Here is a 112,261-nt window from a genome sequence, read left to right as displayed (position 1 = left end):
CGCACCCGCGCCCGAGCCGGCCCCTGAGCCCGCTCCCGCGCCGCCGCCCGCACCGGCTCCCGCGCCGCCCGCACCGGCCCCGGCGCCCGCCGCGGACCCGGTGGCCGCGCCGACCGAGCAGCCCGGTCCGGTCGTGGTGGTCGTGCAGTCCGGCGACCCCACCGGGACCGCGCCCGGCGCCGACCCGGCCCAGCAGGGCACGGCCGCACCGGCCGAGCCGGTGGCCGCGAGCGAGAGCTCGGACGGCATCGGCGGCGAGGAGCTGCTCATCGGTGGAGCCGGCCTGGCCGCGGGTGCGATCGCGGGCGGCGTCGCCGGCGCGGTGGCGGGCAAGGTCTTCAAGTCCGACGAGGACGGGACCGAGGCCACCGCGACGGTCTGACCGTCCGCACCAGACATGCCGGGCAGCAGGGGTGTGCACCCCCGTCGCACCTCTGCTGCCCGGCAGCCGCGCCGACATCTCACACATCGACTAACCGCCTGAACGGATCACCGTCGTAAAGCAGTCAGCCGAGAGCGTGCAGCCGTTCGGCCGCCTATGATTCGGCTCGCCGCACGGCTCCATACCCCTTGAAAGGCCGAACGATGTTGTGCCACGCCTGCCATGTGCACCTGCGGCGGGACTACCCGTACTGCCTGCACTGCGGCACGCTGCGCAAGGGCGCCGTCGTGGACTCCTACGCGGCGCCGGAGCTGCGGTGGTCCGACGCCGCGGGCGAGCGGGTCCACCCGCTCGTCAAGCCCACCACCACGATCGGCCGCAGCCCCGACAACGACATCGTGCTCGACGACGCCAGCGTCTCGCGCCATCATGCCCGGGTCGTGCGCAACGCCGAGGGCTTCCACCTGGAGGACCTCAACTCGTTCAACGGCACCACGATCGGCCGGCGCACCTTCCACGGCGACTGGGCCCCACTGCCGGACGAGTCCAAACTGCACATCGGCGATATACCGCTGCGATTCGCGCAGCCGCGATCGGCGGCGATCGGCTCCAAGACGATGGTGCGTGGCGTCGAGCACAGCATCCTGCTGCCCGCCGACCAGCCCGAGACCGCGCCGACGGCCACCGGCCCGCTGACGGCGCGGCCGCGGCGGCGCAGCGGCTGGGCGCTCAAGCAGGTGCCGGACATGCGCGGCGACCAGCAATGGGTGCTGCGCAACACCCGCACCGGCCAGTACCTGCAGCTCGACGACCGCGACGTGTTCCTGTGGCACCAGCTCGACGGCGAGAACACCGTGCGTGACCTGCTCTTCGCGTACGCCCAGCGCTACGGCGAACTGGCGCTGCCCCGCATCGAGCGCACGCTGCGCACGTTCGTGGCGCTGGAGCTGGTGCGCGGCGTGCACGGCCAGCGCGAGGCCGAGAAGCCGCCGCTGCTCAAGCGATTCGGGCGGGCGGTGCTGAAGACGCTGCTGCGCACGGAGGTGTCGGTCAGCGGCCTGGACGGGCTGTTCACCCGGATGTACCGGTCGTTCGGCTGGCGCTTCTTCACCCGTACCGGCGTGTTCGGGCTCTGGTTCTGCATCATCGGCGGCATCTACGCGATGACCGTGGCCAGCGTGAGCCAGAACCTGTTCGACATCAACGGCGCGGGCATCTGGGGCACCGTCGTCATCGCCGCCGGCTACCTGTTCGCGCTGATCGTGCACGAGTCGGCGCACGCGCTCGCCGTCAAGTCCTACGGCCGCACCGTCACCCGCGGCGGCTTCATGCTGATGATGGGCATGCCGTTCGCCTTCGTGGACACCTCCGACATGTGGTTCGGCAGCCGCTGGTCGCGCATCGTCGTGACGCTGTCCGGACCGCTGTCGACCGCGGCCATCGCCGGGATGCTCGCCGCGGCCGCCGCCTGGGTGCCCGCGCCGCAGGTGTCCGGCATGGCCTACCAGCTGGCCTTCGGCCTCTACCTGAACACCCTGTACAACCTCAATCCGCTGATGCCGCTGGACGGTTACCAGGCGCTCGCGGACGGGCTGCGGCTGCCGCGCCTGCGCGAGGAGGCGTCGGCCTACTTCACCAAGGGCATCTGGTCCGACATCAAAGCGGGCCGCAAGCCCGGCATCAAGCAGATAGGCATGGCGGCGTACGGCTTCACCGCCGTCGTCGGCACCGGCCTGTTCGTGCTGCTGGGCTTCCTGGCCTGGCGCGACCGGCTCGGCGGGCTCGTCGAGGAGTACCTGCCGCCCGGTATCGACGTGCTGGTCGTCGTGCTGGGCATCGGCCTGATCATGTTCCCGATCTGGTACCGGCTGTTCCGCAAACTGACCGGCTTCATCAAGTCCCGTAAGGCCGCGACCGCGGAGGTGACGGCATGACTCAGCCCATCATGTGGACCGTGCCCGGCTACGTCGAGATCCGCGAGCTGGGGCGCGGCGCGTCCGGCCTGGTGGTGCTCGCCGAGCACGAGGCGACCCAGGTCAAGGTCGCCATCAAGTACCTGGCCGAGCACCTGCGCGACGACGAGAACTTCATCCGCTCGTTCCGGGCCGAAGCCCGGGTCATGTCCGAGGTGGAGTCGCCGCAGATCGCGCGGCTGTACGAGTACATCGAAGCGCCCGGCGGCGCGGCGATCGTGATGGAGCTGGTCGACGGCGTCGCGCTGCGCGCGATCCTGCGCGAACAGGGCCCGACCGAGCCCGAAGCGGCGCTGGTCGTGCTGAAGGGCTCGCTGCTCGGCCTGGCCGCCGCCCACGACCGCGGCGTCGTACACCGCGACTACAAGCCCGAGAACGTGCTGGTGAACGGCGAGGGCCAGAGCAAGTTGGCCGACTTCGGCATCGCCGCGCGCAGCGGCCGGCAGGGTCCGCTCGCCGGCACGCCCTCGTACATGGCTCCCGAGCAGTGGGCCGGCGCACCCGCCAGCCCGTCGACCGACATCTACGCGGCGACCGCCACGTTCTTCGAGTGCCTGGCCGGGCAACCGCCGTTCCGCGCCCCCGGCGACATCCAGGGCCTGCGCCGCCAGCACGAACAGGCACCCGTCCCGGTGGAGATGGTTCCGGAGGCCGTACGCGGACTGGTGCGGCGCGGGCTGGCCAAGGACGCCAAGCAGCGCCCCAAGGACGCCACGACGTTCCTGCGCGAGCTGGAGGCAGTCGCCGGGGCCGGATACGGGCCGGAATGGGAGGAGGAGGGCCGCAGCAAGCTGGCCCGCCGCGCGCTGCTGCTGGCGTTGCTGTTCCCGCTGGCCGCGGTGCAGGCCAACGCCACCGCCATCGGCACCACCATCCTCGGTATGTCCCGCAAAGCGTTCACCGTGGCAGCCAGTGTTACCGCACTGGTGCTGATCCTGGGCGGGGCCGGAGCCGCGGCACTGTGGCCGACGAGCACCAGTCCGACGCCGCTGCCCAGCGCGACCGCGGACGCATCGCCGTCGCCGAGCGAGTCGCCGTCGCCCTCCCCGTCACCGAGCCCGTCACCGTCGGAGAGCCCGTCCCCGTCGCCCTCTCCGTCGGACGAGCCGCAGCCGAGCCCGAGCAAGAAGCCGTCCCCGTCGCCCTCGCCGTCCCCGTCCCCGCCCCCGACGCCCACCATCGGGGCCTTCGTGCTGAACCTCGACCGTGGCAACGTGTGCATCCTCAAGGCATGCACGGAGAGCATCTTCGCCAACACGACGTTCCGGCCGACCGGTTCCGGCCAAGCCCGGGTCTACATCGAGTTCATTCAGTCCAGTGACGGCAAGAATCCTGCCGCGTCAGCCGCTGCTCCGACGTCCAAGGACTTCACCGTCCCAAGCAGTGAGCCATACACCTACAGTAAATCGATGGCCATCGGTCAGGCTTGCGGCAACTACTACTACTCGATCGTCAAGGCATGGATCGTTGTCGGAGGGAAGACCGTCATGAGTGACACAAAGTCGATCTACTGCGGGCCGATCATCAGATGAGTGCCTTGATCGGGGGCAAGTACACCCTGCTGGATGCGGGGCGGGCCGGACGGCTCGGCACGTGGCACACGGTGTCCACAGCAGAGGGCAAGCAGCGCGGCGCGCTGCGCCTAGAGGACCGGGGTCTGACCGACCCGGTCGCGGCGCGGCGGCTCGCCGACGCGATCGGCGCCCAGGCCGCGCTGCGCGTGCCGGGCCTGCTCAACGTCATCGACCAGGTGACGGAGCGGCACAGCTGGCTGATCACCAATGCGGCGCCGTCGCCGACGGTGGCGCAGGCGCTGACGGCCGGGGTGACGCTGCCGCCCGCGGTGGCCGCGCTGATCGCCACCGACACCGCGCAGACGCTGCTCCGGCTGCACCAGGCCCAGCTGGCGCACGGCGAACTGAACGCGCACGGCGTGGTGATCAGCGCCGGGGGCGCGGCCCTGCTGGCCGAGGCCGGTTACGGGCACGCCGTGCTCGGCACCACGCCCGGTCCGGGGCATGACGCGGCCGGGTGGTCCCGGCTGCTCGCCCAGCTCGCGGACGCCTGCCGCGACACCGATACCCAGCAACTGCTGCGCCAGGCCGGGCAGCAGGCCGAGGCGATCGGCGGCAGCGCCGGCCTGACCGCCGCGCTGACCACGCTCAGCGGAGCGGCACAGCGGATCACCGGTTTCGGCGACCGCGCCGCGCTGAAGGCGCTCGCCGCGCAGATGCACCCGCTCTCCGCCGCCCCGGTCTCCGCACCTCCGGTGTCCGCTCCTCCGGTATCCGCGCCACCGGCCTCCGCTCCGCCGGTCTCGGCTGCGCCAGTGTCCGCGCCGCCCGCATACCCGCCGAGCGGTGTGCCCGCGGCCGAGGAGACGGTGCGGCTTGCCGAGGGCTCGCACTCCGCGCCGCCGCCGGTGCCACCGCAGACGCCGCGGGCCGCGCCGCCGACCGCCGTCATGCCGGTGGTGCCGCCGGACGGGGCGACCCGCCTGGGCAACCGCGCTGCCGAGGAGCAGCGCAAGTCCGGCGCGTATCAGCCAGGCCGGGCCGCACCACCGCCCGCGCAGCAGGACGTCAACCTGCGGTTCGGGCAAGGTGTGCCGCCCGCGCCGCCCGCCTGGCAGATGGCCGCCGCGCAGGCCGCCCCGCCGCCCCGGCGCAAGAAGTCGGTCGGCAAGCGCATCGCCGCGTTCTTCAGCGCGCTGACCACGGTCGCGCTGCTGGTCATCGCAGGCTATGTCGCCTGGACCTGGTGGCAGGAGAACAACAACGCCGTTCAGGTCACCAAAGTCACCGTCACGCCGGTCATCCCGCCGACCACCGCCGAATGCGACGTGAACGTCGACGTGGTGGGCCTCATCGAGACCGACGGCCAGGCCGGGAAGATCACGTACCAGTGGCTGCGCAACGACGGCGAGACCTCCGTCGCGCTGGAGCAGGCGGTCAAGAAGGGCCAGCGCAGCGTGCAGGTGCACCTGTTCTGGCGCTTCCAGGGCAAGGGCACCCGCGACGCCGAGGCCACCCTGCGCATCTTGAAGCCCACCGTCATCCAGGGCACGTCGAAGTTCACGTACTCCTGCAAGTGACGCACGGACGCTGAGCCCACCCGCCGTCCAGCGGGTGGGCTCAGTCGTGCGGCGAGGTGGCCGCGCCGGCGATCAGGTATCGCTGTCCAACAGGTCGGCCAGGATCAGCTGCTCCACGGCGTATGCCCATTCGGGGCAGCGGTGCCGCCGGCAGTGCACGCACATGTCGGTGGCCGGGTCGTCGCCGTGGACGGCGATGGCCTGCCAGTACCGTCGCGCCAGCTCATCCGGAATCGGGGCGTGCCCCTGCGGAGGAGTGCTCACGCGGACACCGCCTCGGCGTCCGCCCGGTGCCGGACGAGCCGGGGCGACCGGGCACGCATGACCTGCTCACGCGACACGCGATGGGTGCACGCACCGCAGACCGCACCGACCGCGCCGCCGCAGGACGAACACCAGCTCGCCGCATGTCCGCGCAGGAACCATCCGGCGAGCATGGCCAGCAGTACGACCATGCCGAGTCCGGCGATGGCCAGATAGACTGCCATGAACCACCTCCAGTGGAGTTGTGGTGGAGGCGGGGCGCCGGGGCCAACCAGTCAGCCCCGCCTCCGGCTTATGACAAGCACTCGTCAGCGGCTGGACCGATGGCCCGAGGCAGTGACAAGCTGTGTCCGTTGTGGATTACACTACTGATCGATTCCTATTTTAGGAACCTAAGTTTGGCCGCCACACTCTCTTCGGCGGCGGCGGATCAGCAAGGAGTCCGGCACGTGGACAACCCCACGATTCAACGTCGACGACTCGGCCAAGCCCTTCGCCGTGGGCGCGAAGCCGCCGGGCGCACTCAGGAAGAGGCCGGTCGCGTTATCGACGCGGCGGCCACGAAGATCAGCCGAATGGAACTCGGCCAGTCCGGCATCAAGATCCATGACCTCAACGCGTTGCTGGAGTTCTACGGTCTAGTCGACGAGCCTGCCGAGGCCCTGCGCGATTTGGCACGCGCGGGACGCCAACGCGGTCGTTGGAGTGGGCGAAACATCCCGGACTGGTTTCGGCAATACGTCGACCTGGAGGCCGCCGCGTCAGAAGTCCGCTGGTACCAGTCCGAGATCATGCCCGGCATCCTGCAGACCGAGGAGTACATCCGCGCCATGGGACCGGGTGATTCCGGTGGAGCCGATGACCATGTGGCACTGCGCAAAGAGCGCCAATCCCTGCTGACTCGCGACGACGCGCCCGACTTCGCGGTCATCATCAGCGAATCGGCACTGCGCAGACAGGTCGGTGGTTCGGAGGTCATGCGCACCCAACTGCGGCACGTGGCACGGACGGCGGCGCAGGCGATCATCTCGTTGCAGGTGTTGCCATTCGACGCCGCGACATATACGACGTCGAGCTTCGCCTTCACCCTGCTGCGGTTCAACCAGGATGCCGGTTCGGACGTCGTCTACCTGGAGGACTACACGAATGCGTATTACCTTGATGATCAGGAGACGGCGCGTGGCTACTCTAGGCTGTGGAATCGGCTGAGTGCCGCCGCGCTCGGCCCGCAGGAGTCCGTGCGGCTGATCGAGAAGATCGCCGAGGAGCTTCGCCTGTAACACCGATGGAGATGATCACAGCATGGCGAGTTCGGATTTCGACCAGGCGGAGTGGCGCAAGAGCTCCCGTAGCGACAACAACGGCGGGCAGTGCGTCGAGGTTGCCCTGACCACGACGACCATCGGGGTCCGGGACAGCAAGGACCGTGACGGCACGGTGCTCACCTTCGCCGCCGAGGGCTGGGCCGCGTTCCTCACCGGGGTCAAATCCGGCGAGTTCGACCGCTGACTGCTGGAGCCGACCATGCAGGTGAACCTCGTACAAGGCGACATCACCCGCCAGGAAGTAGACGCGATCGTCAACGCGGCCAACTCGTCGCTGCTCGGCGGCGGTGGCGTGGACGGGGCGATCCACCGCAAGGGCGGCCCGGAGATCCTCGCCGAGTGCCGGGCGCTGCGCGCGTCCCACTACGGCCGGGGCCTGCCCACCGGCCAGGCCGTCGCCACGACCGCGGGCAAGTTGCCTGCACGCTGGGTGGTGCACACCGTGGGACCCGTGTACAGCGCCACCGAGGACCGAGCCGAGCTGCTGCGTGACTGCTACCGCAACGCGCTGCGGGTGGCGGGCGAGCTGGGCGCGCGTACCGTCGCCTTCCCGCTGATCTCCTCGGGCGTCTACCGCTGGCCGATCGACGACGCCGTACGCCAGGCCCTGGATGTGCTGGAGAACGCCGATACCACGGTCGAGGAAGCCACGCTGGTGCTTTTCGACGAGCCCGCCTACCGGACCGCATCGGGCATCCAGGCCGGTCGGAGCTAGGTCTCGCCGCGCGAGTCGTGGTGCAACCTCGCAGGTTGTCGCAGCGAACAGAACCAGCACTGGCTGGCGTCACAGTGGGACCGCCGTGTTGGGGCCCTCTACGGTCAGGAAATCACCGCAGTCAGTGCCGAGACGAAGCCGTCGGTGGTGCGTTCGTCCCGCACGGCCACGCGCAGCCAGTCCGGGCCCAGCCCTGGGAAGGTGTCGCCGCGGCGCACCGCGTAGCCCGCGTCGCGCAGGCGACTGCGTACGCCCAGGCCGTCGGCGACCTTGAGCAGCACGAACGAGCTGGCCGGCGTGCCCGCGACGACCACCTGGGGCAGTTGCCGCAGCGCCGCGAGCAGGTGCTCGCGGCGGGCGGTCAGCTCGTGGGCGATCAGCTCCTCGGCCGCGACGGCCGCGGGTGTGGCGCAGGCGGCCGCCGCGGCGAGCGCGGGCGTCGACACCGGCCACAGCGGCTGTACGGCGGCCAGGCGGCGCACCAGGTCCGGCGCGGCCAGCAGGTAGCCGACGCGCAGCCCGGCCAGCGCCCAGGTCTTGGTGAGGCTGCGCACCACCACCAGGCCGGGCAGGTCGCGCCGGGCGGCCAGCGAGTGCGGCTCGCCGGGGATCGTGTCGGCGAACGCCTCGTCCACCACCAGCACCCGGCCCGGCCGGGCCAGGCTCGCGACCGTGTCGGCGGGGTGCGCGACCGAGGTCGGGTTGGTCGGGTTGCCGAGCAGCACCAGGTCGGCGTCGTCGGGCACGGCCGCCGGGTCCAGCGTGAACGGCTCCGGCAGCAGAGCGCGGTCCACCCGGTGCCCGCCGGCCAGCAGCGCCGCCTCCGGCTCGGTGAACTGCGGGTGCACCACCACCGGCTGCCGGGCCTCACGCAGCCCGTGCGCGAGCAGCGTGAACGCCTGTGCGGCACCGGCGGTGAGCAGCACCTCGTCCGGGTCCCGGCCGTGCCGGGCGGCGATCGCGGCCCGTGCCACGGTGCCGTCGGGGTAGGCGTCCAGACGGCTCAGCGACGCCCGAATCGGTTCGGCCAGCCATGTCGGCAGCGGAGCCTGCCGGACGTTCACCGCGAGGTCGATCAGACCGTCGCCGACCTCGACGTCACCGTGATGCCCGAGGTCGTAACCGTCCGGGCCGCTCACCGGCGCTGCCCGTTAAGAAGGGCACCTTCCTCTACGGAAAGCGTTAAGAAGGTGCCCTTCCTTCGCCTGAAGCGCCCGAAGGGCCCGAGGTGGGTGAGGCGGCCGAGGTGGGTGAGGCGGCCGAGGTGGGTGAGGCGGCCGAGGTGGGTGAGGCGGCCGAGGCGGGTGGCGGCGGCGAGGGTGGCGGCGGAGAGGCCGACGGCGGCGGAGAGGGTGGCGGCGCGGCGGATGTCGCGGGTGCGGGGGCCGGGGCCGTCGCCGAGGGTGGGGCGGGTCTCGGAGCGGCCGAAGTAGACGTTCGTGCCGCCGAGGCGTACGCCGAGAGCGCCGGCGAAGGCCGACTCGCACTGGCCGGAGTTGGGGCTGGGGTGGGCGCCTCCGTCGCGGCGCCAGACGGCGGCCGTACGCCCGGGCGAGCCGGACACCAGCGGCGCCGAGACCGTGGCCAGGGCGGCGGTGAGGCGGGACGGGAGCAGGTTGGCGGCGTCGTCGAGGCGGGCCGATGCCGTGCCGAACCGGGCATAGCGCGGCGAGCGGTGCCCGACCATGGCGTCCAGGGTGTTCACGGCCCGGTAGCCGACGAGGCCGGGCAGCCCGGCCAGCGCGCCCCAGACCAGTGGTGCCACCTCGGCGTCGGAGGAGTTCTCCGCGATCGACTCGACCGTCGCGCGGGCCAGGCCCGGCTCGTCCAGTGCGGACGGGTCGCGGCCGCACAGGTGTGACAGCCGGGCGCGGGCCGCGGCCAGGTCGCCCCGCTCCAGCGCCCCGGCCATCAGGCCGCCCTCGCGGCGCAGGCTGCGCCCGCCGAGCACGGCCCAGGTCCCGGCCGCCACCAGCACGGTACGCAGCACCGGCCGCTGCCGCGTGGCCCGCTGCGCGAGCACCGCCGCCGCCACCGGCAGCCCGACGGCCAGCGCGGTGAACGCGGCCCCGGCCCGGCGCGAGTCGGCATACGTGTACCGCTCGACGATCTTCGCGAAGTTCCCGAACCCGGCGACCGGGTGCAGCCGCCGCGGGTCGCCGAACGCCGCGTCGAGCGCCACTCCCGCCAGCAGGCCCAGCGCGTCGGCCCGCCGGGCCGCCCGCCCGGAGGTCACCGGCCGGGCTCCGGGAGCACGTCGGTGCCGGTGTCCAGGACGGCGCCGGCATCGTCGTGCGTGTCGTGCGCCGCCGGGGCAGCCACCTGGTCGGAGGTGGCCGGGTCGTCCATGAGGTGGCGGAAGGCGCGCAGGTTGTCGGTGGACTCGCCCCGGCTGATGCGCCAGCGCCACTCCCGCTTGATCGCGCTGCTGAAGCCCAGCTCCAGCAGGGTGTCGAAGGACTCGTCGGCGGCGGCCAGCACCGCGCCGAGCAGCCGGTCCAGCTCCTGCGGGGTGACCGCGGCCAGCGGCAGGCGGCCGGTCAGGTACACGTCGCCGACGGCGTCGACGGTGAACGCGACCCCGTACAGCTTCGCGTTGCGGCGCAGCAGCCAGGCCCAGACGGCCTCGCGGTTCTCGTCGGGCTGGCGCACCACGAACGCCTCGATGCGCAGCGCGTGCTCGCCGACGATGAGGTTCACGTTCGTCTTGAGCTTGTGGGTGCCGGGCAGGGTCACCACGTACGAGTGGGGCCCGGTGCGGTCCAGGGGCAGCTCGGCACAGGCCTGCTCGATCAGGGCGCAGGCCTCGGCGACCGTGGTCATGAGGCTCCTAGCGGGTCACCACCGGGCGCAGCCGGCGAGTTCGAGCTGCCGGCGGGACCGGTGCTCGGTCATCGCCTCACGATAGACGTCGAGCAGGCGGGCGGTCGTGTGGTCCCAGGAGAAGTCGTACGCGTGCTGCACCGCCCCGGCGGACAGCTCGTCGCGCCGGCCGGGCTCGGCGAGCAGCCGGTCCAGCACCCGGGCCCAGTCGGCCGCGCCGTGGCCGTCGACCAGCACGCCGCTGACCTCGTCGCGTACCGCGGTGACCAGCCCGCCGACGGCCGCGGCCACCACGGGCGTGCCGCAGGCCTGCGCCTCCAGCGCGACCAGGCCGAACGACTCGTTGTGCGACGGCACGGCGACGAGGTCGGCGGCCCGGTACACGTCGGCCAGCCGGTCCCCGGCCTGCGGCGGCAGGAAGCGCACCCGGTCGCGTACGCCCAGCGTGTCGGCCAGCTCGATCAGCGAGGTCGGGCGGTCCAGCCCGGTGCCGCTGGGGCCGCCCACGATCAGCGCGATCGCGTCGGGGTCGCGCAGCTCGGCCAGCGCCCGGATGAGCACGTCAGGTGCCTTCAGGGGCTGGATCCGGCCCACGAATGCGATGATCTTCGCCTGCGCCGGCAGGCCGAGGCGGGCTCGGGCGGCGAGACGGGAGTCCGGACGGAAGCGCTCCAGGTCGACGCCCGGAGCGACCACGGCGACCCGATCCAGCGGCGCGTGGTAGAGGTCGATCAGCTCACGGGCCTCGGTCGGGGTGTTCGCGACGAGCCGGTCGGACTGCTCGACGACCTGCTCCTCGCCCACCACGCGGCCCATCGGCTCGGCCCGGTCGCCCTCGGCCAGCTGCAGGTTCTTGACCTTGGCGAGGGTGTGCGCGGTGTGCACCAGCGGCACGCCCCAGCGGTCCTTGGCCAGCCAGCCGACCTGACCGGACAGCCAGTAGTGCGAGGCCAGCAGGTCGTAGTGGCCGGGCGGGCGGGCCGCCTCGATGCCGAGCACGCCGTGCGTGAACGCGCACAGCTGCGCGGGCAGGTCCTCCTTGGCCAGGCCCTCGTACGGGCCGGCGCTGATGTGGCGGACGGTCACCCCGGGCGCGAGTTCCGCGCGCGGGGGCAGGTCACCGCCCGTGGTCCGGGTGAAGATCTCGATCTCGATGCCCGCCTTGGCCAGGCGTTTGGACACCTCGACGATGTACACGTTCATGCCGCCCGCGTCCCCGGTGCCCGGTTGGTGCAGCGGGGAGGTGTGCACGGAGAGCGTGGCGATCCGCCTGGGCAGCCCCTGGGGGAGGGAACGAGAGTTCACGTGTCGATCAACATCCGAGGGGCCCGGTGTCTTCCCGATCCGGGGCGTGATGAGCGTCGCAGCCCGGATGATGGGACGCCGCGCCGCCTAGGATTCTGCTCATGTCGTACCAGAAGATCGCCGTCGTCTCCGGGGCGTCCAGCGGCATCGGCGCCGCCACCGCCCGACACCTCGCCGCCGCGGGCTACCACGTGCACGCGCTCGCCCGCCGCACCGACCGGGTCGAGGCACTCGCCAAGGAGATCAACGGCACCGCCGTGACCTGCGACGTCACCGACGACTACGCGGTCTCCTCCTACGCGGCGACGGTGGACCGGGTCGATCTGCTGGTGAACAACGCAGGTGGCGCGGTCGGCGCGGACACCGTGGCCAACTCCAGCATCGCCGACTGGCAGGCGATGTACGACGTGAACGTCCTGGGCACCCTGCGCCTGACCAAGGCCTTGCTCCCCGCGCTGATCGCCTCCGGCGCGGGCACCGTCGTCACCGTCAGCTCCACCGCCGGGCTCATCGTGTACGAGGGCGGCGGCGGATACGCCGCGGCCAAGCACGCCCAGACCGCCCTGGTCGAAACCCTGCGCCTGGAGTTGTGCGGCGACCCGGTCCGCGTCGTCGAGATCGACCCCGGCATGGTCAAGACCGACGAGTTCGCCCTCAACCGCTTCGCCGGCGACGCCGCCCGCGCCGCCTCCGTCTACGCCGGTGTCGAAAAACCCCTCACCGCCGACGACATAGCCGCCTGCGTCACCTGGTGCGCCACCCTCCCCCACCACATCAACATCGACCGCCTCGTCGTCCGCCCCCTAGCCCAAGCCGCCCAGCACAAGGTCCACCGCACCTGACCCCCTATTTCGCGTTGATCATGAACCTATGGCACGGTTCGACGGCGCGTCGCCGCCATAACTTCATGATCAACGCGGAGGGGGGCTGGTGAAGCCGCAGGGGGAGATCACCCGGGGGACCACGAATCCGAACCGGCTGCGCCGGGTGGATCGCTGGATCGCCTGGTGGTGCGCTCGCGCGCTGGCCGGCACCGCCGATCCGCTGGTCGTGGACCTGGGTTATGGGGCTACGCCGATCACGGCGGTGGAGCTGCGGGCGCGGCTGGCGCGGGTGCGCCCGGATGTCAGGGTCACCGGGTTGGAGATCGATCCGGTGCGGGTGGCGGCGGCGCAGGTCGCCGCGGACCCGCCGGGGCTGACGTTCGCGCGGGGCGGGTTCGAGCTGGCCGGCCTGCGGCCCGTCGTGGTCCGGGCCTTCAACGTGCTGCGGCAGTACGACGAGAGCGCCGTCCCCGCCGCCTGGACCACGATGACCGCGGGCCTGGCCCCGGACGGTTGGCTGATCGAGGGCACCTGCGACGAGCTGGGTCGACTCGCCACCTGGGCGGCGCTGCCCGCGGGCGCGTCCAGCCCGGCCACGCTGACCCTGGCCGCCAAGCTGTCCACCCTGGAGTCCCCGGCGACCTTCGCCGAACGGCTGCCCAAGGCCCTGATCCACCGCAACGTGCCGGGCGAGCCGGTGTACGACCTGCTGCGCACGCTCGACGAGGCCTGGCGGCACGCCGCCCCGCTGGCCGTCTTCGGCCCTCGCCAGCGCTGGCTGGACGCAGTCTCCCGGCTCAAGGCGGCGGGCTGGCCGGTCCTGGACCGGCCGTCCCGCTGGCGCCTCGGCGAGGTCACCCTCTCCTGGCCGACGCGCTGACCAGCGCGGAACCGATCTGCGGTGCCCCCGCGACAACGGACGCCCACGGTCTGAGCGCGGTCTCGCCGGGCACGATCCGGGAAGGATGATCCCTTCCGGCCGGGCCGGTCGTTACGTCCGTTATGAACCTTATCGGGGAGTTTTTTGCCCTATCGGCACATAGCCGCCAGCAGCTCACCGTGCAGTCCAGCCCGCCGTTCCTGCTCGGCGTCGGCCTGCTCCTGCTCGGCGTCGTCCTGCTGGTTGTTGCGTTCGTGCTGGCCCGACGGTCCGCCGAATGAACCGCGGGGACCTGATCCGCCTCGTCGTGCTGTTCATCGTCTGCAGCGGTCTCGGCTGGCTGGTGGGCGGCCTGCGCCGACCGCACCGGTGACCCTGACCGCACTGGTGCCCCGGCCGCGACCGCTGACCTCAGTTGCGCACCGGTGACTCAGCGGCGCGGCGCGGGCCTCAGAGTTCGCAGCCGACCAGGACCGGTTCCGGGCGCAGGGTGACCCCGAGCCGCTCGTGCACCGCGTCCCGGATCTCCACGGCGAGTTCCAGCAGCTCCCCAGTGGTGCCGCCGCCACGGTGCGTCAGCGCGAGGATGTGCTTGGACGAGATGCCGACCGGCCCGCGCGTATAGCCGCGCACGAAGCCCGCCCGCTCGATCAGCCACGCCGCGCTCACCTTCATCACCCCGTCGGCGCCCGGCCAGGCCGGGGGGTCCGCGCCGTCGGTCCGCCGGCACAGTTCCGCGTACGCCGCCGCGCTCAGCACCGGGTTGACGAAGAACGAGCCGACCGAGTCGGTGTCCGGGTCGCCCGGGTCGAGCACCATGCCCTTGTTGCGGCGCAGCTCCAGCACGGACGCGCGGGCGTCGGCCGACGGCACCCGGTCGCCCTCCCTGACCCCGAGCAGCCGGGCCAGCTCGGCGTGCCCCACCGGGCCGGACAGCGGGTCCCGGCGCAGCCGGAACGTCACGTCGAGCACGACCCATCGGTCGGTGTACTTGAACACGCTGTTGCGGTACTCGAAGCGGCAGTCCGCCGGGTTGAACACGTCGATCTCGCCCTCGGTACGGTCGTACACCGTCACCGACTCGATCGTCTGCGACACGTCCTGTCCGTACGCGCCGACGTTCTGGATCGGCGTGGAGCCGGACGCCCCCGGGATGCCGGACAGGCACTCCACGCCGGAGAGCCCGTCGGCGACCGTCTGGGCGACGCAGTCATCCCACGGGTGGCCTGCGGCGACGCGGACCGACACCTCGTCGCCGTGCTCGCCGACCACCTCGATCCCGCTGGACCGGATCAGCAGCACGGTGCCGGGGAAGCCGACGTCGCCGATGACCACGTTGCTGCCCCCGCCGAGGACCAGCAGCGGCTCGTCGGCACGGGCGGCCTCCTGCACGGCCGACACGATGTCGTCCGCGGACTCGGCCGTGACCAGCCTTCCGGCCGGGCCTCCCAGCCCTAGGGTGGTCAGGTCGGCGAGCGCGTGGCGGGCGGGACTATTGTCAGACACGTCACCACACTAGTGCCGCCACTGATCCCGAATGACCAGGTGGGGAAGACGCGATGAGGACGAGGCCATGAGAGCTCACGGCAGCAAGGAACTGTGGCTGGACTCGCTGCGTGCCGACGCGGCCGCGTTCCGCACCGTCGCCGGCGAGGCCGAACTGACCGCGATCGTGCCCACGTGTCCGGACTGGACCGTGTTGAACCTGGTGCACCACCTGGGCGGGGTGTACCGCTGGGTGCGCAGCTTCGCCAGCCGCGGGGTGACCAGCGCCCCCGACCCGGCCTCCCGGCGGCACGACTACCCGGGCGCGGACGAGTCGCTGACCTGGTTCGACGAGGAGTGCAAGAGCCTGCTCGAACTGCTCGACGCGCTCGACCCGCACATGCCCGCCTGGAACTGGGCCCCGCAGGCGAAGACGGCCGACTTCTGGCACCGGCGCATGGCGCACGAGACCGCCGTACACCGCTGGGACATGCAGATGGCGCAGGGCATGGCCGAGCCGCTCGACGACCGCCTGGCCGTCGACGGCATCACCGAGGTGCTGGACAGCTGGCTGCCCGCGGGCAGGCGCAAGGGCCCCACCGACCGGTACGGCGTCGTGCAGCTCACCGCGCCCGAGGAGGGCCAGGAGTGGTTCGTCCGGCTGCGCGGCGAGGGCATCGCGCTGCTCGACACCGACACCCTGCTCGACGCGGACGGCCCCGACACCCGTGTACACGCGGCCGGCCCGGCCAGTGACCTGATGCTCGCCCTGTGGGGCCGGATCGGTTTCGACACGCTCGAGGTGAGCGGCGACGAGTCGCTGCTGGCCTGCCTGCGTACCGGCTGAGCGGCGGCACAGATGCCCCGGCCGACCCTCGAACAGGTCGCGCAGCGGGCCGGGGTGTCCCGGGCCACCGTGTCGCGCGTCGTCAACGACTCCCCCACCGTCGCCGAGTCCATCCGCACCGCCGTGCGCCGGGCCATCGACGAGCTGGGCTACGTGCCCAACCAGGCCGCGCGCAGCCTGGTCACCCAGCGCACCGACTCGTACGCGCTGATCCTGCCGGAGAGCCCGTCCCGGGTCTTCTCCGACGACCAGTTCTTCCCCGGCATCATCCGCGGCGTCAGCCAGGAGCTCGACTCCGCGGACAAGCAGCTGGTGCTGATGGTGGCGGGCTCGCAGGCCAGCCACGACCGCATCGAGCGGTACGCGCTGGCCCGGCACATCGACGGCGTGCTCATCGCCTCGATGCACGGCGCCGACCCGCTGCCCGGCACGCTGGCCCGGATGGGCATCCCGGTGCTGTGCGGTGGCCGCCCGCTCGGCCAGACCCGGGTGCCCTACGTCGAGGTCGACAACGTCAACGGCGGCCGGATGGCGGTGCGGCACCTGCTGGAGACCGGGCGCACCCGGATCGCCACGATCGCCGGCCCGCAGGACATGGTGGCCGGCATCGACCGGCTCACCGGATACCGCGAGGAGCTGCGCGGCAGCGACCGCCGTTCGATCGTGGCCGTCGGCGACTTCACCCGCGACTCCGGTGCGGTCGCCATGCGCCAGCTGCTCGAGGACGACCCCGACCTGGACGCCGTGTTCGTCGCCTCCGACCTGATGGCCCACGGCGCGCTGCAGGCCTTGCAGGCCGCGGGCCGCCGCGTCCCCGACGACGTCGCCGTGATCGGCTTCGACGACATCGCCCTGGCCCGCTACACCGAGCCCCCGCTGAGCACGGTCCGCCAGCCCATCGTCGGCCAGGGCCGCGAAATGGCCCGCCAACTCCTCCGCCTGGCCGCGGGCGAATCCATCGCCGACAGCGTCATCCTCCCCACCGAACTCGTCATCCGCGGCACCACCTGAGCCAAGCGCCCAAAGGAAGGGCACCTTCTTAACGCTATGCGTTATAGAAGGTGCCCTTCTTAACGTTCGACATGCCGTGAGCAGGGCTTTCAGGGCGGCGCGCCGATGACGCGCGACGCTTGCCCGACGCGGGAGCGGGGCCGCGTCGCGAACCGTGCCATGGGCACTGCAGTTTCGGGGAAACTGCAGCATCGCGCGGCGGAATTCGAGCACTTTCCCCGAAACTGCAGCCACGCGCGGAGCGGCTGACGGGGCCGCGCGGAGTGGCCGGCGGGGTCAGCGCAGGGTGACGGTGGCCAGGACCGGGAAGTGGTCGCTGGCGGTGACCTGATCGAGGACGGCGAAGTCGGTGAAGGCGAGCTGCGGGGAGCCGAAGACCCAGTCGACCCGGTTGGTCGGCCGGTCGGTCGGCGAGGTCCAGGCCGCGCCGTGACCGGTGGCGTCCTGCGCCGACACCCAGCCCGCGCCCGTGAACTCACGCTGCTCGGGCCAGCTCGGCCAGAAGTTGAAGTCGCCCGCGACCAGCGTCGGCGCGGCCGGGTTCACCTGCGCCACCAGCTCGTCGATCTGCGCGAGCCGGGTCGGCGTGTTCGGCTTGCGGTGCGTCAGGTGCGCGGTGACCACGTCGAGGCTGCGGCCGCCGTGCAGGGTCAGCGTCGCCTTCAGGTACGACCGCCACATCGGCCCCTGCCCGTACGGCAGCAGCCCGGTGCGCACCCCGCTGACCGGCAGCCGGGTCAGCAGCAGGTTGCCGAACTGCCCGTCCGCGGCGGGTGACCACACGAACGGCATGCCCAGCTCGCGGGACAGGTACTCGGCCACGTCCACGCCGCCGCCGATGGCCCAGCCGCGGCTGACCTCCTGCAGCACCACGACGTCCGGGTTCGCGGCCCGGATCGCCTCGGCGAGCTGGTGCGGGTCGGCCCGGCCGGTGGCGTCGTCCCGGCCGTACTTGACGTTCCAGCTCAGCACCTGCACGTCGGTGGGACTCGCCACGACAGGCTCGGCGGCGGGCCGGGTCACGTGCATCAGCGTCGGCGCCAACAGCGCGAGCGCGAGCACCCCGGTGACCGGAGCGGGCCGTGCCACGACTCCGCGCAGGTCCACGCGCCAGCCGCCCGGGTGGTGCGGCCGGCGGCCCATCCCCGCCAGCCCGACGGCGACCGCGGGCGCGATCAGCAGCCACCGGTTGTCGAACGGCAGCGGCATGTCGTAGTGCACCTGGAACAGCAGCACGGGCAGGACCCAGACCAGCCCGTACGCCCAATCGCCGCGGTTGCCGGGGGCCGCGGTCGCCCGCGCGACGGCGACCGCCGCGGACAGTTGCGTGAGGGCGAGGCCGAGCAGCACCCATGGCCCGGTTCCCCACCAGGCCAGGGCGAGACCGCCGGCCATCCCGGCGAGCGCCGCCGCACCCGCGATCCAGTGATCGGGCTCGGGGATCGCGTTCGTGCCGCCGTGCAGGGTCAGCCGGCGTACCAGCTCGATCGCGACCAGCAGCACCGCGATCAGGACGGCCAGGCACAGCTGCAGCGCGACTCCCGACTGCGACGCGGCGAAGGCCGGGTTGCCCAGGGTCGTGGTCCACAGTGCGAGGTAACCGCCCAGCGCCCAGGTGCGCCCGGTGCCTGCCGCCCTCGGCCCGGCCTCGTCAGCGGCCGCGTGACGGATCGCCAGGAAGACCACCGCGAGAACCAGCGCCGTCAGGCCCGTGCGGTACGGCGGCTGCCCCCACGCCGGGTCCCAGGTGACCGTCAGCGAGCGGATGCCCAGGTCGACGACGCCACCGGCGAGCAGGCCGACGGTGGCGGTGACCGCATCGGCGGCCCGCCGCACGACCACCGCCAGCGCCGTCATACCGAACACCGCCCCGGCCGCCACCGTGGCCAGGGACGGCCCGAACGCCACGGCGCCACACCAGGCCAGGAGCAAAGCGATCGTCATGGTGATCAGCAGCGGAACCCGGCCGAGCAGACGCGGCAGCACCCGCAGGAGCACGCCGGGCACGGCGAAGATCGCGAGCGCGATCAGAGCGGCGTTGACGATGCCGACGGGTCCGGCCACCTGGTCCAGCAGCGGGCCGCAGGCGCGCAGCAGCTGGACGGTGACGGCGAACAGCAGCGCGACGAGGGCGAGGGTCTTGCGCGACACGGGCGGGGTCCTACTTCTCGATGGGCAGGCCGAGGGAGCGGCGGGCGAGCAGCGTACCGCCGGCGACCGCGGCGGGCATGATCAGCACCGCGCCGAACGGGATCAGGAAGCAGCAGAACACCGCGACGCCGAAGCCCAGCGCGCTCGCCCGGTGCCTGCGCAGCGCCACCCGGCGGTCCGGCAGCCGCAGGCCGCGGCGGTTGAACGCGACCGCGACGAGTTCCAGCGCCAGGAACCAGCCGCCGACGAACGCGCCGAGCACGGGGATCACCGTCTGCCCGACGACCGGGATGAACCCGCCCGCGAGCAGCGGGATCGCGATCATCAGCGACACCGCCAGCAGCCGCAGCGCGTCGAAGATGCTGCGCCGCAGCTCCTGGTGCCACGGCAGGTCCACCGCGTCGGGCACGCCGCCGAAGTCGTCCTCCACGGCCTTGCTGATCGCCTCGTAGAACGGGTCGCCGATGAGCAGCGTCACGGCGGTGAACGACACCACCGCGAACAGGCCGCTCACGCCGACGATGGCGATGCCGGCGATCAGGTGCACCGACGAGCGCAGGTCTGCCGACCAGTCGTCGGCGAACCAGGTGACCGTGCCCGACAGCTCTTCGAGGTAGTAGAACAGCAGCGTGAACAGCCCGGCGAACAGCAGCAGGCTGAGCACCGCGGGGATCAGCCCCAGCAGGATCAGCTTGGGGCTGCGCACGTATCGCCCGACGCCCCGCAGGAGCAGCCGTACGCCGGTGAAGAACTCTGAGACCGCTCGACCTGCCACGAACGGGGAGCCTAGTGGACGCCGGTGGGAGTCGTAAGGGTCCGCCGTCCAGCCGGCTCCGGGGCGAGCCACGCGCGGAAGGTCAGCCGTTCAAGAAGCCGGAAACCCGTTCCCGCAGGTCGGCGCGCTCATGCCAGAGCACCGAGGGCCGGTTGTAGATGTGCAGGGTGGCCTCCGGCAGCACCCCGGCCAGCTCCTCGGCGACCGCCGCCGGGTGCAGGTCGTCCCCGATGCAGCCGATGACCAGCACCTGGGCGCTGACGTCGCGGAGCAGGTTGACGTCCGGCACGGGCACCTGGTCGGGCAGGGTGAGCAGGCCGCTGCTCAGGCCGGTGTTCATCAGGGTGTTCAGGCGCTGGCGCACGTACGCCCAGCCCGACGCCCCGTTGCGGGCCGACGGCGGGATCTCCTCGACCACGGCGTTGGCCACGGTCGGCAGGTCTCCGCTGTTGATCGCCTCGAGCAGGTTGACCAGCCGGCGGCGGGCCGCCTCCGGCCGCGGGCGGTCGAGCACGGCGGGCAGGAACAGCACCACCTTCTCGAACCGGTCGGGCGTCTCGGCCAGCAGGCGGCACAGCGCGCCCGCGCCGAGGCTCACCCCGAGGGCGCGGGTGGCGCCCGTCATGTCGGCGATGGCGCGCAGGTCGCGGGCCAGGTCGCCGTAGTCCCACGCACCGCGCGGCGAGCTGGACTCGCCGTGCCCGCGGAACTGGAAGAAGACCCGCTTGCCGGTCACGGCGCTGCCCAGCGGCCGGGTCTCGGCGATGCCGTGGCCGAGCCCGTGCGCGAAGACGGTGACCGGCTCGCCGACACCGGTGCTGAGGCGTTCCAGTTGCACGCCGTGCGGGGTGTCGACGATCTCGGTGGGCAGCGCGGGCGGGGCGGGGCGGCCGGTGTTCGGGGCGGAGTTGCGCGGCTTGCCGAGGCGTCGGGGGAATCCGTCCGGCGGGGGCGGCCAGCGCAGATCGTTGATCACTGGTTCACCAGGGTCCTTCGGCGGCCTCACGCAGGCCGCGGCGCACGTCCAGCAGGTAGTACGCGGCGAGGCCGGCGCCGATGAAGGCGAACAGGCCGATGAAGGTGAAGATGGTCAGCAGGATCAGGAGCCCGATCACGGCCATCCAGCCGACCTTGGGCATGGTGCCGATCGCGGGGAACGCGTCCTTGCGCCGGATCACGCAGTCTGCGAAGGCCCAGAGCAGAACCCCGAGGATGAAGATCCACAGGATGTAATCGATCCAGCTCTTGATTACGAACGCAGCCATGGGTCACAGCTTAGAACCATCGAGCCCGGCATCCCAGCGGTGACGACGCCGGATACGTCTCGTCGCGGCGTGCCGACCGGTGGATCGGCGCGCCGCGACGAGAACACGGGGTCACTTCGCCGCGCGCGGCGGCTTCTTCGCGGTCGGCTTCGCGGCCGGGGGCACGTCCTCGGCCGGCTTGGCCTCAGCCTTCGCCTCCGCCGTGTGGGCGGACGGAGTCTCGGTCTTCGACTCGAAGTCCGGCGTCGCGGGCTGCTCCGTGAACGCCTGCTCGCCGCGGGCGACCAGGGCGTCGTAGAGCTTCGTGGCCTTCTCCGCCGCGGTCTGCGTGCCGGCGACGATGCTGTCGCGGATCTGCGCCGCGTCGACCTTCGAGGTGAACTCGGCGGCCTTGCCGGTGGCGAAGGCGCCGTACTCGTTGGCCTTGGCCTTCCACTGCGGCACATCGGTCTTGGCGGCCTGGTCGGCGAACTCCGCGGCCTTGTCGCGCAGCTTGTCGGCCAGCTCGGGCAGCTTGCGCAGCTGCTCGTACGCCATGTCGCCGACACCCGCCGCCGCGTAGAACGCGCTCGGGTAGGTGCGGTCCTCGGTCTTGCTCGACTTGCTCGACGTCTGGGTCATGGTCACTGTTCCTCCTGTGCCTGCTTGCGCACGGCCTTCTTGACCGCCTTCTTGACCGTCGGCTTCTTCGCCGTGGCAACGGTCTGCTCCGCCGGGGCCGCCGCGGGGGCGGACTCCGGGGTGGCGGCCTCTTCGGCGCGCGCGTTCTCGCGTACGAACGTCTCGTAGATCTGCGTGAGTGACTGCTTCTGCGCGACCGTCAGCAGCGGGTCGGCCGCGATCGCGGTCGGCACGCCCTGGTGGTCGTCAGAGCCGAGCAGCCCGGCTTTGAGGTACATGGCCGGGGTGGAGACCCGCAGCGCCGCAGCCAGCTGGGCCAGCACTTCGGCGGACGGCTTGCGCAGCCCGCGTTCGATCTGGCTGAGGTACGGATTGCTGATGTTGGCCTGCTCGGCCAGCTGCCGCAGGGAGATGCGGGCGTTCTCCCGCAAGTCCTTGATGAAGGCGCCGATGTCGGGACTCTGCACGACCACCAAGCTACCCACGACTGCTAGCAACAGCAAGCATATTGCTAACTACTAGCTAGCGACCTACGCCACGCCACAAACCACCACATCCCCGACCCACCCCAGCCCACGGCCACCCGGCAACAACGAGTCGATCATGAACTTATGGCACGGGTCACCGGCGTGTCCCCGCCACAACTTCATGATCACCGCGACTCGCGGTGCGAGGGGGTGGGCGGGTCACCAGAGGGGGTGGAGGGCGCCTACCTTGCGGCCGCCGCCGAGCAGGGGCGGGGTGGTGAGGGTGGGGACGTCGACGGCGATGCCGAGGCGGCGCAGGGCGGTGATCATGATGGGACCGCGGGCGCGGGCGGCGCCGTCGTCGATCTTGACGGCTACGGCGCCCTTGCCGGGTACGGCCGCCGCCCATACGCCTTCCGCGCCGACCTTGCAGACCAGGCCGGGCACGGCTCGCATGAGCCGGGCGTCCTCGCGATCGGTGCCGCTGACCAGTTCCGGGTACGCCCGCATGGCGTCGGCGACAGAGTGCTCCAGCGAGCCGGGCACGCCCTCGGCGAGCCGGCGGAACGCGGTGGCCAGGCCGGTCAGCGACAGCGCGAGCACGGGCGCGCCGCAGCCGTCGACACCCATCGCGGCCGCGGACTCGCCCGCGAACTCCTCGATGGTCTCGTTGAGGCGCTGCTGCAGCGGGTGGTCGGGCTGGAAGTAGTCCTCCGTGCCCCAGCCGGCGGCGCGGCAGGTGAGCAGCATGCCGGAGTGCTTGCCGGAGCAGTTCATGTAGACGCGCTGCGGGGTGCCTCCGCTGGCGATCTTCGCGGCGTCGTCCAGGGGCAGGTCGGGCGGGCAGCGCAGGGCGGCCTCGGTGAGCCCGCCGCTGCGCAGCAACGCGCGCACCCGGGCGATGTGGAAGTCCTCGCCGTAGTGGCTCGCGGCGACCAGGGCCAGGTCCGCCGGATCGGCCAGGCGCAGCCCGGCGCGCAGCATGCCGATGGCCTGCATGGGCTTGTTGGAGGAGCGCGCGAAGATCGGCCCGGTGACGTCACCGGCGGACGCGACCGGATTTCCGGCGGCGTCCAGGACGATCACCGACCCGCGGTGGCCGCCCTCGACGAAACCGCTGCGTTCCACTTCCACGAGCGGTACGCCGCCCTCGTAAACCTTGCCCATGGTAAGGAACGCTACCGGGGTTTCACATTTCAGCGCGGCGGGATCCCCAGGAGGTTGCGTGCCTCACCCGGGGTCAGCGCGGGGCGCTGCGCCAACCGGGCGAATGCGGACGCCCGCGCCACCAGCTGGGTGTTGGACTCGACCGGCTGCCCCTTGGCGTAGGTGACCGTGTCCTCCATGCCGACCCGCAGGTGGCCGCCCGAGCCGAGCGCGGTGAGCAGCACCGGCAGGGTGAACCGCCCGATGCCGGTGGCCGAGAACGTGGTGCCCTCGGGCAGCTCGCGCAGGGCCTGCTGGCAGGCGACCAGTGCGGCCGGGGTGCCGGGCATGCCGCCGGGCACGCCCATCACGAAGTCGACGTGCACGTGGCCGCCCGCGGGCAGGCCGTACTTGTCGAGCAGGCGCTGCAGGGCCCACAGCTGGCCCAGGTCGAAGATCTCGTACTCCGGCACGACGCCGCGCTCCTGCATACGGGTGTGCAGGTCGACGATGAACTCCCAGCGGTTCATGAAGACGTCGTCGCCGAAGTTGACGGTGCCCATGGTGCAGCTGGCCATGTCCGGGCCGGCGTCGAGCACGGCCAGGCGGGCGGACTCCGGGTCGTGCACCGAGCCGCCGCTGGACAGCTGCACGATCAGGTCGGTGCTGGAACGCAGCGCGGCGACGGTCTCACGCAGTCGGACCGGGTCGAGGCTCGGCTTGGCCTCGTCGTCGCGGATGTGCACGTGGATCACGCTCGCGCCGACGGACTCGCACTCCTTCGCGGTGGCGACCAGCTCGTCCAGCGTCACCGGCAGGGCGGGCACGTCAGCCTTGGCGGATTCCGCGCCGGTGGGCGCGACGGTGATCAGAGTCCCGTTCGTCATGGGCGCATCCTGTCATATTTCTAGTCAGGGTCGATAGAGGCCGTAGATTCTCCCGCGGTGAGGGGGGTGTCGCCGGAAATATTGCGCTTGAGGACCGCGAGCGCGATCGGTCCGAGTTCCGCGTGCCGGGCCGCCGTGCCGATGAATCCGACGGTACGGCCATTCGCCGTGATCTCGGTGCCACGCGCCGGAAGCTCGTCGGTGAGGATGCCGTCCAGGTGCAGCAGGCGCAGCGCGCGGGGCGGCTTGCCGAGGTGGTGCACCCGGGCCACCGTCTCCTGGCCCCGGTAGCAGCCCTTCTCCAGGTGCACCGCGGCGGCGGTCAGGTCCACCTCCGACGGCAGCGTCCGGTGATCGGTGTCCACCCCCACCCGGGCCTGCTTCGCGGCCGCCCGCACCGCCTCGTACGCCCACAGCCCCGCGGGCGGCAGCTCCAGCGCGGCCACCGTGGCCGAAGCGGTGTCGGCGGGCAGGAGCAGGTCCAGCACCGGCAGTTCGCCGAGGGAGCGCCGGCGGACGAAACCGCCGCCGGGCAGCGGGCTCAGCGCGTACACCGTGGTCGGCCGCGGCGGCAGCGCGCCGGTGGCGAACTTGGGCCCCGGCACCTCCAGCACGTCCGGCTCGGCGGGCACGGCGACGCCCAGTTTCGCGGCGGCGGCTAGTGCCCCGGGCCCGACCAGGCTGTGTACGACCAGATCGGCGGGCTTGATCTCGACCTGGGTGAAGAAGCGCATCTTGGTCAGGAAGGCGACCAGGCCGTCGACGGTGCCCGGCTCGACGTCCACCCAGAGCGTGCCGTCGAGCTCGGACACCCACAGCTCGTGCTCGATGTGCCCGTTCGGGGAGAGCACCAGCGTCCGGGTGCCCTGGCCGTCGGCCAGCGCGGTCAGGTGCTGCGTGGTCAGGTTGTGCAGGAAGCTCAGCCGCTCCGGGCCGGTCAGCGCCAGCACCCCGCGGTGCGAGCGGTCCACTGCCCCGGCCGCGGTCAGCAGGGTCCGCTGCTCGCGGTTCGGGTCGCCGTGGTGCGCCGCGACGGCGGCGTCGGCGGAATCCGGGTCGAAATGGCCCATCAGCACGGTCGTACCCATCACGCACAGCTCCCGCATAGTCCGAACAAGGCCACGTGCCCGATGTCCATCCGGAAGCCGCGCTGCGACAGCAGCCGCTCCGCGAGCGGGGCCAGCTCGCTCTGCTCCAGCTCGGTCACCGTGTCGCAGTTGCGGCAGACCAGGTGCACGTGCTGTACGACCGCCGCGTCGTGATACGTCGGCGCGCCGTGCGACAGGTGCACGTGGGTCACCAGCCCGAGCTCCTCCAGCAGCTCCAGGGTCCGGTACACGGTGGTGATGTTCACCCCGGAGGCCACCTCGCACACGGCGGCGTGCACCTGTTCCGGGGTGGCATGGACGAGCTGGCGCACGGCGTCGAGCACCAGTTGCCGCTGGGGGGTGAGCCGCAGGCCGCGGTCCCGGAGGAGTTCGGCCAGCTCGGCGGAGCCTTGTTCGGGCATCGTCCGATCATAGTTCGACACGCTGAAGCACCTCCGCCCGCGCGGCGTGACGTCGGCCGCCCGCCCTCGATCATCGAACTTGCCAGGCAGTCGTGCGTATCTTGAGCCGCCATTCGCACATGTGCCAGGCAAGTCGAACGATCGAGGCGGGCGCACGACGGGGCGGGCGGGTGCGGGCGACGGGCGGGCGAAGATCGCGGCGCGACGGCCGCGGTCACGGACCGGTGGGACGGCGGCGGGGGTGATCGTGGGGACGCGTAGCATTCCGGCCGTGGTGCAGCCTGTTCTCGTGGTCCATGGCCTTGGTGTGGTGCCGGCCGACACTCCCGTGCTCCGTGCCGACGATCTCGGCGTGCTGCGCGGCGACGGGGTCTTCGAGACCATGCACGTGCGGCCCGACGGCCGCGGCGGCGTGGAGCCGTGGCTGATCGGCGAGCACCTGGCCCGGATGGCCCGCTCGGCCGTCCGGATGGAGCTGGCCCTGCCCGCCGAGCCGGTGCTGCGCGAGCTGGCCGCGCTGGCCTGCGCGCAGTGGCCGGCCGAGGTCGAGGGCGCGCTGCGCCTGGTCTGCACCCGCGGCACGGAGGCGACGGCAGCCACCGGCGGCCCGGTCACCTGCTTCGCCACCCTGAACCCGATCGGCGCGGTCACCCTGGCCGCCCGCCACGAGGGCATCACCGTCACCACGATCTCGCTGGGCTACCCGGCCGACGCGCGCACGTCGGCCCCGTGGCTGCTGGGCGGCGTGAAGTCGCTGTCGTACGCGATCAACATGGCCTCGCAGCGCTGGGCGCTGGCGCAGGGCGTGGACGACGCGCTGTGGGTCTCCGAGGACGGCTACGCCCTCGAGGGCCCGACCTCGACGCTGGTCTGGCTGAGCGGGGACACGCTGTGCACGGTGCCCGTGGAGACCACCGGCATCCTGCCCGGCACGACCGCCCGGCACCTGCTCGACAACGCCGGCGACCTCGGCTGGACCGCCGCGGAGCGGATGGTCACCCCGGCCGAGCTGGCCGCGACCGACGGCGTGTGGCTGCTGTCGAGCGTGCGCGGCATCGCCGAGCTGCGGGCGATCGACGGCACGGCGACGACCCCGTCCGTGCACACCGAGAAGCTGCGCGCCTACCTGGGCTTCACGAACCTGGGTTGCTGAACGATCCCTCAGGTGACGTAGCCTGCGGAGCATGACCTCGCAGGCGTTTCTCATCGACGCGGTCCGCACCCCGTTCGGCCGCCACAAGGGCGGGCTGTCCGGCGTACGGACCGACGACCTCGCGGCCGCGCCCCTGGTCGCGCTGCTCAAGCGGCACCCCGAGCTGGACCCGGCGCTGATCGAGGACATCATCCTCGGCGACGCGAACGGCGCCGGCGAGGACAACCGCAACGTGGCCCGGATGGCGGCGCTGCTGGCGGGCCTGCCCGCGACGGTGCCCGGCGTGACCGTCAACCGGCTGTGCGCGGCGGGCGCCGAGGCGATCGTGCAGGCCTCCCGGGCGGTGCGCGCGGGCGACAACGACCTGGTCATCGCGGGCGGCGTGGAGAGCATGAGCCGCGCCCCGTTCGTGCTGGCCAAGCCCGACGCGGCCTTCCCCGGCGAGGCGAAGCTGTGGAACACCCAGCTCGGCTGGCGCATGGTCAACCCGCTGATGCCCGACGTGTGGACGGTGCCGCTGGGCGTGGCCGCCCAGCAGGTGGCGCAGGAGTTCGGCATCGGCCGCGAGGCGCAGGACGCCTGGGCGCTGCGCTCGCAGCAGCGTGCCGCCGCCGCCTGGGCGCAGGGCCGCTTCGACGACCGGGTCATCGAGGTCGCCGGGGTGACCCGCGACGAGTCGGTGCGCCCCGACACGAGCGCCGCGGCGCTGACGAAGCTGCGCCCCGCGTTCACCCCGGACGGCACCGTCACCGCGGGCAACTCCTCCCCCGTCAACGACGGCGCCGCGGCGACCCTGGTCGGCTCGGCCGCCGCCGTCGAGCGCCTGGGGGTGCGGCCGCTGGGCCGCATCGTGGCGAGCACGGTCGCGGGCGTCTCCCCGGAGCGCTTCTCCACCGGCCCGGTCCCCGCGATCCGCGCCCTGCTGGCCAAGGCGAAGCTCGGCTTCGGCGACATCGCCGCCTGGGAGCTGAACGAGGCGTTCGCCGCGATGGTGCTCAGCTGCCTGCACGAGCTGCCGGAGATCGACCCGGAGCTGGTCAACGTCGACGGCGGCGCGATCGCGTACGGCCACCCGCTGGGCGCGTCCGCACCCCGGGTCGTCACGGACCTGTGCCACACGCTGCGCCGCAAGGGCGGCGGCTACGGCATCGCGGCGGCCTGCATCGGCGTCGGCCAGGGACAGGCGGTGCTGGTCCATGTCGAGTAACCCGTTCGACCTGCTGCCGCCCGAGCAAAGGGCCCGCTTCGAGACGCTGGCCCGCGAGTTCGCGGAGTCCGGCCGTGAGCCCGCGACGCCCCGCGAGGCGTCGACCGTGGTGCTGATCCGCCCGGACCGCACGATCTTCCTGATCCGGCGGATGCGCGCGATGGCGTTCGGCGGCATGTGGGCGTTCCCCGGCGGCTCGCTGGAGGCCGGCGAGACCCCGGCCGACGCCGCGGTCCGCGAGATCCAGGAGGAGACCGGGGTGACCCTGCTCCCGGCCGCGCTGACCCCGTGGCACCGCTGGCTGACCCCGGTGTTCGAGCCGCGCCGCTTCGACACCTGGTTCTTCCTGGCCGCCATGCCCGACGGGCAGGACGCCGCGCTGCCCGAGTTCGAGGCCGACCGGGCCCGCTGGCTGACCCCGGAGGAGGCGATCGCCGAGCACGAGTCCGGCGAGCTGCCGATGCTCCCACCAACCCTGGTCACCCTGCGCGAGCTGGCCGCATACCCCTCGGTAGCGGACATGCTCACCACCCACCGCGACGTCACCACCCCCTACATGCCCACCCTCTGACCCACCCCCCGCGCGCCGCCCTGCCCACCTGGCGCAACTCTTGAAGACTTGCGGCCTCAGGGATGTCCTGAGGCCGCAAGTCTTCAAGAGTTGCCGCAGGCCCGGGGCCACGGCAGGCGCGGATGGGGCGAGCGGCGGTCAGCCGAAGCGGCCGGTGATGTAGTCCTCGGTGCGCTTGTCGGCCGGGTTGGTGAAGATTCGGCCGGTGTCGTTGAACTCGACCAGGCGGCCGTGGCGCACGCCGGCCTCGTCGAGCTCCGCGGTGAAGAACGCGGTGTGGTGGCTGACGCGGGCAGCCTGCTGCATGTTGTGGGTCACGATCACGATGGTGTACGTGCCCGCCAGGTCGTGCATCAGGTCCTCGATCTTGCCGGTGGCGATCGGGTCGAGCGCGGAGCACGGCTCGTCCATGAGGATCACCTCGGGCTTGACCGCGATCGCGCGCGCGATGCACAGGCGCTGCTGCTGGCCGCCGGACAGGGCCAGACCGCTGGTCTTGAGCTTGCCCTTGACCTCGTCCCACAGGGCCGCGCCGCGCAGCGCCTGCTCGACGCGGTCGTCCATGTTGTCCTTGATCCCGTTGATCTTCAGGCCGTAGGCCACGTTCTCGTAGATGGACTTCGGGAACGGGTTCGGCTTCTGGAAGACCATGCCGATGCGGCGGCGCACCTGGATCGGGTCGACGTCCGGCGCGTAGAGGTCCTGGCCGTGGAACGTGATCTTGCCGGCCACCCGGGCGCCCGCCACGAGGTCGTTCATCCGGTTGAGCGAGCGCAGCACGGTGCTCTTGCCGCAGCCCGACGGGCCGATGAGCGCGGTGATCTGGTGCTCGCGGACCGCCATGGTGGTGCCCCGCACGGCCTCGTAGTTGCCGTAGAAGACGCTGACGTTCTCCAGCTGCATCACCGGCGTTGCGGATGCGACGGGCATGGCGGGCACGGCTCCCGGAAGAAGGGTGGACAGGGTGAAGTCGCTGCTCATGGTGGTCATCCTCAACGTTCCTTGATGGCGAAGCGGCTGGAGATCAGGCGGGACGCGACGGTGAACAGGAGCACGATCACCATCAGCGTGAGCGCCGCGCCCCAGGCACGTTCCTGTGCCGCCGGGAACGGCTCTCCGGCGTTCTTGAAGATCTGCGCGGCCAAGGTGGTGTTGGCGCCCTCCAGGCTCCAGTTCGACGCGAAGACCGTGCCGGCCACCAGCACGACCGGTGCGGTCTCGCCCGCGGCACGCGCGATGGCCAGCATCACGCCGCTCACGATGCCGGAGATCGCCGCGGGCAGCACCACGGAGACGGTCGTCTTCCAGCGCCGGGCGCCGAGCGCGGCGCTGGCCTGGCGCAGCTCGTCCGGCACCAGGCGGAGCATCTCCTCCGAGCTGCGGATGATCACCGGGAGCATGAGGCAGCCCAGGGCGAGCGCGGCCGCGAAGCCGGACTGCTCCTTCACCACGAGCACGTACGAGACGTAGATGAACAGACCCATGACGACCGAGGGCACGCCCGTCATGACGTCGGACATGGTCCGGATGAGCCGGGCCAGCGCGTTCTGCTTGCCGTACTCGTTGAGGTAGATCGAGCCGAGCACACCGAGCGGAATCGCCATGGCAGCCGCGGCTCCGGTGATGACCAGGGTGCCGGCCACGGCGGGGCCCATGCCGCCGCCGATCCGGCGAGCCGAGTTGGGGATGTCCTCGATGAGGAAGTCCCAGCTGATGACCGCGATGCCCCGACTGGTCACGTGGTAGATCACCAGGCCCAGCGGGATGAGCGCGATCAGCAGCGCCAGGCCCATGAGCGACTTGCTGAAGCCGTCGGTCAGCCGGCGGCGCAGCGGCAGCGCGGAGCGGCGCAGGTCCGCCGGCACCGGAGCGGCCGCCGCGGGACGGGTGGCGGTCGTCGTCATGGCTTCTCCTCGCTTCGCTCGTCGGCGCCATCGCCGAACACCATGATTCGCTCGCGAAGCTCGCTCACGGCTTCTCCTCGCTTCGCTCGTCGGCGCCATCGCCGAACACCATGATTCGCTCGCGAAGCTCGCTCACGGCTTCTCCTCGCTTACCTCGTCAGGGCCCTCGACCGGCGCCGTGATGCGCACGCTCATGCCGCGGCTCCCCTCATCCGGATCTCCGCTCGGCGTACGACGAATCGGGCGACCAGGTTGACCAGCACCGTGATGACGAACAGCACCACGCCCATGCCGATCAGGGCCGCCGTGAACACGCCCGTGGACTCGCCCCACTGGTCGACGATGATCGCCGGCAGCGCGTAGCCGCTCTCGAAGAGGTTCGCGGTGATCTGCACCGAGCTGCCGATGACCAGGGCGACCGCGATGGTCTCGCCCATCGCGCGGCCCAGGCCGAGGATCACCGCGCCGACCACGCCGCCGAAGCTGTGCGGCAGCACCGCACCCTTGATCATTTCCCAGCGGGTGGCGCCGAGCGCCCAGGCCGCCTGCTTGTCGGAGTCGGGCACGGTCGCGAAGACCTCGCGGGCGATCGACGTGATGATCGGGACGATCATGATGGCGAGGATCAGGCCCGCGGTCATGAAACTGCGACCGCTGCTACGCGGCTCGCCGAACAGCGACCCGAGCAGCGGCACGCCGCCCAGCACGTCGTGGATCCACTGGTAGACCGGCACCATGGCGGGCGCGACGACCAGGATCCCCCAGAGGCCGAAGACCACCGAAGGCACCGCGGCCAGCAGGTCGATGAGCGTGACGATGGCGGTGCGGATGCGGCGCGGCGCCAGCTCGGTCAGGAAGAGCGCGATGCCGACCGAGACGGGGACCGCGACGATCACGGCGATCGCGGAGACGACGAGCGTGCCGTAGAGGAAGGCGAGCGTGCCGTAGACCGGCTTCGCCGGGCCGTCGCCGTCGGGGTCGTTGGGGATCCAGGTCGAGCTGGTGAAGAACTCGGCGGAGAAGGCCGGATACGCCTGCTTCACCATGGTGACCAGGATCAACGCCAGGATCACCAGCACCGCGAAGCCCGCGGAGACGCACAAGGCCCAGAAGAGCCGGTCGGCGTGCCTGCCGCGGTCCTTCCGGGTCAGCTGAGCGGATTTGTCTAGGACTGTCATCTGTCTACTCCGAGGGGTGGCCTGGCGAGGCCGGTGCGGCGGGTCCGGAGGGACCCGCCGCACCGGGGGTCGTGCTCAGGTCAGATCAGCTTCAGCTGACCTTGTCCAGCTGGGCGAGAGCCTTGGCCTGCAGGTCGGCCGGCAGCACCGCGTAGTTGACCTCGGCCGCGATGGCCGCACCGTCGGTCAGCAGGTACTTGACGAAGCCCTTGACCAGCTCGGCCTTCTTCGGGTCGTCGTACTTCGGCTTGACCAGCAGGTAGGTCGGCGCCGTGATCGGGTAGGACGTCGCGCCCGCCGCGTTCAGCGGGTTGAACGTCAGGTCGTCCTTGAGCTCGGCGCCGCCGAGGGCCGCGGTGGCACCCTCCAGCGTCGGGAGCACGTACTGGCCGTCCTTGTTCTTGATCGCGGCGAAGGACAGGCCCGAATCCTTGGCGTCGCTCAGGTCGACGTAGCCGATACCGCCGTCGGCGGCCTTGATCAGCTGCGCCACACCGGTGTTCTTGGCACCGGCCTGGGTGTCGGCCGGCCACGCGACGGTGTCGCCGCTGCCCAGCTTCCAGGCGTCGGCCGCGGCGGCGGCCAGGTACTTGGTGAAGTTGTTGGTGGTGCCCGAGCCGTCCGAGCGGTGCGCCACGGAGATGGCGGTAGCCGGCAGGGTCACCCCCGGGTTGTCGGCGACGATCTCCGGCGCGTTCCAGGTCTTGATCTCACGCTGGAAGATCTTGGCCAGGGTGACCGGGCTGAGCTGCAGCTTGTCGACACCCTTGAGGTTGTACGAAACGGTGATCGGCGCCGCGACGGTCGGGATGTAGAGGAAGGAACCGGCCGGCACGCCGTCGGTGTCCTTGACCGTGCTGTCGGTGCCGGCGAAGTCGACCAGGCCGGAGCCGAACTCCTTCTTGCCGGTGCCCGAGCCCACCGAGTTGTAGGTGACCTTGAGGTTCGGGGCGTCGGCCTTCAGGGTGGTGATGACCTCCTGGTAGTAGGTGTTCGGGAAGCTGGCTCCCGACGCCTTCAGTTCACCGGAGAGAGAGGCCCACGCGCCGGTGTCGGCGCTGGCGGAGGGGTCGGTGCCCGGGTCGCCCTTCGAGGAGCAACCGGCAAGAGCAAGCGCAGCGATCGCGACGCCCGCAAGCACGCGCCGAGAGAGCACGTTACGGTTCACTTCAGGGGTGCCTTCCTAGTCAGGGATAACGGCCGTCGCCGGCCTGACCCCGACATTGCACGGCCGAGGTAGACGGTTGTCCCGTCTCAGGTGAACGCAGGGTGAACAGGCAAAACAGGACCGGTGACGGCTCCCTCAGCAAGGCGTGGCCGGGAAGTGAACGCGGTCACACCGCCCCGTCCAGGTCTGCCAGCGAAAACCCACCGTCCGTGGCCACCGTCGCGACCAGCGCGAGGCTGCCGTCGCGTACGTCCCACACCAGCACCCGCTGGTTCACCCCGGGCGTCGTGCCCGACCCGCCCGCACAGCGCAGCAGCACACGCCGCCGATCCAGCCAGCCCAGCAGGGTCACGTCACCGGTCACCTCGACGTCGGCCGCCAGCATCCGCAGCACCCGTGCCGAGCCCGGTTCCAGCACGGCCACGCCCACCCCGGCCCGCCAATCGGCCCGCACCGGCAGCCCTGTCGGCTCGCACAGGCGCGCGACCAGTCCGCCGGCGCCCACGACCGCGAACCCCGGGCCGAGGAACCGCCCCAACCGCCCGGCACCGGGCCCGCTGACCGCGACCGTGCGCTCACTGTGGTTGCGGCCGTCGAACTCCCAGGTGCGCACCCGCGGCGGTGCCGTGATCGGGTCCCCGGCCGAGAGCAGTTCCACCACCGTGGACGGGGCGTCCTTGCCCGCGGCACGACGCGGCGCGATCGCGTCGCGGACCCCCACCGGCACCGCCCGCATCCGGCCGGTGCCGACCTCGAGCAGCTTGTCGACCCCGACCAGCAGGTGCCGCGGCCCGAGCCAGACGACGACGGGCGACTGCGGCACGACGTCGTGGCGGCGGGCCCGGCCCGTGGCCGTCTCCACCACCCACAGCTCGTCGGACACCACCACCGCCACCCGCGAACCGTCCGGGGCCAGCGCACCTGCCGACAGCAGCGCCGCGGCCTCCGGCGGCAGCCTGTCGACCCTGCGCCACTCGCCGTCCACGCCCAGCGCCACCAGCGGGCCCTCACCGACCCCCTTGACCGCGGCGTCGAGCACCGCGAGCACCCGCGGGGTCGGCTGCCTGCTCAGGGCGGGCAGCGTGGCCGGGTCACCGGGCGCGAGTTCCCGCAGCAGGTGCGCGACCAGGGCCGTCGGCAGCGTGATCTGCCGCGGCACCGGCGGCACCTCGTCCACGCCGTCCAGCACGGCCGGGCCGGTGGGCAGGGCGGGCAGCGGCTGCAGGCCGTCGTCACGCCCGGCGGTCAGCGAGCGGATCCCCGCGGCGCCCAGCGCGACCGCGCCGACGGCGCCCGCGATCAGCAACCGGCGCCGGGTGGTGGCCCGGCCACGCCGCCACAGCTGCGCCGCCTCCTGCTCGGCGGTCGCGGGCAGGGCGCGACCGGGACGGCGCGACGGCGGGGTGCGGTCCAGTTCCAGCCGCACCCGGTAGGGCGGCGCGGCGTCGGCGACCTCGCGCGCGAAGAGCCGCTGCAGCAGCCGGTCCGCGGCCGCACCCGGCGGGGCCTGGTGCTCCGCGTCGTTGCCGCGCAGCCGCGACCAGCGCATCGCGACCAGGCCGAGCAGGTCCCGGGCCAGCGCGGCGGCCTGCGTCTCGTCACCGGTGAGCTGCCGGGCGGCGTGCTCCAGCGGCGGCAGCCGGCGGGCCACCCAGTCCGTGAAGTCGCCGGGAGCAGCGGCCGGGCTCGTCGGCTCCCGCTGGGACAGCACGTCGGGAGGCTCCTGCTCCATCACGCCGTGCCTCCCACCCGTCACCATCCGCGCATCCCTTAGATGGTGATGGATCTCACAGGATTGCGGAAGAGGTCGTTCAGGTGCGCTGGAAGAGCACGTCCGTGGACCAGCGGGCGAAGCCCAGTCGCTGGTAGAGGGCGGTCGCGGCGGTGTTGGACTCGTCGACGTACAGCATCACCTGGTCGAGCCCCTGGGCCCGCAGGTGGCGCAGCCCGGCCGCGGTCAGCGCGCGGCCCAGGCCGGAGCCGTGCGCAGCCGGGTCGACGCCGAGCACGTACACCTCGCCGATCGGGTCGTGGTGGTGCGCGTCCTGCGCGTCGCGGCGCAACTCGCCGTGCACCTTGGTCCAGTGGAACCCGGCCAGCGCGCCGTCCCGCTCCGCCAGCAGGAAGCCCGCCGGGTCGAACCACGGCTCGGCCATCCGCACGTGCAGGTCGCGTAGGGTCCACCGGCCCTGCTCCGGGTGGTCGGCGAAGGCGCGGGCGTTGAGCGCCAGCCAGGGTTCGTCGTCCTCGCCCGGCCGGAACGCGCGCAGCACCACGCCCGCGGGCAGCTCTGGCTGCGGCACCTCGGCGAACAGCGAGCGCCGCATCTGCCACAGCACCCGGGCCCGGCGAAAGCCCAGCGACAGCGCCAGCGCGCCGGCCGACGGGTGGTCGCCGTGCGCCCAGAGCCGCAGCCGACCGTCCGGGTCGGCCTCGGCCGCCGCTTCGATGGCCGCCTTCACCAGTGCGCGGCCCAGGCCGTGCCGGCGGCGCAGCGGATGCACGACCAGTTCCGCGGAGGGTCCGTCCACCGCGTCGGTGGTGTCGACGTGGGCGTAGCCGGCCAGTTCGCCGTCGGGGGTGCGGGCGATGAGGTGCACCGCAGGGGCCTCGCCGCCGTGGCGCAGATGCAGCACCGTGTGCTCGGACAGCGGGTACGCGCCGTCGGTGTCGCCCGCCGCGCGCGCCAGTTCGACCACTGCGGACACCTCGTCCGGCGTGAGCCGGTCGCGCCGCTCGGCATACCCGATCATGGCGTCAGCGTAGCCGGGTCGCGTGAAATCGCTCCACGGTCGCACGGTGATCGCCCGCATGGTGAAGGCACTCGGCGCAATGGAACGCGCCCGCGGCGGTCACCGCGGGCGCGTTCGTCGAAGAATCGACGGGTCAGATCGAGGGCAGGTCGGCGAGCAGCTGCTCGGCGGCGGCGTCCAGCGAGTCGCGGTCGGCCAGCTGCTGGCGCGAGGACGGCACCACGAACTTGTAGCCGACCTGGCGCACCGTGCCGATCATGGCTTCGTACTCGGAGCCGAGCTTGGCGCGCAGGCGCCGCACGTGCACGTCGACGGTGCGGGTGCCGCCGAAGTAGTCGTAGCCCCACACCTCGCGCAGCAGCTGGTCGCGGGTGAAGACCCGGCCCGGGTGCTGGGCCAGGAACTTCAGCAGCTCGAACTCCTTGTAGGTGAGGTCGAGCGGGCGTCCCTTGAGCTTCGCCGCGTACGTGTCGGGGTCGATGGTCAGCTCGCCGCCCCGGATGAGGCCGCCGGCGGCGGCGGTCGCGGAGTTGAGGCGGCCGACGGACAGCCGCAGCCGTGCTTCGACCTCGGCGGGACCGGCCGCGGCGAGGATCACGTCGTCGACGCCCCAGTCGGCGTTGATGGCGACCAGGCCGGCCTCGGTGACCACGGCGATCAGCGGCACGCCGAGGCCGGTCGCGTGCAGCATCCGGCAGGTGGCCCGGGCCTCGGAGAGTTCGGAGCGCGCATCGACCAGCACGGCGTCCGGGCTGGGGGTCGACACCAGGGTGCGCACGTCGCGGGGGGCGGTGCGCACGGTGTGCGGGAGCAGGTCGAGCGCGGGGAGCACGGCGGATGGTTCACCGGCACGTGCGGTCACCAGGAGCAGGATTTCCACGGATCGCCTCCGTCCTCGCGGCAAGGCCGCGCGAGCAGCACATGGGGGCGTGGCTGGCCTCACGTCGGTCCCGGCGTCGCTGACGGGCGGGTAAAGCATGAGCATAGTCGAGAACATAAGAAATACCAGGACCTCATGGCGTTGTCACTCACCGCGCGTGATCGCCGGACAGTGTTTCGGTCATCTTTCGCGCGTGTTTCGCTCGCCGCGCCCGCGTCCGGCAGGTTCCCACCCCGGTGAGGTGCGCTCTTGGGGGGTGAGGTGGCACGATCGTTGCGTGCTCGGTTCCCCTCCCGACGACAGCGTCCGTAATCGCAGGTCATCCGGCCCCCAGTTCGACGGGCCGCACCGGCCCGGCCCTGGCCAGGCCGGCCGTGGCCCTGCGCCCGTTCCCGTGCCCGCGAACCGCGGCGCCGCCGAGCGGGGCGCCGAACCCGGCCCGCGTTCCCGGCGCGACGAGGCGGTGAAGGTGAAGGACCGGCGGCGCGCTCGCGGCGGCGACGCCGAACCCGAACCCGAGAGCGACGACGGCCCTCCGGCGGAGATCGTCCCGGTGCGGCGGCTGCTGTCGGCGGCCGTGGCCGGTTTCGCGCTGCTGCTCGGCGTGGGCCTGGTGATGGGCGCGCAGACCGCGGGCGTGGGCACCGGCCGCATCCCGTACGCCGTGGTGATCCTCGGCGCCCAGCTGCTCTACGTCTTCGCCACCACCATGGCCATCCGCCCGCCCGGGGTGAAGGTGGTCGCCACGGTCGGCGTGCTGGCGGCGGTCAGCGCCGACGTCGCGGCGATCACGAGCGACGTCGCCTCGGTCGCCCCGCTCGGCCTCATCGCGGCAGGCGGCCTGGTCGCGGGCGCGGTCGGCCAGATGGTGCGCTACGAGGGCCGGGTGCGCGTCTCCGAGTCGCTCGGCTCGACGGTGGTCATCGTGCTCGGCGTGGTCTCGTTCGCCACCCTCATTGTTTTGACCCGCCTCCCCGCGGGCACACAGGCCATTGTGGTCTGCCTCATCGCCAGCGGCATCGCCTTGAGCGTCGCCCGGCTCACCGACGTCTTCGCGCCGTATCCGCGCCTGGCCGACCAGGTCCCGCGCGGCTCGGCCGGCATCGTCATCGGCGCGATGCTCGGCACCGGCGTGGCCGCCGTCATCGGCCGCTACCTGGTGCCGTTCACCCCCAGCCAGGCCGCGATGATCGGCATGGCCGCGGCCGGCGCCGCCGTGCTGGCCGACCTCACCATCGGCTTCGCCGAGGCGGGGCGGGAACTGGCCGGCGAGGCGCCGACCATGTGGCTGGCCCGGCACATGCAGGGCCCGCTGGCCGGCTTCGCGCTGGCCGCGCCGGTCGCCTACGTGATCAGCGTGTTCTTCCTGGTGCCCGCATGAGGAAGTTCCTCACGATCACCGCGGTCGTGCTCGTCGTCCTCGGGGTGGTGGTCGCGGTCGCCGACCGGGCCGGCGCGCACTACGCGGAACGTGAGATCGCCGCGCGGGTCTCCGCGCGGATGCAGGAGCAGGGCATCACCTCGACCCCGCCCGAGGTCGAGATCCAGGGCTTCCCGTTCCTGACCCAGGTCGCGGCCGGGAAGTACACCGAGATCGACATCACCATGCGCGACCTCAAGGGCGGCGAGCTGCCCCTGCCACTGCTCAACGTGGCGGCGCACGACGTCGAGGCGCCGCTGTCGCAGCTCATGGACGGCACCGCCCGGCCGGTGGCGGCCCGGGTCGACGGCGACGCCACCGTGTCGTACGCCAGCCTGGTCGAGGCCAGCGGCCTGACCGGGATCTCGCTGACCTCGGCCGGCCCCAACGACGTGCGGGTCACCGGCAAGGTGCCGCTCATCGGCGAGGTCACCGGCACCGCCGAGGTCACCGTCGTGGACGGCAGCCACGTGCGGCTGCGCGTCACCTCGCTCAAGGGCGCCGCCGGCTCGGTCAGCCAAACGATCATCAATGCCTACAAGGACCGGCTCGCGGTGACCCTGACCCTGCCGAAGCTGCCGTTCAACCTCGAGCTGACCGACGTCCAGACGGAGTCGACCGGCCTCGTCGTGTCGTTCACCGCCAAGGACGTCGAGCTGGCCTGACGGCCGAGTGGATCACCGTCCGCGCTCCCGGATGGTGATCCACCGTTCCCGGATGGTGGACGACACATTCCCGAAATCAGAGCGCTGCTGGTAGGGTCACGAACTATGAGTCCGCTGCTTACCAAGCGGCGCGCGGTCGACCTGTGCCGCGTGGCCACGTGCCTGTGTCGCCCCGTCATCTGACGGCGGCACAGTTTGCGCACCTCGATCACGCTTCCGTGATCGTCAGCAGCTCTGTCAACTGACTCGCATCGCCCGCTCATCGCTGAGCCGGCCGCCCCCGCAAGTCAGCCAGCCGCCGTCGCCCTGTATTCGGTGAACCCCCTGTGGACCCGTACGCGGCGACGTTTCTCTTTCTCCCGCTCGCGCTCCCGGTGGCGTCACCCGCACAGACGTTCATCCACCAGCCACATCTCAAGGGAGAACTCCATGAGTCGCGAATCCGCCCTCGTCTCGGCCGACTGGGCCGAGAAGAACATCGCCGCACCCGGCGTCGTGTTCGTCGAGGTCGACGAGGACACCACCGCCTACGACGGTGGCCACATCGCCGGCGCGATCAAGCTGGACTGGCGCCAGGACCTGCAGGACCCGGTGCGCCGTGACTTCGTCAACAAGGAGCAGTTCGAGGCGCTGCTGTCGTCGCGCGGCATCGCCAACGACGACACCGTCGTGCTGTACGGCGGCAACAACAACTGGTTCGCCGCATACGCCTACTGGTACTTCAAGCTCTACGGCCACGGCGACGTGAAGCTGCTCGACGGCGGCCGCAAGAAGTGGGAGCTCGACGCCCGCCCGCTGTCCAAGGACGAGGTCAAGCGCCCCGCGACCCAGTACGTCGCCCAGGAGCAGGACCTGTCGATCCGCGCCTTCCGCGACGATGTGGTCAAGGCGATCGGCGTGCAGAACCTGATCGACGTGCGCTCGCCCGACGAGTACGCGGGCCGCCTGCTCGCCCCCGCCCACCTGCCGCAGGAGCAGGCGCAGCGGGCCGGCCACATCCCCACCGCGCTCAGCGTGCCGTGGTCCAAGGCCGCGAACGAGGACGGCACCTTCAAGTCCGACAGCGAGCTGGCCGAGCTGTACGCGGCCGCGGGCATCGACGACAGCAAGGACACCATCGCGTACTGCCGCATCGGCGAGCGCTCCTCGCACACCTGGTTCGTGCTGCAGGAGATCCTCGGCAAGGCGAACGTGAAGAACTACGACGGATCCTGGACCGAGTACGGCTCGCTGGTCGGCGTGCCGGTGGCACTGGGCGACGAGCCCGGGAAGGCGTGATCACCATGACCGCACAGACTGCTTCCACTGTCGCGGCCGGTTGCGCCGCCCCCGACCAGGCCGCCCCGCTGCCGCTCAGCGTCGACCTGGAGAAGGAGACCGTCATCACCGGCGTCGTGCAGTCCGGCGGTGACCCGGTCGCGGGGGCGTACGTGCGCCTGCTCGACCGCACCGGCGAGTTCACCGCCGAGGTCGTGACCTCGCCGGCGGGCCAGTTCCGCTTCTTCGCCGCGCCCGGCACCTGGCAGCTGCGCGCCCTGTCCCGGTTCGGCAACGGTGACGCCACCGTCACCGCCGACCGCGGCGTCAACGAGGTATCCCTCGCCGTCGCCTAGTTTGTGAAAGGAAGGGCACCTTCTTAACGCTATGCGTTGTAGAAGGTGCCCTTCTTAACGCCCGGTGCCGGTTGGCGGGGGTTTTCGGACCGCGACCGGTGCGATCGGCGCGGCGCGGGTAGGCGGCGCGAGGTGCCGCGGCGCGGCGCGGCGCGATGAAGATCGGCGTTTCGTGTCCCAAACTGCGGTTTGACCCGAGGTTCTGACCGGAAACAGTGATCTCCGCCCGACACCGCGCCACCAGCCCGGCACCGCACCGGGCCACCGCGACACGCCCGGCGGCAGACGCGTGGCAGCATGAACGCGTGACCATCGACGCGCCCGCACCCGAGGCCGCCCCGCAGCCTCAGCCGACGCCGCCCGCCCGCCGCTACCTGTGGCCCGCGCTCGTCGCCGCCTGGGCCGTGCTGCTGATCGGTCTCGCCATCTGGTCCGCCCGCAACGACCCGCCGTCGCTGCGCGACCAGACCACCGCCGCCTCGGCCAAGGCCACCATCGACGAGGTCGTCGGCAAGGTCACCGCCGGCGTCCCGGCCGGCGCCACGATCCAGGACAAGGGGTACGCCGAGAAGGCGTGCAGCCTGTCCGCCGCCCGCGACGGCGTCTCGCTCGTCCGCACGCTGACCGTCTCCGGCCCCGTGGGCGACGAATCGGCCATGATCGCGACGCTCGCGGCCGCGCTGCCCGACGCGGTCACCCGACCCGCCGACGGCCCCAAGGAGGGCTTCTACTACGACGCGGGCAACTACGTGGCGGTACGCGGCAAGATCACCGCCGAGGGGACCGTGGCCGTCGACCTCAGCTCCGGCTGCCGCGTCCCCTGACCCCGGGGAACCCTCTCCCGCGTCCAGCCCGAGGACACCGCTCGTCCCGCCGGGTGCACCACGCCCGCGCGTCCAGACCGGCACATCCCGTCCAGCTCACCCGGACCAAGCCGTTAAGAAGGTGCCCTTCCCCTACGCATAGCGATGTGAAGGTGCCCTTCCTTCGGTCAGTAGATGAGGGCTTGGGTGTTTTCGGAGAGGGCTTCTTCGACGAAGACGGCGGCGCCGGCGATGCGGATGCCGGGGATGACGTCGGCGGGGGTGATGTCGCGGCGGGCGGCGCACTGGGTGCACAGGGTGACGGTGCCGGCGGCCAGGATGGCGTCGAGCAGGTCGGGCAGCGGGGCGGAGTGCGGCAGGTCGAACTCCGCGGCGCGGCCGGGCAGGGCGAACCAGCTGGCCTCGCCGGTCAGCCACAGGGACACCTGGGCACCGGCCGCCACGGCGGTCGCGGCCACGGTGAACGCCTGCGCGCACCGCTCCGGCGCGTCGGCTCCGGCGGTGGTCTTGACGATGAGTTTGCGTGCCACGTCCGACAGCTTATGCACGCGCGCCGGGCGCGCCTCATAGGATCTACCCGTGGTCACCGAGATCGGGTTCGTCAGCCTGCTGGTCGCCGGGTTCGGCGCGCTCGCCGGCGGCCTGGCCTACGTGGCCGTCAAAATCTCGCGCGGCCGCTGGTGAGAGTGCCTGCCCGCACGCGGGTGGGCGGAGCCGCGCCGGTGCGACACCGGCGTGGCGGGCCAGGGTCGGCGAGTTTCCGCAGTCGTGAACGAAGAGGGTTGAACGGTGAGTACTGAAGACAATCCGCTGGCGCCGCCACCGTGGCTGAACGCGCCGCCGGTCGACCCGTACCCGTACGAGGAGACCCACGACCTGCGCAGCGGGCCGGACCTGCACGGCGACCTGCTGGACCTGCTGCCGTTCGTCGGGGTGTGGCGGGGCCGCGGCCGGGGCGGTTACCCGTCCATCGAGGACTTCGACTACGCGCAGGAGATCCGGATCAGCCACGACGGCCGGCCGTTCCTGTTCTACGAGTCGAAGGCGTGGATCCTCGACGCGGAGTCCAAGCCGGTGCGCCCCGGCGGCCGCGAGGTCGGCTGGTGGCGTCCGGCCGGCAAGGACGGCGACGAGCTCGAGGCCATCATGACCAACCCCACCGGGATCATGGAGCTCTACCTCGGCAAGGTCGAGGTGAACCCGCCCCGGATCGAGATGGTCACCGACTTCGTGGCGCGCACGTCCACCGCCAAGGAGGTCACCGCCGGGCACCGGCTCTACGGCATCGTCGAGGGCGCGCTGCTGTACGCCCAGGACATGGCCGCGGTCGGCGAGGGCCTGACGCCGCACCTGAGCGCGCGCCTGATCCGCGTCGGCGGCTGAAACATGCGGAGCCCGCTCCGCGGCCTTGCCCGGTCGTACAGCCTCCGCTGCGCTGCGGCTGTACACCGAGCGGCCGCTGCGACGGGCTCCTGCTGAACCGGTGTAGCTTCGGGTCGTGACTGATCAGATTCGTTGGGGCGTCCTCGCCACGGGCGGGATCGCCGCACGCTTCGCGCGCGAGCTGGGCCAGGTGCCCGGCACCGAACTGGCGGCCGTGGGCTCGCGGACAGCGTCGTCCGCCGAGGCCTTCGCCGCCGAGCACGGCGCGGCGCGCAGCCACGGCTCGTGGGAGGCGCTCGCCGCCGACCCGGACGTGGACATCATCTACATCGCGACCCCGCACTCCCACCACCATGCGGCGGCCTCGCTGTGCCTGCGGGCCGGCAAGCCGCTGCTGGTGGAGAAGGCCTTCACGCTGGACCTCGCGCAGGCACAGGACCTCGTCACGATGGCCCGGGAACGCGAGCTGTTCCTGATGGAGGCGTTCTGGACGCGTACCCTCCCGGCGATCCTGAAGATCCAGGAGCTGATCGCGGACGGCGCGATCGGCGAGGTCGTCTCGGTGCAGGCCGCTTTCGGCATCGCGATGGACCCGGAACCCTGGCACCGGCTGCGCAACCCGGAGCTGGGCGGCGGCGCGCTGCTGGACCTGGGGGTGTACCCGATCGGCTTCGCGCAGCTGCTGCTCGGCGAGCCGGACCAGGTCCGGGCGTGGGCGCACCTGTTCCCCGAGGGCACCGACGCGCGCACCAGCATCTCGCTGGGCTTCCGCTCGGGCGCGGTGGCGTCGCTGTACTGCGGCATCAACGGCGACGTGCGCAACGCCACGATCGTCGGCTCCCAGGGCCGCATCGAACTCCCCTGGGGCTTCCACGCGGCAGAGCGCTTCGTCCTGCACCGCCACGGCACCGACCCCGAAGAGTTCCAGGAAGCCCCCTCCGGCCTCCACTTCGAAGCCGCCGAAGCCACCCGCTGCCTCCGCGAAGGCAAGCTCGAATCCGACCTGGTCCCCCTCTCCTCGACCCTCTCCGTAATGCGCACCCTGGACGCCGTCCGCGCCCAGATCGGCGTCACCTACTGACAGCAAAAGCGACGATCTTGCGCGTACGGCGGGTGCGACACGCCCTTTCCGGGCGAATCGGCAACCGTTCGCGCAAGATCGTCGCGATCTTGTCGAGGAGGAGACTCAGAAGATGGGGCGGACCAGGACGTAGGTGATGAGGGCGGCGAGGGCGGCGCCGGGGAAGGTCAGGACCCAGGCGGTCATGATGTTGCCGGCGACGCCCCAGCGGACGGCCGAGAACTTCTTCGTCGCGCCGACACCCATGATCGCCGACGTGATGGTGTGCGTCGTCGAGATCGGCAGGCCGTACGCCGCCGCGGTGAACAGCACGCTGCTGGCCACGGTCTCGGCGGCGAAGCCGGCCATCGGGTCCAGGTGGATAACCCGGCGGCCGAGGGTGCGGATGATGCGCCAGCCGCCCGCGTACGTGCCCAGCGCCAGCACCGTCGCCGAGGTCCAGAACACCCACTCCGGGATGGTCTCGTTCGAACTCTGGAACCCGCCGGTGTAGAGCGCCAGCACGATGATGCCCATGGTCTTCGCGGCGTCCTGCATGCCGTGGCCGATCGACATCGCGATCGCCGACAGCGACTGCATGAACCGGAAGAACCGGTTGAGCGGCGTGGGCTGCAGCAGCCGCCCCGACTTGCGCTTGGACAGCCACTTGGCCAGCAGGTACACCGCCCACAGCAGGAACAGCATGAAGGCCGCGCCGAGGACGAGGCCGGTGGCCGGCGACACGATCATCGGGAGGACGACCTTGTCCAGGATGCCGCCCCACAGCACCTCGCCCTGCACGCCGAACGCGAGCGCGGCGAGCATCGCCCCGACCAGGCCGCCGATCAGCGCGTGCGAGGACGACGAGGGAATGCCGTAATACCAGGTCAACAGGTTCCAGGCGATGGCGCCGACGACGCCGGCGAATACGATGCCCAGCCCGACCTCGCCCTCCGGGGGCGTGATGATGCCGCTGCCGACCGTCTTGGCGACCGAGGCGCCGAAGTGCGCACCGACGAAGTTGCCGAGCGCGGCGATGCCCAGCGCGATCCGCGGGGTGAGGGCCCGGGTCGAGACGCTGGTGGCGATGGCGTTCGCGGCGTCGTGGAAGCCGTTGGTGTAGTCGAACACCATGGCCGCGATGATGACCGCGAGCACCGGGATGAGGAGCTCGTTCACGTCACGCACCCCCGCCGGGGGAGCCGGCGATGAGGCCGCGCATCAGGACTCCTTGACGGCGATGGTCTCGACGGTGTTCGCCACGTGTTCGAAGGCGTCGCAGGCGGCCTCCAGCTCGTCGGCGACCTCCTTCATCTTCAGCACGGTCAGCGCGTCGTACTCGCCGCTGAACAGCCGGACCAGCAGCATGCGATAGGTGCGGTCGCCGTCGTTCTCCAGGCGGTTGCACTCGACCCAGTAGTCCTTGAGGCCCTTCATCTGCTTGAGCCGCGGCATGGCCAGGGCGGTGACCTTGGCCTGCTGATCCAGCACGTCGATCAACTCGATCATCTCGCGCGGCAGCGCCGGGAGCTTGGTCAGGCCGTACAGGTAGACCAGGTTGCCCACGGCCTCCAGGTGGTCCATGACGTCGTCGAGCCCGGAGCCGAGGCGGTAGATGTCCTCGCGGTCGAACGGCGTGATGAACGTTGAGTTGATCTTGTTGTACAACTCGTGCGTGATCTGGTCGCTGTCGTGCTCGACATCGGCCAGCCGCTCGCTGACCGATTGCACGTCAGCGCCGGGCAGCGCCAGCTCGGAGAGCAGCTCCGTGCCCCGCACCAGGTTCTGGGCGGCACGGGAGAACATCTCGTAGAAGGCGCCCTCTTGGGGGCGGAGCGAAAACTTCACCGCAAGCACCTTTGGTTTGGTGGTGTCATCCGGACGGTCTGGTCGGGGGAATGCTAAGCACTGTCACCCGGCGTTCGTGACCCGGTCACCAAGTGCCACCTGCGATTCATGGCTCGTTCACCTGCCGTTCATCTTCGGTGCCCTGCCCGCTTCGTCACGTTCCAAACGTTTCATCTCGGCTTTGGGGTCGAAGCCGGCCGGCGGATAGCTCAGATCCAGGCGTTTCAGGGCATCGAGGATGAGGTGCGCCACCGCCCAGTCGCGGTACCACTTCCGGTCTGCCGGCACCACATGCCAGGGGGCGTGATCAGTCCCACACCGCTGGATCGCGTCCTGATACGCCTGCTGGTACGCGGGCCAGTAGGCGCGGTTGTCGACGTCGTCCGGGTTGTACTTCCAGTACTTCGTGGGGTCCTGCAGGCGCTCCATCAGGCGGCGGCGCTGCTCCTCGTACGAGATGTGCAGCATCACCTTGACCAGGGAGAACCCGCTGTCGACAAGCTCACGTTCGAAGCTGTTGATCTTCTCGTAGCGGCTTTTCCACACCCGCGCCGGCGCCAGCTCGCGCACCCGCACCACCAGCACGTCCTCATACTGCGAGCGGTTGAAGATGCCCAGGTATCCCGGCAGCGGCAGCGCCCGGCGGATCCGCCACAGGAAGTCGTGCTGGCGCTCCTCCGCCGTCGGCGGCCCGAACGCGGTGATCCGCAGACCCTGCGGGTTCATCATGCCGGCCACCTTCTTGACGGTGCCGTCCTTGCCCCCGCAGTCCATCGCCTGCATCACCAACAGCACCCGACGCTGGTCAGCCGGATTGCACTTGGCCTGCGCGAACAGCATCTCCTGCTGCCGCGCCAGCTCCTGCCCCAACGTCACCAGCTCCGCCCGAGCCCACCCCTTCGGATCCCGCTGCACGCCCTTGCGATCAGGCAGCCCCGGCGTCCCAGCCGGATCGATCGCCCCGAGGTCCACCCCCGACCCGATCTGCAGCAATTCGGACACGTCCGCCACATCCCGATCATTGCGCACAACCCGCCCCCTCGCCGGTCATCCCCCAACTTCCGGCCCCCGCCTACCCCGTTGATCATGAACCTATGGCACGGCTCAACGGCGTGTCCCGCCCACAACTTCATGATCATCTAGTGGCCAAGGGCGGCACTGCCGCGCCCGCCCGAACCTGCTCGGCGCTCGGCATCCGCAGTCGGGACCGAGGGGCTTGCACCCGGCGCATATCGATCATGAGGTTAGGGGCGCGACGCGCCGCCGAACCGTGCCATAAGTTCATGATCAACCCGAGAGGGCGGGCCGGTGGTCAGGGGGAGACGTGGGCCAGCCAGCGGTGGAAGTGGGTGGTGAAGGGTTCCTGGTTGGTGCGGACGGCTTCGAGGAGCCATTGGGCGGCGGCGCGGGCCTGGTGGACGACCTCTTCCGGGTAGTTGAACTTGGCCTGGTGGGCGGCGAACTCGTCCTCGTCCACCAGTTGGACCTCGCCGGTCAGGCGGATCTTGCGTACGTCGAGGTCGAGGTCGGTCACGGTGACGGTGTCGTCGTTCCAGGTGGCGGGGGTGGTGATGTCGCAGTAGAGGGAGGTGTTGCGGGGGGCGGCGTTGAACATGGCGGTCCACCAGCCGGTGTGTGGGACGAGCACCACGCCGGGGATCTCGTACACCTTGCCGGTGTCGCTCACCGTGCCGCTCGGGATGCCCAGCCACGTGCCATGCTCGTCGCGGCCGAGCAGGGTGGCCGGGAAGGCCCGGTGCGCACTCCCGTCGAACTTGCGGATCTCCACCCGTACGACGCCCATCGACTACCTCGCTTCACGGCGGTGGCGTACACCCTCGCACCACCGCGCAACGATGCGGGGGTGACGCGGGTCGCGCCCACAAGGCGCCATCGTCCCAAATCAGGCGGCGCGGTGGAAGACCGTCGGTGCCAGCCGGTACGGTCAGTCGGTGCCGCCGAAGAAGAAGCGAACACGTGACCACAGCGCTCTCGACCTGCTCGAGGCCGCTGTCGGCGCGGTGCCCGGCGGCTCGGCCCGGCCCGGCCAGCAGGCCATGACCGCGGCCATCACCACCGCCATCGAGTCCGGCGACCACCTGCTGGTGCAGGCCGGCACCGGCACCGGCAAGTCGCTGGCCTACCTCGCCCCGGCGCTGACCGTCGACGGGCCGGTCGTCATCTCGACGGCCACGCTCGCGCTGCAGTCGCAGCTGGTCGAGAAGGACCTGCCGCGCATCGGCAAGGCGATCTCCCCGCTGCTCGGCCGCGAGCCGACGTTCGCCCTGCTCAAGGGCCGTCACCACTACGTGTGCCTGGCGAAGTTGGAGCACTCCGACGAGCAGGACCCGCAGGACTCGCTGTTCGATGCCGGTTCCAGCGGCAGCGGCGTGAAGTGGCTCGGCGAGTCGGGCCGGCTGGGCAAGCAGATCGAGCGCATCCGCGACTGGGCGATGGAGAGCGACACCGGCGACCGCGACGAGCTGGACCCGGGCGTCGACGACACAGCCTGGCGCATGGTGTCGACCCCGGCGCGCGAGTGTGTCGGGGCGAGCCGCTGCCCATACGGGCCGGAGTGTTTCGCGGAGCTGTCACGGGCCCGCGCCCGCGAGGCCGACGTGGTGGTCACCAACCACTCGCTGCTCTCGGTCGACATGATGGCCGGGCGGCACATCGTGCCCGAGCACAAACTGCTGATCATCGACGAGGCGCACGAGCTGGCCGACCGGGTCTCCAGCGCTGCCCAGGCCGAGCTGACCCCGGACGCCGTCGACCGCACCGCCCGCGCCGCCCGCCCCTACGTGGAGGGCGAGGAGTACCAGTCCCTGGTCGAGGCCGCCGACGCGCTGACCGTCGGGCTGGCCGAGACCCCGGCCGGGCGGATCACCGGCAAGCTGCCGACGGGCATCGTCGAGGCCTGCACGCTGCTCGACGGGGCGACCCGGCGCGGGCTCTCCCGGATCGGCGAGATCAAGGCCGACGACCCCGACCCGGTGCGCAAGCAGCAGGCCAAGTCGCTGCTCGACGAGGTCTCCAAGACCGCGCAGCGGCTGCTGGAGGACAACGAGCACGACGTCGCCTGGGTGGAGCACGAGCCGCGCCGGGCCCTGGTCGTCGCGCCGCTGTCGGTCGCCGGGCTGCTCGGCGAGAAGCTGTACGAGGACCGCACCGTCATCGCCACCTCGGCCACGCTGACCCTTGGCGGCAACTTCGACACCCTCGCCCGCTCGCTGGGCCTGCCGGTGAGCCCCAAGACCGCGGCCAAGCCCGGCGCGCCGCCGGAGTCCGCCTCCGGGCCGGGCTGGAAGTCGCTCGACGTCGGGTCCCCGTTCGACTATCCGAAGCAGGGCATCCTCTACGTCGCCGCGCACCTGCCCCGGCCTGCCGCGTCGGGCCTGCCGGACGCGACCGGGGCGGAGCTGTTGGCGCTGGTCGAGGCGCTCGGCGGGCGTACGCTCGGGCTCTTCTCCTCCCGCAAGGCCGCGCAGCAGGCCGCGGAGCTGCTACGGGCCAAGACGAACCTGACCGTGCTGCTGCAGGGCGACGAGGCGCTGCCGCTGCTGGTCCGCAAGTTCCGTGAGGACCGCAACAGTTGCCTGCTCGGCGTCATGTCGCTGTGGCAGGGCGTGGACGTGCCGGGTGACGCCTGCCAGCTGGTAGTCATCGACCGGCTGCCGTTCCCGCGACCGGACGAGCCGCTGGCCTCGGCCCGCTCGGCGGCGGTCGACGAGGGCGGCGGCTCGGGCTTCGCCGCGGTGAGCGTGCCGATCGCGGCGATCCGGCTGGCCCAGGGCGTGGGCCGGCTGATCCGCTCCACCTCGGACAAGGGCGTCGTCGCCGTCCTCGACTCCCGCCTGGAGACGGCCCGCGGCTACGGCGCCTTCCTCCGGGCCAGCCTCCCGCCCTTCTGGTACACCACCAAGCAGGAGATCGTCCTCAAGTCCCTCAAACGCCTCGGCGAAAGCTGACCCGCACCAGGTAGGCGCTTTTGCAGTTTCGGGGAAACTGCGGTTATCGGACACGGAATTGCCGCAGTTTCCCCGAAACTGCAGCGGTGGAGACGGCGCGGGCGCCGCGTCGAGGTCAGCAGTCGCAGCAGTCGCAGTGGTTGCAGATCTTGCAGCAGTCGCAGCAGTCGCAGCAGTTGCCGCAGTCCCCGCAGCCCCCGCAGTCGCACCGGGAGCACCAGCCGTCATTGGGCAGGCCGCTCCACGGGCCCGGATAGGGGTCCCGGCAGCACACCTGGCAGGTGCAGCACATCCAGCTCGCGACGGCGCAGCCGAAGATCGGCCCGCGTGTGCGCGGCGGTATCTCCACCTGCGGCCACCAGCAGGAGCCGCTGCCCGGCGGTTTCGGGGCCTTCGGCTGGCGGCCCTTCTTGCCAGGCTGGATGACCGGCGGGTAGTAGTCCGGGTCCGCGCCCGCGAAGGTCCGCTCGATGGCGTGCTCGACCTCGTGCACCAGCAGCCGGTGCACCAGCTTCCGGTCGGTGAAGACCACCTCGTCCAGGGCCAGCCGGATGCCCGCCGCGGCGTCCCGCGCCAGCACCCCGGCCTGCGCGAACGACGCCCCGGTGGCGAGCAGCGGGTTCCACGCCCCGGCGGCCCGGTCGGCGGCGAGGTCCTCGACCGCGTCGAGCAGGTGCGCGATCCGGCCGAAGAAGCGGCCCGCCTCGGCCAGCGGCTCGGCGTTGCCGGGTCGGCCAGCCAGCACCGCGGTGTGCGCGAACGCGGCGGCGGTGGCGATCTCGGTGGGCTCGGTGACGGTGAGCAGTGACCCGCCCAGCAGGACGGCCCGCTCGACCTCGCGCTGACCGTGCACGGCCGCCAGCAGCACCCTGGTGTCCAGGCCGAGATCCAGCCCGGACCGGTGGGCCCGGGCGGCCCAGCGCCGCGCGACCAGGCGCGCGCCCGCGGCGACCGGGCGGCGGGCGTACGCACCGTCACCGTCCGCAGCGTGGTCGGACAGCTTCGCCGAGGCCAGCACCAGGGAGACCGTCGCGGCCAGCCGCGCCCCCGTGCCGTCGGCCACGGCCGCGGTGCGCATGCCGCGCAGCGGGCACGGCCCGGCGGTGCGCCGATGGAGGCCCGTCAGCTGCGCCTGGGTCAGCACGGAGATGATCAGGCCGTCGTAGTTGGTGACGATGCGGGCCGCCTGGCCGTGCTCGTCACGCAGCGCCAGGCACAGCCCGCACAGGTGGCCGAGCCACTCGCTGTGCAGACGGTCAGGGAGGCTGTGCGCGCAGGGGCGGATGATGCCGAACACGGGCGCAGCCTAGGCCACGCTGTCACGCCCGCCACCGGGCCGCCGACGGTGCGGACATCGGCCCTGATCACGGCGTCGGGTCGGCACCTCAGCGCCCGACGGGTCGCTACAGGTACAGGCCCGTGGCGTCCGGCTCCACGCGCGAGGCCGCGACCGCGTGCACGTCCCGCTCGCGCAGCAGCACGTACGCCTCGCCGTGCAGTTCCACCTCGGAGCGCTCGTCGGGGTCGAACAGCACCCGGTCACCGACCTGGATCGCGCGCACGTGCGGGCCGACGCCGACGGCGGTCGCCCAGGACAGCCGCGTCCCGACCGAAGCGGTGGCCGGGATCACCAGGCCCGCGGACGAGCGCCGCTCCCCCTCGGCCGCCTCCTGTTTGACCAGCACCCGGTCGTGCAGCAGACGGATCGGCAGGCCGGTCTCGGCGGTGGCGGGATTGAGTGTCACGCCGGTCAGGGTACTTCCCCGATGGTGCGGTGGTCGCAGGCGACTAACGTGGTGACGTTGCCTGTCCCCGGGAGGACACCAGTGGGTCGTTTGGACAACTTCAAGGCGAATGTGCGCCGCGCCTACGAGGCGAGCCGCGCCAGCGCCCGCGCCAAGCGCGAGCAGGAGGAGCGCGAGCGCCAGGAGGCAGACCAGCCGCTGCCCGAGCCGGCCGAGCCCGAGCTGCAGCACCACTCCACGGCCAGCCGCGACGACGTCGACGTGCCGTACGGTCTGCGCATCGGCGCAGCCTGGGCGTGGCGCATCATCGTGCTCGGCTTCATGCTCGTCTACCTGCTGCAGTTCCTCGGGAAGATCAGCATCGTCATCGTGCCGGTGCTGATCGCGATGCTGCTGGCCGCGCTGCTGGCGCCCGCGGTGCGCTGGCTGAACCACATCCGGGTGCACCGGTCGCTGGCCACCGCGATCGTGGTGCTGGTCGGGCTGGCCGCGGTCGCCGGCACGCTGACCCTGGTGATCAACCAGTTCGTCAACGGGCTGCCCGACCTGACCAAGAACGCGGCGGAGGGCGTGCAGCAGATCCAGACCTGGCTCAAGAACGGCCCGCTGCACCTGACCGACGCGCAGATGGGCAGTGCGATCGACTCGGTCACGAAGTCCATCACCACGAACAAGGAAGCCCTGACCACCGGCGCGATCACCACCGCGACGACCGTGTTCGAGGTGCTCAGCGGCCTGTTCCTGGTGATCTTCACGCTCTTCTTCTTCCTGCGCGACGGCCGCGTCATCTGGCGCTTCCTGCTGCGCCTGGTGCCCGGCCAGGCCCGCGAGCCGCTGGACCGGGCCGGGGTCGCCGCGTGGGCCTCGCTGGGGGCGTACGTGCGGGCCACCGTGCTGGTCGCGTTCATCGACGCGGTCGGCATCGGCATCGCGCTGGCCGCCATGCGGGTGCCGTTCGCGCTGCCGCTGGCCGCGCTGGTGTTCCTCGGCGCGTTCATCCCGATCGTCGGTGCCACCCTGTCCGGCGCGGTCGCGGTGCTGGTCGCCCTGGTCACCAACGGTCCGCTGACGGCGCTGCTGGTGCTGGCCGCGGTCATCGCCATCCAGCAGATCGAGGGCCACCTGCTCCAGCCGCTGATCATGGGCCGGGCGGTCGCCATCCACCCGCTCGCCGTGATCCTCGGCATCGCCGCGGGCGTGGTGCTGGCCGGGATCGTGGGCGCGCTGATCGCCGTACCGCTCATCGCGGTCCTGAACACGGCGATCCGGCAGCTGGCCGGACGCCCGCAGCCGGAACCGGATTCGGTGATCGTCAAGGCGCCGCCCGTACCCGCCACCTGAGACACGAAAGAAAAGGGCTCCGCCGGTGTGACCGGCGGAGCCCTTTTTCGTCGTGGCGGCGGCGTCAGACCGCCTGCGGCGGGTAGTACGGCTGCGGCGGGTACGGGTATCCCGGCATCGGCGGGTACACCGGGTACGCGGGCGCGGGCGGGGGCAGCAGCACCGGCACCGGCACCACCGGCTCCGCGGGCATGGGCACCGTGCGGGCCACCCCGTCCGGGAACGTCATCCGGTATGCCGTCCCGTCGAAGAAGGCCGGCGGCACCTGCGGATCACGTCCCACGAACACCGCCCGTGTGGTGCCCAGCACCTGCAGCAGGTCGCGTTCCTCCGCGATGCTGCGGTCCTGGTCGGCGGAGGTTTCGTCGAGCCCGCGGTTCATGCCGTCGCGCACCAGCGCCAACCGCGTGGCCGCGAACTGGAACTCCTTCATGGCCTTGCGGCCCGGCTCCCCGGCGACGCGCCCGGCCCAGACCCGGGCCGCGTGCCGGCGGGCCAGCGTGCCCATGGCCGCCACCTCCGGCGGGGTGAGCCACCCGGCGATGGCGTACGCGGGCAGCACCTGCAACGCCAGCCGGCCCTCGCGGGCACGCACCCACAGCGCGACGCCGATCATCGACAGGAACACCGGCACCATGACCGCGATGTAGCCGTACAGGAAGAAGTAGGGGCTGATCTCGGCGGACAGCGTGGCCATCAGGTTCCACGAGCCGTGCAGCATCATCGCCAGCAGCAGCCCGCCCACCGGCGCGCACCAGCGCACCCAGCTGCTGGCCGAGCGCGCCGCGATGCCGATGCCGATGCCGGTCATCGAGGTGAACAGCGGGTGGGCGAACCCGGAGATCAGGATGCGGCCCAGGAACATGCCGAAGACCAGCTGCGCCCCGGAGTACGGCCCCCACTGCTCGTTGCCCGAGTAGAAGCCGTGCCCGCCCAGGTAGAGGATGTTCTCCACCATCGCGAAGCCGACCCCGGACAGGCCGCAGTAGACGATGCCGTCGGTGATGCCGGACAGCTCGCGGCGGCGGCGCCAGAGGATCCACAGCGGGAAGGCCGCCTTGCCCAGCTCCTCGATGAACGGCGCGACGACCGTGGCGACCACCGCGTCGGGCAGGGTCACCACGTTCAGCCAGCCGGAGAAGAACGAGTTGACGCCGAGCGCCAGCAGCGTCGCCGGGAACGCGCCCCACAGGAAGCTGATCACGAGCAGTTTCGGCGGCTCCGGCTCGTACCGGTCGAGCCAGAGGAACACCGCAATCAGCACCGGCACCGGCAGCAGCGCGGCGGCCAGGCCGACGCCGAACGCGAGCGGGCCGATCTTCCAGCCCAGGTATCCCAGCATGCCCAGGGCCGAGCCGCCGACCACGACGATCGCGAGCAGCAGCGGCAGCCAGCGCCGGGGGCGCTTGAGCGGCAGCGACGGCTCCGGCAGCACCGGCGGCAGGCCGAGCCCGACCGTGCCCGGCGGGAAGCCCGGCCCGGCCGCGGGCGGCGGCAAGGCCGGCCCGGTCGCGGGCGGTAGGCCCTGCATCGGCGTCATCCCCGGCCCGGTCCCCGGCGGCGGACCCTGCGCGGGCGTCGCCGCGGCCGGTTCCGGCGCGATCGGAGCGACCGCCGGTACTGCCGGGACCGGTGTGTCCGGCATGGACGGCGACGCGGTCGGCCCGGATGACTCCGGCGCCTGCCACGGTGACGCCGGTGCGGGCTGCTGCCATTCCGGCAGCGGCGGCCACGGCGGGGGCGGGCCGCCGTCGCGGTTGCCGGGTGCGGTCCCAGGAGTCGGGAGGTCGGACATGGGCGCAGCCTACCTCCGCTATGCTCGGCGAAAGGTCACGAGTGTCAGCCGCTCTCACATTCGCCTGCGCAAGCAGTCGAAAGTGTCGAAAGATGGAGCAAAGCCCCGGCTTGCTGACCGGCAACCCTCTGTAGTTCGCGGTGGGGTGCCCCGGGTGATGACCGGGCCCAGCCCGTCGTCGTGCTGGGCAAGCGCGGACCACTGTCTCCGTTGGTGGCTCGTCCCGACGATCTCCGCAACGGCGGACCGGCGAGGACATCCCACCAGCGGTCCAGGGGTCCCTGACCCCGGAGGTGCCCCATGACCGCGATCGCCCAACGACCCTGCAGCGCCGTCGAGACGGCCGACATCACGCCCGTACGCGTGACCGACGCCGAGCTGACCGTGCTCGGCGTGCCCGGCCAGATCAACCTCGACTATGCCGCCACCGCGCCCTGTCTGCGGGCCGCGGCCGGCGCGGTCACCGCACTGCTGCCCTGGTACGGCTCAGTGCACCGCGGCGCGGGCGCCCTGTCGCAGCGCTGCACGCTGGAGTACGAGCGCGCCCGGCAGACGGTCGGCGACTTCGTCGGCGCGCGGGCCGAGGATCACGTGGTGTTCACCCGCAACACCACCGACGCGCTGAACCTGCTCGCCCACGTGCTGCCCGCGGGTACCACGGTGATCACCTACGCCGGCGAGCACCACGCCAACCTGCTCCCCTGGCCCAACGCGGTACGCCTGCCGGTGCCCGCCTCGCCCGACGCCGCGGTGCGTTACCTTGCCGCCGCGCTGACCGAGGTGCGCCGCGGCAACGCCGACGGCCGGATCCTGGTCGCCGTCACCGGCGCCAGCAACGTCACCGGCGAGCTGTGGCCGGTCGCGCAGCTGGCCCTGATCGCCCACCGGTTCGGGGCCCGGATCGTGCTCGACGCCGCGCAGCTCGCCCCGCACGTGCCCGTCGACCTGTCCACGCTGGACGTGGACTACGTCGCACTGTCCGGGCACAAGCTCTACGCCCCGTTCGGTGCGGGCGTGCTCGTCGGCCGGGGCGACTGGCTCGACGCCGCCGCGCCGTACCTGGCGGGCGGCGGAGCGACCAGCGGCGTCGGCGACGCGACCCACGACGTGCGGTGGACCACCGGCCCGGCCCGGCACGAGGCCGGCACGCCCAACCTGCTCGGCGCGGTGGCACTGGCGGCGGTGTGCGCGACCCTGGAGGCCGCCGACCGGTACGCGCTGCACGCCGAGGAGCAGCGGCTGCTGGGCAAGCTCCGGGCCGGGCTGGCCGAGCTGCCCGACGTCGCCGAGTTGCGCACCTTCGGCGCGGACGCGGCCCGGATCGGCGTGGTGTCGTTCGCGGTGCGCGGCCGCGACTCCGCCGAGATCGCCCAGCAGCTGGCCCGGGAACACAACATCGGGCTGCGCGACGGCCTGTTCTGCGCCCACCCGCTGGCCCGCCGCCTGCTCGGCGAGGCGTCGGTGCGGGCCGGCTGGGACGGCGTGCCCGCGACGGCCCTGCGGGCCAGCATCGGCATCGGCACCACCGACGCCGACGTGGACACGTTCCTCGCCGCGCTGCGCACCATCGTCTGAGCCGTCGCGCCGCACGAGTCGGGGCGGTTCCGGTGATCGCCGGGTCGGCCCCGGCAAGCACGTCGCGAGCCGGTGGACGAAATCGGCCGGTGACCCGTGTGGGTCACCGGCCGGGTGGCGCTACCTCGACGATCAGGCCTCGGTCTCATCCGCGGCGATCTTGCGGCGGCGGGTCATCAGGAAGAGCACGGCACCCGCGACCACGACCGCGCCGCCGATACCGGCGATCAGACCGACGTTGGTGCCGGTCACCGGCAGGCCGCCGCCGTTGCCGCCGTTGTTGCCGCCGGCCGGCGGGGTACCGATCTTGATGATGACCTTGGCGATGTCGTTCTTGGGATTGCCGTCCTTGCCGACCGTGGTCACCACCTCGGCGAAGCCGTTGTTGCCGATGGTCGCCGAGTCGATGTGCACCAGCAGCTCGCGGGTCAGCGTACGGCCGGGCTGCAGCTCCGGCTCGAACCCGCAGGCCAGCTCGGTCTCGCCGGTGTACTCCCAGACCGGGCCCTCGCCGCCGCGGTCGATGCAGCTGCCGACGCCCGGCTTCACGGCCGGTGCCACGAAGGAGGTGCCGGATGGAACCTTGATGTAGAACATCGGCCTGGTGCTCGCCTTGCCGATGTTGCTGACCGCGACCTTGATCTTGACGGTGTCCCCGACCCGCCCGATGCCCTGGGTCACCGAGATGGCCTGGTCGACCGCGAGCGGCGCGCCCACGTGTGCGGAGAACCGGGCGTCGTTGTCACCCTCGTCGACCTCGCTGGCCTGCTCGGCGTTGGCCACCAGGTCCTTGATGAGCTCTTCGATCAACTCGTCGAGCTGCGCGTCGGTCAGATCCGCGGCGACCTCGAAGCCGTCGGCGGGCTGCTCACCGGCCGGTGCCGTGGCGACCTGCTCAATCGCCTTCGCGCTGACGAGACCACCGCGCAGCGCGATCGGGCCGCCGGCGTACGAGTCGTCGACAGTGACCACCAGCGCCCCCTGCGGCGAGTAGACGCCGCCGGGCGGGATCACCACATCGGGATCGGAGCAGGTGAGGACCTCGGTCTCCTGCTCGCTCACCTCGCAGATGTCGTACACCTCGCCGAACCGCACGTGCGGCGGCAGCGTGATGGTGAAATCGACGCCGTGCACGATGGCGTCGCCTTCGTTGCCGATCGCCCAGGCGAGCGGCGCGCTCTGGCCCGGCTTGATCGGGATGACCTTGCCGGCGGGGGTGTAGCCGTCCACCAGGTCGTTCGCGACGGGCACCAGGTCGACACCGCCGGGAACGAGTTCCACGGTCTTCAAGACCTCGTTGTTCATGCCGTCGACCTCGCCAGGCGTGGTGAGCAGCACTGAGATCCTCCCGGCGGAACCCGTCATCCCGCCGACGTTCTGCAGGTAGATCCAGTCGGTGTACCGCTCGCCGGGGGCGAAGCCCACCAGATCACAGCTCACCACCGCGCCGACGTCACAGAAGGTTTCGTCGTAGATGCTGAGGTCTGCCCTGACGAGGGAGCTGTTCAGCCCACTGAAGTCGTAAGTGATCCGGGCGTCGCCCGACTCGACGGTGCCGACGTTGAACATGTCAACGCGGAACCACTTGCCCTCGGCGTCCGCCGACATCCTGCTGCCGGTGACGGTCACGCCGAGGTCGATCCCGTCGGCCGCGTGCGCCGGTGCCGCCAGGGCGGCGGAGAGCCCGCCGGCGAGCAGCATCGATGCGCCCGCCGCCAGGGCGGTGCGAATCTTCATTTGTTCCCCCGTGGGATGGTGAGGCGTCGATCAATCGGGGCACCGTACCCGTCCACGTCGAAGCTGCTCAACCGTCCTAACGGGTGGTCCTTTGTCGATCCGGCCGACAGCCGGCCCGACACGATTCCCTGTTCTCCCAGGACCTCCCGCAGCGCTGCAGGTGGCAGGCGGCACACCGGCCCGGCCATTGCCGGGACCATGCCGGACAGGCGCAATGATCGGCCGGTGACCCGCAGCGGGTCACCGGCCGATCATTGCCACCCGAGCGATCGGGCAGCGGTGTCCTAGGCGACGACCTTGCGGCGACGCGCCAGCAGGAACAGCACGGCGCCCGCGAGCACGACCGCGCCACCGATGCCGGCGATCAGGCCGACGTTGGCGCCGGTCACCGGCAGGCCACCGCCGGTGCCGCCGTTGTTGCCGCTGTTGTCGACACCGGCTGGCGGAGTGCCGATCTTGATGATGACCTTGGCCGTGTCGTTCTTCGGGTTGATGTCCTTGCCCTCCGACGTGTGCACCTGCGCTCGGCCGTTGGCGCCGATGGGCTCGGCGTCGATGCGCACCAGCACCTCACGCTTCAGCGAACGGCCGGGCTGCAGCTCGGACTCCCATACGCAGGTGATCTCGGTCTCGCCGGTGTAATACGCCGGGATCTGCCCCTTGCCCTCGCAGTAGCTGACGGCTCCCGCCTGGTCCGGCGCGACGAAGGAGGTGCCGGACGGGGCCTGGATGAAGAAGCTCGGCCCGGTGCTCGCCTTGCCGACGTTGCTGACCGTAACGGTGATCTTGACAACGTCACCGACCTTGCCATAACCCGTGGTCACACTGATGGCCTGGTCGACCGCGACCGCGGCGGCCGCGTGCACGGCGAACGACGCGTCATCGTCGGCCGGGTCGACGTCGCCGGCCTCGGCCGCATTCGGCACGACGCCCTCCAGCAGACCCTCGACGAGCTGCTCGAACTGCTGCTCGGTCATCTCGTCCGCGACCTTGAACCCGTCCACCGACTTCAGCTCACCCGCGGCGGGCTCCTCGACGGACGTCTTGATGGCCTTGGCGCTGACCAGGCCGCCGGGCAGGGCCGCCGGTCCGTCGACGAAGCCCGGCAGGACGTAGAGCTTCGTCGGGGACTCGGGCGTGAAAGAGCCACCGGGCGGGATCACCACGTCGGGAGCCGAGCAGGTGATCACGGACAGGGTCTGGTCGACCCCGCACCAGCCGGGGTAGTCGCCGCCGCCGTCGTAAATGACGTGGGGCGGCAGTGTGATGGTGAATTCCAAGCCGTGCACGTACCGGTCGCCGTTGTTGTGGATGCCCCACGCGAGCGGCGCGCTCGCGCCGGGCTTCACCGGGATGACCTTGCCGGCGGCGGTGTAACCGGCGACCACGTCGAACGCGTAGGACATCAGGTCCGCGCCGCTGTCGACGACCTGCACCGGCACGGTGACGGTGTTGTTGGCGGTGTTGACGTCGCCAGCCGCCGTGAACGACACCGAGAACGAGCCTGCGGCACCCGCCGCCTTGCCGACGTTGCGCAGGTAAACCGCATCGGTGTAGGACTCACCGGGCGCGAAGCCGTAAAGGTGGCACTTCGCCACCTTGCCCGTGATGTCGCAGCCGGAGTTCTCCAGGAAGGACAGGTCGGCGGCGACGAGGGAGCTGGTCAGGCCGTTGAAGTCGTAGGTGAGCAGGGCGTCACCGGACGCGGCGGTGCCGACGTTGGACAGGTCGACCCGGAAGCCCTTGCCCTCGGCCTCGACGGCGATCTTGCTGGCCGGGACGCTCACGGCGAGGTCGACCCCGCCGGCGGCGTGGGCAGGCGTGCCCAGCACGGCAGAGAGCCCACCGGCGAGCAGCATCGAGGCACCCGCCGCCAGGGCGGTGCTGATCTTCATCTTGTGTTCCCCCGTGGGATGGCAGTGAAAGCATTGATGATCAAGCGGGGACGCTACCCAGCTTTCTCCGAGCTTCCACCAGCCGAACGGCCGGAATCTGACCGGTCGATGCGGCCGACCGCTCTGCGCACCTGCCGCTCCGCGTCCTCCCGGGACATCCCGGCAGCCCGCAGCAGATCCGTCGCGGAGGACCTGACCTGCGCGAACACCACCTCACCGGAGAACTCCAGCCCGGCCTGGTGGGCCTCACGCGCCTCGCGCACCGCCCGCACCGCGGCGTGCTCGGCCTGCTCCGGCTCGACCGCGTCGGCCAGCTCCCGGCGCAGCGACGATACCGACTGCGCCAGCGCGTGCACAGCCTCGACCAGGGCGGGGGGCACCGTCTCGCCGTCGCGGATCATCGACACGATGCGGCGTACCAGCACCCGGCTGTTGCGCAGCGAGCGCGCCAGATGGTCCGCGGCCTCGATGTACGCCGCCAGCAGTCCGTGCTTGCCCCAGTGCAGCGGGGCGATGGTCGCCAGCTCCTTGCTCGCCTTCAGCGACTCGCCGAACGCCCGCAGGTGCGATTCCGCCTCGCGCATACGGTCCAGCGCTTCCTGCGCCGCCGCCGCGTCGCCCTGCGCCAGCGCCTCGGCCGCCTGGTTGAGGCCGTCGGCGAGCGACTCCATCAGCGGCCCGACCGCCCGCTTCACCTCGGTCAGCGGGTTCAGCGGCAGCAGCAGCGCCATCACCAGCAGCGCGATGCCGCCGCCGATGACCGCGTCGACGAAGCGGCTGAGGTAGTAGTCGCTGGTGATCGGCAGCAGTGTGGCGACCAGGATGCCGGACGAGGCGGCCTGGCTCACCAGCGACGCCGAGCCGCCGATGAAGATGGCCAGGTTGATCGCGAGCAGCACCACCAGCGACACCTGCCAGGCGCCCCGGCCGATCACCAGGATGAGCAGCTCGCCGAGCAGGATGCCGACCGCGTTGCCGGCCACGATCTCGGCCGCCCGCCGCATCCGCTGACCGACGGAGATGGCCAGCGTGACCACGGCCGCGATCGGCGCGAAGAACGGCTGGAAGTGGCCGAGCAGGTCGTGCGCCACATACCAGGCCAGACCCGCCGCGACGGCGGCCTGCACGGAGAGGATGACGCTGCCGCGCACCCGCCGCACCCGGTCGCGCAGCGTCACCTGCGTGCGTCGGCCCAGCTCGGCGGCGTCCATGACCCTTACTGTGGCGCACCTGGCACCGCGAGCCGGACGGATGCGCCAAGATTTGGCCATGCCCACCGAATCGACCCTGCTCACCGCCGACCGGTTCGCCGCCACCGCCCGGGCCGCCGGGGCCGGCGCCCCCGACCACGTGCTCGCCGAGGTCGGCACCGAGCTGATCAACCGCTGGTCGGAGCCGCAGCGGTACTACCACACCGTCGAGCATCTGGCCGCCTGCCTGGACCTGGTCGGTGACGAGCCGGTGGTCGCGCTCGCGGTGTGGGGCCACGACGCGGTCTACGACCCGACCGCCGCCGACAACGAGGAGCGCAGCGCCGTGCTCACCGGCGAGCTGCTGGCCGAATGCCAGGTCCCGGCCGCGGTGGTCGAGGAGGTCACCCGACTGGTACGCCTCACCGCCGGCCACGCCGTCGCCGCCGACGACCGCAACGGCGCCCTACTGGCCGACGCCGATCTCGCCATCCTCGCCGCCCCGTGGCCCGACTACGTGCGCTACGTGGCCGCCGTCCGCGCCGAGTACGCCCACGTCCCCGACGACCTCTGGCGCATCGGCCGCAGCACCGTCCTGCAATCCCTCCTGGCCCTCCCCACCCTCTACCACCACACCCCCGCCCTGGAGTCCCCCGCCCGCACCAACCTCCACCGCGAACTCGACTCCCTCACCCACACCCCACCACCGGGTTGATCATGAACTTGTGGCACGGGTGGGCGGCGTGTCACCGGAACAACTTCATGATCAACGCACCAGGGGCGGGGGTGGGGGGCGGGCCAGGTGTTTGGGGATGCGGAGGTTGGCGGCGCGGAGCATGCGGGCGATGTCGCGGGAGGTGGCGTAGTGGGCGCCGAGCCAGAGGGCGACGGGGACGCGTTCGGCGGGGATGTCGTAGTGATCGCGGTCGAAGCCGCGGCGGGGCGCGCCCAGCAGCTCGGCGAACACGTGCAGCTCTGCCAGGGACACGTCGCTGACCAGATGCGCCCACAGGCGGCCGTGGGCGGGCCAGACCGGGCTGTCGACATGGATCACGGGTCCACGCTAGCGTGCGAAGGTGACCTTCCTCGACGAGCTGACGGCCGCGCTCGGCCCCGACCGTGTGATCACCGATCACGACCTGCTGATCTCGTACCGGCGTGACGAGGCGGATCTCTGCGACGCGGGCATGCCGCTGGCCGTCGTACGCCCGGAGGAGACCGCGCACGTCGCCGCCGCGGTGGCGATCGCCGCGCGGCACGGGGTGCCGGTGGTGCCGCAGGGCGCGCGGACCGGGCTCGCGGGCGGCGCGAACGCGGTCGACGGCTGCCTGGTCGTGTCGATGCTGGCGATGAACCGCATCGTCGACCTCGACACCGCCAACCGGATCGCCACCGTCCAACCGGGAGTGGTCAACGCGGTGCTGGCCCGCGCCGCCCTCGCGGAAGGGCTGCGCTACCCGCCCGACCCGGGCTCGTGGGAGTCGAGCACGATCGGCGGCAACGTCGCCACGAACGCGGGCGGCATGTGCTGCGTGAAGTACGGCGTCACCACCGAGTACGTGCTCGGCCTGGAGGTGGTGCTCGCCGACGGGCGGGTGCTGCGCACCGGTCGCCGCACCCCGAAGGGTGTCGCCGGATACGACATGACCAGGCTTTTCGTCGGCTCGGAGGGCACTCTCGGCATCATCACGGAGATCACCGTGGCGCTGCGGCCGGCGGCCGATGAGTCGCTGACCATGGTCGCGGTCTTCCCGACCACGGCTGCGGCCGGCGACGCGGTCAACCGGATCTTCGCGGCGGGCATGTCCCCCAGCCTGCTGGAACTGCTGGACCGGGTGCACCTGGAGGCGCTGGAGGCATACCGGCCGATGGGTCTGGACACCTCCGCCGCCGCGCTGCTGCTGGCCGCGGTGGACACCGGGTCGCGGGCCGCCGCGGACCTGGAGGCGATCGCCGAGCTGGCCCGGCAGGCGGGCGCGGGCGAGGTCTGGCAGGCCACCGACGCGACCGAGGCCGCCGAGCTGCTGCAGGCCCGGCGGCTCGCCCACCCGGCGATGGAGCACCTGGCCCTGTCGCTGTACGAACACGGCGGGCTGATCATCGACGACATCGCGGTGCCGCGTACCCGGCTGGCGGAGCTGCTCGACGACATCGTGGAGATCGCCGCCAAGTACGACGTGCCGGTCGGCGTCGTCGGCCACGCGGGCGACGGCAACCTGCACCCGAACATCGTGGTCGACCGCGCCGACCCGGCCAGCGTCGCCGCGGGCCAGCGCGTCTTCGACGAGATCATGGAACGCGGCCTGGCCCTGGGCGGCACCTGCACCGGCGAGCACGGCGTCGGCCTGCTCAAGCGCGACTGGCTGGCCACCGAGCTGGGCGAGGTAGGCGTCGACGTCCAACGCGCCATCAAATCCGCCCTCGACCCGGCCAACCTCCTGAACCCGGGCAAGGTCCTGCGCTGACGGCGGCCAAGCCCATTTGGCGATCAGCGTTTCGTGTCAGGATCTGCGTTTCGGCCGCAGATCCTGACACGGAACGCTGATCAAGACCTGCGCCCAGCGCCGCGCCCACCTCCGCCGGCCGCCGCGCCGCAGGTCACGACTCCGAGGCGTTAGGAAGGTGCCCTTCCTCTACGTATAGCAATGGGAAGGTGCCCTTCCTTTGCTTTAGACGGCGGTGAGGCGGGCGGCGTCGGCTGCGGCGTCGTCGGGCATGCGCTGGGACTCGCGCTCGGCGTCGACGCGGGCGAGGTAGGCGGTGATCTCGGATTCGGTGGTGGCGGCGGACCAGCCGAGGACGGGGGCCATGAGTTCGGCGGTGCGGCGGGCGGTCTGGACGCCCCGGTGGGCGGTCTCGATGGAGATCCGGGTACGCCGGGCCAGCACGTCCACCACGTGCAGCGCGCCCTCGTGGCGGGCCGCGTAGACGACCTCGGCGGACAGGTGCTCCGGCGCGCCCGGCAGCGGGTCGGCCAGTGCGCGGTCCTCGTCGATCAGGGCGAGCAGTTCGGTGGTGAGCGTGCCGTAGCGCTCCAGCAGGTGTTCCACCGCGCCGACGCTCAGCTCGTGCCGACGGGCCAGGTCGGCGCGGTCGCGCCACATCGCCTCGTAGCCGTCCGCGCCGAGCAGCGGCAGCTCCGCCGTGCCGCTGTGCCGCACGTCGCCGAGCCGCCGCACCGCCTTGTCGATCACGTCCTGGGCCATCACCCGGTACGTGGTGAACTTGCCGCCCGCGACCAGCAGCAGCCCCAGCAGCGGCTCGACCACGGCGTGCTCCCGTGACAGCGCCGACGTCGAGTCCGACTCCCCCCGCAGTAGCGGGCGCAGGCCCGCGTACACGCCCTCGATGTCCTCGCGGCGCAGCGGCCGGTCGAGCACCTCGTTGACGTGCGACAGCAGATAGTCGATGTCCTTCGCCGAGGCCGCCGGGTGGGCGCGGTCGAGCTCCCAGTCCGTGTCGGTGGTGCCGATGATCCAGTGCCCGCCCCACGGGATGACGAACAGCACGCTGGACCTGGTACGCAGGATCAGGCCGACCTCGCCGGTGATCGCCGAACGGGGCACCACGAGGTGCACGCCCTTGGAGGCGCGCACCCGGAAGCCGACCCGAGCGTCGGGCAGCCAGGAGGACACGTCGTCGCTCCACACGCCCGTCGCGGCGACGACGGTCTTCGCGCGTACGTCGAACTCCTCGACGCCGTCGCTGACGCGTACGCCCGTCACCTGGCGCGCCTGCCGCAGCAGGCCGACCGCCCTGACCCCGGTCACCACTGCCGCGCCGAGGCTGGCCGCGGTGCGGGCCACCGTCACCACGAACCGGGCGTCGTCGACCTGCCCGTCGTAGTAGCGGATCGCGCCGGCCAGGCCCTGCTCGCGCAGCGACGGGAACAGCCGGCGTGCGCCGTGCTGGGTCAGGTGCTTGTGCAGCGGCATGCCGCGCCCGCCGCCGACCAGGCCCGCGAAGGCGTCGTAGAGCGCCACCCCGGCCCCGTAGTAGAGGCGGTGCCAGGCACGCTTGGCCACCCCGGCGACGCCGGGCGTCTCGGCGGGCAGCGGCACCAGGAACGGCACCGGCCGTACCAGGTGCGGGGCCAGCCGCGTGGCGAGCAGGCCGCGCTCCCGCAGTGCCTCATGCACCAGCGGGAACTCCAGCTGCTCCAGGTAGCGCAGGCCGCCGTGGATCAGCTTGGACGAGCGGGAGGACGTGCCCGCGGCGAGGTCGCTCGCCTCGATCAGGGCCACGCGCAGGCCGCGGGACGCGGCGTCCAGCGCCGCGCCGACGCCGGTCACCCCGCCCCCGACGACCAGGACATCGAACTCTTCGTCGCGGAGCCTGCGCAGGTCAGCGGCGCGGCGCTCCGGGGATAGAGCACCCGCGGCGAAGCGGGACACGCTGCGGTCACGCATCCCACCAAGGTACCGTGCGGCTGTGCTCCCAGACGGTGACCGGCAAGGTGTTCCGCCTCATGTTCCGACCGTGCCCCCATCCGCGGCCGCGGATGCGCCGCCACGGCCCCCGGTCGGCGCGATCGTCGCCGCCGTCGTAGTCGGAGTGTGGGCGGTCGCCGTCGCCGTGCTCTCCCAGTACGGCATCGTGCTCGCCGCCCAGGTGCTCGCCCAGCTCGGCATGCAGCTGCCCGGCTTCCTCTGGCCGCTGGCCGGGATCATGGTGGGGCTGCTGGTCGGCGTGCCTGCGCTGATCCTGGCCCTACTGCCCAAACACGAGCCGGTACGCGCGACCGGCCGCGCCTTCTTCCTGGGCGCGCTGGTGCTCGGCGGGGGCAGCGCGCTGCGCCTGATCCCGGCCACGGCCAACGAGCTCTACCTGCTGTCGTACGCGGTGCTGGCCGGCGCCGCCGCCTTCCTCCTATACCGCCGCGCCACCGCCCGCCCGGCGCCCGCCGCGACGCCACCGGCCGACGGCTCCGCGGACGCACCCGCGGCCGACGGCGCCGCTGTAGCACCCGCGGCCGACCGGCCCGAGGCCGAGCCGGTCGCGGTCACGGCCACCGGCAGCCCGGCGCCTTCCTCCGGCGACCCCGCGGCGCTCGCCTGGGCCGTGCTCGCCGGAGTGCTGGTGCTGGTGCCGTACCTGTGGGCGGGGGCGCTGGGCGGGTTCAGCGAGTCCATCGCCGCCGCCCTGGCCGCGCTCGGCGCGGGCGCGCTGGCCATGGTGATCCTGGGGCCGGGGCTGTGGCGGCACTTCACCCACCGCGGGCGGCCGACCCTGGTGCTGGCCGGCGGCCTGGTGGCCGGGGTGGTGCTGGCGCTGATCGCGGGCGGCACCGGCGCGGCCGGGACGCAGGTGCTGACCCTGCTGGTGCTGCCGCCGCTCGGCTTCGCCGTCGCCGCACTCGCTCCCGGCTCGCCCCGCGGCTGGACCACGCTGACCCTGGTGGCGCTGGCCGCGTTCGGGCCGCTGGGCTTCGTCGACCCGGACGAGCTGAACCTCGCGTTGATCGGCCGCGACGTGCCGTACTACGCCCTGCTCGCAGCCCTGATCGCCTGGCTGGTGGCGCTGGCGCTCGGCGTCGCCTACGGCATCGGCCTGCTGCGCACCGTGCACGAGCCGGTCGTCGCGCCGGAAAGGGAGCAGCTCGGCCCGCCGAGCCAGTGGCCCGGCGCGCGGCCCGCCGGGACCGCGTGGCCCGGTGCGCAGGCGCAGTGGCCGGGCGCGCCCGCGCCGATCGTGCGCGAGCGGCGGCATGTCGTGCCACGCACCGGCGGGCGGACGCTGGCGGCCGGGCTGGCCGCCGCGGTCGCCGTCGGCGCGGGCGTCTACTACCTGGCCGCGGGCCAGCCGGGCTTCTTCGGCGACCAGCTGTTCGTGGTGCTCAAGGAGCAGGCGCCGCTGACCGGGCTGCCCACCACGACCGGGCTCGGCGCGGGCCGTGACCAGCGGGTCGACGCCGTCTACCGGCGGCTCGTCGAGCACGCCGACCGCACGCAGGCCGCGCTGCGCACCGAGCTGGACCGCTGGAACCTGGACTACCAGCCGTTCTATCTGGTGAACGCGATCCTGGTGGACGGCGGCCCGGAGGCGCGGGTGTGGCTGGAGTCCCGCTCCGACGTGGACCGGGTGCTGACCGATCAGCGACTGCGGCCCTTGCCCGCCGAGATCCCGATCGGGCGCGGCCCGGTGCAGCAGCCGCCGACCACCCCGCAGTGGAACCTGAAGATGGTCGGCGCCCCGGACCTGTGGCAGCGCGGCGTGACGGGCAAGGGCATCGTGGTCGGCTCCTCGGACTCCGGGGTGGACGGCTCGCATCCCGCGCTGGCGGCCAACTTCCGCGGCGGCGACGACTCCTGGCTGGACCCCTGGTCGGACAGCCGCACCCCGATCGACCACAACGGCCACGGCACGCACACGACGGCCACCGCGGTGGGCCGCGAGCGGGTCGGCGTCGCGCCGGACGCCCAGTGGATCGGCTGCGTCAACCTGGAACGCAACATGAGCAGCCCGTCGCTCTACCTGGACTGCATGCAGTTCATGCTCGCGCCGTACCCGCACGGCGGCAACCCGTTCACCGACGGCCGCCCGGCCCGTGCCCCGCACGTGCTCAACAACTCGTGGGGCTGCCCGCCGCTGGAGGGCTGCGACTCCACCGTGCTGCAGCCCGCCACGTCCGCGCTGGCCGCGGCCGGGATCGCCTTCGTCGCGGCGGCCGGCAACACGGGGCCGGACTGCGGCACGCTGGACACCCCGCCCGCCACCGACCCGGCCTCGATCACCATCGCCGCGGTGGACCGGACCCGCCGGATCACGTCGTTCTCCAGCCGGGGGCCGGCCGGCCCGAAACCCGATCTGGCCGGGCCGGGTGAGGCGGTGCTGTCGGCGATGCCCGGCGGCACGTACGCCGAGCTCAGCGGCACCTCGATGGCGACGCCGCACGTGGCCGGCGTGATCGCGCTGCTGTGGTCGGCCCATCCGGAGCTGGTCGGCGACCTGGCCCGCACCCAGCAGCTGCTGCGGGACACGGCGCAGCCCGCGATGCTCGCCACCGCGGCCCCGCCCTGCGCCACCGAGGCAGCCCAGGCGGGGTCCGGCATCGTCAACGCGGCGGAGGCGGTCGTGGCCTCCGCCAGGTAGGCTTCCCCACCATGATCACCCCTTACGAGCCGCAGCACCGGGCCGCCGTGGTCGATCTCCTCGACCGGTCCCTGCTGGCCGAGGACGCCGCCGAGGCGGCCGACATCGTGGCGCTGCTGCACGGCTCGGCGGGCTACGTCGCGGTCGACGGCGATGCGCCCGACGGCGACGTGATCGGGGTCGCGCTGGCCTCGGCCGGCCGCAAGGACCCGACCGTCGGGCATCTGGACCTGCTGGTCGTCGATCCCGCCTTCCGCCGTCAGGGTCTGGCCCGTGAGCTGGTCGGAGCCGTCGAAGAGCAGCTGCGGGCGCGCGGGCTGACCGCGGTGCGGGTCGCCGGCAACCCGCCCACGCACGCGTGGCCCGGCGTGGACGTGCGGTACACACCCGCCGTGTGCGCGCTGACCGCGCTCGGCTACGCCCATGACCGTACGGCCTGGAACATGACCGCGGACCTGGCCGAGGGATCGCCCGCGCTGCGCGAGACCCGGACCGCGCAGGAGCGGCTGGCCGCCGCGCACGTGGTCGTCCGCGCGGCGACACCCGACGACCTGCCGGAGCTGCGCCCGCTGATCGCCGCCGAGTGGGGCCCGGCCTGGGTGGCCGAGGTCGAGCGGGCCGTCGGCGGAAGCGGGGGCTGCCACGTCGCCATCCGCGACGGGCAGCCGATCGCGTTCGCCGCGTGGGGCGGCTGCCGCCCGAGCTGGTTCGGCCCGATGGGCACCCTGCCCGCCGCGGCGGGCCTGGGCATCGGCGGGGTCCTGCTGCGACGGTGCCTGCGCGACCAGGCCGACCGCGGCATCGCCCAGGCGCAGATCGGCTGGGTGGGGCCGGTCTCGTTCTACTCCGGATCGGCCGGTGCGATCATCGATCGGGTCTTCTTCCTCTTCCATAAACTGCTATAACTCGGGCTTTTTTCGTAATTCAGATTAGAAGCGTTGTTTTCCGGGGACGATGAGGATGTGGCAGCCCCGACCAGCCCCATAGCGGAACCCCACGAGACCAAGGGGGCGGCGATCCTCGTCGCTGCCGCGGCCGCGGTGGGCGGTTTCCTCTTCGGGTACGACACCGCGGTCATCAACGGCACCGTCGACGCCCTGCGCAACACCTTCCAGCTGAACTCGGTGGCCCTCGGGTTCGTCGTGTCGGCGGCCCTGCTCGGCTGCGCCGTCGGCGCATGGTTCGCGGGCCCGCTCGCCGACCGGATGGGCCGGGTGCGGGTGATGCTGATCGCCGCCGGGCTCTTCATCGCCAGTTCGATCGGCTCCGGCCTCGCCTTCAGCCCCGTCGATCTGACGTTCTGGCGGATCGTCGGCGGTCTCGGCGTGGGCGCGGCGAGCGTCATCGCGCCCGCATACATCGCCGAGGTCTCTCCCGCGCACATCCGCGGCCGGCTCGGCTCGCTGCAGCAGCTCGCCATCGTCAGCGGCATCTTCGTCGCCCTACTCGTCGATTACCTGCTGGCTGACGTAGCCGGCGGGGCGATGGAGGCGGTGCCCTGGGGCGGCGCGGCCTGGCGCTGGATGTTCGCCTCCGCCGCCGTGCCCGCAGTGATCTACGGCGTGCTGGCGCTGCAGATCCCGGAGTCCCCGCGCTACCTGGTGCGCCGCGGACGCCTCGCCGAGGCCCGCGACGTGATCAAGCGGCTGATCGGCGGCGACGTCGAGAAACGTATCGTCGACATCAAGCGCACGGTGGCGGGCACCACCGAGAAGGTCCACCTGAACGTGCTCAAGGGCCCCCGGCTCGGACTGCTGCCCATCGTCTGGGTCGGCATCCTGCTCTCGGTGTTCCAGCAGTTCGTCGGCATCAACGTGATCTTCTATTACTCGTCGGCGCTGTGGGCATCGGTCGGCTTCAGCGAGTCCGACGCACTGCTGATCACGGTCATCACCAGCATCACCAACATCGTCACCACGCTCATCGCCATCGCCCTGGTCGACAAGGTCGGCCGCAAGCCGCTGCTGCTCGTCGGCGCAGCCGGCATGGTGCTCACGCTCGGCACGATGGCCTGGTGCTTCTCCACCGCCACGCAGACCCTCGGGGCCAACGGCGAGATGCTGACCACGCTCAGCCCCGCGATCGGCAAGGTCGCCCTGGTCGCCGCGAACCTGTACGTGGTCGCCTTCGGCATGAGCTGGGGCCCGGTGGTCTGGGTGCTGCTCGGCGAGATGTTCAACAACAAGATCCGTGCCACCGCGCTGGCCGTCGCCGCCGCGGCCCAGTGGATCGCGAACTGGCTGATCAGCACCACGTTCCCGGCCCTGTCGAACATCGGCCTGACCTTCGCCTACGGCCTGTACGCGATGTTCGCCGCCCTGGCCTTCTTCTTCGTCTGGAAGGCCGTCCGCGAAACCAAGGGCCGCGAACTCGAAGCCATGTGACACCCCGGCGGCGGCCCGGGGCCCCTCCTGCCGCAACTCTTGAAGAGTCGCGGCCTCACCCCGGCCCGGTAGCCGCAGGTCTTCAAGAGTCGCGCCAGGCAGGGGGCGGGGTGGGGCGGGGAACGGGAAGGCCCCCGAGCGGAGCTCGGGGGCCTTCGTCGTGTTCAGGGCTTGCGGTGCTTCTGATCCGTCAGGATCAGAAGTCCATCTCGCCGCCGCCGGGGCCGGCCGGCGCAGCGGCCGCCTTCTCCGGCTTGTCCGCCACCACAGCCTCGGTGGTGAGGAACAGGGCCGCGATCGAGGCAGCGTTCTGCAGCGCCGAACGGGTCACCTTGGCGGGGTCGATGATGCCGGCCTTCAGCATGTCGACGTACTCGCCGGTCGCGGCGTTGAGGCCGTGACCGATCTCCAGGTTGCGCACCTTCTCCGACACGACGCCACCCTCGAGGCCCGCGTTGACGGCGATCTGCCGCAGCGGGGCGTCGAGCGCGACCCGGACGATGTTGGCGCCGGTCGCCTCGTCGCCGGACAGGTCCAGCTTGTCGAAGGCGGTCTTGCCGGCCTGCACCAGCGCGACGCCACCACCGGCGACGATGCCCTCCTCGACGGCCGCCTTCGCGTTGCGAACGGCGTCCTCGATGCGGTGCTTGCGCTCCTTGAGCTCGACCTCGGTGGCCGCGCCGACCTTGATGACCGCGACACCGCCGGCCAGCTTGGCCAGGCGCTCCTGCAGCTTCTCGCGGTCGTAGTCGGAGTCCGACTTCTCGATCTCGGCGCGGATCTGGTTCACCCGACCGTTGATCTGGTCGGCGTCACCGGAACCGTCGACGATCGTGGTCTCGTCCTTGGTCACGACGACCTTGCGGGCGCGGCCCAGCATGTCCAGACCGGTGCTGTCGAGCTTGAGGCCGACCTCCTCGGACACGACCTGGCCGCCGGTCAGGATCGCGATGTCCTGCAGCATGGCCTTGCGGCGGTCGCCGAAGCCCGGGGCCTTGACGGCCACGGACTTGAAGGTGCCACGGATCTTGTTGACGATCAGGGTGGCCAGGGCCTCGCCCTCGACATCCTCGGCGATGATCAGCAGCGGCTTGCCGCTCTGCATGACCTTCTCGAGGATCGGCAGCATGTCCTTGACGTTGGCGATCTTGCCGTTGACGATCAGCAGGTAGGGGTCCTCGAGGACCGCCTCCATGCGCTCGGGGTCGGTGATGAAGTACGCCGAGTTGAAGCCCTTGTCGAAGCGCATACCCTCGGTGAGCTCCAGCTCGAGCCCGAAGGTGTTGCTCTCCTCGACGGTGATGACGCCTTCCTTGCCGACCTTGTCCATCGCCTCGGCGATGATCTCGCCGACGGTGGTGTCAGCCGCGGAGATCGAGGCGGTGGAGGCGATCTGCTCCTTCGTCTCGACGTCCTTGGCGAGCTTCGAGAGCTCCTCCGCCACGGACGCGACGGCAGCCTCGATGCCCCGCTTCAGGGCCATCGGGTTCGCACCGGCGGCAACGTTGCGCAGGCCCTCGCGAACCAGCGCCTGGGCCAGGACGGTCGCCGTCGTCGTGCCGTCACCGGCGACGTCGTCGGTCTTCTTGGCGACCTCCTTGACCAGCTCAGCGCCGATCTTCTCGTACGGGTCCTCGAGCTCGATCTCCTTGGCGATGCTCACACCATCGTTGGTGATGGTGGGGGCACCCCACTTCTTCTCGAGCACAACGTTGCGGCCCTTGGGGCCGAGCGTCACCTTTACGGCGTCAGCGAGGATGTTCATTCCCCGCTCGAGGCCGCGGCGAGCCTCCTCGTCGAACGCGATAATCTTGGCCATAACGGCGTTGTCCTCCTGGACAATCCGAGGTCGGAGAGCTGGCCCGCGACGACCGGCTGCCACCATTCGGCAGCCCCGCAACTCCGACTTCTGGTCTCGTATTGGCACTCACACGAGGAGAGTGCCAATCACTTGTTTAGCACTCTCGCCCCTTGAGTGCAAGCGAACACGGGATGATCACAGCCTTTCGCGGGCCCGCCCCGCCGAGCGGAGTTCACATTCGTCTCCGTGCGTATTACCTGGCAGTAACCCCGGTGCGACGACCACTCGCCCCGACGGAACGGCGACGCCGCCACCGCCCGGCCCGCGGGCGGAGCGGTTCACCAGGTGCGCCCCAGTTCGATCACGACAGGCTCGGGGGCGTCCGGCGCGGGCTCAGGGTCGGGCGCGGCGGGCAGGGCGACCCGGCGCAGGTACGCCACCGTGAGCGCGGTCATCGTCACGGTCGCCGTCAGGACGCCGACCGCCGAGATCGTCGCCACTTGCACGCCCACCGGCCACACGTACCCCGCCCCGGGCCGCAGCTGGGTCATCACGAGGTCGGCCAGATTGTCGACGGCCAGGCCGAACGCCAGCACCGCGACGATCTGCCCGATCGTGGCCGCCCGGCTGTGCGCCAGCCGCCACGCCCGGCCCAGCCCACGCCGTTCGAAGAGCACGACCAGCGGCAGCAGTGCGGTGGCGAAGGTCAGATACCAACTGCCCGCGGTCATCACGGCGGAGGTCGTCTGGAAGCCCCGGGTCCCATAGCCGTCCAGCAGCGCATGGAACATGTACACGCTGCCCGCGGCGCGCAGCAGGCCGACCCCGCCCAGCCACAGCGCCAACCGGCCGGAGCGCCGCACCCCCCGGCGCAGCGCCGCGCCGAACCGCACCCTGCGGCCCTCGCCGGCACCGCGGAACATCTCGACCACCGCCGCCCAGGTCCAGGCATTGAACACCCCCGCCAGCGCGAAGGGCACCGCGGTGACGACGGCGAGCCGGACAGAGTCGTCCAGAACGGAGAGCCTGTCGCCGCCGCCGTAAACGGCCAGCGGCACTGCGACGCCCGCGAGCAGGGCGGCCAACTCGGTGACCACGATGATCGCGAGCAGCGTCCACCAGTGGTTCCGCAGCAGGGCCACGGTCTCGCGGAGCCAGGACGGGCGGGGGTGAGTCGGGTCGGTCAACGCGCTGCCGGTTCTGGCTGCGACGGCTCGCCCGCGTGGTAGGGGTTCGAGGCCGGTTCGGACATGCGCTGCTCCAGCTAGGAGGTGAGGGGTCGCCCAGTGTGGCACGCCCGTGCGCACGCCGCTGTCCTCCACCCGCCCCGGAACAGCTGGAAGGGCCCCGATCCTGTGGGATCAGAGCCCTTTCCGTATTACTCAAGCTTTGATGGCCAAGCGGTCAGGCGATGACCCGGACCTTCTCAGCCTGGGGGCCCTTCTGGCCCTGGGCGATTTCGAACTCAACGCGCTGACCGTCGTCGAGCGCCTTGTAGCCGTCCATCTCGATCGCGGAGAAGTGGACGAACACGTCCTGCCCTCCGTCGACCGCGATGAAGCCGTAGCCCTTCTCGCTGTTGAACCACTTGACGGTGCCCTGTGCCACGGTGCACTTCCTCACTTCTGTAAAGCTGGGCGGTCCTCAGCGGGCCACCCCCGGCTGGTGTTGTCAGCCGTCCTCGCACGCTACACGAGCACCGGTGCCCTCGCACAGCCCCAAAACGGACCTGTAGTCCCCCCGTTACAGTTCGACAGTCGGCAATCTGACCATGAGCGCGCTCTATCGCGTGACCGGGCGGGCCACCGGGGGGTTGGGTGGAACGTGGACAACCGCCGCCGCATCCGTTCGCGCCGTCTGCCGGCCGCCTTCATGCCCCTCATCGCGACGTCCGTGTGCGCCGTCGCCTTACTCGTGACCGGTGCGGCCCTGCAATGGGCACTGCATTACGGCACGAACGCGGCACCGCCGGGGGCCGCCCCCGACCGGACCACGGGAGAGCCGGCGTCACCCGCCCGACTGGAACTTCCCCCCGTACGGCTGGACACCGAGGGCTTCGCCAGCTGGGCGATGCTGGACCGGCGCACCGGCCAGATCGCCGGCTCCTCCAACCTGGACGCCCCGAGCGACACCATGTCCCTGATAAAGGTGTGGCTCGCCGCCGACTTCCTGCGCCGTACCGACTACCCGGACCAGCGCAGCCTGAACCGGCTGATCATCATGATCCGCGACTCGGACAACAAGGCCGCGTACGAGTTCTACGAGCGCAACGGCGGCCGCGCCGGCATCGAGCGCATGGTGGAGATCTGCGGGCTGACCGAGTCGAAGCCGTACAAGACCGACGGTTACTGGTCGAACACGGTGGTCTCGGCACGCGACGTGGTCCGGTTGGGGGCCTGCCTTGCCGACGGCCGGGCGGCGGGGCCGCACTGGACCGACTGGCTGCTCACCCAGATGCGCCTGGTGCGCGGCGTCGGCGACTTCGGCCCGCGGTCGGCGTTCCCGCCCGAGGTGTCGGCCACCATCGCCATCAAGAACGGTTGGCTGCTGCGCACCGAGGACAAGCTGTGGCACATGGCCTGCCTGGCGGTCACCGACAAGTGGAGCATGAGCGTCCTGCTGCGCTACCCGGCCCGCTACGGCTTCGACCACGGCCGCGACCTGTGCCGCTCCGTAGCCGACCAACTCAAACCCGCCCTCCCCTGACCACCCAGGGAACGAAGGAAGGGCACCTTCTTAACGCTATGCGTTATAGAAGGTGCCCTTCTTAACATCTCAAGACGCTGAGCTGCGTGAACGCGGACTGTTGCACGCAGCCGCGACGTCGGCCGATCAGGCCGGGCGGCGGGACTGGACGATGCGGAAGCGGTTCGCCACGAACGCGCTGTCGGTCAGCGCCGCGTTGGCGGCCGGGTTCGCACCGGAGGCGTGGAAGTCGGAGAAGGCCGCCGACTGGTTGACGAAGATGCCGCCGGTCAGGTTCGCCGACAGGTGTACGCCCACCTCCATCGCCGCCTGCTCGACCGCGTCCAGCACGGACTCGTCGGTGCTGTAGACCGCCGCGGTGATGGCGCCCTTCGCGCCGACCGTCTCCCGGAAGACGTCGATGCTCTGCGCGGTCGACTCGGTCGGCACCGCGAAGGTCACCGGGCCGAAGCACTCGCTGGCATAGCCGTCGGTCACCTTCACGATCATCGGGGTGCGGACCACCGCGTCGGCGTACGCCGGGTGGGCCAGCTCGGCCGAGTCGAGCACCACGTCGCCCATCTTGCGGGCGGCCTCGATGCGGTCCACCACGTCGGCGTTGACGATCGCGCCGGTGAACTCGACGGCCTTGGCCGGGTCGGCGGTGATCGCGCGGACCGCGCCCGCGATGCCGTCGACGACCTCGTCGAAGCTCTTGTGCCCGGCCTCGGTCGCGATGCCGCCGGCGGGGATGAGCAGGTTCTGCGGGGTGGTGCACATCTGGCCGCTGTACAGGGTGAGCGAGAAGCCCAGGTTGCGGCACATGCCGGCGAAGTCGTCGGTCGAGTCGACGATGACCGTGTTGACACCGGCCTTCTCGGTGTAGACCTGTGCCTGGCGGGCGTTGGCCTCCAGCCAGTCGCCGAAGGCGGTGGAGCCGGTGAAGTCGATGAGGCGGATCTCGGGCCGCAGCGCCAGGTCGGCGGCGACCGGCGCCTCGCGGGTGTCCACCGCGAGCTGCACCGTGTTCGGGTCGAGCCCGGCCTCGGCGAGCACCTCGCGGGCGATCTGCACGGTGATGGCGAGCGGCAGCACCGCGCCCGGGTGCGGCTTGACCAGCACCGGGTTGCCGGTGATCAGCGAGGCGAACAGGCCCGGCCAGGAGTTCCAGGTCGGGAACGTGTTGCAGCCGATGACCAGGCCGATGCCGCGCGGCACCAGGTGGTACGTCTTGGCCAGCGTGTCGGCCTTCTTGGTCCACACCACGGAGCCGACCTGCCGGGTCTGCTCGGCGTAGCCGTAGGCGATCGCCTCCAGCGCCCGGTCCAGCGCGTGCGGGCCGCCGGCCTGGAAGGCCATCACGAACGCCTGGCCGGTGGTCGCGTGCACCGCGTTGGCCAGCTCGAATACCCGCTTGTGCAGGCGGGCGAGGATTTCCAGGCACACTCCGGCACGCTGCTGCGGCCCGGCGGCGCGCCACGAGGGCAGCGCGGCCCTGGCGGCGGCGATGAGGGCGTCCGGGCTGGTCCGGGGGTATCGCACCCCGAGCGGGATGCCGAACGGCGAGCGCTCCGGGCTGACCCATTCGTCGGCGGGCTGGTCCAGCGGGAAGTCCTTGCCCAGCAGCGCGGTGAAGGCGGCCTTGCCGTCGGCGGCGGCGGTCTCGCCGTACACCTTCGGGCTCGGCGACTCCGGGTACGCCGACCAGTAGCCGCGCTCGGTGATCGCCCGTAGCGCGCTGTTCAGCAGCTCCTCATGGGTGGTGAAGAGGTCCGTGGTGGTGACAGTCATGCCCCTCATCATGCCCGACGAGGTGAGCGAAGCCACAGTTGAACATGTTCAAGTCGTGTGTCAGCATGAGAACGTCCGAAAGTTGAACACGTTCAAATCGGAGATGGGACATGGACCCGAAGCTGGCCGTCTACCTGGCCTACGCGGTCGTCACCCTCGCACTGACCCTGTGGGTCGGCCACACCCTCCAGCGCCACGGGCAGGCCTTCCTGCGCGACGTGCTCCCGACCGGGGAGCTCGCCGCCGCCGTCACGAAGTTCCTCGTCGTCGGCTTCTACCTGCTCAACCTCGGCTACATGGCGATCGCCATGAAGACCTACGACGAAGTGACCGGCCCCGTCGACGCGGTCGAGACGCTCGCCACCAAGATCGGCATCATCACGCTCGCGCTGGTGGTGGTGCACCTGGGCACCGTGCTGCTGCTCGGCCGGCTCCGCCGGCAGATGCAGGGACCGCTGACCAGGGCGTACCCCGTGCCCGCAGCCGCGCTCACCCAGCAGGCGGCGGACCGGCGACCGGCGGACCAGCAGGACGGCGCACGCCACCTGACCCCCGCCGCGTGAGCCGCCGCTAGCGTGGGCAGCGTGACGCACACCGACAACGGCTCGTCCCCCGCCGCCGAGCAGGCGGCCCGGGGACGGGCCGCTGACACGTCCCGGGGCGAGCAGACCCGCCAGGCGATCGTGGCCAGCGCGATCCGGCTGTTCGGCGAGGCCGGATACGAGAAGACGACGATGCGGGCGATCGCCGCCGACGCCGGGGTCTCGGTCGGCAACGCCTACTACTACTTCCCCGCCAAGGAGGCGCTGGTCTCCGAGTTCTACCTGGAGTTGCAGCGCGAGCACCTGGCCCGGGTCGAGCCGATCCTGGCGGGCGGCACGTCCTTCGGCGACCGGCTGGCCGCGATCCTGCGCGAGGGCATCGAAGTGTGGGCGCCGCACCATGCGTTCGCGGGCCGGTTCATCGGCATCGCAGCGGTGCCCGGCTCGCCGGTGAGCCCGTTCAGCGAGGAGTCGAGCGACGCGCGCGAGCTGGCCACCAGCATCTTCCACCGGCTCGTCGACAGCACCGAGACGAAGATGGACCCGCAACTGCGGGCCCGGCTGCCGCAGCTGCTGTGGCTGGCCCAGCTCGGCCTGGTCGTGTACTGGGTGCACGACACCACGCCGGGCCAGCGCCGCACCCGCGCCGTCGTCGACCTCGCCGTGCCCTACCTGGAATACCTGGTCGGCGCGTCCCGCATGAAGATCTTCAAACCGCTCACCACCCGCGGCCTGACCCTGCTGGAAGCCGTCTGGCCGCGTACGGCCGCGTGAGGACGACTCCGCCCGCGCCACCGACGTGGCACGGGCGGAGACCAGTCCGGGACCTGCGCATTCAGCACTTGCGGGGCTTGGCCCCGTCGATCAGCCGGACGTACGCGTGGGAGACGTAGATGCCGTCGCCGACCCGGTTCCACAGGTCGGTCGTGCGTACCGTCCCCTTGACCTTGTCGCCCTTGACCTGGCACCGGATCGGCACCTGGGCGTACTCGCCCGCGCCGCCGCGCAGGTCGGCCTTGACCTTCGGCGCCGAGCGCACCCGCAGCCACTCGCCGTCGTCGGTGTCGACCACGCCCCGGTCGCCCTCGCCGGTCCACAGGAAGGTGACGTGGACCCAGTCGTTGTCGTCGAGGTCGAGGCCGTCCCAGAACGCGCCGTCGGCGATGTCGATGCCGGCCGGGTTGCGCACCTCGCGGCCGAACTCGTCCTCGCCGTCGTTGTGGTCGTCCTGGTACGCCGCCTGTGCCTGGGGTTTGCCGCGCGGCAGCTTCTCCCACATGTGCCGGTCGTCGGCCCAGTAGTCGTCCTTGGTGTTCCACGGGCCGACGTCCCACACCGGCAGGAACACGCACCGGTCGTTGCCCTCGTGGCAGACCCGGACGCTCTTGTCCCCCTCGCCGCGGTCCGACAGCCCGCGCCACGAGGGCAGCGCGGCGAACCAGTCGCGTTTGGTGATTTTGTGGCCGTTGGCGGTCTTCCAGCCGACCAGACCCTCTCGCGTCGCGAAGATCTTGGCGGTGAGCGTGCCGCCCGCCGGCGGAGCGAGCGCCACGGCGGGAGTGGTCAGCACGGCCAGCGCCGTGGGCACGACGGTGAGGGCTGCGATCAGGGACACGAGCAATCGGGGCCTCATGTCCCTGATCAACGATCACGACACCCGTGGGGTGCCGGGCGTACGGGTAGTCCGTTTTAGGCAAATGGACCGTTTTATGCTGCCGGTTCGGCGGAGTCGTCCTTCGCCAGGTCACGCTGCCAGCTCTGGAAGGCGGCGATCTTACGGAAGCCCATCTGCTCGTTGATGGAGATCATGAAGCCGTTCTCCGCCGCGTTGAAGGTGTCCACCACCTCGACCCTGGGCGCCATTTCCCGGAAGAAGCGCAGATTCTCGACCTTCACCAGCGCGCCGAGCCGACGGCCCCGGTGCTCCGGGTCCACGATGGTGATCTGCTGCCAGGCGTGCCAGGGCGTCTCGTCGTCAGTGGAGATCGTGGTCCAGGCGACCAGGTCGCCGGTCTCCTCGTGCACCGCGCCGGTGTGGAACGTAAGCCGCCCCCGCGCCGCGATGACCTCCTCGGCCCGGCGCACCCGCTGCACGTCCGGCTTCTCCGCCTCGATCTCAATGTCACCGGTAGGCGCATCGGTCATCAGCCGCGAGTCCAGGTAGGCCACACCCCCGACCAGCTCCTCCGGGGCGGCGTCGCGCCACTGCACCAGGCGATAGCCGCCGGCCTTGGCCTTCGCCGCGGCCAGCATGCCGGCCAGCACGTCGCCGTCGACCTCGGCCACCGTCAGCCGCCGCTGCAGCTCCGGCAGGGTGTTCGTGAACCCGAAGGCCGCCGCGAACGCCGCCGGGGCCTCGTCCGGGGCGGGCAGGTCCGGCATGGACAGCGTGCTGCCCGTCAGCAGGACGCTGCGCCCGTGCTCGCGGGCGTACGCCAGCACCTCGCCGAACAGCGCCCGGCCCACGCCCCGCCGCCGGTGTCTCGGTGCGACCTCGAGGATGAAGAAGAGGACCTTCAGGTTCTCCTCGGTATGGCGGGACAGCTCCAGCCGCCCGGCAGGCTCGCCGTCAAACCAGGCCAGCCGATGCTCCACCGTGCGCGCCGGAAACAGGTGTTCGAGCGTCAGCTGCGCGGACCGCCTGGTCATCGGCGGAAAATGCGGGAACTCGTGCTCGCGTACCCGTCCCATCACCTCCACCCAGGCGTCGATGGAGGCGGGATCGTCAGCGGTGACGGGGGCGATACGCAGACTCATGCCCGCCAGGGTCCCCCTCCCCCAACCCCCACCGCACCCCGTTTTTTGGGCGACGGGCTGAAAGCGCCCTCCGCGCGAACGGGAAGGGCGCCTTCAGCGCAGTCAGCGGATCAGCCGAGCAGGCCCGCCTCGCGGGCGGCCTTCAGCGACGGCCGCACCCGGTAGGTCGGCCCGACCAGCTCGGCCACCGCCTCCAGGGTCTTCAGGCCCTCGCCGGTGTTGTAGACGACCGTCTCCAGGTCCGGGTCGAGCTTGCCGGAGGCGACCAGCTTCGCGGTCACCGCGGTGGTCACCCCGCCCGCGGTCTCCGCGAAGATGCCGGTGGTACGCGCCAGCAGCCGGATCGCGTCGCGGATCTCGTCGTCGGAGGCGTAGTCCATCCAGCCGCCGGTGCGGCGCACCGCCTCCAGCGCGTACAGCCCGGCGGCCGGGTCGCCGATGTTCAGCGACTTCGCGATGCCGGTCGGCTTCACCGGGGTGATCACATCGGTGCCGGCGTGCAGCGCGGTGGCGATCGGGTTGCAGCCCAGCGACTGCGCGCCGAACACCTTCCAGCCCCCCTCGGGCGCGACGGCCAGGCCCGACGACACCAGCTCCTCGAACGCCTTGTCAATCTTGGTGAGCAGCTCGCCGGAGGCCATCGGGATGACCACCTGCGCCGGGATGCGCCAGCCGAGCTGCTCGGCCACCTCGTATCCCAGCGTCTTGGAGCCCTCCGCGTAGAACGGGCGCACGTTCACGTTGACGAACGCGGTGTCCTCGAACTCGTCGGTCTCCACCAGCTCCGAGCACAGCCGGTTGACGTCGTCGTACGAACCTTCGATGGCGACCACGTCGCCGCCGTACACCGCGGTGGTGATGATCTTGCCGGGCTCCAGGTCGTACGGGATGAAGACGATCGAGGGCACGCCCGCGCGGGCGGCGTGCGCGGCGACCGAGTTGGCCAGGTTGCCGGTGGAGGCGCAGGCGTAACGGGTGAAGCCGAGCGCCTTCGCGGCGGTCAGCGCCACCGACACCACCCGGTCCTTGAAGGAGTGCGTCGGGTTGGCCGAGTCGTCCTTCACCCACAGCGGGGCGCGCAGGCCGATCTCGGCGGCGAGCGCGTCGGCGCGTACCAGCGGGGTCAGGCCCGGGTTGAGCGTCACCCGGTCGGCGGCGTGCTGGCCGACGGGCAGCAGGCCCGCGTAGCGCCAGATGTTCTGCGGTCCCGCCTCGATCTGGGCGCGGGTCACCTTCGCCAGGGAGTCCGCGTCGTACCAGACCTCGAGCGGGCCGAAACACTCGTAACAGGCGTGCTGGGCGGCGAGCGGGAAACGGGCGCCACAGCCGCGGCACTCCAGGCCGCGCGCGGGGGAATCGACACCGAGGGGCGCGATGACGGCAGACGTCATGAGATGTTTCCTCTCATCTTCCCGGCGTCACCGATCTGGCCCGCCGGACGGAGTTGGCACCTGCCATCGATGGTGGTTGCCGGAGCGTCGTCGGGCCGTGTCCCTCAGCTCCTCTGGATGAGGTATTCAGTTGTGCCTTGCAGTTAATCAGAATCGAGATCGCCGTTTCCAGCGTTCCCAGACGATGAGATGCAGACCTCATCCGTCGCGGTGGTGACACACGGGCCGCGACGGCGGGGAGACCGTCGCGGCCCGTACGGGGTTAAGAAGGTGCCCTTCCTCTACGTATACCGATTAGAAGGTGCCCTTCCTTTCCTCGGGTCAGGGTTTGAGGAGGTCGCGGAGCGCCTTGGCGTCGGTGGCGGCGGCGCGCAGGTGGGTGCGGGCGGTGCGGACGTCGGCGCGGGCGGCGGCCGTCTTGGCCCTGATGGCGGCGGAGTCGGGACCGGGCTGGACGGCCAGCAGGTCGTCGGCGAGACCGGACAGGGCGGACTCCATCGCGTCCAGCTCCGACTTCAGGTGCGCCAGCTTGGCCTCGGCGTCGCCGAGGTCCTTGCCGGCGGACTTGGCCGCCGTGACGGCCTGGGCGAGCTTGTCGTGCAGGGTGCGCAGGCGGGTCAGCGCCGCCGCCGCCACGTCGGCCGCCAGCGTCAGGTGCACCTGGGGGCGGACCAGCAGGTACACCCGGTAGTCCTCGACCATGCTGCGGGTGCCGGCGCGGACCGCCTCGAGCGTGGTCTCGGCCGCGACCTTGGCGCGCAGCTCGGTGAGGCCGGCGATGCCCGCGTCGACGGTCTTCTGCAGCGCGGCCTGGTGGGCGTCGGTCAGGCGCGCCGCGTTGCGGATCGCCACGCCCTCGGCGCGCAGCATGGCGAGCCGGCCGTCGATGCGTACGGTGGCGAGCTTCTTCGCGTTGGCCAGGTTCGCGGCCTGGTCCGCCGCCTGCACGGCGACCCCGGCCACGGGAACCGCAGCCTGCGCGGGCACCCCGGCGGTGGCGGCGAGCGCGGCGGCGGTCAGGGCGGTGGCGGCGAACAGCAGCCCACGGCGGATCAGCATGTCAGTCCTCATCGTTCGGGCTCTCCTCTGCCTTCTTCAGCTGCCCGTCCAGTTCCGCCAGCAGCTTGTCGAGTTCCGCGAGGTCCTTGTCGGCCTGGCTCACCACGGCGGCGGCGGCGTCGGCGGGGGCGGCGGGGGCGGGGGTCTTCGGCGCGGGCGCGGGGGTGGTCGCGACGGTGCTCCCGGTGTCCGGCCCGGCCGGCGGCGACGCGTCACGGTTGCCGCCTCCGCGGCACCCGGTCAGCGCGACCCCGAGGGCGACCGCGAGGGCCGTCATGGCGATGGCACGTCTCATGTGGCGCACTCTGCCCACGCCACGTCAGGCCGACGCGCCCGCCGTGTAAGCGCCACGTCAGGATCCGTCGCCCGTCGAGGGCCGCACCGGACCAGTCAGCCGAATAGACGGTGGCCTATCACATCGACTTTTCGAGGATCGGAGTCGATGTGATAGGCCACCGTCGATAGAAGACGCGGTGGACGGGTCAGGAGACGACGTCCTTGCGGGAGAACCGGTAGAAGGCCAGGGCGCAGAACGCGGTGAAGTAGCAGACCGCGGAAATGGTGCCCTTGATGATGTCGTCGAACTGCATCGGCGTTGTCAGCAGGCCCAGATAGGCCTGGGCGAAGTGCGTCGGCAGGAAGTTGCGCAGCTCGCCGAGGGCGGTGATCTGGTCCAGGATCGAGGAGACGATGTAGAGCAGGACCGCACCGCCGACCGCGCCGAGCGGGGCGTCGGTGAGCACCGACAGCAGGAAGGCCAGCCCGGCCACGACCAGCATGTTGATGCCCAGAAAGCCCGCGGTGGCCAGCAGGCGCAGCATGCCCTCGCCGGCCGGGATCTCCGCGGCGATGCCGGACTGCAGCGGATGCCAGCCGTAGCGCAGCGTGCCCAGCAGCAGCGCGGTGCCGAGCAGGGACAGTACCGCCAGCGCCGAGTAGCTCAGCGCGACCGCCAGCTTGACGCCGAGCAGGCGCGCCCGCGGCACCGGCACCGCGAGCAGGTAGCGCAGGCTGCCCCAGCTCGCCTCGGCGGCGACCGTGTCACCGTGGAACAGCGCCACCACCACGACCAGCAGGAAGCTCGCCGAGACGAACAGCGCGAACATGGCGAAGTTCAGCCCACCGGAGATCGCGGCGTCGGACAGCTGGGAGAACTGGCCCCGGCCGGATCGGCCGTCGTCGTCGCTGCCGCCCAGCTCGAACGCGATCAGCAGGATGATCGGCAGCACCACCATGAAACCCAGCGCGAGCTGGGTGCGCTTGCGCCGCCACTGCCGGGCGAACTCGGTGGCGTAGGTCAGCGTGCGGCCCGCGCGGTATCCCGCCGCCGCCCCGTCGGCCTGCGCGGTCTTCAGCTCCACGACATCTGTGCTCATGCCTTCTCCTCGCCGCGCTCGTCGGCGGCATCATCGAGCCTGCTGATCAGCTCGCCGCACTCGCTCATCGGTCACCACTTCCCGCCGTCGAGTCGCCCACCAGGGCCAGGAACGCGTCCTCCAGGCGACGCCGCGGCGTCACCCGGTCGATGCCGACCCCGGCCCGCACCAGCGCGGACACCGCCTCGGTGCGGCTGACGTCGCCCAGGTCCACCACGAGCGTGCGCTCGCCGTCGACCGCGTATCCCGCGACGCCCTCGATCCGGTCGAGGGTCTTGCTGGCCAGGTCGATGTCGGTCACGTCGAGCAGTGTGGTCGGGCTGTCCCCGACGATCTCGTCGACCCGCCCGGAGGCCACGACGCGTCCCTTGTGCACCACGACCGCGTGGGTGCAGGTCTGCTCCACCTCGGCCAGCAGGTGGCTGGAGACCAGCACGGCCCGGCCGTCGGAGGCGTACCGCTGCAGCACCCGGCGCATCTCGGCGATCTGCGGCGGGTCGAGCCCGTCCGTCGGCTCGTCGAGCACCAGCAGTTCCGGCAGGCCGAGCATCGCCTGGGCGACGGCCAGGCGCTGCTTCATACCGTGGCTGTAGTTCTTGACCTTGCGCTTGACCGCGTCGCCGAGGCCCGCGATGGCGAGCGCGTCGTCGAACCGGGCCTCCTCCCACGGCCGCCCGGTGGCCCGCCAGTACGCGGCGAGGTTCTGCTCGCCGGACAGGTGCGGCAGGAAGCCGGGGCCCTCGACCAGCGCGCCGATCCGGGACAGCACCGGCGCGCCCGGGGCCAGCCGGTGCCCGAAGATCAGCACCTCGCCGGCGGTGGCCTGGGTAAGCCCCATCAGCACGCGCAGGCTGGTGGTCTTGCCTGCGCCGTTCGGGCCGAGCAGGCCGACCACCTGGCCGCGTTCCACGGTGAAGTCGATGCTGTCCACGGCCACGAAGTCGCCGTACGTCTTGCGCAGGCCGCGCACCCACAGCGGCGTCTCGGCGTGCTCGGCGGAGACCGAGTGGTCCACCCGCCGGTGCCGCCGCCGGGCCACCACGATCACGATCGCCAGCCCGACGGCGAGCAGCCCGAGCAGGCCGAGCAGCACGTACAGCCAGAGCGCGTCGGCGGTCGCGATCGGGGTCGAAGGCACCGCGGGCAGGACGACCACGCCGCCGCCGTCGGTCTCGCCGACCGCCACGGTGTAGTCGACCGGCGCGGACGGGCCCAGGTAGGACTGGTCGGCGGTGGCGACGGTGATCCGCAGGCGGTGTCCGGCCTCGAACTCGCGCACGATGCCGGGCAGGGTCACCCGCACCGGCTGCGCCCGGTCGATGCTGGTGGGCAGGCCGGTCAGGCGCACCGGCGCGATCAGGCCCATGCTCAGCGCGGCGGAGCCGTTCGGATCGACGTCGTACAGCTTGACGAAGAGCACCGCCTCACCCGTCGGCGACGCCGCCCGGATCAGGACGCTCGGCGTGCCGACCACGCTGACCGCCTGCTCCAGCGGCGCCGACTCGAAGCGCGCGTGCTGGCCGGGCAGGTCGCTGACGACGCCGTTGACGAAGCTCGACAGCGCGCCCGAACCCGTGCCGGGCAGCGAGGACAGTGCGGCCGGGGTGCCGTTGGGCGGGTTGGCGACGGTACGCGCACGGCCGCTCACCGGCACCTGCACGGCGCTCTGCCCGACCAGTCCCGGATAGTCGGTGACCTGGTATCCGGTCGCCATGGTGCCGCGGTCGACCGCGTCCAGCCCGGTGATCCGCGAGTACGTAAAGCTGGACGCGGGAGCCTCGCCGTTGCCCTTGAGGTAGTGGTCGAACCACTGCGCGGTCAGGTACTTCAGCCGGTCGGAGTCGGACTGCGGGCCGTCGCCGCCGTCGTGGCCGCCGCTGAACCAGGCCACCCGCACCGGCGTGCCGTTCGCGGCGATGCCGCGCGCGTTGGCGTCGGCCTCGGTCAGCGGGAACAGCGAGTCGGCCAGGCCCTGAATGAGCAGCGTGGGGGCCTTGATCTGGTTGAGCACAGTGGCCGGGCTGCGCTGGGCGAGTTGCTCGCGCGAGTTCGCGTCGAGCCGTCCGGCGGCCGCCACGCGCAGGTAGGTCTGGCAGATGTCCTCGGCCCAGCGGCCGCACTGCGGGTTGAGGTTCGCCGCACCGGCCGCGCCGTCGCCCGGCGAGCCGCCCGCGCCGTTCAGACCGAGCGAATCCAGGCCGCCACCGCCACCGCCGCCACGCCCGCCGGACATGCCGGAGCTGAAGAAGACACCGGCCCAGGCCTGCTTGAACACGCCGTCGTCGGTCGTGGCCGCGGACTGCGCGAACAGCGATCTGCCGAGGTCGTTCCACGTGATCATGGGCACGATCGCGTCGACCCGCTGGTCCTGTGCCGCGAGCAGCAGCGACAGCGCGCCGCCGTACGAGCCGCCGAGCACACCGACCCGCGGGTCGCCGGACGCGTCGAGCTGGATGTCGTCGCGCTTGGCGAGGTGGTCCAGCAGCCGCTGGGCGCCGCGGACCTCGTAGTCCGGGGAGTTCAGATGGATCTGCCCGGTGCTCGCGCCGAAACCCTGCGCGGTCCAGGTCAGCACCGCGTAGCCGAGCCCGGCCAGGTCCTGGGCGTCCGTGGCGACGCTCTCCTTGGTGCCGCCGAACCCGTGCGCCAGCAGCAGCGCCGGCACCCTGTTCCCGGCGGACGCGCCGTCGGGCAGGTAGAGCCGGGTGTCGAGGGTGACCTCCTGGTCGCCGAGCGGGCCGGTACGCACCGACACCCGCTCGTCGACCGTGCGGTAGCCGGGGTCGGCGGGCCATGCGGCCCAGACCGCCAGCCCGGCCAGCAGCACGACGCCGACACCTCCGGCGATCCACCGCCTGTTGATCTTCGCCCGAACTCGGGCCGGGAGCGCGCGCATGACCGCCACAGTACGGCGCCGCACCCGCGGACCCATCGGGGAGAACCCCCACGCAAGCTGAGAGTTCTTTCAGCGGGCGTGCGGGCGGCGTTCAGGCTCTAACGCGTGCTGCGGGTGCGGGCCCGGCTGCCGCGCAGCCGCCGCAGCCGGCCGACGAGCACCGGCTCGTGCTCCAGCGCGGCCGGGTTGTCCAGCAGCGCGTTCAGCAGCTGGTAATAACGCGTCGCGGAGACCTCGAACTGGTCGCGGATCGCCTGCTCCTTGGCCCCGGCGTGCCGCCACCACTTCTTCTCGAAGGCGAGGATGTGCCGGTCGCGCTCGGACAACGCCTCTTCCCCGGTGACCACGACCGCGGCGGGCAGGTCGGAGTCGACCTCGTCGTCGCGCTCGGCGGGCGGCGCCAGGTCGACCGGGGACGGCTCGCGCCGGGGAACCGGGATCAGGGGCAGTTCTTCCAGCTCGCTGCCGTCGGCTCGCGTACGCTGTCTGATCTGCTCCATTTTGTCCCCTCCCCATGGGCCACGCCCCACGAGTCTAGGTGTGCTGTCGTGATCAACGAAAGACCTGTGATCAGGGTTGCTGTGCCACAAAACCGGCCGGGCGGTCGGAGTGTCCGATACCCCGACCGCCCGGCCGTATGCCAATCTCTGCGGGTCAGCTGATGTCGCGGCGGCGCATCTGCCAGAAGGCGACCGCGAGCACCACGACGACCAGGCCCAGCGCGATGGAACCGCTGTCCTGCCAGGTGATCAGCAGCTCCGGCGCGTTGCAGTTGCCGGCCGTGTCGCAGACCATCTCCGGTGAGCTGTAGTCCACCAGCTTCATCTCTTTGTTCATCCACGCGAAGATGTGGATCGGCACCAGGTACTGCTCCCAGAACGGCACCCGGATCATCTGGAACAGGATGGTCAGACCCACCTGCCCGACGATCACCACGGCCAGCGCCGCGCCCAGCGCGAGGCCGGTGTGCCGGCCGATCGAGGCCAGCCCGAAGCCGAGCGCCGCGAACAGCAGGATCATGCCGAGTCCGCGCAGGGCGGACAGGCCGAACGACTGCCACACCCCCGGTGTCAGGCCTTCGGTGGTGCCGCGCAGCTCACCGGCCGCCCACAGGATGCCGGTCCAGATGCCCAGCGCCACGATGGACAGCCCGGCCACCGACAGCAGCATCACGGTCAGCTTGGTGCCGAGCACCTTCATCCGTTTCGGCCGCCAGGTGAGCAGGTTCATCATCGACCCGGAGGCCCACTCCGCCCCGACGAACGACGCGCCGAGCAGGAACGCGACCATCGCCATGATGGCGGCCCAGACCAGGAACAATTCGCCGTACTGCGCTTTGAAGTCGAACGACGGCGGCATGTAGTGCTCGGCCCGGAAGTCGGACCGCTGCGGTCCGGTCCAGCCGCCGTCGTTGCACTTGTCGCCGCATTCGCGCTTGTACCGCTCGTACTCGCGAACCTGATCCTGATACATGGCCTCGGCCGTCGCCTCGCCCCTGGCGCGCGCCTCGGGAGTCGGCTTGGAGTGGAACGCGAACAGGATCGACGCGATCGTCACCAGGAGCAGAACGCCGATCGGAAACACCCAGCGGGTCAGCCGGCGCTTGAAGAAACGCCGCCGCTCAGCACGTACCAGGCTCATGCCTTCTCCTCGCTACGCTCGTCGGCGGCAGCGCCGAGCCTGCTGATTCGCTCGCGAAGCTCGCTCATGCCCCCACCCCGTTCTGCGGCGTGAGCTCCGGCCGCACGCTCTGATCGACCGAGCGGACCTGCCCGGGCACCGGGGCGGTGCCGGTCAGCTCCAGGAACACGTCTTCGAGGTCGGCCGTCACCGGCGTGAGCTCGCTGACGTAGAGCTGCCGCTCGGCCAGCAGCCGCGCGACCAGCGCGGGCTTGTCCACCCCGGACATGATCAGGTAGTCCTCGTGCGCCTGCAGGTCGAACCCACCGGCGACGAGCACCTGGGCGGCGGCACTGAGATCCGCCGGCGTCTCGAGGGCGACCCGCAGCTGACCCGACGAGTGCGCCTGCAGCACCTCGGCGACCGGGCCCGCCGCCACCCGGCGGCCCAGCGAGATGATGGTGACGCTGTCGCAGATGAGCTGGATCTCGCCGAGGATGTGGCTGGACAGCACCACGGTCATGCCACCGGCCGACAGCGTGGCCATCATGTCGCGCATCTCGCGGATGCCGCCCGGGTCCAGGCCGTTGGCGGGCTCGTCGAGGATCAGCAGCTTCGGCTGCTTGAGCAGCGCCGACGCGACGGCCAGCCGCTGCTTCATACCGAGCGAGTACGTCTTGACGCGCTCCTTGGCCCGCTCGCGCAGGCCGACCAGCTCCAGCGCCCAGTCGACGCGCGACTGCGGCAGGTTGCCCGCGTCGGCCAGCAGCGAGAGTGTGTCGCGCGCGGTGAAGTGCCCGAAGAACTGCGGGCTCTCCACGATCGCGCCGACCTTGCCGACCACCTCCGGCAGGAGGCGCGGCAGTTCGTGACCGAGGATGCGCATCTCGCCGCTGTCCGGCTTGATCAGGCCGAGCAGCGTACGCAGGGTGGTGGTCTTGCCGGAGCCGTTGGGCCCCAGGAAGCCGTGGACCTGTCCGGCCTCCACATACATCTCGAAGCCGTCCAGCGCCCGACGGGGACCACCCCGGGCTCGGTACGTCTTACGCAGGCCTTGGATCTCCAAGACAGCGGTCACGGGCGACCTCCTAGGTATCAGTGACTTCCGCACCCTACGGCGTATGCACCTGACACGCAGCCCTGGTCTTCCCGGATTCTTCACAACCGCACCGGGTGCCCGACCCCTCACCCAACGTGCCGCAACTCTTGAAAAGTCGCGGCCGAAAGACCCTGCCGAGGGCACGACTCTTCAAGAGTTGCGGCAGCGGGGAGGGCAGGCGGGTCAGGCGACGATGACGTTGAGGCCGGCTTCGCGGAAGGAGGCGAGCACGGCGGGGTCTGCGTTGGAGTCGGTGACCAGGGTTTCGATGCGCTCGACGGGGCAGATCCGGGCGAACGCGTGGCTGCCGAGCTTGGACGAGTCCGCGATGATCGCGACGCGCTTGGCGCGGGCCACCATCAGCGAGTTCATCGCTGCCTCGCCCTCGTGGTGGGCGGCCGCGCCGAGCGTCACGTCGATCGCGTTGACGCCGAGCAGCACCAGGTCGAGGGTGACTTCGCGCAGGATGCCGCCGCCGAGCGGGCCGACCAGCTCGAACGACTGCGGGCGGACCACGCCGCCGGTCACCACGATCTTCATCCGCGAGCGGACCAGCAGTTCGTTGGCGATGTTGAGTGCGTTGGTGACGACGGTGAGCTGCGCGCCCTCGGAGACCGAGTTGAGTTCGGGGCGCACGGCCAGGGCTCGGGCCACCTCGGTGGTGGTCGTGCCACCGTTGAGGCCGACCACCATGCCGGGCTGCACCAGCGCGGCCGCGGCCGTGCCGATGCGCTGCTTCTCGGCCGAGTGCTTGGCGGTCTTGTAGCGCAGCGGAAGGTCGTACGAGACGCCGCTGGCGACCGCCCCGCCCCGGGTACGCGTGATCATCTGCTGCTGGGCGAGCTGGTCGAAGTCGCGGCGGATGGTGGCCTGGGAGACGTCCAGCCGCTCGGCGGCCTGCTCGACGCTCACCCGGCCGGAATCGGTGAGCAGTTCCAGCAACGCGTTCCAGCGTGCGTACCGGTCCACCGAACCTCCGTTTGCGCGTTTTTTGAGCGGATGCGTGCACACTAGTGCGCGAAACCCGCCCATGCAACGCGATGTGCTGCGCGTATGTGACTCTTGAGTTGCCATCGTCCGAGGTGTCACGCAGAATAGCGCGCGAAAACCCGTACTTTCGAGCCGTTACGCGCACGCCTGCTTGGAGGCCCCGCCCATGACTTACGTCGCCGAAGAGATCAACAGCCAGCCCGGCCTCTGGCGACGAGCCGTGTCGCAGGCCGCCGAGGTGACCGGGGCGCTGCCCCGCCCCGGCGAGCGCGTCGCCGTCGTCGGCTGTGGCACCTCCTGGTTCATGGCCATGGCGTACGCCGCGCTGCGCGAGGCTGCGGGCCAGGGCGAGACCGACGCCTTCGCGGGCAGCGAGTTCCCCATCGACCGCCCGTACGACAGGATCGTCGCGATCACCCGGTCCGGCACCACCACCGAGGTCCTCGACATCCTGCGCAAGGCCGGCGACCGTTGCACCGTGCTGGTCGGCGACGTGGACACCCCGGCCGTGACGCTGGCCCGCGACGTGATCGCGCTGCCCTGGGCCGACGAGCGCTCCGTGGTGCAGACCCGCTTCGCCACCAGCGCGCTCACCCTGCTGCGTGCCTCGCTCGGCGAGGACCTGGCCAAGGCCGCCGACGACGCGCAGCGCGCCCTCGAACTGCCGCTGCCGCTCGACCCGGCGACCATCGAGCAGGTCACCTTCGTGGGCCGGGGCTGGACCAACGGCCTCGCCCAGGAGGCGGCGCTGAAGTGCCGCGAGGCGGCGACGTTCTGGACCGAGGCGTACCCGGCGATGGACTTCCGGCACGGCCCGATCTCGATCAGCACCACCGGCCGCGCGGTGTGGGCCTTCGGCGAGGTCCCGCCCGGCCTGCGCGAGGACGTCGAGGCGACCGGCGCGACCTTCGTGCACGACCCGTCGATCGACCCGGCCGCGCACCTGATCGTGGCGCAGCGTTTCGCCGTCGCGCTGGCCGAGCACAAGGGCCTCGACCCCGACACCCCCCGCCACCTGACCCGCTCGGTAGTGCTGTCATGACCCCGCACCAGCCTGATGACGTCGTCGTCTCCATCGACGTCGGCGGCACCGGTATGAAGTGCGCCCTGGTCGACGTCGCCCACCGGGTACGCCACACCGAGCGCCACACCACCGGCCGCGAGCGCGGGCCGCAGGCGGTGCTCGGCACCATCCTCGACGTCGCCGCGGGACTGGCCGCGACCGCCGCCGAGCGCGGCTGGCGGCCCGTCGGCGCGGGCGTGGTCGTGCCCGGCATCGTCGACGAGGCCAACGGCATCGCGACATATTCCTCGAACATCGGCTTCCGGGATGTGCCGCTGCGCGGCGAGGTCGTCGCGCGCACCGGCCTGCCCACCGCGGTCGGCCACGACGTGCGGGCCAGCGGCCTGGCCGAGGCCCGGCTCGGCGCAGGCCGGGGCCGCAAGCACGTGCTGGTGGTGCCGATCGGCACCGGGATCGCCGCCGCGCACGTCGTCGACGGCACGGTCATGACGGGTGCACACGGCGCCGCCGGGGAGATCGGCCACATCGTGGTACGCCCCGGCGGTCCGCTCTGCGGCTGCGGCCTGCGCGGCTGCCTGGAGGCGGTGGCCTCGGCCAGCGCGGTCGAGCGCCGCTACGCCGAACTCGCGGGCAGCCCCGCGACCGCGGCGCAGGTCGCCGGGCGGCTGGGCGCCGACCCGCACGCCGACCAGGTATGGGCGGAGACCGTGGACGCGCTGGCCGACGGGCTGCTCACCGGCCAGGCGCTGTACGACCCGGAACTGGTCGTCATCGGCGGCGGCCTGGCCGAGTCCGGCGAGACCCTGCTGGCCCCGCTGCGCGACTCCCTCGGCAAGAAGGTCACCTTCCACCGCGTACCGGAGATCGTGCGCGCCGAACTGGGCGACGAGTCCGGCTGCCTCGGCGCGGCCCTCATCGCCCTGGACCTGATCGAGGAGATGGCATGAGCGAGCATCGCGAGCGAATCAGCAGGCTCGGTGATGCCGCCGACGAGCGGAGCGAGGAGATGGCATGATCGTCAGCGGACGGATCGTCACCCCTGACGGCGTCGTCGAGGGTTCGGTGCACCTGGACGGCGACCGCATCGCGTCCGTCGGGCCCGGCACCGTGACTGCGGACCGGTGGATCCTGCCCGGCTTCGTGGACATCCACAATCACGGTGGCGGCGGCTTCACCTTCACCACCGGCGACGCGGCGGCGGCCCGCGAGGCGGCCGCGTTCCACCTGCGCCACGGCACGACCACGATGCTGGCGAGCCTGGTGTCGTCGCCGTTCGAGCTGATGCGCGACGCGGTGCTGGCGTACGCGCCGCTGGTCACCGAGGGCGTGCTGGCCGGCGTGCACTTCGAGGGGCCGTACCTGTCGCACGCGCGCTGCGGCGCGCAGAACCCCGAGTTCCTGCGCGACCCGTCGCTCGACGAGCTGACCGAGATCATCAAGATCGCCGACGGCTCGCTGAGAATGGTCACCATCGCGCCGGAGCGGACGGGCGCGCTGAACGCGATCCGGCTACTGGCCGAGCATGGCGTGGTGGCCGCCGTCGGGCACACCGACGGGTCGTACGCCGAGGTCATGGCCGCGGTCGACGCGGGCGCGACGGTCGGCACGCACCTGTTCAACGGCATGCGCCCGGTGCACCATCGCGAGCCGGGCCCGATCGTGGCACTGCTGGACTCCCCCACCGTCATCTGCGAACTGGTCGCCGACGGCGTGCACCTGCACGACGGCACCCTGGCGTTCGCCGCGCACAGCGCGGGCAGCGCGCGGTCCGCGCTGATCACCGACGCGATGACCGCGGCGGGTATGCCCGACGGGGAGTACGACCTGGGCGGCCTGACCGTCACCGTCGCCGACCGGGTGGCCCGGCTGGCCAACGGCAGCATCGCCGGCAGCACCCTGACCATGGACGCAGCGGTGCGCCGGGCACTCGGCGCGGGTCTGTCCATCACGGACGTGGCGGCGATGGCCGCGACCACGCCCGCCCGCGCGATCGGCCTGGCCGACGAGCTCGGCGCGCTGCGCCCCGGCCTGCGCGCGGACCTGGTCGAGCTGGACGCCGAGCTGCGTGTCGTCCGCGTCATGAAGTCGGGAGAGTGGATCTGATGGCCCTGGTTTCCACCGGAAAGCTGGTCGCCGAGGCGGCCGCCGCCGGGACCGGCGTCGCCGCGTTCAACGTCATCACCCTGGAGCACGCCGAGGCGATCACCGCCGGGGCGGCCGCGGCGGGCCGCCCGGTCATCCTGCAGATCAGCGAGAACGCGGTGAAGTTCCACGGCGGCCGGCTCGGCCCGATCACCGCCGCCGCCCGTGCCGTCGCCGAGCTGGCCTCGGTCGACGTGGCGCTGCACCTGGACCACGTGGAGTCGGTCGCGCTGCTGCACCAGGCGCCCGAGCACGGCTTCTCGTCGGTCATGTTCGACGCCTCGACCCTGCCGTACGCGGAGAACGTGGCCGCGACCAGGGCAGCGGCGGAGTTCTGCCACGAGCACGGGCTGTGGCTGGAGAGCGAACTGGGCACCGTCGGCGGCAAGGACGGCGCACCGCCGCTGGGCGCTCATGCCCCGGGGGCGCGCACCGACCCGGCCGAGGCGGCCGCGTACGTCGCCGAGACCGGGGTGGACGCGCTCGCCGTCGCGGTCGGCTCCTCCCACGCGATGACCAGCCGCGACGCCGCCCTCGACCATGACCTGATCGCCGCCCTACGCTGGGCCGTCCCGGTCCCCCTGGTCCTGCACGGCTCCTCCGGCGTCGGCGACGCCGAGCTGCGCCGCGCCGTCACCGGCGGTCTCGTCAAAATCAACATCGGCACCGCTCTCAACATCGCCGCCACCGGCGCGGTCCGCGAGATCCTCGCCGCCGACCCCAAGCTCGTGGACCCGCGCAAGTACCTGCGCCCGGCCCGCGACGCCATGTCCGCCACGGTCCAACACTTCCTGACCCTGCTCTAGACCGACTCGACGATCTCGCGTGGACTGAGGGCATGACGCACCCCGACCGCTTGCCGCCCACCGTGTACGCGGCCTCGCCCGAGGCCGGTCACGGCACGCGGACGGCTCGGCGGCGGTCCGCGCGGGATCGCGACGAGGCACCGCCCGTCTCCGAACTGCGTGACGGGCGACTCGACCGGGCCGGGGTGACACTCCTGCTGATTCGCGACGACCTCGTGGATCCGGAGCTGCCCGGCAACAAACGCCGCAAGCTGAAGTACAACCTGGTCGCGGCGCGGGAGCAGGGGTTCGGGACGCTGCTCACGTTCGGCGGGGCGTACTCGAACCACCTACGGGCGGTCGCGGCCGCGGGACGCCGGCACGGGTTCCGGACCGTGGGCATCGTGCGGGGTGAGGAGCACCTGCCGCTCAACCCGTCCCTGGCGTACGCCGTCGCGCAGGGCATGACCCTGGCCTATCTCGACCGCGACACCTACCGCCGCAAGCACACCGATGCCGTACTCGCCGAGCTGAAGCAGGTCTGGGGCGACTGCTACGTGATCCCGGAGGGCGGCAGCAACGCGCTCGCGGTGCGCGGCTGCGCCGAACTGCCCGCCGAGATCGACGCCGAGTACGACGTGCTCTGCTGCCCGGTCGGCACCGGCGGCACCCTGGCCGGCATCGCCGGCGGCCTGACCGGGGACCGTCGCGCGCTCGGGGTCGCCGTGCTCAAGGGCGCGGGTTTCCTGACCGACGAGGTGACCGAGCTGCAGCGCCAGGCGTTCGGCGCGCCGACGGACAACTGGCGGATCGACCTGGACCACCACTTCGGCGGATACGCCAAGCGGACCCCGCAGCTCGACGCGTTCGTCGCCGACTTCCACCGCCGCCACGGCCTCGCCCTGGATCCGATCTACACCGGGAAGCTGCTCGCCGCCCTCTACGACCTGGCCGATCAGGGCACCTTCGCGCCGGGCACCCGCCTCGCCGCGGTCATCACCGGCTCCGCATCGTTTGACGCACCACATGGTGGTGCATCGACGAACTGCCCGACGCCCGCGGGCGCGCTCGGGCCGTACACGATGGCCGCGGTGAACGCGGGACTGCGGGCGGCGCTGGCCCTCTGAAGTCAGCCCTTGCGGCGGCTGACGACGTAGGCGAGCACGCCGACGGCGAGCATGCCCGCCCCGGCCAGCACGGTCGGCTCGGGCAGGGTCATCGCCAGCACGATGCAGCCGATCAGCCCGAGCGCCGCCACCGCGCGCAGGTGCTTCGGGCCGCCGAGCGTCCACGCGGCCGCATTGGTGATCGCGTAGTAGGTCAGCACCGCGACGCTGGAGAAGCCGATCGCGCCGCGCACGTCCGCGGCCAGCACCACCGCGATGACCACCGCGGCGACGGCCAGCTCCGCCAGCCACGGGGTCGCATACCTGGCGTGCACCGCGGACAGGCGTTTGGGCAGGTCGCTGTGCCGGGCCATGGCCAGGATCGTCCGGCCCACGCCGGCCAGCAGGCTGAGCAGCACCCCGCACACCGCGACGCCCGCACCGATCCGCACGACCGGGACCAGCCCGGGCGCTCCGGCCGCGGCCACCACGTCGGCCAGCGGCGCGGTGGACCTGGCCAGCGCGGGCATACCGAGCACGGACAGGCAGACCAGTGCGACGGCGAGATAGACGGCCAGCACCACACCCAGCGCCACCGGTACCGCCCGCGGGATGGTGCGGGCCGGGTCGCGGACCTCCTCGCCGAGCGTGGCAATCCGGGCGTACCCGGCGAACGCGAAGAACAGCAGCCCCGCCGCGCTGAACGGCCCCGCCGGACCGGCCGACCCGGCCTCCGGCGCCCCGCCGCCCCAGAACCCGACCGCCACCGCCGTGACCAGCACGAGCAGCGTGATCGCCACCAGGATTCGAGTGGCGACGGCAGTCTTGGTGACCCCTCGAATGTTGATCAGGGTCAGCACCACGACCGCGCCGACCGCAACCGGGCGGGCGTACGCGGGCCACAGGTAATACCCGATCGTCAGCGCCATCGCCGCGCAGCTGGCCGTCTTGCCGATGACGAACGCCCACCCCGCCAGGAACCCGGTGAACGCCCCGAGCTGCTCGCGCCCGTACACGTAGGTGCCGCCCGACTCCGGATACCGGGCCGCCAGCCGAGCCGATCCCGTCGCGTTGCAGGCCGCCACCACCGCCGCGATCAGCAGCGCCACCAGCAAGGCACCGCCGGTGCCCGCGGCGGCCGCCGCCGGCCCCCACACGACGAACACACCGGCGCCGAGCATCGCCCCCAGCCCGATGACGACGGCGTCACCGAACCCCAGCCGCCGCGCCAACGTCGAGATCACGCCCGCAGGCTAGCCCGCCCCCCTCGAAGAAAGGAAGGGCACCTTCGTTGGCCCGCGTCGGCGAGACGAGCAGAAGCTCAGCACGCTCTGCGTGAAGGAAGGGCACCTTCTTGACAGCGGATGAACGGAAGACGAGGTCACGTCGGGTCAGCGCGCGGGAGGCAGGATCGCGTCCCAGTCGATCCGGTGGATGATCCGGTCCAGGAGCAGGCCCAGGGCCAGCGCCGCCAGCCCGTCGGTGACCCAGTGGTGCGACAGGTACGTGGTCGTGCACAGGACGATCACCGGCGGTGCGACCCGCATCCAGCGCACCAGCGTCGGCGGCAGCCGCCAGAGCCGCGAGGCCAGGATGACGATCACGCCCCACCACACGATCGCGTTCACCACGTGCCCGGACGGGTACGAGTTCGAGTACACCACCGCCAGCGGGTTGAACAGCTCCACCGCGTTGGGCAGGGCGCTGCTCGGCGCGTCCCGGTGCGTCCACAGCTTCAGCGGCCCGATCGTCAGGTAGGTCAGCAGGAACCCGGTCACCCCCGGCAGCAGCACCCGCGGGTCCCGGGTGCGCACCAGCAGCGTCACCGTCAGCCCGCCCGTGATGATCCACATCACCAGCCAGCCCTGCCCGAGGTAGTTGAGCACCCGCGCGACCACGTGCGCCCAGCCCGGCTGGTGGCTCTGCACCCAGTCGCGTACGCCCAGGTCGAGCCCTTCCGTCACGCCGCGCGCCGCCGCCGCCGTGATCAGCACCAGCACCGCCACCAGGGCGACGTCCCACCACCAGCTGTCGAACCGGCTCAGCCGCCGCGTCGGAATCCGCACCGGCCCACTATGCCTGACCGGCCCCGCGAAACCGCAGGCCCGCACCAGCCCACCACACGATCTCCACCACACCGGCCCCCGAACCCGGCACCGTGCCACGCCGCCGCATCTGTGCCCAGACGACGACGCCGGCCTATCTCATCGAAGATCCCGCGATCGAATTCGATGTCATAGGCCGGCGTCCATGGCAACCCGAGGTGCGTCAGAGCAGCTCGGCGAGCTTCTTGCCGATCAGCTCCATGCGGACGCCGGAGTTGGGGCAGCCGCCGAAGTGGTGCAGCGCGATGACCTTGTCCGTACGCCGGGACAGCACCGGCGAGCCGGACGAGCCGCCCTCGGTGTCGCAGTAGTAGGAGATGTCGGTGTCCTTGGCGTACCCGTCGTAGCCGCTGTCCTCGACCGCGCAGTTGCCGGCCCGGTCGCGGTCGCTGCTGATCGCCACCATCGCCGGCGCGCCGGCCGGGTGCTGCGGGATGTACAGCTCCTCGCCCTTGGCCGGGCGGCGCAGGTCCAGCTCCAGGTAGCCGAACTTCTCCACCAGGTCGAAGTCGGTCACCGAGAACAGGCTGAAGTCGAGCGTGCGGTCCGTGGTGACCAGCTCGCTCAGCCACACCTTGGTCGGCCGGAACACGTCGTACCCGCCGCACTCGGCGCACTGGTAGTTGAACCACACCTCGACGTCGCTGGTCTCGCTCTTGTCGGCGACGCAGTGGTTGTTGGTGAGCAGCAGGTTGCGCGGCCCGACCCGCCAGGCGGTGCACAGCTCGACGCCGCCGATCAGCATCCGGGCCACGGCCTTGGCGCGCCGGTAGACCACCGGCTCGGTGGCCCGGTAGCAGACCGCATCGGCCTTCTGGTCGGAGCCGCATACGGTCTCCTCCCGGCCGGTGCGCGCCGCATCCCGCTTGGCCTGCTGGTACGACTCCGACGCGGCGGCCCGCTCGGGCTCGGTGTGCCCGCGGCTCACCTTGTCGATCACGACGCCGAGCCGCGCCACGGCCCCGCCCAGCCCGAGCAGGTCGAGGTTCGAGCTGTGCAGCTCGACCAACGCGGTGTCCCCGGTGACCGACATCGCCCAGCGGCCCGCGGTGCCGAGCACCGAGCCGACCGCGTCGCCGTCGATGCGGTGCACCTCGGCCCGCTTCGGGTCGCTGACCGTCAGGTAGTCGCCGGGCAGCAGCAGCAGCTGCGAGAAGTGCACCTTGACGTATTCGGCCCCGGGGTAGCGCAGGGTGGCGCTGCGGTCCGCGCCGAGGTAGCCGAGCACCGCGTGCGCGGCTTCGAGCCGACCCGCCTCGGCCCGGCCGGCCTGGCGTACCGTCGCGTCCGGACCCTTCGCCGCGACCGGCGCGGCGGCCTCGCCCGCGGCCGGCGATTCGGCGGTCTGTACTGCGGTGATCATCGACCTGGCAGCGTCCGACCCGGCGGCGGGCGGGGATCCTTCGCCGAGCACCGCGGCGCCCGCTGCCGTGGTGAGCGCCAACACGGCAGAGATTCCCATCACCAGCGCGACCGTACGGCGCATGCGACCAGCCTCCTGAACAACTCCGGACAAGCTCCCTACGTGCAACGACGCAGCGCTGTGGCGGGTGCCTCGGCCGAACAGAGGATTCGCGGCAGGTGTGGGCGAATCCGTAGGCTGTTCGCGTGCGGATCACCTCGGCTCTCGTCGACCCTGCCCTGATCGATTTACCCTGGTCCACTCCGCTGGAGGAGTGGCCGGCCGACCACCTGGTCGCGCTGCCCCAGGGCATCTCGCGGCACGTGGTCCGCTTCGTCAAACTCCAGGGCACCGTGTACGCGGTGAAGGAGACCCGCGAGAAGATCGCCGAGCGGGAGTACGACCTCCTCCGCGCGCTGGAGCGGATCAGCGCCCCGTCGGTCGAGGCGGTCGCGATCGTCGCCGACCGGATCGCCGCCGACGGCGAGCACCTGGAACCGGTGCTGGTCACCCGGCACCTCAAGTTCTCCCTGCCGTACCGGGCGCTGTTCTCGCACACGCTGCGCCCCGACACCATGAACCGGCTGCTGGACGCGCTCGCCGCGCTGCTGGTGCGCATGCACCTGCTGGGCTTCTTCTGGGGCGACTGCTCGCTGTCCAACACGCTGTTCCGCCGTGACGCGGGCGCGTTCGCCGCGTACCTGGTCGACGCCGAGACCGGCCAGCTGCACCTGCGGCTGTCGCCCGGCCAGCGCGGCGAGGACCTGGAGATCGCCCGGACCAACATCTTCGGCGAGGCGCTGGACCTGCAGGCCGCGGGCCTGCTGCACGAGGGCATCGACCCGGAGCACGTCTCCGACGAGGTGGTGCGCCGCTACGAGACGCTGTGGCACGAGCTGACCCACGAGCAGGCGGTCGAGACCGACACCCGCCGCCAGATGGACAAGCGCATCCGCCGCCTCAACGAGCTCGGCTTCGACGTCGAGGAGGTGTCGATGTCCGTCGTCGAGGAGGGCGGGCACCGCAGCATCATGCTGCGCCCGAAGGTCGTCGACGCCGGTCACCACACCCGCCGCCTGCTGCGCCTGACCGGTCTCGACGCCGAGGAGAACCAGGCCCGCGCGCTGCTCAACGACCTCGACGCGTACCGCGCCGAGTCCGAGGACCTGCCCGACGAGTCCCAGGCCGCGCACCGCTGGCTGGTCGAGGTGTTCGAGCCGGTGATCCGCGCGGTGCCGGCCCACCTGCGCGGCAAGCTGGAGCCGCCGGAACTGTTCGTGCAGATCATCGAGCACCGGTGGACGCTGAGCGAGAACGCGGGCCGCGACGTGGGCCTCGCGCCCGCGGTGCAGTCGTTCCTCAACGACGTGCTGGTGCACCGGCCGGACGAGCAGGCCGTGCTCGGGTACGACCCGGACGACGAGCCCGACCCCGACCTGATCCCCGACGACGACGTCGCCGAGGACGAGGACTTCGACACCGATCCCGCCGTCCGCTGACCTCGCTTTGCATAGACACTGGCCTATTACGTCGAGTTTGATCTAAAAATTCTCGATGTGATAGGCCAGCGTCTATTGAACACGGGTGGGTGACGGAGCTGGGCGATCAGCAAAACTGCAGGTAGCGTGGCCGCCCGGTCCGGACTCGCCGCTCTGCCGAACGGCGTGCCACCCCGCCGGGCCGTGCACAGCGAAAGGGTCGCGACGATGCGATCACCGACGCGCCTGGCCGCCCTCGCCAGGCTCTCCGCCGAGCGGGCCGGGCCCGACGGCCGGACACGCCGCCTGCCGCCCGCCGGCCGTCGGCGGCTGCCGGGCTGGCTGCGTTCGCTGCTGGTGCTCGGCGTCGGCATCGCCGCGGCGCTGACCGTCGCGACACCCGGCAACGCGCAGATCGGCCCGGACGCCGCCGCGACCCGGACGATCCAGGCGCTCGCCGTCGGCGACCTGTCCGCCGTTCCGGAAGACTTTCCCCAGGTCATGAACTACACACCGGGTACCGCGCGGCTGGCCGACGGCTCACTCCGGGTGATCAACCCGAACGGCTCGTGCTCGGTGCCGGGCGAGGGCCGCCCGTTCGATTTCGCGGTGGCCTGCCAGGCCCACGATTTCGGTTACGACATGCTGCGGTATGCGCAGCGCCGGGGTGCGCCCCTGGACCCGGCAGCCCGCGCCGACATCGACCTGCTGCTCGATCATGACCTGCGGCTGCAGTGCGCCGCCGATTCCACCCCGGCCAGCTGCGACGCGACCGTCGCCCTGTTCGCCGCGGGCGTGGGCTTCAATTCGTGGCGGCAGGTCTCCGGGCCGCCGGTCGACACGTCAGGGCTGCCGCGCACCGCCGGCCTGGTGCTGCTGGCCCTGGCCGGCGGCGGTTGCCTGGTCACGGCGCGGTCGCGCCTGCGCCCTGCGCGACCGGGTCGGCGTCGTCGTCTGCGCCCGTTCCGGCGACCTGGCGCATCAGCCGGCTGAGCCCGTCGCGGCTGGCCACCACGGTGATCCGGTCACGGGCCTGGAGCACCCGGTTGGGCGCCGGCCGCCACAGCGGGCGGGGCTCGCCGAACTCGGCCAGCGCGATCACGCGTACCGCCCCGGCGGTGTCCACCACGGCCACCCGCTGGCCGGCGAGCGGGGAGCCCGCGCCGACCACCACCTCCGCGACGAGCAGCACCCGTCGCTCGACCGAGATGGTGCCGATGACCTCGCGTTCCATCAGCGCCTCGGCGAAGGCCGGCGCGGCCAGGTAGGACACGCTCCGGGTGAACCGGATGCTGAACGTCTTGCGTACCCGCGCGGCCAGGTCTCCGTCGAACAGCCGGACCAGCACACGCAGCTTCGGCTGCAGGTTGCGGCCGTGCAGCGCCGCCTCCAGGTTGATGACGTCGTTACTGGCCAGCGTCATCAGCGCGCGGCAGGTCTGCACGTGGGCCGAGCGCAGCGTGCTTTCCCGGCTCGCGTCGCCGATGATCAGCGGCACGCCCAGCTCGCGGGCCAGCGGCACACCGCGCGCCTCCTCCTTGACGTCGATCGCGACCAGCGGGATGTCACGGTCGTGGAGCAGCCGCAGCACACGGGTGCCGACGTTGCCTAGGCCGACCAGCACGACGTGGCCCTCCTCGGGCAGCCGCAACCGCCCCTGCGCCACCGCGAGCCGGGCGTTGACCGCGCCCTCCACGACCATGGCGGTGATCAGCGGCACCAGGGCCAGCCCGGCCAGCGCGACGAGCAGTTGCAGCACCTGCTGCCAGCCGGGGATGTCGGCGTCGAGCTGCGGTCCGCCGAGCGCGTTGACCAGCGTGACGTAGACGCCGTCCCAGAAGGAGGCGACCTCCGGCCGGGTGCGCGCGAACGCGAAGCCCGCGCCGATCAGGATCAGCAGCACGATCACGACCGCGATGCGGAACTGGCGCGAGATCAGTGTCTTCGCGGTGTCCACGACCGCGGGCAGCCGCCAGCGGCGCGCGTTGCGGCGCACGGTGCGGGCGACGGTGGTCACCGTGTCGGCGACGCTGTCGGCCACCCCGCTGCTCACCCGCGCCTCGGCCAGCACCAGGTCGGCGCGTCCCGGATCGGCGGGCAGCAGGTCCGGCGCGGTGCCGCCGGTGGTGGTGTCCACCAGTCCGCAGACCACGTCGTCGGGGGCCACGTCCGAGCGCCGGGCGACCACGAGGGTACGGCCGCCGACGGGCAGCGGCACCGCGTTGACCTCGTCGAGGGCCAGCGCGACCAGGGCCGGTGACGCGATCTCGGCGTCGGACAGCACCCGAGCGTTGCCGAGCAGCTCCTCTATGCCGCGGCCCAGGTGGGAGTTGTACATCCGGACCACCAACCGCAGCCCCGGCACCAGGTCGCGGGCCTGCAGCGCGACGTGGATGTTGCCGACGTCGTCCTGGACCGTGAGCGCCAGCCCGATCGCGGTGGCGACATCAGCCTTGACCAGGGCGCGTTCGTCGACGCGGTCGACCACCACCACGCGGACCCGCGGCAGCTCGCTGAAGTCGCGGGCGTCGCGCCGCTGATCGGGGGTCATCAACACCACCACGTCCACGCCGTAGCGCGTGGTCAGCTGCTCGGCCAGGCGGTATGCCAGGCCGTCGGAGCCGTTGACGACGAAGTGGTTGTTGCGGGCCCGACGGAGGTTGGCCACGACCGAAGAGGGGGTGAGCACGCCCGGATGCTATCGACCACGCACCACCCGTACCACCCCTGAGGGATCGCCAGACATGCCTTTCCCGCGACGATATGCCCCTTTTGGTCGTTGCTTCTTCAGACGAGTGCACCAAGCAGCACCCTGCGTTTCGGGGTGCACCGGTCAGCAATCGAATGGATGGACATGAACAAGTGGTTCTACCGTGCCGTCGGCGCCGTGGGCGTGGCGGGCGGCGTCATGCTTCTCGGCAATGGCGTTGCGCACGCTGAAACGGTCACCGAGGCCCAGCCGACCGCCGATCTTCAGGCCATGCGAGGGCTGGTGGCCGACCTCTTCTCTCCGACGGGCGGCCTGCACGACCTCGGCCTGTCGATCGACATGCCCGACACGAGGCTGAACGCAGGGCTGCGCGCGGACGGCCCGCTCTCGATCACGCGCGGCACCGGCGACCTCGGGGTCACCGCATACGCGCCCGGGGTGCAGGACATCTCGCTCACCGGCAAGGTGCCGGACCTGACCCGCGCGCTGCCTAGCACCGACCTGCTCAACAGCACGACCGGCCTACTCAACGGCTCCACCAAGGAGGAGGGGCTGCCGGGTCTGGACAGCGTCACCGGCATGCTCTCCGGCGGACCGCTCGGCGGCCTGCTCGGTGCTCAGCCCGGCGGAAGCCCGCTCGGCGGGCTGTCCAACGGACCGCTCGGCGGCCTCACCAGCGGCCTCATGGGCGGCGCCGACGGCGGCGGCACCCTGGGCGGGCTCACCGGCGGACTGCTCGGCGGGGACAGCAGCCCGCTGGGCGGGCTGACCGGCGGTGGCGGCCCGCTCGGCGGCCTCACCGGCGGCCTGGGCGACCTGACCGGCGGGCTCAGCGGCGGCCTCACCGGCAGCAGCCGGGCCGCCGACCCGCTCGCAGGCCTCACCGGCGGGCTCACCGGCGGCGACGCCCTGAGCGGCCTGACCGGCGACCTCACCGGCGAGCGCAACGACCTGGCTGGGCTGCAGCCCACGCCGGCGCCCGCACCGGCCGCCCCCGACGGCGACATCACCCAGGACACCTTCGGCGACTGGGTCGATGAAGCGCCCACCGGCATGCCGTCCGGCATGCTGATGCGCCAGAACGTCGTCGACCCGTTGCTCGACACCGACGCGCTCGACCCGTCCGACAGCCAGGGCATCACACTCGACCCGGCGCTGTCCCAGCAGGTCGCCGACGCGACCTCGCAGATCGTGCCGGCGCTCATCGCCGACGCGATGGGTCAGAAGGACGTCGGCGACGACCTGCTCGCGACCGAGGGACTGCCCACAGCCGAGGGTCTGCCGTTCGTCGACAAGCTGCCGATCCTCGACGGCGTGCTGGGCAACGGCGGTCCGCTGGACAGCGTCCTGGTCGTCGGCGACATCGCCAAGCAGCTGCCCGGCGTACGCGACCTGGCCAACGGCAAGCTGAGCCTGGACACCGTCACCAAGCTCCCGGTCGTCGGCGGCATGCTCACCGGCGGCATCGTGCAGGGCGGCAAGCCCGGCACCTCGCTGCCCGTGGTCGGCTCGCTGCCGATCGTCGGCGACGCGCTGGGCAAGCTCACCGGCGGGCTGTCCGGCGCCAGCCCGGGCCGCGGCGCGAACCTGCTGAACTCCGAGCCCCGCCTCGACACGCAGCTGCCGGTGGGCCAGCAGCTCGTCGCGCCGACCACGCTGGCTCAGCCCCAGCACGTCGGCCGGCACCGGGCCACCGAGCGCCCGATCGCCGGCGAGGACGCGGAGTACGCGGAGTCGGCGACCACCGAGGCGGGCCTGCCCGGCCTCGGCGAGCTGCCGCTGCTGGGCGGGCTCACCGGCGGCCTGACCGGCGGTGCCGACGGTGCCGGCGGACTCAGCGGCCTGCCGCTCGGCAGCCTGCTGGGCCAGCTGCCGCTCGTCAACGACCTGCCGATCCTGGGCAACATGACCACCTCCATGGAGGTGCTCCGCGCGCTGCCGCTGGTCGGCACCGCCGCGGGCCTGCTGCCGCTGGAGAGCGACACGCTCGTCTGACAGGTGTACGGGCGAAGGGGCGGATGCGACACGCATCCGCCCCTTCCCACGTCGACCGCCACTCTCCCGCCGGTCACGGCGCCTTCGGCAGCACCGAACCCACCCCAGGCACGTCCTTCGCGACCGCGACGACCTTGCCGACCGTTCCTCGACGCATGACCGCCCCGCCGGCACGACTGTCCGAGCGGCCCGAGCCCAACCAGCCCACGCCACGACGACCCGGATGAGCGGAGCGCGCATTCGCCGTCAGTGCAGCACGAGGGTCACGCGAGCGCCGGACTCGTCGTGCTCCAGAGTGACCTCTCCGGTGAGCCCGGCGAGCTGTCCGGTCCCCGAGCCGGGCACGATGTGCCCGAAGGTGTGGGCAGCCGCGCCGTCGTCGAGCCCCCAGTGCTGGAAGACCACCGTGCCCGCCCGGCCCTCGATGGTTCCGGAGAAGCGCTCGGAGGCGACGTAGCCCCGGCCGTCCGGGCCGGCTGCGGTGAGCACTTCGGCGACGCTGGCGCCGTCGACCACCCCGCGGAAGTTCTTGCGGACGGTGACCCGCGCGAGGGCCGGGCCGTCGCCGGGTTCGTCGTAGACACTCGGGTCCCAGCCGGTGACCTCGAACTCTGCGATGAGCGTCCGTGCGGCGGTCGGAGCTGAGCTGTTCGGATCCGTCATACCCGAAACCGTATTTCCGGTCGCCGGCGCGGTCTTGAAGATTTGCGACAGGCGTCGGCGGGAGCTGTGTCGTTGGAGCCGACCAGGGGACTTGAACCCCTAACCTTCCGATTAGCCGCGAGAAGGTTGATGGCGGTTGGCCACGAGGTCAGGCGCGCGCTCCCGGCTGACGCAGGGCAACTGCGGTCACTGGCGTTGCTGTACATCGCTGCTGTACACAGCAGACCCGCCAAGTCGGTCGAGGCAGGTAGGATATGCGGCAAAGAGTGAGCCAAGCCTTTGTCAGCAAGTGCTGCGGGTGTTTGTCCTTCGTTGCCGCATGGCAGGAAGCACAAACACCCGCTCCTCGCTTGTTGACCCAGCTAGCTAGTCCGCTACCGACGACGCTTAGTCTTGCTAGCCTTGCGCTTCTGCGTGGCCCGCCGCGGAGCCTGGCTGATGCCGAGTTCGTAGTACGACGAGTCCAGGTTCTCGCCCAGGTCGACCTTGCGGCCGCGAGGCCGCAGGAAGCCAAAAGCAACTGCTGCGGACAAGATGCCAGAGCCCAGGGCGCAGATCGCGACGAGGTTGCCGTCCGCTTGAGCCCAGTTGCAGATCCAGCCGACTGCACCCATAGTCGCGATCACGGCGAGGGTGCGGACGAAGAAGCCCCAGCTGGCAGCGGTGTGCGATTCGCTGTCCTTCATGCCGAGGCTGACACGCGGCGGCCACAGGGTGACCCGGAACTGCGCGGTGATGCCGCGCCCCTTGCCCCGCGCGCTCGGGGTGCCCTCGAGGGGGCTGGCCGTTAGGTCTACCTCGACCGGGCCAGTTTGGCGTGCCTTAGCCATGCAGATCCACTTCTGCTACGCGAACACCGCATCATGCGCGCCCGCACCTACATGGTGGGTCTGATGCTCCGGGAGGTGGTCCGGGTGAGAGTGATCAGCCCGCCGACAGCGTACAGGAGCGGACCGGGAAACAGTCACACTGGGTTCATCACAAGTACGCATGCAGCACAACACGTAATCAGCGGGTATCTCATACATGACGCACAACCGAGCGTGCCCCGAGTTACTAACCGGTCGTTGCAACAGTAGTATGGAAGAAGAAACAACAAAACGGACATAGCGGGCGTCAATCAACCGATCGGTTGGGGTGACGCGGTCCACAAGGGGTCGACGTGAGAAAAAAAACTGCCTATCGTTCACGTACGCGGAACTGGCGTACTCTAAATATGCATGCAATGTCATGACGCGAGACTGGGTCGACTATGTCGTCGGACCGAGCGATGAGTTCCAGGAAGCACGGCTCGCGCGAGTACGTAAGACCAACGCTCCGCATGACTGCGACACAGAGGGGAGCTGAACATGAGATCCGGAGGCGTGCTAAGCCCCGCGGGTACAGACGATCTCTCAAACGACGCGAAGCCGGGCAGGGGCGGCGCGTCCAGACAGAGCCCCCCGCCAGCAACAGCGGATCGCCGGAACCCCGACGATGATCCACCAGCAGGCGGTGGGGGCGGGAATCAGCTTGTACGGGTGACCGTCAACCTCACACCACGCGCCTACGGAGCTCTTGAGCGCTCAACAGAGCTGACTGGCGACAACCGCACGGACGTGATCAATAGGGCGCTCCTTGTCTACAGTCTCATTAATGAGCTCGTAGAACAAGGCGGGGGAAGCCTGACAGTGGTCAACAAAGACGGGGAGCGCGAGCGAATTCACATCGTCTGACCGTACGTAGCTAGGTTTACATGAACTACTGCCGGGCGCCAGAACTCCCCGGCAGTAGTTCATGTAAAAACCTGATGTCAATATTTAGCTCCAAATTAGACTGTCGCATATCTGTCACAGTTTCAAAACTGCGTAACCGCGTGCCGCAATCGCTGTTGAGTACGCGACGTCAGAGACTGGAGACATTATGGACAGCAACGACGAGCCGCTCGCCCGAATATGGCAGGAGAGCAAGGCTCTTCAACGCGGACACTTGCTGCAAGCCTGCGTGCAGGTCTGGCAGAAAAACAGCCCAAACAAGCCCACATCACACCGCGAGGTCACCTCGCTCGATGCGCAGTATGCGTTCCTTCTGGAGGCCGCTCGGAACAACGCGGATATTCCAGCAGGGCGCCTGCTAGGTCTACCTGACTTAGGCCCAGATGACTGCTGGGTGGACGTCGCCGGCGCAGCGGCAATTGCAGGCGTTAAGCCCAAGACGGTGACAGGTTGGCTTTCTCGAGGCAAACCCGCCAACGTTCCTTTCCCCTCAGCCACTCTGATATTGAACCGGCTGTACTGGAGCCGGACCTCCATCGAAGCGTGGTGTACCGCGTACGGTCCAATTTGCACCACTTCCGGTCCACTCAAGGGCCGGCAGGTAGCTCCGATCGGCCCATGAGACGATGGATTCCCCGTTCTCGCTGTCTGCTCCATGCGAGGTGACACGTGGCACCCAGCAATGAAGATTCTTGGCTTGGGGCAACAGAGGATTGGCCCGATCATGATAAGCCATGGTTCAGGGAAGCCCTCAGGATGGCTCGCCGTGCCGGATGGTTTTGCCTGCCCTTCAGCGGGCATAGCGCGTTAAAAGTCTCGTGCTCCCACCCGGCAAAGCAAGATCGACCCTGCTCAATGATCATTTTTTCGTCTGGTGTCGGTGGCGAGAGCGTCGCTCGCGAGCTTTCGAAGAAAATTCGCAATTGCCAACACGGCGACCGAAGGAGCTCAATCGTCGAAGCAGAGCTCCTTCTCGGCAAGGCCGAAAATTTAGCCGAAGCCGCACACAGACTGATAGACCGCGACGTATCGTTTGGGCGCGCTGATGCAGCTTACGCGCGTGCAGAGGAGCTGATCGAGTGCCTCTCCGAGTGCACCGACGAGATCAATCACCTCTTTGCCGAAGCCGATGGCTTTGAGCTTGACGCCAAGTCGGCCGCCGAGGCCGCGCAAACCCTTTTGGGTGACGAAGTCGTCGATCTGACTTCGCCGGCGTCAGACGATGTCGTCACGCGGGTCGAGGACACGGTGCAGTCTGCCCGAACGGAGATCAGGAAGATAGGCCAGGCGGCCCCCCGCCGAACGCTCAAAGCACACTTGGACGGTTTGGTGGCGCGACTGGTCGCGCTTCGTAGTCGTTTGACCGAAGGCAAGCAATGAATCAACACGTAAAGTAACCTGTTGGCAGATGCCAACACCGCGTTCTATGCTAAATCCTCAGATGCGAGGTGGTGAGAGCCGTGTACCGCATCCCGTTACAAGTGATCGACGTCGATCTTAGCGACGACACGACCATCGGCGTGATCGGGCTGCACCTCAGCGACCTGGTCTGGACCGAAGTCGGTGGGCGGGTACTTGCTGTCATCTACTCAGACGTGACAGATCCGATCGGTCTGGCCGTGGAGACCGCACGGCGCATCGAGAATCATCTTGGTGCCCGAGTTCGAGAGGTCGATCAAGATCTAGTCAACACGTCTGACATCGCCCAACGGTTCGGCGTAAAGCGAGAAACCGTCCGAACCTGGGTAGAGGGCACACGAGGGCCTGGGCACTTCCCGGCTAGCGTCGGGAGTCCAGGAGTTGGCGATCGATCTCGACGTATATGGCGTTGGGCGGATGTTTACGAGTGGCTGCACAGCTACTACAAGTTTGAGGAGGAGGAACGAGTCCTAAGCCGGCACCAAACTGTCGCACTGAACGCAGCGCTGCAGCGTATTCATGAACACCTCGATACCGAATGGCAGCTTCTCGGCAGCCCGATCGAGAACCATGTCAGCTTCAGCCAATCGACTGAGACAGCAAGAGTGCCGCTGAACGATTCGCTACCTCGGCACGTCAGATGGAAGCTCGTTGGCGATATTCATGGCCGCCCAGCGCGCAGTAACCACGACGTGCTCTTGCCACTACGAGTGTTGCTGGGCGAGGCAACGCGCGCGGCAAGCGCACTTATCGATAATCACGCGACGTTTGAGCGCGGGGAAGTAGCGAATGGGTAGCGGATCGGCTGACACGCTCGACCAGGAACCGACGGGCGAGAACGAAGCTGGCGTCGAGGAGGTGCTTGCGGATTTTGTTCGCAAGACAGACCTCATTGGCGTACGCTTCTTACGAATAAACGGCGAAGTTCTAGAAGAAGATTTGCGGGACGTCAGCAATCTCAATATGCGAGTTGTCCCTACAGTGCGTTTGAGGCCGGGTGGAACTTTTGACTGCCGTTACGACCTCACCGCGCAAGTGCTCGACTCTGACAACGAGACTCTAGCAAATCTTGAGGTTTCCTTAGTCGCATCCTTCGTCTGTGACGATGCTGACGGGACCCCCACTAAGACGGTTGAGCTGTTCATTGAGCAGGTCGGCTACTTCGTTGTCTTCCCTTACGTACGTGAGGCACTTCAGTCAGTTACATCACGACTGGCATTGGGCTCGATTACCTTGGGCCTGCTACAACAGGGCGAGAGTTCGCCGATGACAGCTACATTTACAGCAGGGCTTGGCACGCTGCGTTCACGGTAGTAGAAACGCCTACGAATGCATATGCGAAAGCTAGTGCAGGTAGAAACATGGCTTCGACCATAAGAATGGTCGGGGCCATGATTCCTTTCGGAGCTGGACGGGTCCGGCACTAGTTGACCTCGGCCGGTGCTGTTGCACTTCACTGCCGGCTCAGCCGGAAACCCGGCACCGGTACGTATCCTAGAAGCGTGTGTCGCGAGATCGGCAAGGCCCTGTTGCGCCTAGCTCCCCGATGCTCCTATGGAAACAAGTCGGCGCGTGTGCGGGTGAGGGCATCACATCGACACACGCGCCGTCTCCGCAGATCGCTCAGGTCACCCGGTTAGTCGTTGCCGTAGTCCGGCCCGTCATACATGCCGGCGTACCTGTCCTCCAGCGTCTCCTCCTCCGCGCGGGTGTACTGCTGCGGAAGCCCTGCCGCGCTGATCTCAGCAGTGTTGTTGAGCCGGAGACCGCAAACGGCACAGGACATCTCTGAAGCCACGTACACAACGTCGCGGAAGATCGACTCTTCCTCGATGCGCTCACTTGTGGTCCTCACCAGCGTTAGACGGATCGCCACTTTTTCACCGCACGCTGGACAGATGTCGATCTCTGGTTCGGTGCCGCTCTCCTCCCGGATCTTGTGCCACGCCAAACCCGCTTCGTGAGTTGGATGATCACCCAGATCGAACAGTGGCGTGAGCATGCCAGAGGGATCCGGGATATTGCGGCGTCGAGCCTTGATTTCTTCAGGCCTGAGTTGGCCGTAAAGGTTCTCGCAGGCATCCATTCTTCTCTTGACCTCCGCCTTGACCTTCTGGTTCTCTGCGTTGACGAGAGCGCGACCATGGGCCACCAGATCGCGGCCGAGAAGGTCTTCGGGCTTGATCCCGAGATGGGTACAGAGCGAGTCGACGACTTGCATGAACCGCGGTAGCCAGAAAGAAAGATCCACGCCCACTGCAACGGAACTGCTGTGTAGCTCCTTGTTGCGCAGGTTGGTTAGGATCGCCACATCCTTTTCTCTTTCCGGAGTGAACGTGCTAACGATTCTCGTAAGGCGCGATACGACGGTCTTAGTCTGGATCGATTTCGGTTCGGCACCCTCCGAACCGGGGTACCCGGCTGCGTGCATGACTGCGTCCGGCTCGGCTAACAGGGCGGGATGGATCTTCGCCAGCGGGGCGCGGAGCAGGAACTCAAGTCCCAGAAGCAGCCAGATCGCTATGACCTCGTTCTCGGCCTTCGGGTGTTCTCTGGCGCGTTCAAAGTAGACCTGTGCCTTACCGACAAACTCGTCGTAATCCCACATCAGCGATCCCATGCGTAGGTGCGCTCCAACAAGCGCTTGGTCTGTCCGTGAACGGCGGGGCGGCGGTGCATGATCCGGAAGTTGTCGACGACGAGAAGCCGGCCAGGCTGCCACTCAACACGAGCAGTCGGCACATGGCCTTCTACCTCGTCGACGGTGAGGCCGGTGCGAGGGGTGCAGATGCGGGGATCCCACCGCAGCCGTAGCCTCCCGTCGCCGAGAGGTACGACGGCGGGGAGGTAGCTTACGCGGCCCGCTCGGTCCACAGCCCGTAGCGTGGTTCGCCGCAGGCCAGCCAGTGTGTCGGGGACCGGGGCAAGCAGCTCGGTCCACGTCGGGTCCGACAGCTCGATCGTCTGAAGGAGCATCCACCGCGGCGGGTTCGACGAGATCGCTCCGTCGGTGTGCCAGGGGAATGCCCCGAGTCCGTAAACGCCCGACAGGCTCCACGGCCGGGCATCGTCAGTGTCCTTGGGCTCAAGTCGCATCGGCGGCGAGACCTGGCCGAGCTTCGATGCGACATCATGCGCGGCAATGTGGTCGAGTACTGCCCAGCCGTGCGCCTCAAGCTCGTCGCGCCAACTCATCATCGGTGACCTCCCTGCGCCAGCAGACTTTACGGCGCTGACCAGGGCGTCCGGCAGCACCCATACGACTGAGGCTGAGCAGCAAACGTGCGGTTAGTGCAGGCCAGGCGTCAGGACTTATTGGGAGAAAGCACCATTCCTGCCTGGCCAGCGCCGACCCGGATCGCACACAGATCACACGCAAGATCTCATATCAAGACGACACTTACATCAGCGCGGGAAACCTCGTTCGGAACACGCGTCGCACAGGGGTGTTGCGCGGCGTTCGCGGTGAGCATGTAGGCGTCGTTGCTGGTGAGCTTGTAGCGGCATGGTGAAGCCCTGTCCGCCGGAGGCGGGCAGGGCTTGGTGTTCATGGTGTCGTGGTGGTGTTCACT

Annotated in this window: 106 protein-coding genes, 2 pseudogenes and 2 riboswitches; of the genes and pseudogenes, 47 read left to right on the top strand and 61 right to left on the bottom strand. The window is 71.0% G+C overall.

Features of this window, described 5'->3' with window-relative positions:
- From FLL47_RS43460 to FLL47_RS39715, 4 genes and pseudogenes are all read left to right on the top strand, one after another.
- Positions 1 to 382, top strand: a pseudogene (locus FLL47_RS43460) (hypothetical protein); the annotation flags it as partial.
- Positions 383 to 606: 224 nt separating this feature from the next.
- A complete protein-coding gene (locus FLL47_RS39725) occupies positions 607 to 2,316 on the top strand; it encodes an FHA domain-containing protein (RefSeq protein WP_186316199.1) in 1,710 nt (569 codons plus the stop codon).
- A complete protein-coding gene (locus tag FLL47_RS39720) occupies positions 2,313 to 3,887 on the top strand; it encodes a serine/threonine-protein kinase (RefSeq protein ID WP_246159289.1) in 1,575 nt (524 codons plus the stop codon). Before FLL47_RS39725 ends, FLL47_RS39720 begins: the two co-directional genes overlap by 4 nt.
- Positions 3,884 to 5,449, top strand: a complete 1,566-nt coding sequence (locus FLL47_RS39715) for a hypothetical protein (protein WP_144127840.1) — start codon at positions 3,884 to 3,886, stop codon at positions 5,447 to 5,449. Before FLL47_RS39720 ends, FLL47_RS39715 begins: the two co-directional genes overlap by 4 nt.
- Before the next feature lie 72 nt (positions 5,450 to 5,521).
- Here the strand turns inward: FLL47_RS39715 and FLL47_RS39710 are convergent, their stop codons facing one another.
- Complete coding sequence (locus tag FLL47_RS39710) at positions 5,522 to 5,713, bottom strand: hypothetical protein (RefSeq protein WP_144127839.1); 192 nt, start codon at positions 5,711 to 5,713, stop codon at positions 5,522 to 5,524.
- Positions 5,710 to 5,937 carry a hypothetical protein gene (locus tag FLL47_RS39705; protein ID WP_144127838.1) on the bottom strand — a complete coding sequence of 76 codons (228 nt, stop codon included), beginning with the start codon at positions 5,935 to 5,937 and terminating at the stop codon, positions 5,710 to 5,712. Before FLL47_RS39705 ends, FLL47_RS39710 begins: the two co-directional genes overlap by 4 nt.
- A gap of 225 nt (positions 5,938 to 6,162) precedes the next feature.
- Between FLL47_RS39705 and FLL47_RS39700 the strand changes: the two genes are divergently transcribed.
- Genes FLL47_RS39700 through FLL47_RS39690 form a run of 3 tightly spaced genes read left to right on the top strand, consistent with a single transcriptional unit; the run spans position 6,163 to position 7,753 of the window.
- Positions 6,163 to 6,993, top strand: a complete 831-nt coding sequence (locus FLL47_RS39700) for a helix-turn-helix domain-containing protein (RefSeq protein ID WP_144127837.1) — start codon at positions 6,163 to 6,165, stop codon at positions 6,991 to 6,993.
- Between the two features lie 22 nt (positions 6,994 to 7,015).
- Entirely contained in the window at positions 7,016 to 7,222 is a 207-nt protein-coding gene (locus FLL47_RS39695; RefSeq protein WP_144127836.1) for a DUF397 domain-containing protein, read from the top strand.
- A gap of 15 nt (positions 7,223 to 7,237) precedes the next feature.
- The gene (locus FLL47_RS39690) at positions 7,238 to 7,753 is read left to right on the top strand and encodes an O-acetyl-ADP-ribose deacetylase (protein WP_144127835.1); all 516 of its coding nucleotides are present in this window, start codon (positions 7,238 to 7,240) and stop codon (positions 7,751 to 7,753) included.
- A gap of 104 nt (positions 7,754 to 7,857) precedes the next feature.
- On the opposite strand, the gene cobC is transcribed toward FLL47_RS39690, so the two are convergent.
- Genes cobC through mshA form a run of 4 tightly spaced genes read right to left on the bottom strand, consistent with a single transcriptional unit; the run spans position 7,858 to position 11,881 of the window.
- On the bottom strand, positions 7,858 to 8,892 hold the full coding sequence (gene cobC, locus FLL47_RS39685; protein ID WP_144127834.1) for an Rv2231c family histidinol phosphate aminotransferase CobC: 1,035 nt from the start codon (positions 8,890 to 8,892) through the stop codon (positions 7,858 to 7,860).
- On the bottom strand, positions 8,889 to 9,989 hold the full coding sequence (locus FLL47_RS39680; RefSeq protein WP_144127833.1) for a cobalamin biosynthesis protein: 1,101 nt from the start codon (positions 9,987 to 9,989) through the stop codon (positions 8,889 to 8,891). The genes cobC and FLL47_RS39680 overlap by 4 nt, the downstream gene beginning before the upstream one ends.
- Positions 9,986 to 10,576, bottom strand: a complete 591-nt coding sequence (locus FLL47_RS39675) for a type III secretion system chaperone family protein (RefSeq protein ID WP_144127832.1) — start codon at positions 10,574 to 10,576, stop codon at positions 9,986 to 9,988. Before FLL47_RS39675 ends, FLL47_RS39680 begins: the two co-directional genes overlap by 4 nt.
- Positions 10,577 to 10,591: 15 nt before the next feature.
- The gene (gene mshA, locus FLL47_RS39670) at positions 10,592 to 11,881 is read right to left on the bottom strand and encodes a D-inositol-3-phosphate glycosyltransferase (protein ID WP_144127831.1); all 1,290 of its coding nucleotides are present in this window, start codon (positions 11,879 to 11,881) and stop codon (positions 10,592 to 10,594) included.
- Between the two features lie 101 nt (positions 11,882 to 11,982).
- Between mshA and FLL47_RS39665 the strand changes: the two genes are divergently transcribed.
- Both FLL47_RS39665 and FLL47_RS39660 read left to right on the top strand, forming a co-directional pair.
- Positions 11,983 to 12,723 carry an SDR family NAD(P)-dependent oxidoreductase gene (locus tag FLL47_RS39665; RefSeq protein ID WP_144127830.1) on the top strand — a complete coding sequence of 247 codons (741 nt, stop codon included), beginning with the start codon at positions 11,983 to 11,985 and terminating at the stop codon, positions 12,721 to 12,723.
- An 88-nt stretch (positions 12,724 to 12,811) separates the two neighbouring features.
- The gene (locus FLL47_RS39660; protein ID WP_425457820.1) at positions 12,812 to 13,585 is read left to right on the top strand and encodes a class I SAM-dependent methyltransferase; all 774 of its coding nucleotides are present in this window, start codon (positions 12,812 to 12,814) and stop codon (positions 13,583 to 13,585) included.
- 450 nt (positions 13,586 to 14,035) lie between these two features.
- Here FLL47_RS39660 and FLL47_RS39655 read toward each other — a convergent pair whose 3' ends face one another.
- Positions 14,036 to 15,091, bottom strand: coding sequence for a UDP-N-acetylmuramate dehydrogenase (locus FLL47_RS39655; protein ID WP_144127828.1), 1,056 nt, complete (start codon positions 15,089 to 15,091; stop codon positions 14,036 to 14,038).
- Positions 15,092 to 15,158: 67 nt separating this feature from the next.
- Here FLL47_RS39655 and FLL47_RS39650 point away from each other — a divergent pair, with 67 nt between their 5' ends.
- Together FLL47_RS39650 and FLL47_RS39645 are read left to right on the top strand one after the other, a co-directional pair.
- Positions 15,159 to 15,917, top strand: a complete 759-nt coding sequence (locus tag FLL47_RS39650) for a maleylpyruvate isomerase family mycothiol-dependent enzyme (protein WP_144127827.1) — start codon at positions 15,159 to 15,161, stop codon at positions 15,915 to 15,917.
- Positions 15,918 to 15,929: 12 nt separating this feature from the next.
- Positions 15,930 to 16,928 (top strand): LacI family DNA-binding transcriptional regulator, encoded by a 999-nt coding sequence (locus tag FLL47_RS39645; protein ID WP_144127826.1) that lies wholly within the window; start codon positions 15,930 to 15,932, stop codon positions 16,926 to 16,928.
- A gap of 276 nt (positions 16,929 to 17,204) precedes the next feature.
- Here the strand turns inward: FLL47_RS39645 and FLL47_RS39640 are convergent, their stop codons facing one another.
- The 10 genes from FLL47_RS39640 to FLL47_RS39595 form a co-directional block, all read right to left on the bottom strand.
- The gene (locus tag FLL47_RS39640) at positions 17,205 to 19,079 is read right to left on the bottom strand and encodes an endonuclease/exonuclease/phosphatase family protein (RefSeq protein ID WP_144127825.1); all 1,875 of its coding nucleotides are present in this window, start codon (positions 19,077 to 19,079) and stop codon (positions 17,205 to 17,207) included.
- A gap of 10 nt (positions 19,080 to 19,089) precedes the next feature.
- Positions 19,090 to 19,854, bottom strand: coding sequence for an EI24 domain-containing protein (locus FLL47_RS39635; RefSeq protein WP_144127824.1), 765 nt, complete (start codon positions 19,852 to 19,854; stop codon positions 19,090 to 19,092).
- Positions 19,855 to 19,936: 82 nt separating this feature from the next.
- Entirely contained in the window at positions 19,937 to 20,827 is an 891-nt protein-coding gene (locus FLL47_RS39630; RefSeq protein WP_144127853.1) for an alpha/beta fold hydrolase, read from the bottom strand.
- Between the two features lie 7 nt (positions 20,828 to 20,834).
- Entirely contained in the window at positions 20,835 to 21,119 is a 285-nt protein-coding gene (locus FLL47_RS39625) for a DUF2516 family protein (RefSeq protein WP_144127823.1), read from the bottom strand.
- A 111-nt stretch (positions 21,120 to 21,230) separates the two neighbouring features.
- Positions 21,231 to 21,740 carry a hypothetical protein gene (locus tag FLL47_RS39620; RefSeq protein ID WP_144127822.1) on the bottom strand — a complete coding sequence of 170 codons (510 nt, stop codon included), beginning with the start codon at positions 21,738 to 21,740 and terminating at the stop codon, positions 21,231 to 21,233.
- A gap of 2 nt (positions 21,741 to 21,742) precedes the next feature.
- Positions 21,743 to 22,207, bottom strand: coding sequence for a helix-turn-helix domain-containing protein (locus FLL47_RS39615; protein ID WP_144127821.1), 465 nt, complete (start codon positions 22,205 to 22,207; stop codon positions 21,743 to 21,745).
- 219 nt (positions 22,208 to 22,426) lie between these two features.
- Positions 22,427 to 23,374 (bottom strand): asparaginase, encoded by a 948-nt coding sequence (locus FLL47_RS39610; protein ID WP_144127820.1) that lies wholly within the window; start codon positions 23,372 to 23,374, stop codon positions 22,427 to 22,429.
- A 29-nt stretch (positions 23,375 to 23,403) separates the two neighbouring features.
- Positions 23,404 to 24,240: a beta-keto acid cleavage family enzyme gene (locus tag FLL47_RS39605; RefSeq protein ID WP_144127819.1), complete on the bottom strand. Its 837-nt coding sequence runs from the start codon at positions 24,238 to 24,240 to the stop codon at positions 23,404 to 23,406.
- Positions 24,241 to 24,260: 20 nt separating this feature from the next.
- Positions 24,261 to 25,328: a CAF17-like 4Fe-4S cluster assembly/insertion protein YgfZ gene (gene ygfZ / locus FLL47_RS39600; protein ID WP_246159288.1), complete on the bottom strand. Its 1,068-nt coding sequence runs from the start codon at positions 25,326 to 25,328 to the stop codon at positions 24,261 to 24,263.
- Entirely contained in the window at positions 25,328 to 25,750 is a 423-nt protein-coding gene (locus tag FLL47_RS39595; protein ID WP_144127817.1) for a Fur family transcriptional regulator, read from the bottom strand. Before FLL47_RS39595 ends, ygfZ begins: the two co-directional genes overlap by 1 nt.
- Before the next feature lie 271 nt (positions 25,751 to 26,021).
- Between FLL47_RS39595 and FLL47_RS39590 the strand changes: the two genes are divergently transcribed.
- The 3 genes from FLL47_RS39590 to FLL47_RS39580 are packed head-to-tail and all read left to right on the top strand — an operon-like array spanning position 26,022 to position 28,681.
- Complete coding sequence (locus FLL47_RS39590; RefSeq protein ID WP_246159287.1) at positions 26,022 to 26,903, top strand: aminotransferase class IV; 882 nt, start codon at positions 26,022 to 26,024, stop codon at positions 26,901 to 26,903.
- Positions 26,904 to 26,934: 31 nt separating this feature from the next.
- Complete coding sequence (locus FLL47_RS39585; RefSeq protein WP_144127816.1) at positions 26,935 to 28,110, top strand: thiolase family protein; 1,176 nt, start codon at positions 26,935 to 26,937, stop codon at positions 28,108 to 28,110.
- Positions 28,100 to 28,681: an NUDIX hydrolase gene (locus FLL47_RS39580; RefSeq protein ID WP_144127815.1), complete on the top strand. Its 582-nt coding sequence runs from the start codon at positions 28,100 to 28,102 to the stop codon at positions 28,679 to 28,681. The genes FLL47_RS39585 and FLL47_RS39580 overlap by 11 nt, the downstream gene beginning before the upstream one ends.
- A 138-nt stretch (positions 28,682 to 28,819) precedes the next feature.
- On the opposite strand, the gene pstB is transcribed toward FLL47_RS39580, so the two are convergent.
- From pstB to FLL47_RS39545, 7 genes are all read right to left on the bottom strand, one after another.
- Positions 28,820 to 29,611, bottom strand: coding sequence for a phosphate ABC transporter ATP-binding protein PstB (pstB, locus tag FLL47_RS39575; protein WP_246159290.1), 792 nt, complete (start codon positions 29,609 to 29,611; stop codon positions 28,820 to 28,822).
- Between the two features lie 62 nt (positions 29,612 to 29,673).
- Positions 29,674 to 30,585 (bottom strand): phosphate ABC transporter permease PstA, encoded by a 912-nt coding sequence (gene pstA / locus FLL47_RS39570; protein WP_144127813.1) that lies wholly within the window; start codon positions 30,583 to 30,585, stop codon positions 29,674 to 29,676.
- 191 nt (positions 30,586 to 30,776) lie between these two features.
- Entirely contained in the window at positions 30,777 to 31,763 is a 987-nt protein-coding gene (pstC, locus tag FLL47_RS39565) for a phosphate ABC transporter permease subunit PstC (protein ID WP_144127812.1), read from the bottom strand.
- A gap of 91 nt (positions 31,764 to 31,854) precedes the next feature.
- Positions 31,855 to 32,919: a phosphate ABC transporter substrate-binding protein PstS gene (pstS, locus tag FLL47_RS39560; protein ID WP_246159286.1), complete on the bottom strand. Its 1,065-nt coding sequence runs from the start codon at positions 32,917 to 32,919 to the stop codon at positions 31,855 to 31,857.
- A 178-nt stretch (positions 32,920 to 33,097) separates the two neighbouring features.
- Complete coding sequence (locus FLL47_RS39555; RefSeq protein ID WP_186316198.1) at positions 33,098 to 34,663, bottom strand: hypothetical protein; 1,566 nt, start codon at positions 34,661 to 34,663, stop codon at positions 33,098 to 33,100.
- 79 nt (positions 34,664 to 34,742) lie between these two features.
- The gene (gene mshD / locus FLL47_RS39550) at positions 34,743 to 35,684 is read right to left on the bottom strand and encodes a mycothiol synthase (RefSeq protein ID WP_144127809.1); all 942 of its coding nucleotides are present in this window, start codon (positions 35,682 to 35,684) and stop codon (positions 34,743 to 34,745) included.
- Between the two features lie 133 nt (positions 35,685 to 35,817).
- Positions 35,818 to 36,564, bottom strand: a complete 747-nt coding sequence (locus FLL47_RS39545) for a winged helix-turn-helix transcriptional regulator (RefSeq protein WP_144127808.1) — start codon at positions 36,562 to 36,564, stop codon at positions 35,818 to 35,820.
- Between the two features lie 394 nt (positions 36,565 to 36,958).
- On the opposite strand from FLL47_RS39545, the gene FLL47_RS39540 reads away from it, so the two are divergent.
- The 6 genes from FLL47_RS39540 to FLL47_RS39520 all read left to right on the top strand — a co-directional run bounded on the left by FLL47_RS39540 (position 36,959) and on the right by FLL47_RS39520 (position 41,086).
- Positions 36,959 to 37,945, top strand: coding sequence for a hypothetical protein (locus FLL47_RS39540; protein ID WP_246159285.1), 987 nt, complete (start codon positions 36,959 to 36,961; stop codon positions 37,943 to 37,945).
- Positions 37,942 to 38,649, top strand: coding sequence for an LmeA family phospholipid-binding protein (locus tag FLL47_RS39535; protein ID WP_144127807.1), 708 nt, complete (start codon positions 37,942 to 37,944; stop codon positions 38,647 to 38,649). Before FLL47_RS39540 ends, FLL47_RS39535 begins: the two co-directional genes overlap by 4 nt.
- 105 nt (positions 38,650 to 38,754) lie before the next feature.
- Positions 38,755 to 38,832 carry an Ms5788A family Cys-rich leader peptide gene (locus tag FLL47_RS45055; RefSeq protein WP_322790472.1) on the top strand — a complete coding sequence of 26 codons (78 nt, stop codon included), beginning with the start codon at positions 38,755 to 38,757 and terminating at the stop codon, positions 38,830 to 38,832.
- Between the two features lie 246 nt (positions 38,833 to 39,078).
- Entirely contained in the window at positions 39,079 to 39,927 is an 849-nt protein-coding gene (locus FLL47_RS39530) for a sulfurtransferase (RefSeq protein WP_144127806.1), read from the top strand.
- A 5-nt stretch (positions 39,928 to 39,932) separates the two neighbouring features.
- Complete coding sequence (locus tag FLL47_RS39525) at positions 39,933 to 40,262, top strand: DUF1416 domain-containing protein (RefSeq protein WP_144127805.1); 330 nt, start codon at positions 39,933 to 39,935, stop codon at positions 40,260 to 40,262.
- A 305-nt stretch (positions 40,263 to 40,567) separates the two neighbouring features.
- Positions 40,568 to 41,086: a hypothetical protein gene (locus FLL47_RS39520; RefSeq protein ID WP_144127804.1), complete on the top strand. Its 519-nt coding sequence runs from the start codon at positions 40,568 to 40,570 to the stop codon at positions 41,084 to 41,086.
- A 167-nt stretch (positions 41,087 to 41,253) separates the two neighbouring features.
- Here the strand turns inward: FLL47_RS39520 and FLL47_RS39515 are convergent, their stop codons facing one another.
- Complete coding sequence (locus tag FLL47_RS39515) at positions 41,254 to 41,625, bottom strand: DsrE family protein (protein ID WP_425457823.1); 372 nt, start codon at positions 41,623 to 41,625, stop codon at positions 41,254 to 41,256.
- A 40-nt stretch (positions 41,626 to 41,665) separates the two neighbouring features.
- Here FLL47_RS39515 and mtfM point away from each other — a divergent pair, with 40 nt between their 5' ends.
- The 3 genes from mtfM (at position 41,666) to FLL47_RS39505 (ending at position 43,550) form a co-directional block, all read left to right on the top strand.
- Entirely contained in the window at positions 41,666 to 41,770 is a 105-nt protein-coding gene (gene mtfM / locus FLL47_RS44910) for a small membrane protein MtfM (RefSeq protein ID WP_269059029.1), read from the top strand.
- A gap of 105 nt (positions 41,771 to 41,875) precedes the next feature.
- Entirely contained in the window at positions 41,876 to 42,469 is a 594-nt protein-coding gene (locus FLL47_RS39510; protein ID WP_186316197.1) for a heme-binding beta-barrel domain-containing protein, read from the top strand.
- 115 nt (positions 42,470 to 42,584) lie between these two features.
- Positions 42,585 to 43,550 carry a Gfo/Idh/MocA family protein gene (locus tag FLL47_RS39505; protein ID WP_186316196.1) on the top strand — a complete coding sequence of 322 codons (966 nt, stop codon included), beginning with the start codon at positions 42,585 to 42,587 and terminating at the stop codon, positions 43,548 to 43,550.
- A 105-nt stretch (positions 43,551 to 43,655) separates the two neighbouring features.
- On the opposite strand, the gene FLL47_RS39500 is transcribed toward FLL47_RS39505, so the two are convergent.
- The 4 genes from FLL47_RS39500 to FLL47_RS39485 all read right to left on the bottom strand — a co-directional run bounded on the left by FLL47_RS39500 (position 43,656) and on the right by FLL47_RS39485 (position 47,181).
- A complete protein-coding gene (locus FLL47_RS39500; protein ID WP_425457822.1) occupies positions 43,656 to 44,663 on the bottom strand; it encodes an inorganic phosphate transporter in 1,008 nt (335 codons plus the stop codon).
- Between the two features lie 87 nt (positions 44,664 to 44,750).
- Positions 44,751 to 45,377, bottom strand: coding sequence for a DUF47 domain-containing protein (locus tag FLL47_RS39495; RefSeq protein ID WP_120317326.1), 627 nt, complete (start codon positions 45,375 to 45,377; stop codon positions 44,751 to 44,753).
- A gap of 117 nt (positions 45,378 to 45,494) precedes the next feature.
- Positions 45,495 to 46,388 (bottom strand): PPK2 family polyphosphate kinase, encoded by an 894-nt coding sequence (locus FLL47_RS39490; RefSeq protein WP_144127801.1) that lies wholly within the window; start codon positions 46,386 to 46,388, stop codon positions 45,495 to 45,497.
- A gap of 301 nt (positions 46,389 to 46,689) precedes the next feature.
- Positions 46,690 to 47,181, bottom strand: a complete 492-nt coding sequence (locus FLL47_RS39485; RefSeq protein ID WP_144127800.1) for a DUF402 domain-containing protein — start codon at positions 47,179 to 47,181, stop codon at positions 46,690 to 46,692.
- A gap of 253 nt (positions 47,182 to 47,434) precedes the next feature.
- On the opposite strand from FLL47_RS39485, the gene FLL47_RS39480 reads away from it, so the two are divergent.
- On the top strand, positions 47,435 to 49,345 hold the full coding sequence (locus FLL47_RS39480; RefSeq protein ID WP_144127848.1) for an ATP-dependent DNA helicase: 1,911 nt from the start codon (positions 47,435 to 47,437) through the stop codon (positions 49,343 to 49,345).
- 115 nt (positions 49,346 to 49,460) lie between these two features.
- On the opposite strand, the gene FLL47_RS39475 is transcribed toward FLL47_RS39480, so the two are convergent.
- Together FLL47_RS39475 and FLL47_RS39470 are read right to left on the bottom strand one after the other, a co-directional pair.
- Positions 49,461 to 50,642 (bottom strand): DUF5685 family protein, encoded by a 1,182-nt coding sequence (locus FLL47_RS39475; RefSeq protein WP_144127799.1) that lies wholly within the window; start codon positions 50,640 to 50,642, stop codon positions 49,461 to 49,463.
- A gap of 106 nt (positions 50,643 to 50,748) precedes the next feature.
- Complete coding sequence (locus FLL47_RS39470) at positions 50,749 to 51,090, bottom strand: GroES family chaperonin (protein ID WP_120317331.1); 342 nt, start codon at positions 51,088 to 51,090, stop codon at positions 50,749 to 50,751.
- Positions 51,091 to 51,171: 81 nt separating this feature from the next.
- Between FLL47_RS39470 and FLL47_RS39465 the strand changes: the two genes are divergently transcribed.
- On the top strand, positions 51,172 to 52,431 hold the full coding sequence (locus FLL47_RS39465) for an AI-2E family transporter (protein WP_246159284.1): 1,260 nt from the start codon (positions 51,172 to 51,174) through the stop codon (positions 52,429 to 52,431).
- A 64-nt stretch (positions 52,432 to 52,495) separates the two neighbouring features.
- Here FLL47_RS39465 and FLL47_RS39460 read toward each other — a convergent pair whose 3' ends face one another.
- Entirely contained in the window at positions 52,496 to 53,962 is a 1,467-nt protein-coding gene (locus FLL47_RS39460) for a PrsW family intramembrane metalloprotease (RefSeq protein ID WP_425457821.1), read from the bottom strand.
- 347 nt (positions 53,963 to 54,309) lie between these two features.
- Positions 54,310 to 54,426: riboswitch (SAM riboswitch) on the top strand.
- A gap of 100 nt (positions 54,427 to 54,526) precedes the next feature.
- Between FLL47_RS39460 and FLL47_RS39455 the strand changes: the two genes are divergently transcribed.
- Positions 54,527 to 55,801: an aminotransferase class V-fold PLP-dependent enzyme gene (locus FLL47_RS39455; RefSeq protein ID WP_144127797.1), complete on the top strand. Its 1,275-nt coding sequence runs from the start codon at positions 54,527 to 54,529 to the stop codon at positions 55,799 to 55,801.
- A gap of 132 nt (positions 55,802 to 55,933) precedes the next feature.
- On the opposite strand, the gene FLL47_RS39450 is transcribed toward FLL47_RS39455, so the two are convergent.
- The 3 genes from FLL47_RS39450 to FLL47_RS39440 form a co-directional block, all read right to left on the bottom strand.
- A complete protein-coding gene (locus FLL47_RS39450; RefSeq protein WP_144127796.1) occupies positions 55,934 to 57,538 on the bottom strand; it encodes a hypothetical protein in 1,605 nt (534 codons plus the stop codon).
- Positions 57,539 to 57,822: 284 nt separating this feature from the next.
- Positions 57,823 to 59,433, bottom strand: a complete 1,611-nt coding sequence (locus tag FLL47_RS44550; RefSeq protein ID WP_246159282.1) for an LPXTG cell wall anchor domain-containing protein — start codon at positions 59,431 to 59,433, stop codon at positions 57,823 to 57,825.
- Between the two features lie 53 nt (positions 59,434 to 59,486).
- Positions 59,487 to 60,644 (bottom strand): FUSC family protein, encoded by a 1,158-nt coding sequence (locus tag FLL47_RS39440; RefSeq protein WP_144127795.1) that lies wholly within the window; start codon positions 60,642 to 60,644, stop codon positions 59,487 to 59,489.
- Positions 60,645 to 60,702: 58 nt separating this feature from the next.
- Here FLL47_RS39440 and FLL47_RS39435 point away from each other — a divergent pair, with 58 nt between their 5' ends.
- On the top strand, positions 60,703 to 61,338 hold the full coding sequence (locus FLL47_RS39435) for an HD domain-containing protein (protein ID WP_144127794.1): 636 nt from the start codon (positions 60,703 to 60,705) through the stop codon (positions 61,336 to 61,338).
- A 51-nt stretch (positions 61,339 to 61,389) separates the two neighbouring features.
- On the opposite strand, the gene FLL47_RS39430 is transcribed toward FLL47_RS39435, so the two are convergent.
- Entirely contained in the window at positions 61,390 to 61,677 is a 288-nt protein-coding gene (locus FLL47_RS39430) for a DUF4031 domain-containing protein (RefSeq protein WP_144127793.1), read from the bottom strand.
- A 22-nt stretch (positions 61,678 to 61,699) separates the two neighbouring features.
- Between FLL47_RS39430 and FLL47_RS39425 the strand changes: the two genes are divergently transcribed.
- Complete coding sequence (locus FLL47_RS39425) at positions 61,700 to 63,088, top strand: FAD-binding oxidoreductase (RefSeq protein ID WP_144127792.1); 1,389 nt, start codon at positions 61,700 to 61,702, stop codon at positions 63,086 to 63,088.
- A 204-nt stretch (positions 63,089 to 63,292) separates the two neighbouring features.
- Here FLL47_RS39425 and FLL47_RS39420 read toward each other — a convergent pair whose 3' ends face one another.
- Positions 63,293 to 65,032: a glycerol-3-phosphate dehydrogenase/oxidase gene (locus FLL47_RS39420; RefSeq protein WP_144127791.1), complete on the bottom strand. Its 1,740-nt coding sequence runs from the start codon at positions 65,030 to 65,032 to the stop codon at positions 63,293 to 63,295.
- Positions 65,033 to 65,102: 70 nt separating this feature from the next.
- Between FLL47_RS39420 and FLL47_RS39415 the strand changes: the two genes are divergently transcribed.
- The 3 genes from FLL47_RS39415 to FLL47_RS39405 are packed head-to-tail and all read left to right on the top strand — an operon-like array spanning position 65,103 to position 70,099.
- Positions 65,103 to 67,715, top strand: a complete 2,613-nt coding sequence (locus FLL47_RS39415) for a S8 family serine peptidase (RefSeq protein WP_246159281.1) — start codon at positions 65,103 to 65,105, stop codon at positions 67,713 to 67,715.
- Positions 67,716 to 67,726: 11 nt separating this feature from the next.
- Positions 67,727 to 68,620 (top strand): GNAT family N-acetyltransferase, encoded by an 894-nt coding sequence (locus FLL47_RS39410; RefSeq protein WP_144127790.1) that lies wholly within the window; start codon positions 67,727 to 67,729, stop codon positions 68,618 to 68,620.
- Positions 68,621 to 68,677: 57 nt separating this feature from the next.
- A complete protein-coding gene (locus FLL47_RS39405) occupies positions 68,678 to 70,099 on the top strand; it encodes a sugar porter family MFS transporter (protein WP_246159280.1) in 1,422 nt (473 codons plus the stop codon).
- Between the two features lie 196 nt (positions 70,100 to 70,295).
- Here the strand turns inward: FLL47_RS39405 and groL are convergent, their stop codons facing one another.
- From groL to FLL47_RS39390, 3 genes are all read right to left on the bottom strand, one after another.
- Positions 70,296 to 71,918: a chaperonin GroEL gene (gene groL / locus FLL47_RS39400; RefSeq protein ID WP_144127789.1), complete on the bottom strand. Its 1,623-nt coding sequence runs from the start codon at positions 71,916 to 71,918 to the stop codon at positions 70,296 to 70,298.
- 320 nt (positions 71,919 to 72,238) lie between these two features.
- A complete protein-coding gene (locus tag FLL47_RS39395; protein ID WP_144127788.1) occupies positions 72,239 to 73,087 on the bottom strand; it encodes a hypothetical protein in 849 nt (282 codons plus the stop codon).
- Between the two features lie 217 nt (positions 73,088 to 73,304).
- Positions 73,305 to 73,508 (bottom strand): cold-shock protein, encoded by a 204-nt coding sequence (locus FLL47_RS39390; protein WP_033342363.1) that lies wholly within the window; start codon positions 73,506 to 73,508, stop codon positions 73,305 to 73,307.
- Between the two features lie 216 nt (positions 73,509 to 73,724).
- Between FLL47_RS39390 and FLL47_RS39385 the strand changes: the two genes are divergently transcribed.
- The gene (locus FLL47_RS39385; protein WP_144127787.1) at positions 73,725 to 74,606 is read left to right on the top strand and encodes a serine hydrolase; all 882 of its coding nucleotides are present in this window, start codon (positions 73,725 to 73,727) and stop codon (positions 74,604 to 74,606) included.
- A 126-nt stretch (positions 74,607 to 74,732) separates the two neighbouring features.
- Here FLL47_RS39385 and paaN read toward each other — a convergent pair whose 3' ends face one another.
- Entirely contained in the window at positions 74,733 to 76,376 is a 1,644-nt protein-coding gene (gene paaN / locus FLL47_RS39380) for a phenylacetic acid degradation protein PaaN (protein WP_425457818.1), read from the bottom strand.
- A gap of 110 nt (positions 76,377 to 76,486) precedes the next feature.
- Here paaN and FLL47_RS39375 point away from each other — a divergent pair, with 110 nt between their 5' ends.
- Positions 76,487 to 76,939 carry a hypothetical protein gene (locus tag FLL47_RS39375; protein ID WP_144127786.1) on the top strand — a complete coding sequence of 151 codons (453 nt, stop codon included), beginning with the start codon at positions 76,487 to 76,489 and terminating at the stop codon, positions 76,937 to 76,939.
- Between the two features lie 21 nt (positions 76,940 to 76,960).
- On the top strand, positions 76,961 to 77,692 hold the full coding sequence (locus FLL47_RS39370; protein ID WP_144127785.1) for a TetR/AcrR family transcriptional regulator: 732 nt from the start codon (positions 76,961 to 76,963) through the stop codon (positions 77,690 to 77,692).
- A gap of 61 nt (positions 77,693 to 77,753) precedes the next feature.
- Here FLL47_RS39370 and FLL47_RS39365 read toward each other — a convergent pair whose 3' ends face one another.
- From FLL47_RS39365 to FLL47_RS39315, 11 genes are all read right to left on the bottom strand, one after another.
- On the bottom strand, positions 77,754 to 78,551 hold the full coding sequence (locus tag FLL47_RS39365; protein ID WP_144127784.1) for a hypothetical protein: 798 nt from the start codon (positions 78,549 to 78,551) through the stop codon (positions 77,754 to 77,756).
- A 74-nt stretch (positions 78,552 to 78,625) separates the two neighbouring features.
- Positions 78,626 to 79,675, bottom strand: coding sequence for a GNAT family N-acetyltransferase (locus FLL47_RS39360; protein WP_144127783.1), 1,050 nt, complete (start codon positions 79,673 to 79,675; stop codon positions 78,626 to 78,628).
- Positions 79,676 to 79,785: 110 nt separating this feature from the next.
- Positions 79,786 to 81,066, bottom strand: a complete 1,281-nt coding sequence (thrC, locus tag FLL47_RS39355) for a threonine synthase (RefSeq protein WP_144127782.1) — start codon at positions 81,064 to 81,066, stop codon at positions 79,786 to 79,788.
- Between the two features lie 10 nt (positions 81,067 to 81,076).
- Positions 81,077 to 81,190: riboswitch (SAM riboswitch) on the bottom strand.
- Positions 81,191 to 81,387: 197 nt separating this feature from the next.
- Positions 81,388 to 82,137 carry a hypothetical protein gene (locus tag FLL47_RS39350; RefSeq protein ID WP_144127781.1) on the bottom strand — a complete coding sequence of 250 codons (750 nt, stop codon included), beginning with the start codon at positions 82,135 to 82,137 and terminating at the stop codon, positions 81,388 to 81,390.
- A complete protein-coding gene (locus tag FLL47_RS39345) occupies positions 82,127 to 82,420 on the bottom strand; it encodes a hypothetical protein (RefSeq protein WP_144127780.1) in 294 nt (97 codons plus the stop codon). Before FLL47_RS39345 ends, FLL47_RS39350 begins: the two co-directional genes overlap by 11 nt.
- Before the next feature lie 187 nt (positions 82,421 to 82,607).
- Complete coding sequence (locus FLL47_RS39340) at positions 82,608 to 83,501, bottom strand: ABC transporter permease (protein ID WP_144127779.1); 894 nt, start codon at positions 83,499 to 83,501, stop codon at positions 82,608 to 82,610.
- A gap of 64 nt (positions 83,502 to 83,565) precedes the next feature.
- Positions 83,566 to 86,397 (bottom strand): alpha/beta fold hydrolase, encoded by a 2,832-nt coding sequence (locus tag FLL47_RS39335; protein WP_144127778.1) that lies wholly within the window; start codon positions 86,395 to 86,397, stop codon positions 83,566 to 83,568.
- A 98-nt stretch (positions 86,398 to 86,495) separates the two neighbouring features.
- Positions 86,496 to 86,897 carry a DUF3263 domain-containing protein gene (locus FLL47_RS39330; RefSeq protein ID WP_144127777.1) on the bottom strand — a complete coding sequence of 134 codons (402 nt, stop codon included), beginning with the start codon at positions 86,895 to 86,897 and terminating at the stop codon, positions 86,496 to 86,498.
- 154 nt (positions 86,898 to 87,051) lie between these two features.
- Complete coding sequence (locus FLL47_RS39325) at positions 87,052 to 88,038, bottom strand: ABC transporter permease subunit (protein WP_144127776.1); 987 nt, start codon at positions 88,036 to 88,038, stop codon at positions 87,052 to 87,054.
- 64 nt (positions 88,039 to 88,102) lie between these two features.
- Positions 88,103 to 89,095, bottom strand: coding sequence for an ABC transporter ATP-binding protein (locus FLL47_RS39320; RefSeq protein ID WP_144127775.1), 993 nt, complete (start codon positions 89,093 to 89,095; stop codon positions 88,103 to 88,105).
- A gap of 204 nt (positions 89,096 to 89,299) precedes the next feature.
- On the bottom strand, positions 89,300 to 90,085 hold the full coding sequence (locus FLL47_RS39315; protein WP_144127774.1) for a DeoR/GlpR family DNA-binding transcription regulator: 786 nt from the start codon (positions 90,083 to 90,085) through the stop codon (positions 89,300 to 89,302).
- A 187-nt stretch (positions 90,086 to 90,272) separates the two neighbouring features.
- On the opposite strand from FLL47_RS39315, the gene FLL47_RS39310 reads away from it, so the two are divergent.
- The 5 genes from FLL47_RS39310 (at position 90,273) to FLL47_RS39290 (ending at position 95,184) form a co-directional block, all read left to right on the top strand.
- A complete protein-coding gene (locus FLL47_RS39310; protein WP_144127773.1) occupies positions 90,273 to 91,148 on the top strand; it encodes an SIS domain-containing protein in 876 nt (291 codons plus the stop codon).
- Positions 91,145 to 92,077 carry an ROK family protein gene (locus FLL47_RS39305; RefSeq protein WP_144127772.1) on the top strand — a complete coding sequence of 311 codons (933 nt, stop codon included), beginning with the start codon at positions 91,145 to 91,147 and terminating at the stop codon, positions 92,075 to 92,077. Before FLL47_RS39310 ends, FLL47_RS39305 begins: the two co-directional genes overlap by 4 nt.
- Positions 92,078 to 92,141: 64 nt before the next feature.
- Positions 92,142 to 93,233: an N-acetylglucosamine-6-phosphate deacetylase gene (gene nagA / locus FLL47_RS39300; RefSeq protein ID WP_144127771.1), complete on the top strand. Its 1,092-nt coding sequence runs from the start codon at positions 92,142 to 92,144 to the stop codon at positions 93,231 to 93,233.
- Positions 93,233 to 94,078: a class II fructose-bisphosphate aldolase gene (locus FLL47_RS39295; RefSeq protein ID WP_144127770.1), complete on the top strand. Its 846-nt coding sequence runs from the start codon at positions 93,233 to 93,235 to the stop codon at positions 94,076 to 94,078. Before nagA ends, FLL47_RS39295 begins: the two co-directional genes overlap by 1 nt.
- A gap of 32 nt (positions 94,079 to 94,110) precedes the next feature.
- Positions 94,111 to 95,184 carry a 1-aminocyclopropane-1-carboxylate deaminase/D-cysteine desulfhydrase gene (locus tag FLL47_RS39290; protein ID WP_144127769.1) on the top strand — a complete coding sequence of 358 codons (1,074 nt, stop codon included), beginning with the start codon at positions 94,111 to 94,113 and terminating at the stop codon, positions 95,182 to 95,184.
- A gap of 2 nt (positions 95,185 to 95,186) precedes the next feature.
- Here FLL47_RS39290 and FLL47_RS39285 read toward each other — a convergent pair whose 3' ends face one another.
- The 3 genes from FLL47_RS39285 to FLL47_RS39275 form a co-directional block, all read right to left on the bottom strand.
- Positions 95,187 to 96,404, bottom strand: a complete 1,218-nt coding sequence (locus tag FLL47_RS39285; RefSeq protein WP_144127842.1) for an APC family permease — start codon at positions 96,402 to 96,404, stop codon at positions 95,187 to 95,189.
- Positions 96,405 to 96,554: 150 nt separating this feature from the next.
- Positions 96,555 to 97,229: a phosphatase PAP2 family protein gene (locus FLL47_RS39280; protein WP_144127768.1), complete on the bottom strand. Its 675-nt coding sequence runs from the start codon at positions 97,227 to 97,229 to the stop codon at positions 96,555 to 96,557.
- A gap of 202 nt (positions 97,230 to 97,431) precedes the next feature.
- Entirely contained in the window at positions 97,432 to 98,754 is a 1,323-nt protein-coding gene (locus FLL47_RS39275) for a trypsin-like serine peptidase (RefSeq protein WP_144127767.1), read from the bottom strand.
- Between the two features lie 122 nt (positions 98,755 to 98,876).
- On the opposite strand from FLL47_RS39275, the pseudogene FLL47_RS39270 reads away from it, so the two are divergent.
- Both FLL47_RS39270 and FLL47_RS39265 read left to right on the top strand, forming a co-directional pair.
- Positions 98,877 to 100,082, top strand: a pseudogene (locus FLL47_RS39270) (DUF4032 domain-containing protein); the annotation flags it as partial.
- Positions 100,083 to 100,376: 294 nt separating this feature from the next.
- Complete coding sequence (locus FLL47_RS39265; protein WP_144127765.1) at positions 100,377 to 101,141, top strand: phospholipase A2; 765 nt, start codon at positions 100,377 to 100,379, stop codon at positions 101,139 to 101,141.
- Here FLL47_RS39265 and FLL47_RS39260 read toward each other — a convergent pair.
- Entirely contained in the window at positions 101,053 to 102,837 is a 1,785-nt protein-coding gene (locus FLL47_RS39260) for a potassium channel family protein (RefSeq protein ID WP_144127764.1), read from the bottom strand. The genes FLL47_RS39265 and FLL47_RS39260 overlap by 89 nt on opposite strands.
- Before the next feature lie 165 nt (positions 102,838 to 103,002).
- Here FLL47_RS39260 and FLL47_RS43450 point away from each other — a divergent pair, with 165 nt between their 5' ends.
- Positions 103,003 to 104,853, top strand: a complete 1,851-nt coding sequence (locus FLL47_RS43450; RefSeq protein ID WP_186316195.1) for a hypothetical protein — start codon at positions 103,003 to 103,005, stop codon at positions 104,851 to 104,853.
- Positions 104,854 to 105,099: 246 nt separating this feature from the next.
- On the opposite strand, the gene FLL47_RS39250 is transcribed toward FLL47_RS43450, so the two are convergent.
- Positions 105,100 to 105,516: a DUF3224 domain-containing protein gene (locus tag FLL47_RS39250; RefSeq protein ID WP_144127763.1), complete on the bottom strand. Its 417-nt coding sequence runs from the start codon at positions 105,514 to 105,516 to the stop codon at positions 105,100 to 105,102.
- 374 nt (positions 105,517 to 105,890) lie between these two features.
- A complete protein-coding gene (locus FLL47_RS39245) occupies positions 105,891 to 106,346 on the bottom strand; it encodes a hypothetical protein (protein ID WP_144127762.1) in 456 nt (151 codons plus the stop codon).
- A 690-nt stretch (positions 106,347 to 107,036) separates the two neighbouring features.
- Between FLL47_RS39245 and FLL47_RS39240 the strand changes: the two genes are divergently transcribed.
- From FLL47_RS39240 to FLL47_RS39220, 5 genes are all read left to right on the top strand, one after another.
- The gene (locus FLL47_RS39240; RefSeq protein ID WP_144127761.1) at positions 107,037 to 107,231 is read left to right on the top strand and encodes a hypothetical protein; all 195 of its coding nucleotides are present in this window, start codon (positions 107,037 to 107,039) and stop codon (positions 107,229 to 107,231) included.
- Positions 107,232 to 107,418: 187 nt separating this feature from the next.
- Complete coding sequence (locus FLL47_RS39235; protein ID WP_144127760.1) at positions 107,419 to 107,892, top strand: hypothetical protein; 474 nt, start codon at positions 107,419 to 107,421, stop codon at positions 107,890 to 107,892.
- Positions 107,893 to 108,125: 233 nt separating this feature from the next.
- Positions 108,126 to 108,650 carry a hypothetical protein gene (locus FLL47_RS39230; RefSeq protein WP_144127759.1) on the top strand — a complete coding sequence of 175 codons (525 nt, stop codon included), beginning with the start codon at positions 108,126 to 108,128 and terminating at the stop codon, positions 108,648 to 108,650.
- 80 nt (positions 108,651 to 108,730) lie between these two features.
- On the top strand, positions 108,731 to 109,486 hold the full coding sequence (locus FLL47_RS39225) for a hypothetical protein (RefSeq protein WP_144127758.1): 756 nt from the start codon (positions 108,731 to 108,733) through the stop codon (positions 109,484 to 109,486).
- Complete coding sequence (locus FLL47_RS39220) at positions 109,479 to 110,003, top strand: hypothetical protein (protein WP_144127757.1); 525 nt, start codon at positions 109,479 to 109,481, stop codon at positions 110,001 to 110,003. Before FLL47_RS39225 ends, FLL47_RS39220 begins: the two co-directional genes overlap by 8 nt.
- 322 nt (positions 110,004 to 110,325) lie before the next feature.
- Here the strand turns inward: FLL47_RS39220 and FLL47_RS39215 are convergent, their stop codons facing one another.
- From FLL47_RS39215 to FLL47_RS43795, 3 genes are all read right to left on the bottom strand, one after another.
- A complete protein-coding gene (locus FLL47_RS39215; protein ID WP_144127756.1) occupies positions 110,326 to 111,297 on the bottom strand; it encodes a DUF3811 domain-containing protein in 972 nt (323 codons plus the stop codon).
- Positions 111,297 to 111,887 carry a TauD/TfdA family dioxygenase gene (locus FLL47_RS39210; protein ID WP_144127755.1) on the bottom strand — a complete coding sequence of 197 codons (591 nt, stop codon included), beginning with the start codon at positions 111,885 to 111,887 and terminating at the stop codon, positions 111,297 to 111,299. Before FLL47_RS39210 ends, FLL47_RS39215 begins: the two co-directional genes overlap by 1 nt.
- A 185-nt stretch (positions 111,888 to 112,072) precedes the next feature.
- Positions 112,073 to 112,261 (bottom strand): hypothetical protein (locus FLL47_RS43795; protein ID WP_222106409.1); only part of this gene is annotated, 189 nt, incomplete at its 5' end.

The organism is Catellatospora sichuanensis (assembly GCF_007483665.1).
Lineage (GTDB): Bacteria > Actinomycetota > Actinomycetes > Mycobacteriales > Micromonosporaceae > Catellatospora > Catellatospora sichuanensis.
Note: the sequence above shows the minus strand (reverse complement) of the source record. Positions and strands in the feature narration are given on the sequence as shown.

What these genes read in the sequence shown, in the direction of transcription:
- FLL47_RS43450 (WP_186316195.1), top strand. Translation starts at nt 103,003, where the DNA reads ATGAACAAGTGGTTCTACCGTGCCGTCGGCGCCGTGGGCGTGGCGGGC.
- FLL47_RS39665 (WP_144127830.1), top strand. Translation starts at nt 11,983, where the DNA reads ATGTCGTACCAGAAGATCGCCGTCGTCTCCGGGGCGTCCAGCGGCATC.
- FLL47_RS39705 (WP_144127838.1), bottom strand. Translation starts at nt 5,937, where the DNA reads ATGGCAGTCTATCTGGCCATCGCCGGACTCGGCATGGTCGTACTGCTG.
- FLL47_RS39330 (WP_144127777.1), bottom strand. Translation starts at nt 86,897, where the DNA reads ATGGAGCAGATCAGACAGCGTACGCGAGCCGACGGCAGCGAGCTGGAA.
- FLL47_RS39525 (WP_144127805.1), top strand. Translation starts at nt 39,933, where the DNA reads ATGACCGCACAGACTGCTTCCACTGTCGCGGCCGGTTGCGCCGCCCCC.
- FLL47_RS39720 (WP_246159289.1), top strand. Translation starts at nt 2,313, where the DNA reads ATGACTCAGCCCATCATGTGGACCGTGCCCGGCTACGTCGAGATCCGC.
- FLL47_RS39455 (WP_144127797.1), top strand. Translation starts at nt 54,527, where the DNA reads ATGACCGCGATCGCCCAACGACCCTGCAGCGCCGTCGAGACGGCCGAC.
- FLL47_RS39580 (WP_144127815.1), top strand. Translation starts at nt 28,100, where the DNA reads ATGTCGAGTAACCCGTTCGACCTGCTGCCGCCCGAGCAAAGGGCCCGC.
- FLL47_RS39350 (WP_144127781.1), bottom strand. Translation starts at nt 82,137, where the DNA reads ATGAGGACTGACATGCTGATCCGCCGTGGGCTGCTGTTCGCCGCCACC.
- FLL47_RS39695 (WP_144127836.1), top strand. Translation starts at nt 7,016, where the DNA reads ATGGCGAGTTCGGATTTCGACCAGGCGGAGTGGCGCAAGAGCTCCCGT.
- FLL47_RS39220 (WP_144127757.1), top strand. Translation starts at nt 109,479, where the DNA reads ATGGGTAGCGGATCGGCTGACACGCTCGACCAGGAACCGACGGGCGAG.
- FLL47_RS39375 (WP_144127786.1), top strand. Translation starts at nt 76,487, where the DNA reads ATGGACCCGAAGCTGGCCGTCTACCTGGCCTACGCGGTCGTCACCCTC.
- FLL47_RS39480 (WP_144127848.1), top strand. Translation starts at nt 47,435, where the DNA reads ATGACCGCGGCCATCACCACCGCCATCGAGTCCGGCGACCACCTGCTG.
- thrC (WP_144127782.1), bottom strand. Translation starts at nt 81,066, where the DNA reads ATGACGTCTGCCGTCATCGCGCCCCTCGGTGTCGATTCCCCCGCGCGC.
- FLL47_RS39410 (WP_144127790.1), top strand. Translation starts at nt 67,727, where the DNA reads ATGATCACCCCTTACGAGCCGCAGCACCGGGCCGCCGTGGTCGATCTC.
- FLL47_RS39245 (WP_144127762.1), bottom strand. Translation starts at nt 106,346, where the DNA reads ATGGCTAAGGCACGCCAAACTGGCCCGGTCGAGGTAGACCTAACGGCC.
- FLL47_RS39440 (WP_144127795.1), bottom strand. Translation starts at nt 60,644, where the DNA reads ATGGACGCCGCCGAGCTGGGCCGACGCACGCAGGTGACGCTGCGCGAC.
- mshD (WP_144127809.1), bottom strand. Translation starts at nt 35,684, where the DNA reads ATGATCGGGTATGCCGAGCGGCGCGACCGGCTCACGCCGGACGAGGTG.
- FLL47_RS39210 (WP_144127755.1), bottom strand. Translation starts at nt 111,887, where the DNA reads ATGATGAGTTGGCGCGACGAGCTTGAGGCGCACGGCTGGGCAGTACTC.
- FLL47_RS39645 (WP_144127826.1), top strand. Translation starts at nt 15,930, where the DNA reads ATGCCCCGGCCGACCCTCGAACAGGTCGCGCAGCGGGCCGGGGTGTCC.
- FLL47_RS39340 (WP_144127779.1), bottom strand. Translation starts at nt 83,501, where the DNA reads ATGAGCACAGATGTCGTGGAGCTGAAGACCGCGCAGGCCGACGGGGCG.
- FLL47_RS39250 (WP_144127763.1), bottom strand. Translation starts at nt 105,516, where the DNA reads ATGACGGATCCGAACAGCTCAGCTCCGACCGCCGCACGGACGCTCATC.
- FLL47_RS39555 (WP_186316198.1), bottom strand. Translation starts at nt 34,663, where the DNA reads ATGGAGCAGGAGCCTCCCGACGTGCTGTCCCAGCGGGAGCCGACGAGC.
- FLL47_RS39625 (WP_144127823.1), bottom strand. Translation starts at nt 21,119, where the DNA reads ATGGCTGCGTTCGTAATCAAGAGCTGGATCGATTACATCCTGTGGATC.
- FLL47_RS39365 (WP_144127784.1), bottom strand. Translation starts at nt 78,551, where the DNA reads ATGAGGCCCCGATTGCTCGTGTCCCTGATCGCAGCCCTCACCGTCGTG.
- FLL47_RS39610 (WP_144127820.1), bottom strand. Translation starts at nt 23,374, where the DNA reads ATGGGCAAGGTTTACGAGGGCGGCGTACCGCTCGTGGAAGTGGAACGC.
- FLL47_RS39345 (WP_144127780.1), bottom strand. Translation starts at nt 82,420, where the DNA reads ATGAGACGTGCCATCGCCATGACGGCCCTCGCGGTCGCCCTCGGGGTC.
- FLL47_RS39690 (WP_144127835.1), top strand. Translation starts at nt 7,238, where the DNA reads ATGCAGGTGAACCTCGTACAAGGCGACATCACCCGCCAGGAAGTAGAC.
- pstC (WP_144127812.1), bottom strand. Translation starts at nt 31,763, where the DNA reads ATGACAGTCCTAGACAAATCCGCTCAGCTGACCCGGAAGGACCGCGGC.
- FLL47_RS39595 (WP_144127817.1), bottom strand. Translation starts at nt 25,750, where the DNA reads ATGCCCGAACAAGGCTCCGCCGAGCTGGCCGAACTCCTCCGGGACCGC.
- FLL47_RS39620 (WP_144127822.1), bottom strand. Translation starts at nt 21,740, where the DNA reads ATGACCCAGACGTCGAGCAAGTCGAGCAAGACCGAGGACCGCACCTAC.
- FLL47_RS39265 (WP_144127765.1), top strand. Translation starts at nt 100,377, where the DNA reads ATGCGATCACCGACGCGCCTGGCCGCCCTCGCCAGGCTCTCCGCCGAG.
- groL (WP_144127789.1), bottom strand. Translation starts at nt 71,918, where the DNA reads ATGGCCAAGATTATCGCGTTCGACGAGGAGGCTCGCCGCGGCCTCGAG.
- FLL47_RS39310 (WP_144127773.1), top strand. Translation starts at nt 90,273, where the DNA reads ATGACTTACGTCGCCGAAGAGATCAACAGCCAGCCCGGCCTCTGGCGA.
- FLL47_RS39360 (WP_144127783.1), bottom strand. Translation starts at nt 79,675, where the DNA reads ATGAGTCTGCGTATCGCCCCCGTCACCGCTGACGATCCCGCCTCCATC.
- FLL47_RS39230 (WP_144127759.1), top strand. Translation starts at nt 108,126, where the DNA reads ATGATCATTTTTTCGTCTGGTGTCGGTGGCGAGAGCGTCGCTCGCGAG.
- ygfZ (WP_246159288.1), bottom strand. Translation starts at nt 25,328, where the DNA reads ATGGGTACGACCGTGCTGATGGGCCATTTCGACCCGGATTCCGCCGAC.
- FLL47_RS39275 (WP_144127767.1), bottom strand. Translation starts at nt 98,754, where the DNA reads ATGCGCCGTACGGTCGCGCTGGTGATGGGAATCTCTGCCGTGTTGGCG.
- FLL47_RS39335 (WP_144127778.1), bottom strand. Translation starts at nt 86,397, where the DNA reads ATGCGCGCGCTCCCGGCCCGAGTTCGGGCGAAGATCAACAGGCGGTGG.
- FLL47_RS39435 (WP_144127794.1), top strand. Translation starts at nt 60,703, where the DNA reads ATGCCCACCGAATCGACCCTGCTCACCGCCGACCGGTTCGCCGCCACC.
- FLL47_RS39325 (WP_144127776.1), bottom strand. Translation starts at nt 88,038, where the DNA reads ATGAGCCTGGTACGTGCTGAGCGGCGGCGTTTCTTCAAGCGCCGGCTG.
- nagA (WP_144127771.1), top strand. Translation starts at nt 92,142, where the DNA reads ATGATCGTCAGCGGACGGATCGTCACCCCTGACGGCGTCGTCGAGGGT.
- FLL47_RS39235 (WP_144127760.1), top strand. Translation starts at nt 107,419, where the DNA reads ATGGACAGCAACGACGAGCCGCTCGCCCGAATATGGCAGGAGAGCAAG.
- FLL47_RS39305 (WP_144127772.1), top strand. Translation starts at nt 91,145, where the DNA reads ATGACCCCGCACCAGCCTGATGACGTCGTCGTCTCCATCGACGTCGGC.
- FLL47_RS39585 (WP_144127816.1), top strand. Translation starts at nt 26,935, where the DNA reads ATGACCTCGCAGGCGTTTCTCATCGACGCGGTCCGCACCCCGTTCGGC.
- FLL47_RS39605 (WP_144127819.1), bottom strand. Translation starts at nt 24,240, where the DNA reads ATGACGAACGGGACTCTGATCACCGTCGCGCCCACCGGCGCGGAATCC.
- FLL47_RS39420 (WP_144127791.1), bottom strand. Translation starts at nt 65,032, where the DNA reads ATGCGTGACCGCAGCGTGTCCCGCTTCGCCGCGGGTGCTCTATCCCCG.
- FLL47_RS39295 (WP_144127770.1), top strand. Translation starts at nt 93,233, where the DNA reads ATGGCCCTGGTTTCCACCGGAAAGCTGGTCGCCGAGGCGGCCGCCGCC.
- pstA (WP_144127813.1), bottom strand. Translation starts at nt 30,585, where the DNA reads ATGACGACGACCGCCACCCGTCCCGCGGCGGCCGCTCCGGTGCCGGCG.
- FLL47_RS39675 (WP_144127832.1), bottom strand. Translation starts at nt 10,576, where the DNA reads ATGACCACGGTCGCCGAGGCCTGCGCCCTGATCGAGCAGGCCTGTGCC.
- FLL47_RS39535 (WP_144127807.1), top strand. Translation starts at nt 37,942, where the DNA reads ATGAGGAAGTTCCTCACGATCACCGCGGTCGTGCTCGTCGTCCTCGGG.
- FLL47_RS39290 (WP_144127769.1), top strand. Translation starts at nt 94,111, where the DNA reads ATGACGCACCCCGACCGCTTGCCGCCCACCGTGTACGCGGCCTCGCCC.
- FLL47_RS39715 (WP_144127840.1), top strand. Translation starts at nt 3,884, where the DNA reads ATGAGTGCCTTGATCGGGGGCAAGTACACCCTGCTGGATGCGGGGCGG.
- FLL47_RS39215 (WP_144127756.1), bottom strand. Translation starts at nt 111,297, where the DNA reads ATGTGGGATTACGACGAGTTTGTCGGTAAGGCACAGGTCTACTTTGAA.
- pstB (WP_246159290.1), bottom strand. Translation starts at nt 29,611, where the DNA reads ATGCCCGTCGCATCCGCAACGCCGGTGATGCAGCTGGAGAACGTCAGC.
- FLL47_RS39460 (WP_425457821.1), bottom strand. Translation starts at nt 53,962, where the DNA reads ATGCAGGGCCTACCGCCCGCGACCGGGCCGGCCTTGCCGCCGCCCGCG.
- FLL47_RS39650 (WP_144127827.1), top strand. Translation starts at nt 15,159, where the DNA reads ATGAGAGCTCACGGCAGCAAGGAACTGTGGCTGGACTCGCTGCGTGCC.
- FLL47_RS39530 (WP_144127806.1), top strand. Translation starts at nt 39,079, where the DNA reads ATGAGTCGCGAATCCGCCCTCGTCTCGGCCGACTGGGCCGAGAAGAAC.
- FLL47_RS39485 (WP_144127800.1), bottom strand. Translation starts at nt 47,181, where the DNA reads ATGGGCGTCGTACGGGTGGAGATCCGCAAGTTCGACGGGAGTGCGCAC.
- FLL47_RS39450 (WP_144127796.1), bottom strand. Translation starts at nt 57,538, where the DNA reads ATGAAGATTCGCACCGCCCTGGCGGCGGGCGCATCGATGCTGCTCGCC.
- FLL47_RS39500 (WP_425457822.1), bottom strand. Translation starts at nt 44,663, where the DNA reads ATGGTGTTCGACTACACCAACGGCTTCCACGACGCCGCGAACGCCATC.
- FLL47_RS45055 (WP_322790472.1), top strand. Translation starts at nt 38,755, where the DNA reads ATGAGTCCGCTGCTTACCAAGCGGCGCGCGGTCGACCTGTGCCGCGTG.
- FLL47_RS44550 (WP_246159282.1), bottom strand. Translation starts at nt 59,433, where the DNA reads ATGAAGATCAGCACCGCCCTGGCGGCGGGTGCCTCGATGCTGCTCGCC.
- paaN (WP_425457818.1), bottom strand. Translation starts at nt 76,376, where the DNA reads ATGACTGTCACCACCACGGACCTCTTCACCACCCATGAGGAGCTGCTG.